At 71.8% G+C, this 113,665-nt stretch carries 103 protein-coding genes, 3 tRNA genes and 1 pseudogene (1 of these 107 cut by a window edge); 44 read left to right on the top strand and 63 right to left on the bottom strand.

Annotated elements, in window-relative coordinates; translation table 11 throughout:
- Positions 1 to 728 carry the 3' portion of an alpha/beta hydrolase family protein gene (locus ACIBR0_RS16145; RefSeq protein WP_396716254.1) on the top strand. Its footprint begins 178 nt before the window's first position, so 728 of the gene's 906 nt are visible here — the last part of the coding sequence; its start codon lies off the left edge, out of view; its stop codon occupies positions 726 to 728.
- A 36-nt stretch (positions 729 to 764) separates the two neighbouring features.
- Here the strand turns inward: ACIBR0_RS16145 and ACIBR0_RS16140 are convergent, their stop codons facing one another.
- Positions 765 to 2,279: a dienelactone hydrolase family protein gene (locus ACIBR0_RS16140; RefSeq protein ID WP_396716252.1), complete on the bottom strand. Its 1,515-nt coding sequence runs from the start codon at positions 2,277 to 2,279 to the stop codon at positions 765 to 767.
- A gap of 80 nt (positions 2,280 to 2,359) precedes the next feature.
- Here ACIBR0_RS16140 and ACIBR0_RS16135 point away from each other — a divergent pair, with 80 nt between their 5' ends.
- Positions 2,360 to 3,130: a hypothetical protein gene (locus ACIBR0_RS16135; RefSeq protein ID WP_396716250.1), complete on the top strand. Its 771-nt coding sequence runs from the start codon at positions 2,360 to 2,362 to the stop codon at positions 3,128 to 3,130.
- Between the two features lie 3 nt (positions 3,131 to 3,133).
- Here ACIBR0_RS16135 and ACIBR0_RS16130 read toward each other — a convergent pair whose 3' ends face one another.
- Positions 3,134 to 3,592, bottom strand: coding sequence for a rhodanese-like domain-containing protein (locus tag ACIBR0_RS16130; RefSeq protein ID WP_396716248.1), 459 nt, complete (start codon positions 3,590 to 3,592; stop codon positions 3,134 to 3,136).
- Between the two features lie 71 nt (positions 3,593 to 3,663).
- Between ACIBR0_RS16130 and ACIBR0_RS16125 the strand changes: the two genes are divergently transcribed.
- On the top strand, positions 3,664 to 4,650 hold the full coding sequence (locus tag ACIBR0_RS16125) for a helix-turn-helix domain-containing protein (protein ID WP_396716247.1): 987 nt from the start codon (positions 3,664 to 3,666) through the stop codon (positions 4,648 to 4,650).
- Positions 4,651 to 4,666: 16 nt separating this feature from the next.
- On the opposite strand, the gene ACIBR0_RS16120 is transcribed toward ACIBR0_RS16125, so the two are convergent.
- Positions 4,667 to 5,563: a ribokinase gene (locus tag ACIBR0_RS16120; protein ID WP_396716245.1), complete on the bottom strand. Its 897-nt coding sequence runs from the start codon at positions 5,561 to 5,563 to the stop codon at positions 4,667 to 4,669.
- Between the two features lie 11 nt (positions 5,564 to 5,574).
- A complete protein-coding gene (locus tag ACIBR0_RS16115; RefSeq protein ID WP_396716243.1) occupies positions 5,575 to 6,417 on the bottom strand; it encodes an ABC transporter ATP-binding protein in 843 nt (280 codons plus the stop codon).
- Between the two features lie 130 nt (positions 6,418 to 6,547).
- On the opposite strand from ACIBR0_RS16115, the gene ACIBR0_RS16110 reads away from it, so the two are divergent.
- Both ACIBR0_RS16110 and ACIBR0_RS16105 read left to right on the top strand, forming a co-directional pair.
- Entirely contained in the window at positions 6,548 to 7,546 is a 999-nt protein-coding gene (locus tag ACIBR0_RS16110; RefSeq protein ID WP_396716240.1) for an ABC transporter ATP-binding protein, read from the top strand.
- Positions 7,543 to 8,559 carry an ABC transporter permease subunit gene (locus ACIBR0_RS16105; protein ID WP_396716238.1) on the top strand — a complete coding sequence of 339 codons (1,017 nt, stop codon included), beginning with the start codon at positions 7,543 to 7,545 and terminating at the stop codon, positions 8,557 to 8,559. Before ACIBR0_RS16110 ends, ACIBR0_RS16105 begins: the two co-directional genes overlap by 4 nt.
- Before the next feature lie 93 nt (positions 8,560 to 8,652).
- Here the strand turns inward: ACIBR0_RS16105 and ACIBR0_RS16100 are convergent, their stop codons facing one another.
- Positions 8,653 to 9,828, bottom strand: coding sequence for an ROK family transcriptional regulator (locus ACIBR0_RS16100; protein ID WP_357037683.1), 1,176 nt, complete (start codon positions 9,826 to 9,828; stop codon positions 8,653 to 8,655).
- A 165-nt stretch (positions 9,829 to 9,993) separates the two neighbouring features.
- Between ACIBR0_RS16100 and ACIBR0_RS16095 the strand changes: the two genes are divergently transcribed.
- Entirely contained in the window at positions 9,994 to 11,445 is a 1,452-nt protein-coding gene (locus ACIBR0_RS16095) for a glycoside hydrolase family 3 N-terminal domain-containing protein (RefSeq protein ID WP_396716236.1), read from the top strand.
- A 45-nt stretch (positions 11,446 to 11,490) separates the two neighbouring features.
- Positions 11,491 to 12,696 (top strand): PP2C family protein-serine/threonine phosphatase, encoded by a 1,206-nt coding sequence (locus tag ACIBR0_RS16090; RefSeq protein ID WP_396716234.1) that lies wholly within the window; start codon positions 11,491 to 11,493, stop codon positions 12,694 to 12,696.
- Between the two features lie 35 nt (positions 12,697 to 12,731).
- Here ACIBR0_RS16090 and ACIBR0_RS16085 read toward each other — a convergent pair whose 3' ends face one another.
- Both ACIBR0_RS16085 and ACIBR0_RS16080 read right to left on the bottom strand, forming a co-directional pair.
- A complete protein-coding gene (locus ACIBR0_RS16085; RefSeq protein WP_396716232.1) occupies positions 12,732 to 13,079 on the bottom strand; it encodes an STAS domain-containing protein in 348 nt (115 codons plus the stop codon).
- 365 nt (positions 13,080 to 13,444) lie between these two features.
- Positions 13,445 to 14,107 (bottom strand): GNAT family N-acetyltransferase, encoded by a 663-nt coding sequence (locus tag ACIBR0_RS16080; protein WP_396716230.1) that lies wholly within the window; start codon positions 14,105 to 14,107, stop codon positions 13,445 to 13,447.
- Positions 14,108 to 14,278: 171 nt separating this feature from the next.
- Here ACIBR0_RS16080 and ACIBR0_RS16075 point away from each other — a divergent pair, with 171 nt between their 5' ends.
- The 4 genes from ACIBR0_RS16075 to ACIBR0_RS16060 all read left to right on the top strand — a co-directional run bounded on the left by ACIBR0_RS16075 (position 14,279) and on the right by ACIBR0_RS16060 (position 16,875).
- A complete protein-coding gene (locus ACIBR0_RS16075; RefSeq protein ID WP_396716228.1) occupies positions 14,279 to 14,974 on the top strand; it encodes a response regulator transcription factor in 696 nt (231 codons plus the stop codon).
- On the top strand, positions 14,967 to 15,995 hold the full coding sequence (locus ACIBR0_RS16070) for a sensor histidine kinase (RefSeq protein WP_396716226.1): 1,029 nt from the start codon (positions 14,967 to 14,969) through the stop codon (positions 15,993 to 15,995). Before ACIBR0_RS16075 ends, ACIBR0_RS16070 begins: the two co-directional genes overlap by 8 nt.
- Positions 15,996 to 16,058: 63 nt before the next feature.
- A complete protein-coding gene (locus ACIBR0_RS16065) occupies positions 16,059 to 16,250 on the top strand; it encodes a hypothetical protein (protein ID WP_396716224.1) in 192 nt (63 codons plus the stop codon).
- A 106-nt stretch (positions 16,251 to 16,356) separates the two neighbouring features.
- Positions 16,357 to 16,875: a hypothetical protein gene (locus ACIBR0_RS16060; RefSeq protein WP_396716222.1), complete on the top strand. Its 519-nt coding sequence runs from the start codon at positions 16,357 to 16,359 to the stop codon at positions 16,873 to 16,875.
- A 3-nt stretch (positions 16,876 to 16,878) separates the two neighbouring features.
- On the opposite strand, the gene ACIBR0_RS16055 is transcribed toward ACIBR0_RS16060, so the two are convergent.
- The 6 genes from ACIBR0_RS16055 to ACIBR0_RS16030 form a co-directional block, all read right to left on the bottom strand.
- Positions 16,879 to 17,613, bottom strand: a complete 735-nt coding sequence (locus tag ACIBR0_RS16055; protein ID WP_396716220.1) for a Clp protease N-terminal domain-containing protein — start codon at positions 17,611 to 17,613, stop codon at positions 16,879 to 16,881.
- Between the two features lie 108 nt (positions 17,614 to 17,721).
- Entirely contained in the window at positions 17,722 to 18,978 is a 1,257-nt protein-coding gene (locus ACIBR0_RS16050) for a hypothetical protein (protein WP_396716218.1), read from the bottom strand.
- Positions 18,979 to 19,148: 170 nt separating this feature from the next.
- Positions 19,149 to 19,925 carry an FkbM family methyltransferase gene (locus tag ACIBR0_RS16045; protein ID WP_396716216.1) on the bottom strand — a complete coding sequence of 259 codons (777 nt, stop codon included), beginning with the start codon at positions 19,923 to 19,925 and terminating at the stop codon, positions 19,149 to 19,151.
- Between the two features lie 56 nt (positions 19,926 to 19,981).
- Positions 19,982 to 21,715 (bottom strand): sulfatase-like hydrolase/transferase, encoded by a 1,734-nt coding sequence (locus ACIBR0_RS16040; protein WP_396716214.1) that lies wholly within the window; start codon positions 21,713 to 21,715, stop codon positions 19,982 to 19,984.
- 55 nt (positions 21,716 to 21,770) lie between these two features.
- The gene (locus ACIBR0_RS16035) at positions 21,771 to 22,649 is read right to left on the bottom strand and encodes a CDP-alcohol phosphatidyltransferase family protein (RefSeq protein ID WP_396716213.1); all 879 of its coding nucleotides are present in this window, start codon (positions 22,647 to 22,649) and stop codon (positions 21,771 to 21,773) included.
- 267 nt (positions 22,650 to 22,916) lie between these two features.
- Entirely contained in the window at positions 22,917 to 23,495 is a 579-nt protein-coding gene (locus ACIBR0_RS16030; protein WP_396716212.1) for a dihydrofolate reductase family protein, read from the bottom strand.
- 149 nt (positions 23,496 to 23,644) lie between these two features.
- Here ACIBR0_RS16030 and ACIBR0_RS16025 point away from each other — a divergent pair, with 149 nt between their 5' ends.
- The 3 genes from ACIBR0_RS16025 to ACIBR0_RS16015 all read left to right on the top strand — a co-directional run bounded on the left by ACIBR0_RS16025 (position 23,645) and on the right by ACIBR0_RS16015 (position 25,982).
- Positions 23,645 to 24,661 (top strand): sigma-70 family RNA polymerase sigma factor, encoded by a 1,017-nt coding sequence (locus tag ACIBR0_RS16025; protein WP_396716210.1) that lies wholly within the window; start codon positions 23,645 to 23,647, stop codon positions 24,659 to 24,661.
- Between the two features lie 81 nt (positions 24,662 to 24,742).
- On the top strand, positions 24,743 to 25,618 hold the full coding sequence (locus tag ACIBR0_RS16020; protein WP_396716208.1) for an alpha/beta fold hydrolase: 876 nt from the start codon (positions 24,743 to 24,745) through the stop codon (positions 25,616 to 25,618).
- A 43-nt stretch (positions 25,619 to 25,661) separates the two neighbouring features.
- Positions 25,662 to 25,982, top strand: a complete 321-nt coding sequence (locus ACIBR0_RS16015; RefSeq protein ID WP_396716206.1) for a hypothetical protein — start codon at positions 25,662 to 25,664, stop codon at positions 25,980 to 25,982.
- A 122-nt stretch (positions 25,983 to 26,104) separates the two neighbouring features.
- On the opposite strand, the gene ACIBR0_RS16010 is transcribed toward ACIBR0_RS16015, so the two are convergent.
- Both ACIBR0_RS16010 and ACIBR0_RS16005 read right to left on the bottom strand, forming a co-directional pair.
- A complete protein-coding gene (locus ACIBR0_RS16010; RefSeq protein ID WP_396716204.1) occupies positions 26,105 to 26,998 on the bottom strand; it encodes a GNAT family N-acetyltransferase in 894 nt (297 codons plus the stop codon).
- A 497-nt stretch (positions 26,999 to 27,495) separates the two neighbouring features.
- Positions 27,496 to 28,113, bottom strand: a complete 618-nt coding sequence (locus ACIBR0_RS16005; protein ID WP_396716202.1) for a TMEM175 family protein — start codon at positions 28,111 to 28,113, stop codon at positions 27,496 to 27,498.
- Between the two features lie 1,100 nt (positions 28,114 to 29,213).
- On the opposite strand from ACIBR0_RS16005, the gene ACIBR0_RS16000 reads away from it, so the two are divergent.
- A complete protein-coding gene (locus ACIBR0_RS16000) occupies positions 29,214 to 32,870 on the top strand; it encodes an NACHT domain-containing protein (protein WP_396716200.1) in 3,657 nt (1,218 codons plus the stop codon).
- A gap of 62 nt (positions 32,871 to 32,932) precedes the next feature.
- Here ACIBR0_RS16000 and ACIBR0_RS15995 read toward each other — a convergent pair.
- The 3 genes and pseudogenes from ACIBR0_RS15995 to amcA form a co-directional block, all read right to left on the bottom strand.
- Positions 32,933 to 33,427 (bottom strand): annotated as a pseudogene (locus ACIBR0_RS15995) (transposase family protein); the annotation flags it as partial.
- Between the two features lie 105 nt (positions 33,428 to 33,532).
- Entirely contained in the window at positions 33,533 to 33,880 is a 348-nt protein-coding gene (locus ACIBR0_RS15990) for a hypothetical protein (protein WP_396716198.1), read from the bottom strand.
- Entirely contained in the window at positions 33,877 to 34,041 is a 165-nt protein-coding gene (gene amcA, locus ACIBR0_RS15985) for a multiple cyclophane-containing RiPP AmcA (protein WP_396716196.1), read from the bottom strand. Before amcA ends, ACIBR0_RS15990 begins: the two co-directional genes overlap by 4 nt.
- Before the next feature lie 370 nt (positions 34,042 to 34,411).
- On the opposite strand from amcA, the gene ACIBR0_RS15980 reads away from it, so the two are divergent.
- Positions 34,412 to 35,638, top strand: coding sequence for a helix-turn-helix domain-containing protein (locus ACIBR0_RS15980; protein WP_396716194.1), 1,227 nt, complete (start codon positions 34,412 to 34,414; stop codon positions 35,636 to 35,638).
- Positions 35,639 to 35,644: 6 nt separating this feature from the next.
- Here the strand turns inward: ACIBR0_RS15980 and ACIBR0_RS15975 are convergent, their stop codons facing one another.
- Together ACIBR0_RS15975 and ACIBR0_RS15970 are read right to left on the bottom strand one after the other, a co-directional pair.
- A complete protein-coding gene (locus tag ACIBR0_RS15975) occupies positions 35,645 to 36,325 on the bottom strand; it encodes a YdcF family protein (RefSeq protein WP_396716192.1) in 681 nt (226 codons plus the stop codon).
- Positions 36,326 to 36,499: 174 nt separating this feature from the next.
- Complete coding sequence (locus tag ACIBR0_RS15970; RefSeq protein WP_396716190.1) at positions 36,500 to 37,267, bottom strand: DeoR family transcriptional regulator; 768 nt, start codon at positions 37,265 to 37,267, stop codon at positions 36,500 to 36,502.
- Between the two features lie 523 nt (positions 37,268 to 37,790).
- Here ACIBR0_RS15970 and ACIBR0_RS15965 point away from each other — a divergent pair.
- Positions 37,791 to 38,681, top strand: a complete 891-nt coding sequence (locus tag ACIBR0_RS15965) for a hypothetical protein (RefSeq protein ID WP_396716425.1) — start codon at positions 37,791 to 37,793, stop codon at positions 38,679 to 38,681.
- Here the strand turns inward: ACIBR0_RS15965 and ACIBR0_RS15960 are convergent.
- From ACIBR0_RS15960 to ACIBR0_RS15950, 3 genes are all read right to left on the bottom strand, one after another.
- The gene (locus tag ACIBR0_RS15960; RefSeq protein ID WP_396716423.1) at positions 38,671 to 39,024 is read right to left on the bottom strand and encodes a DUF4326 domain-containing protein; all 354 of its coding nucleotides are present in this window, start codon (positions 39,022 to 39,024) and stop codon (positions 38,671 to 38,673) included. The two genes, ACIBR0_RS15965 and ACIBR0_RS15960, sit on opposite strands and share 11 nt — an antisense overlap.
- 209 nt (positions 39,025 to 39,233) lie before the next feature.
- Positions 39,234 to 41,891 carry a protein kinase gene (locus ACIBR0_RS15955; protein WP_396716188.1) on the bottom strand — a complete coding sequence of 886 codons (2,658 nt, stop codon included), beginning with the start codon at positions 41,889 to 41,891 and terminating at the stop codon, positions 39,234 to 39,236.
- Between the two features lie 314 nt (positions 41,892 to 42,205).
- Positions 42,206 to 42,281, bottom strand: a tRNA-Lys gene (locus tag ACIBR0_RS15950).
- 186 nt (positions 42,282 to 42,467) lie between these two features.
- On the opposite strand from ACIBR0_RS15950, the gene ACIBR0_RS15945 reads away from it, so the two are divergent.
- Positions 42,468 to 43,721, top strand: coding sequence for an Ig-like domain-containing protein (locus ACIBR0_RS15945; protein WP_396716186.1), 1,254 nt, complete (start codon positions 42,468 to 42,470; stop codon positions 43,719 to 43,721).
- Between the two features lie 155 nt (positions 43,722 to 43,876).
- On the top strand, positions 43,877 to 45,157 hold the full coding sequence (locus tag ACIBR0_RS15940) for an Ig-like domain-containing protein (protein WP_396716184.1): 1,281 nt from the start codon (positions 43,877 to 43,879) through the stop codon (positions 45,155 to 45,157).
- Between the two features lie 53 nt (positions 45,158 to 45,210).
- Here the strand turns inward: ACIBR0_RS15940 and ACIBR0_RS15935 are convergent.
- Together ACIBR0_RS15935 and orn are read right to left on the bottom strand one after the other, a co-directional pair.
- Positions 45,211 to 45,283 (bottom strand) — tRNA-His (locus ACIBR0_RS15935).
- Positions 45,284 to 45,399: 116 nt separating this feature from the next.
- Entirely contained in the window at positions 45,400 to 45,996 is a 597-nt protein-coding gene (gene orn, locus ACIBR0_RS15930) for an oligoribonuclease (protein WP_357029152.1), read from the bottom strand.
- A 67-nt stretch (positions 45,997 to 46,063) separates the two neighbouring features.
- On the opposite strand from orn, the gene ACIBR0_RS15925 reads away from it, so the two are divergent.
- A complete protein-coding gene (locus ACIBR0_RS15925) occupies positions 46,064 to 47,332 on the top strand; it encodes a glycosyltransferase family 87 protein (RefSeq protein WP_396716182.1) in 1,269 nt (422 codons plus the stop codon).
- Positions 47,333 to 47,450: 118 nt separating this feature from the next.
- On the opposite strand, the gene ACIBR0_RS15920 is transcribed toward ACIBR0_RS15925, so the two are convergent.
- The 4 genes from ACIBR0_RS15920 to ACIBR0_RS15905 all read right to left on the bottom strand — a co-directional run bounded on the left by ACIBR0_RS15920 (position 47,451) and on the right by ACIBR0_RS15905 (position 51,774).
- Positions 47,451 to 48,455 (bottom strand): hypothetical protein, encoded by a 1,005-nt coding sequence (locus ACIBR0_RS15920; protein ID WP_396716180.1) that lies wholly within the window; start codon positions 48,453 to 48,455, stop codon positions 47,451 to 47,453.
- Between the two features lie 141 nt (positions 48,456 to 48,596).
- A complete protein-coding gene (locus ACIBR0_RS15915) occupies positions 48,597 to 49,334 on the bottom strand; it encodes a YcnI family protein (RefSeq protein ID WP_396716178.1) in 738 nt (245 codons plus the stop codon).
- Between the two features lie 20 nt (positions 49,335 to 49,354).
- Entirely contained in the window at positions 49,355 to 51,019 is a 1,665-nt protein-coding gene (locus tag ACIBR0_RS15910; protein WP_396716176.1) for a copper resistance CopC/CopD family protein, read from the bottom strand.
- A 110-nt stretch (positions 51,020 to 51,129) separates the two neighbouring features.
- Positions 51,130 to 51,774 (bottom strand): zf-HC2 domain-containing protein, encoded by a 645-nt coding sequence (locus ACIBR0_RS15905; RefSeq protein ID WP_396716174.1) that lies wholly within the window; start codon positions 51,772 to 51,774, stop codon positions 51,130 to 51,132.
- Positions 51,775 to 51,881: 107 nt separating this feature from the next.
- Here ACIBR0_RS15905 and ACIBR0_RS15900 point away from each other — a divergent pair, with 107 nt between their 5' ends.
- From ACIBR0_RS15900 to ACIBR0_RS15885, 4 genes are read left to right on the top strand one after another with little or no spacing between them, the layout of a single operon-like run.
- Positions 51,882 to 52,472: a sigma-70 family RNA polymerase sigma factor gene (locus tag ACIBR0_RS15900; RefSeq protein WP_396716172.1), complete on the top strand. Its 591-nt coding sequence runs from the start codon at positions 51,882 to 51,884 to the stop codon at positions 52,470 to 52,472.
- 32 nt (positions 52,473 to 52,504) lie between these two features.
- Entirely contained in the window at positions 52,505 to 53,029 is a 525-nt protein-coding gene (locus ACIBR0_RS15895; protein ID WP_396716170.1) for a MauE/DoxX family redox-associated membrane protein, read from the top strand.
- Entirely contained in the window at positions 53,022 to 53,735 is a 714-nt protein-coding gene (locus ACIBR0_RS15890; protein WP_396716168.1) for a DsbA family protein, read from the top strand. Before ACIBR0_RS15895 ends, ACIBR0_RS15890 begins: the two co-directional genes overlap by 8 nt.
- Positions 53,735 to 54,829 (top strand): hypothetical protein, encoded by a 1,095-nt coding sequence (locus ACIBR0_RS15885; RefSeq protein WP_396716166.1) that lies wholly within the window; start codon positions 53,735 to 53,737, stop codon positions 54,827 to 54,829. Before ACIBR0_RS15890 ends, ACIBR0_RS15885 begins: the two co-directional genes overlap by 1 nt.
- Before the next feature lie 69 nt (positions 54,830 to 54,898).
- Here ACIBR0_RS15885 and ACIBR0_RS15880 read toward each other — a convergent pair whose 3' ends face one another.
- The 4 genes from ACIBR0_RS15880 to ACIBR0_RS15865 are packed head-to-tail and all read right to left on the bottom strand — an operon-like array spanning position 54,899 to position 57,548.
- Positions 54,899 to 55,663 (bottom strand): energy-coupling factor ABC transporter ATP-binding protein, encoded by a 765-nt coding sequence (locus ACIBR0_RS15880; protein WP_396716165.1) that lies wholly within the window; start codon positions 55,661 to 55,663, stop codon positions 54,899 to 54,901.
- A complete protein-coding gene (cbiQ, locus tag ACIBR0_RS15875) occupies positions 55,660 to 56,430 on the bottom strand; it encodes a cobalt ECF transporter T component CbiQ (protein ID WP_396716163.1) in 771 nt (256 codons plus the stop codon). The genes ACIBR0_RS15880 and cbiQ overlap by 4 nt, the downstream gene beginning before the upstream one ends.
- Positions 56,431 to 56,442: 12 nt before the next feature.
- Complete coding sequence (locus ACIBR0_RS15870; RefSeq protein ID WP_396716161.1) at positions 56,443 to 56,835, bottom strand: PDGLE domain-containing protein; 393 nt, start codon at positions 56,833 to 56,835, stop codon at positions 56,443 to 56,445.
- Positions 56,832 to 57,548 carry an energy-coupling factor ABC transporter permease gene (locus ACIBR0_RS15865; RefSeq protein WP_396716159.1) on the bottom strand — a complete coding sequence of 239 codons (717 nt, stop codon included), beginning with the start codon at positions 57,546 to 57,548 and terminating at the stop codon, positions 56,832 to 56,834. Before ACIBR0_RS15865 ends, ACIBR0_RS15870 begins: the two co-directional genes overlap by 4 nt.
- Positions 57,549 to 57,710: 162 nt before the next feature.
- Here ACIBR0_RS15865 and bcp point away from each other — a divergent pair, with 162 nt between their 5' ends.
- From bcp to ACIBR0_RS15845, 4 genes are all read left to right on the top strand, one after another.
- Positions 57,711 to 58,187, top strand: coding sequence for a thioredoxin-dependent thiol peroxidase (gene bcp, locus ACIBR0_RS15860; protein ID WP_357038144.1), 477 nt, complete (start codon positions 57,711 to 57,713; stop codon positions 58,185 to 58,187).
- A gap of 31 nt (positions 58,188 to 58,218) precedes the next feature.
- Complete coding sequence (locus tag ACIBR0_RS15855; RefSeq protein WP_396716157.1) at positions 58,219 to 59,103, top strand: hypothetical protein; 885 nt, start codon at positions 58,219 to 58,221, stop codon at positions 59,101 to 59,103.
- Between the two features lie 6 nt (positions 59,104 to 59,109).
- A tRNA-Leu gene (locus tag ACIBR0_RS15850) sits at positions 59,110 to 59,193 on the top strand.
- Positions 59,194 to 59,241: 48 nt separating this feature from the next.
- Positions 59,242 to 59,835, top strand: a complete 594-nt coding sequence (locus tag ACIBR0_RS15845; RefSeq protein ID WP_396716155.1) for a GNAT family N-acetyltransferase — start codon at positions 59,242 to 59,244, stop codon at positions 59,833 to 59,835.
- A 172-nt stretch (positions 59,836 to 60,007) separates the two neighbouring features.
- Here the strand turns inward: ACIBR0_RS15845 and ACIBR0_RS15840 are convergent, their stop codons facing one another.
- The 3 genes from ACIBR0_RS15840 to ACIBR0_RS15830 form a co-directional block, all read right to left on the bottom strand.
- Positions 60,008 to 60,964 (bottom strand): expansin EXLX1 family cellulose-binding protein, encoded by a 957-nt coding sequence (locus ACIBR0_RS15840; RefSeq protein WP_396716153.1) that lies wholly within the window; start codon positions 60,962 to 60,964, stop codon positions 60,008 to 60,010.
- A 113-nt stretch (positions 60,965 to 61,077) separates the two neighbouring features.
- Positions 61,078 to 61,893, bottom strand: coding sequence for an MOSC domain-containing protein (locus tag ACIBR0_RS15835; RefSeq protein WP_396716151.1), 816 nt, complete (start codon positions 61,891 to 61,893; stop codon positions 61,078 to 61,080).
- Between the two features lie 48 nt (positions 61,894 to 61,941).
- A complete protein-coding gene (locus ACIBR0_RS15830) occupies positions 61,942 to 62,775 on the bottom strand; it encodes a class I SAM-dependent methyltransferase (RefSeq protein ID WP_396716149.1) in 834 nt (277 codons plus the stop codon).
- A 242-nt stretch (positions 62,776 to 63,017) separates the two neighbouring features.
- Between ACIBR0_RS15830 and ACIBR0_RS15825 the strand changes: the two genes are divergently transcribed.
- Complete coding sequence (locus tag ACIBR0_RS15825) at positions 63,018 to 64,511, top strand: sugar transferase (RefSeq protein WP_396716147.1); 1,494 nt, start codon at positions 63,018 to 63,020, stop codon at positions 64,509 to 64,511.
- Here the strand turns inward: ACIBR0_RS15825 and rfbD are convergent.
- Both rfbD and rfbB read right to left on the bottom strand, forming a co-directional pair.
- The gene (gene rfbD / locus ACIBR0_RS15820) at positions 64,443 to 65,366 is read right to left on the bottom strand and encodes a dTDP-4-dehydrorhamnose reductase (protein WP_396716146.1); all 924 of its coding nucleotides are present in this window, start codon (positions 65,364 to 65,366) and stop codon (positions 64,443 to 64,445) included. The two genes, ACIBR0_RS15825 and rfbD, sit on opposite strands and share 69 nt — an antisense overlap.
- Positions 65,363 to 66,370: a dTDP-glucose 4,6-dehydratase gene (gene rfbB / locus ACIBR0_RS15815; RefSeq protein ID WP_396716144.1), complete on the bottom strand. Its 1,008-nt coding sequence runs from the start codon at positions 66,368 to 66,370 to the stop codon at positions 65,363 to 65,365. The genes rfbD and rfbB overlap by 4 nt, the downstream gene beginning before the upstream one ends.
- A gap of 84 nt (positions 66,371 to 66,454) precedes the next feature.
- Here rfbB and rfbA point away from each other — a divergent pair, with 84 nt between their 5' ends.
- From rfbA to ACIBR0_RS15800, 3 genes are all read left to right on the top strand, one after another.
- Positions 66,455 to 67,342 (top strand): glucose-1-phosphate thymidylyltransferase RfbA, encoded by an 888-nt coding sequence (gene rfbA, locus ACIBR0_RS15810; protein WP_396716143.1) that lies wholly within the window; start codon positions 66,455 to 66,457, stop codon positions 67,340 to 67,342.
- Complete coding sequence (locus ACIBR0_RS15805) at positions 67,339 to 67,962, top strand: dTDP-4-dehydrorhamnose 3,5-epimerase family protein (protein ID WP_396716142.1); 624 nt, start codon at positions 67,339 to 67,341, stop codon at positions 67,960 to 67,962. The genes rfbA and ACIBR0_RS15805 overlap by 4 nt, the downstream gene beginning before the upstream one ends.
- A gap of 125 nt (positions 67,963 to 68,087) precedes the next feature.
- Positions 68,088 to 69,146 carry an LCP family protein gene (locus ACIBR0_RS15800; RefSeq protein ID WP_396716140.1) on the top strand — a complete coding sequence of 353 codons (1,059 nt, stop codon included), beginning with the start codon at positions 68,088 to 68,090 and terminating at the stop codon, positions 69,144 to 69,146.
- A gap of 55 nt (positions 69,147 to 69,201) precedes the next feature.
- On the opposite strand, the gene ACIBR0_RS15795 is transcribed toward ACIBR0_RS15800, so the two are convergent.
- From ACIBR0_RS15795 to ACIBR0_RS15745, 11 genes are all read right to left on the bottom strand, one after another.
- A complete protein-coding gene (locus ACIBR0_RS15795; RefSeq protein WP_396716138.1) occupies positions 69,202 to 70,311 on the bottom strand; it encodes a DUF1501 domain-containing protein in 1,110 nt (369 codons plus the stop codon).
- A 151-nt stretch (positions 70,312 to 70,462) separates the two neighbouring features.
- Positions 70,463 to 71,731, bottom strand: a complete 1,269-nt coding sequence (locus ACIBR0_RS15790) for a DUF1800 family protein (protein ID WP_396716136.1) — start codon at positions 71,729 to 71,731, stop codon at positions 70,463 to 70,465.
- A gap of 70 nt (positions 71,732 to 71,801) precedes the next feature.
- Positions 71,802 to 73,280 (bottom strand): glycosyltransferase family 39 protein, encoded by a 1,479-nt coding sequence (locus ACIBR0_RS15785; protein ID WP_396716134.1) that lies wholly within the window; start codon positions 73,278 to 73,280, stop codon positions 71,802 to 71,804.
- 328 nt (positions 73,281 to 73,608) lie between these two features.
- Positions 73,609 to 73,851, bottom strand: a complete 243-nt coding sequence (locus tag ACIBR0_RS15780; protein ID WP_396716132.1) for a glycosyltransferase — start codon at positions 73,849 to 73,851, stop codon at positions 73,609 to 73,611.
- 163 nt (positions 73,852 to 74,014) lie between these two features.
- Complete coding sequence (locus ACIBR0_RS15775; protein WP_396716131.1) at positions 74,015 to 76,063, bottom strand: S8 family serine peptidase; 2,049 nt, start codon at positions 76,061 to 76,063, stop codon at positions 74,015 to 74,017.
- A 257-nt stretch (positions 76,064 to 76,320) separates the two neighbouring features.
- On the bottom strand, positions 76,321 to 77,430 hold the full coding sequence (locus ACIBR0_RS15770; protein ID WP_396716129.1) for a glycosyltransferase: 1,110 nt from the start codon (positions 77,428 to 77,430) through the stop codon (positions 76,321 to 76,323).
- 59 nt (positions 77,431 to 77,489) lie between these two features.
- Positions 77,490 to 78,320: a glycosyltransferase family 2 protein gene (locus ACIBR0_RS15765; protein ID WP_396716128.1), complete on the bottom strand. Its 831-nt coding sequence runs from the start codon at positions 78,318 to 78,320 to the stop codon at positions 77,490 to 77,492.
- A complete protein-coding gene (locus ACIBR0_RS15760; protein ID WP_396716126.1) occupies positions 78,317 to 79,468 on the bottom strand; it encodes a glycosyltransferase in 1,152 nt (383 codons plus the stop codon). The genes ACIBR0_RS15765 and ACIBR0_RS15760 overlap by 4 nt, the downstream gene beginning before the upstream one ends.
- Positions 79,468 to 80,577 (bottom strand): polysaccharide pyruvyl transferase family protein, encoded by a 1,110-nt coding sequence (locus ACIBR0_RS15755; RefSeq protein WP_396716124.1) that lies wholly within the window; start codon positions 80,575 to 80,577, stop codon positions 79,468 to 79,470. The genes ACIBR0_RS15760 and ACIBR0_RS15755 overlap by 1 nt, the downstream gene beginning before the upstream one ends.
- Positions 80,574 to 82,013 carry a lipopolysaccharide biosynthesis protein gene (locus ACIBR0_RS15750; RefSeq protein WP_396716122.1) on the bottom strand — a complete coding sequence of 480 codons (1,440 nt, stop codon included), beginning with the start codon at positions 82,011 to 82,013 and terminating at the stop codon, positions 80,574 to 80,576. Before ACIBR0_RS15750 ends, ACIBR0_RS15755 begins: the two co-directional genes overlap by 4 nt.
- On the bottom strand, positions 82,000 to 83,280 hold the full coding sequence (locus ACIBR0_RS15745) for an O-antigen ligase family protein (RefSeq protein ID WP_396716121.1): 1,281 nt from the start codon (positions 83,278 to 83,280) through the stop codon (positions 82,000 to 82,002). Before ACIBR0_RS15745 ends, ACIBR0_RS15750 begins: the two co-directional genes overlap by 14 nt.
- A gap of 470 nt (positions 83,281 to 83,750) precedes the next feature.
- Here ACIBR0_RS15745 and ACIBR0_RS15740 point away from each other — a divergent pair, with 470 nt between their 5' ends.
- The gene (locus ACIBR0_RS15740) at positions 83,751 to 85,079 is read left to right on the top strand and encodes an acyltransferase family protein (protein ID WP_396716119.1); all 1,329 of its coding nucleotides are present in this window, start codon (positions 83,751 to 83,753) and stop codon (positions 85,077 to 85,079) included.
- Between the two features lie 57 nt (positions 85,080 to 85,136).
- On the opposite strand, the gene ACIBR0_RS15735 is transcribed toward ACIBR0_RS15740, so the two are convergent.
- Positions 85,137 to 86,426: a hypothetical protein gene (locus tag ACIBR0_RS15735; RefSeq protein WP_396716117.1), complete on the bottom strand. Its 1,290-nt coding sequence runs from the start codon at positions 86,424 to 86,426 to the stop codon at positions 85,137 to 85,139.
- A gap of 206 nt (positions 86,427 to 86,632) precedes the next feature.
- Here ACIBR0_RS15735 and ACIBR0_RS15730 point away from each other — a divergent pair, with 206 nt between their 5' ends.
- From ACIBR0_RS15730 to hutH, 6 genes are read left to right on the top strand one after another with little or no spacing between them, the layout of a single operon-like run.
- Positions 86,633 to 87,484 carry a MurR/RpiR family transcriptional regulator gene (locus ACIBR0_RS15730; protein WP_396716115.1) on the top strand — a complete coding sequence of 284 codons (852 nt, stop codon included), beginning with the start codon at positions 86,633 to 86,635 and terminating at the stop codon, positions 87,482 to 87,484.
- A 13-nt stretch (positions 87,485 to 87,497) separates the two neighbouring features.
- Complete coding sequence (gene hutU / locus ACIBR0_RS15725) at positions 87,498 to 89,147, top strand: urocanate hydratase (protein WP_396716113.1); 1,650 nt, start codon at positions 87,498 to 87,500, stop codon at positions 89,145 to 89,147.
- 11 nt (positions 89,148 to 89,158) lie between these two features.
- Positions 89,159 to 90,379, top strand: a complete 1,221-nt coding sequence (locus ACIBR0_RS15720; RefSeq protein ID WP_396716111.1) for an allantoate amidohydrolase — start codon at positions 89,159 to 89,161, stop codon at positions 90,377 to 90,379.
- Entirely contained in the window at positions 90,376 to 91,728 is a 1,353-nt protein-coding gene (locus ACIBR0_RS15715; protein ID WP_396716421.1) for a formimidoylglutamate deiminase, read from the top strand. Before ACIBR0_RS15720 ends, ACIBR0_RS15715 begins: the two co-directional genes overlap by 4 nt.
- Complete coding sequence (gene hutI / locus ACIBR0_RS15710) at positions 91,725 to 92,897, top strand: imidazolonepropionase (protein WP_396716109.1); 1,173 nt, start codon at positions 91,725 to 91,727, stop codon at positions 92,895 to 92,897. The genes ACIBR0_RS15715 and hutI overlap by 4 nt, the downstream gene beginning before the upstream one ends.
- Positions 92,885 to 94,423, top strand: coding sequence for a histidine ammonia-lyase (gene hutH / locus ACIBR0_RS15705; protein WP_396716107.1), 1,539 nt, complete (start codon positions 92,885 to 92,887; stop codon positions 94,421 to 94,423). The genes hutI and hutH overlap by 13 nt, the downstream gene beginning before the upstream one ends.
- 30 nt (positions 94,424 to 94,453) lie before the next feature.
- Here hutH and rdgB read toward each other — a convergent pair whose 3' ends face one another.
- The 11 genes from rdgB to ACIBR0_RS15650 all read right to left on the bottom strand — a co-directional run bounded on the left by rdgB (position 94,454) and on the right by ACIBR0_RS15650 (position 102,636).
- Positions 94,454 to 95,071, bottom strand: coding sequence for an RdgB/HAM1 family non-canonical purine NTP pyrophosphatase (gene rdgB, locus ACIBR0_RS15700; RefSeq protein WP_357032309.1), 618 nt, complete (start codon positions 95,069 to 95,071; stop codon positions 94,454 to 94,456).
- Positions 95,068 to 95,793, bottom strand: a complete 726-nt coding sequence (gene rph / locus ACIBR0_RS15695) for a ribonuclease PH (protein WP_396716105.1) — start codon at positions 95,791 to 95,793, stop codon at positions 95,068 to 95,070. The genes rdgB and rph overlap by 4 nt, the downstream gene beginning before the upstream one ends.
- 54 nt (positions 95,794 to 95,847) lie before the next feature.
- A complete protein-coding gene (locus ACIBR0_RS15690; protein WP_396716103.1) occupies positions 95,848 to 95,976 on the bottom strand; it encodes a hypothetical protein in 129 nt (42 codons plus the stop codon).
- A complete protein-coding gene (locus ACIBR0_RS15685; protein WP_396716101.1) occupies positions 95,973 to 97,118 on the bottom strand; it encodes a glycosyltransferase family 4 protein in 1,146 nt (381 codons plus the stop codon). Before ACIBR0_RS15685 ends, ACIBR0_RS15690 begins: the two co-directional genes overlap by 4 nt.
- A gap of 90 nt (positions 97,119 to 97,208) precedes the next feature.
- The gene (locus tag ACIBR0_RS15680; protein WP_396716100.1) at positions 97,209 to 97,955 is read right to left on the bottom strand and encodes an MBL fold metallo-hydrolase; all 747 of its coding nucleotides are present in this window, start codon (positions 97,953 to 97,955) and stop codon (positions 97,209 to 97,211) included.
- 259 nt (positions 97,956 to 98,214) lie between these two features.
- On the bottom strand, positions 98,215 to 99,180 hold the full coding sequence (locus ACIBR0_RS15675; RefSeq protein WP_396716098.1) for a PLP-dependent cysteine synthase family protein: 966 nt from the start codon (positions 99,178 to 99,180) through the stop codon (positions 98,215 to 98,217).
- A gap of 11 nt (positions 99,181 to 99,191) precedes the next feature.
- Positions 99,192 to 99,575, bottom strand: coding sequence for a MoaD family protein (locus tag ACIBR0_RS15670; RefSeq protein WP_357032295.1), 384 nt, complete (start codon positions 99,573 to 99,575; stop codon positions 99,192 to 99,194).
- A 68-nt stretch (positions 99,576 to 99,643) separates the two neighbouring features.
- A complete protein-coding gene (locus ACIBR0_RS15665) occupies positions 99,644 to 100,132 on the bottom strand; it encodes a M67 family metallopeptidase (RefSeq protein ID WP_357032292.1) in 489 nt (162 codons plus the stop codon).
- A 53-nt stretch (positions 100,133 to 100,185) separates the two neighbouring features.
- Positions 100,186 to 100,680, bottom strand: a complete 495-nt coding sequence (locus ACIBR0_RS15660) for a DUF2017 domain-containing protein (RefSeq protein ID WP_357032321.1) — start codon at positions 100,678 to 100,680, stop codon at positions 100,186 to 100,188.
- A 2-nt stretch (positions 100,681 to 100,682) separates the two neighbouring features.
- A complete protein-coding gene (clpS, locus tag ACIBR0_RS15655; RefSeq protein WP_350702872.1) occupies positions 100,683 to 100,973 on the bottom strand; it encodes an ATP-dependent Clp protease adapter ClpS in 291 nt (96 codons plus the stop codon).
- Positions 100,974 to 101,067: 94 nt separating this feature from the next.
- Positions 101,068 to 102,636 (bottom strand): hypothetical protein, encoded by a 1,569-nt coding sequence (locus tag ACIBR0_RS15650; RefSeq protein WP_396716096.1) that lies wholly within the window; start codon positions 102,634 to 102,636, stop codon positions 101,068 to 101,070.
- A gap of 199 nt (positions 102,637 to 102,835) precedes the next feature.
- Between ACIBR0_RS15650 and ACIBR0_RS15645 the strand changes: the two genes are divergently transcribed.
- Genes ACIBR0_RS15645 through ACIBR0_RS15630 form a run of 4 tightly spaced genes read left to right on the top strand, consistent with a single transcriptional unit; the run spans position 102,836 to position 108,700 of the window.
- Complete coding sequence (locus ACIBR0_RS15645) at positions 102,836 to 105,514, top strand: LuxR C-terminal-related transcriptional regulator (RefSeq protein WP_396716094.1); 2,679 nt, start codon at positions 102,836 to 102,838, stop codon at positions 105,512 to 105,514.
- 16 nt (positions 105,515 to 105,530) lie between these two features.
- Positions 105,531 to 106,817, top strand: coding sequence for a nicotinate phosphoribosyltransferase (locus ACIBR0_RS15640; RefSeq protein WP_396716092.1), 1,287 nt, complete (start codon positions 105,531 to 105,533; stop codon positions 106,815 to 106,817).
- 16 nt (positions 106,818 to 106,833) lie between these two features.
- Positions 106,834 to 107,415, top strand: coding sequence for an isochorismatase family protein (locus ACIBR0_RS15635; RefSeq protein ID WP_357039714.1), 582 nt, complete (start codon positions 106,834 to 106,836; stop codon positions 107,413 to 107,415).
- A 40-nt stretch (positions 107,416 to 107,455) separates the two neighbouring features.
- The gene (locus ACIBR0_RS15630) at positions 107,456 to 108,700 is read left to right on the top strand and encodes an MFS transporter (protein WP_396716090.1); all 1,245 of its coding nucleotides are present in this window, start codon (positions 107,456 to 107,458) and stop codon (positions 108,698 to 108,700) included.
- A 286-nt stretch (positions 108,701 to 108,986) separates the two neighbouring features.
- On the opposite strand, the gene ctaD is transcribed toward ACIBR0_RS15630, so the two are convergent.
- The gene (ctaD, locus tag ACIBR0_RS15625) at positions 108,987 to 110,747 is read right to left on the bottom strand and encodes a cytochrome c oxidase subunit I (RefSeq protein WP_396716088.1); all 1,761 of its coding nucleotides are present in this window, start codon (positions 110,745 to 110,747) and stop codon (positions 108,987 to 108,989) included.
- Positions 110,748 to 110,951: 204 nt separating this feature from the next.
- Complete coding sequence (locus ACIBR0_RS15620; protein ID WP_396716086.1) at positions 110,952 to 112,058, bottom strand: FAD-dependent monooxygenase; 1,107 nt, start codon at positions 112,056 to 112,058, stop codon at positions 110,952 to 110,954.
- A 300-nt stretch (positions 112,059 to 112,358) separates the two neighbouring features.
- Here ACIBR0_RS15620 and ACIBR0_RS15615 point away from each other — a divergent pair, with 300 nt between their 5' ends.
- Complete coding sequence (locus ACIBR0_RS15615; protein ID WP_396716084.1) at positions 112,359 to 113,510, top strand: cellulose binding domain-containing protein; 1,152 nt, start codon at positions 112,359 to 112,361, stop codon at positions 113,508 to 113,510.
- The last annotated feature ends 155 nt before the right edge of the window (positions 113,511 to 113,665 follow it).

Below are 113,665 nucleotides of genomic sequence, written 5' to 3'. Positions count from 1 at the left end.
CCACCGCCGCCGGCAACGCCCAGCCGGTGGCCACCGGCCGGTTCCCGGCGATCGCCTTCGGCCACGGCTTCCTCCAGTCCATCTCGCGGTACCAGTCGACCCTCGCGCACCTCGCCTCATGGGGCTTCATCGTCATCGCCCCCGGCTCGCAGGGCGGCTTCTCGCCCAGCCACAGCGCCTTCGCCGACGACCTCAACGCGGCACTGACCTGGGCCGTGGCGCAGGACACGACGAGCGGGTCCCGCTTCGCCGGACGTGTCAGCACCGACCGGCTGGGCCTGTCCGGCCACTCCATGGGGGGCGGTGCGAGCATCCTCGCGGCGGCCCGGAACCCGCGGGTGGTGACCGTGGCGAACCTCGCCGCCGCCGAGACCAACCCGTCCGCGAAGGCCGCCGCCGCCACGCTGACCCTCCCGGTGCAGCTCGTCGCCGGCGAGCGGGACTCGATCGCCGGAGTGGCCGACCACCAGCGCCCGATCTACACCAGCAAGCTGCCGGCGAAGCAGCTGCGGATCATCCGGGGTGGCTACCACTGCGGCTTCATGGACTCCTCCTCGCTCTTCTGCGACAGCGGCGGCATCAGCCGGGCCACCCAGCTGCAGATCAGCAAGCGGCTGCTCACCCAGTGGTTCCTGCGGCACCTGGCCGGGGACCTCGCGTACGACGACGCGGTCTGGGGAACGCCCGCCCAGACCGATCCGGCGGTCAGCTTCGAGGGCGTCCGCTGACACCGGGCCTGACCGGCGGGCCTCCCGGCCCGCCGGTCAGGTCAGCGGCAGTGTGGTGGCCACCGGCCAGGCCAGCAGGGCCGTGCCGACCACCGGTGGCAGCCAGGACGGCGCACCCGCCCCACGCAGCACCGCCGCCCAGGCCACCTGCCACACCACCAGCAACGCGAAGAGCGGCACCACCAGCAGCACGAAGCCGGGCGCCAGACCGACCACCGCCGAGGCGGTCAGGGCGAGCACGGCGAGCACGCCCACCACGGCGTGCCGTCCGGTCCGGCCGCCGGAGACCCGTTCCGCGCCGGCCAGGAAGACCAGACAGCCGGTGGCGGCGACCGGCAGCAGCCACCACCGGGCGCCGACCGGCAGCGCCGAGGTCAGTCCGAGGTGGATCGGGACCGCGACGGCGAGCACCGCGTACCCGGTGAGCAGCACGGCGGCGACCACGGACCGTGCCGTCCCGAGGTGCTCGACCGGGGTGGCGGTGCCCTGCCCGAGCGGCGCGGACGCCAGCGCGCGCGGCGGTGACCAGCGCCCGGCTACGGCCAACAGCAGGCCGCTGACCAGCAGGAATCCGATGACGTGACCGCCCACGGCGAGCGGCAGCCGGGCGGTGGGGACGAGCGCCGCAACCGCCGCGCCGACGCCCGCGGCGACCACCGCGACCGCGAGCAGCTTCCCCGGTGACGACGCCGGCGGTCGCGGACGGGCCGACCGGCGCCCCAGCGCGAGGACGGTCAGGGGTACGTAGCCCAGCCCCAGACCGAGCAGCAGAAGCCCCGCCGGAAGGAGCCGGGCGGTGGGTCGCGCACCGGACCCGCCGTCCGACGGGAGCCACGCGGCGACCTCGGCGTGGGTACGCGCGGCGAAGAGCACCGAGATGTGCTCCACCCCCGGCACCTCCACCAGCCGCCTGGTGCTGCCGCCCTGCCCCGCCGCCTCCTCGGCCGCCCGGCGGAAGTCGGGGAACTCGGCCCCGCCGACGATCAGCAGCAGATCGGCCGGACGGGCGCCCCCGGCGTCGCCCGCGTCCGGCAGCGAGATCGCCACGGTGCGGCGGATCTCCGGATGGTCGGCGGCCCAGCGGGTGACCGCGCCCGCCCCCATCGAGTGCCCGACCAGGTAGATCCGCTCCGGGTCCACGTCCGGGAGGCCGCGCAGGTGCGCGACGGCCACGTCCAGGTCGGCGGCGAGAGTCTCCTCCGACGCGCCCCGGCCGCCCCCGCCGAGCCGCCCCGGGTTGGCGCCGTGCCCGGCGAAGTCCAGCAACAGCGCCACCATGCCATCGCGGGCCACGGTGTCGGCGATCGGCCGCATCAGCCGGGCGGAACCGGCGAAGCCGTGCGCGACCACCACACCCGGTCGCCGGCCCACGTCGGCCTGCGGGGAGGCCCGGACCTCGGTCAACGGCACCCCGGCCACGGTGACGTGCCGCACGGTGAGCCCGTCGGAGGCGCGCGCCGACCCGTACGCCCCGAGGGCCACCAGGAGCGCGGCGAGCACGGCGAGGACGGCGGCGGTGCGGGGCGGACGCGGCGGCGAGGGGGCCGACATGCCGGCACCCTACCGCCGGAGACCGCGACCGGCGGATGCCTCGACCGGCGGAGCGTGCACCGGCAGCGCACACTTGCGCCATGGCTATCCCACTCCCCCGGCCGACCGAGGTCGTCGGCCGCACCCGCAGCGCCCTCGACCAGGCCTTCGGCTCGGCGGCGTCGTTCGCCGCCGTGCCGGCCCGCGCCTTCGCGGTGCTGGACGGCGTGGAGGCGCTGCTGGCGCGGATCAACGGGGTGGTGGACCGGATCGAGGAGACCCTGGACCGCACCGACCGGGTGCTCACCGACGCCGAGGCGGCGGTCGCGGAGGTCGCGGTGATCAGCGCCGCGGCGACCACCGCCATCGACACCGCGACCGAGGTCGCCGCTGCGGCGGCCCGGGTGGTGGGTGAGGCCGAGCGGGTGTCGGGGGCCGCCGCGCTCGTCGTCGGCGATGCGGAGAAGGTGGCCCGCGCGGCCGGCGCGGTGGTCGCCGAGGCGGACTCGGTGGCCGGGCGGGCCGCCGGCACGGTGGGCACCGCCGCGGAGGCGGCGGCCACCGCCGCGGAGCTGCTGGCGGCGTACGAGCCGGCGCTGCGCCGGGGCGCGCCGATGGCGAACCGTTTCGTCGAGCAGCTCAGTCACGAGGAGGTGACGGCGGCGATCCGGCTCGTCGACGAACTGCCCAAGCTCAAGCAGCACCTCAGTGCCGACATCCTGCCGATCCTGGCCACCCTGGACCGGGTCGGCCCGGACCTGCACGACCTGCTGGACGTCACCCGCGACCTGAAGCTCGCCGTCGCCGGCATCCCCGGTCTCGGCATGCTGCGCCGACGCGGCGAGCGGCTCAGCGACGACCCGGTCGAGTGAGCCTCAGCAGTCGCAGGTGACCGTGGACCGGGGTGCGGTCAGCTCGTCGGCGGGGCGCCGGACGAGGCCGTCGGGCGTGACGACGGGCAGTCCCTCGCGCACCCAGTACTCGTACCCGCCGAGCATCTCCTTGACCGCGTAGCCGAGCCGGGCGAACTCCAGCGCCGCGCGCGTCGCGCCGTTGCAGCCGGGGCCCCAGCAGTAGGTGACCACCCGGGACCCGGCCGGCACGAGGTCGGCGGCCCGGGCGGCGATCGCGGCGGTCGGCAGGTGCAGCGCGCCGGGCAGGTGCCCCTGCCGCCAGGCGACGTCGCCCCGCGAGTCGACGACCACCAGGCCGGGCGTCCCGGCGGTGAGGTCGGCGTGCACGTCGCTGACGTCGGTCTCGACGCCGAGGCGGGCGAGGAAGTGGGCGGCGGCGGTGGCCGAGGGCGCGGCGGGCACGGCGAACGTCTGTGTCATGGCCTGATCCTGCGGCCGGTCCGGCAGTTCGGACGAGTGGCCGGAACGCCGTCCACCGCTAACATTCCGCCATGGCGGGACGGGTGGAGGGCGACCGGAGCGTCGCCGTGCTGGCGTATCCCGGGATGTCGGTCTTCGAGACCGGGATCGTCACCGAGGTGTTCGGGTTGCCCCGGCCGGAGTTCGACGTGCCCTGGTACACGCTGACCGTGTGCGCCGAACGTCCCGGGCCGGTGCCGCTGGTCGGCGGCGCCGCCCTGCACACCCCGTACGGGCTGGACGACCTCGCCGCCGCCGCGACCGTGATCGTTCCCGGGGTGCCGGACGTGACCGTCGCCCCCTCCCCCGCGCTGGTCGCCGCGCTGCGCCGGGCGCACCGCGACGGCGCCCGCGTGATGTCCATCTGCTCCGGCGCGTTCGCGCTGGCCGGCGCCGGGCTGCTCGACGGTCGACGGGCCACCACCCACTGGCGGTACGCGCCCCTGCTCGCACGCCGCCACCCCCGCGTCCGGGTCGACCCGGACGTGCTCTACCTCGACGACGGCGACATCCTCACCAGCGCCGGCAGCGCCGCCGGCCTGGACCTCTGTGTGCACGTGGTACGCCGGGACCACGGCGCCGCGATCGCCAACGCCGTCGCCCGGCGGCTGGTGATCCCCCCGCACCGGGACGGCGGCCAGGCGCAGTTCGTCGAGGCGCCGGTCGCCGTCGATCCCGACGACGACCGGATCGCCGGCAGCATCGACTGGACGCTGGCGCACCTGACCGAACCGCTCACCGTGGCGCGGCTGGCGCGGCAGGCGCACATGTCACCCCGGACGTACCTGCGGCACTTCGCCCGGGCCACCGGCACCAGCCCGATCCGCTGGCTGGTCGACCAGCGGGTCCGGGCCAGCCTGGCGCTGCTGGAGGAGACCGACGCGCCGGTGGAGGAGGTGGCCGCAGCGGTGGGCTTCGACAGCCCGGTCACCTACCGGCACCACTTCGGCCGGGCGATGCGGACCTCGCCGTCGGCGTACCGCCGGGCCTTCCGTGCGCGGGCCGACCGGCCGGCGTGACCCCCGTCGCCCGCCGTCAGGCCCGCGCGTAGATCTCGTCGATCTCGGCCCGGCCGGGCAGCGCCACCGAGGCGCCGAGCCGCCGCACGGACGCCGCGCCGGCCGCCGCCGCCCACCGCACCGCGTCGAGCAGTTCCCGCCCCTCGCCCCAGGCCACCGCGAGCGCGGCGGTGAACGCGTCCCCGGCAGCGGTCGAGTCGACCACGTCGACCGCGAACGCGGGGACGTGCGCGGTCGTGCCGTCGCGATCGACGTACAGGGCACCCGCGCCGCCGAGCGTGAGCACCGCCCGGGGCACCAGGTCGAGCAGCGCCCGCGGCTCGTCGCTCCCCCGCCCGGTGAGCGCGTGCGCCTCGCCCTCGTTGACCACCAGCAGGTCCGTGGCGGCGAGCAGCTCCGCCGGGAGCGGTCGGGCCGGCGCGGCGTTGAGCACGACCCGGGTGCCGGCGTCCCGGGCGGCCAGCGCCGCCTCGGTCACCGTCTCGACCGGGATCTCCAGCTGGGCCACCAGGACGTCGGCCGCGCGTACGAGGGAGCGCTCGTCCTCCGTGAGGCCGGTCATCGAGGCGTTCGCGCCGGGGCTCACCACGATCGCGTTCTCGCCGTCGGCGCTGACCATGACCAGGGCCACACCGGAGGTGCCGTAGGTGACCCGGAGCCGGCTGGTGTCCACTCCGGCGGCGGTGATCCGGGCGCGCAGCGTGACCCCGAAGGAGTCGGAGCCGATCGCCCCGAGGAACGCGCAGGAGGCGCCGGCCCGGACGGCGGCGACCGCCTGGTTGGCGCCCTTGCCGCCGGCCACCATCACGAAGTCGGTGCCCAGCACGGTCTCCCCCGGACGGGGCAGGGCGGGGGCGGTAGCCACCAGGTCCATGTTGGCGCTGCCCACGACGACGATCCGGGTCTGCGGCACCGCGTACCTCCTCAGGCGGCGCGGGCGGTGTACCGGTCGCCGTGCCGCTCGACCAGCAGGGGCAGGCCGAACGTCTTGGACAGGTTGTCGCCGGTGAGCGTGTCGGCCAGCAGCCCCTGCGCCACCACCCCGCCCTCGCGCAGCAGCAGCGCGTGGGTGAAGCCCGGCGGGATCTCCTCGACGTGGTGGGTCACCAGCACCAGCGCCGGGGCGTCCGGGTCGTACGCCAGGTCGGCCAGGCGGGCGACCAGGTCCTCCCGGCCACCCAGGTCGAGCCCGGCGGCCGGCTCGTCCAGCAGCAGCAGCTCGGGGTCGGTCATCAGCGCCCGGGCGATCTGGACGCGCTTGCGCTCCCCCTCCGACAGGGTGCCGTACGTGCGGTCGGCGAGGGCGGCGACACCGAGCTGGCCGAGCAGCGCGCGGGCCCGGGCCTCGTCGCCGGGGTCGTAGCTCTCCCGAAAGCGCCCGACGACCGACCAGGCGGCGGTGACCACCACGTCGGTGACCCGCTCGTCGGCGGGCAGCCGCTCGGCGAGGGCGGCGGTGGAGAGGCCGATCCGGGTGCGCAGCTCGGTGACGTCGGTGCGGCCGATGCGCTCGCCGAGCACGTGTGCGGTGCCGACGGTCGGGTGGAGTCGCCCGGCGGCGAGGTTCAGCAGGGTGGTCTTCCCGGCACCGTTGGGGCCGAGCACGACCCAGCGCTCGTCCAGCTCGACCCGCCAGTCCACGTCGTGCAGCAGCGCCGTGCCGGACCGGCGTACGCCGACGCCGTCGAGGCTGACCACCAGATCCGCGTCCACGGGAGAGGGTGCGGGTGCGGCGCCACGGGCGCCGGGGATCAGGTCACCAGTCACCCGCCCATCCAACCACGCAGCACGTGGTGCCCCCCACGGGCGGTGTCCTGGTCATAGGGTGGGGCGCCGTGTCATTGATCACCACAGCCGGAGGACGCCGGATGCCCGGTCGGAGAAGGGAGCCGCGCGGATGAGCGCGGTCATCGAGATCGAGGGTCTGCGCAAGACCTTCCACACCCTGCGGCACGGGCGCCGGGTGGCCGTCGACGGCTTCGACCTGGTCGTCGAGGCCGGTCAGATCCACGGCTTCCTCGGCCCCAACGGGTCGGGCAAGACGACCACGCTGCGCGCCCTGCTCGGGCTGGTCCGCGCCGACGCCGGCCGGATGGCGGTGCTCGGGGAACGCTCGCCGGAGCGCCTGACGCGGGTGACCGGTCGGGTCGGCGCGATCGTGGAGAGCCCGCAGTTCTTCGGCAACTTCACCGGCCACCGCACCCTGCGCCTGCTCGCCCGGGCGGGCGGGGTGCCGGTCAGCCGGGTGGACGAGGTTCTGGAGCAGGTGGGCCTGCGCGACCGGGGCCACGACCGGGTCAAGGGCTACTCGCTGGGCATGAAGCAGCGCCTGGCGGTGGCCTCGGCCCTGTTGAAGGATCCGGAGCTGCTGATCCTCGACGAGCCGGCGAACGGGCTGGACCCGGCCGGCATCCGGGAGATGCGGGACCTCATGCGCACCCTCGCGGACGCGGGCGTGACGGTGCTGGTGTCCAGCCACATCCTGGCCGAGATCCAGTTGATCTGCGACCACGTGACGATCATCTCGCGCGGCCGCCGGGTGGCGGCCGGCCCGGTCGACGAGGTCCTGGCCGGTTTCGACCGGCACGAGGTGCTGGTCCGGGTCGACGACCCGGAACGGGCCACGGAGCTGCTGCGGGCGGCCGACCTGACGGTCGTCGGGCACCCGGACCACCTGGTGGTGACCGACGTCGCCGACGCCACCCAGATCAGCCGGCTCCTCGGCGAGCAGGGCGTCTGGCTGCGCGAGCTGACCCCGCTGCGGCCGGACCTGGAGAGCGTCTTCCTGGAGCTGACCGGCACCGCACCGCACCCGACGGTGCCCCGCCAGGGGGACGGCACGACCCGCCCCGACGACGCGATCGTCGACCTCGACGCTTCAGGAGTGGACGCGTGAACCTGGTCCGTGCCGAGCTGGAGCGCCTGGCCGCCCGGCGCTTCGTGCAGCTCATGCTCGTCCTGCTGGTGGCGGCCTTCGGCATCACCGCGGCCACCACCCTGGCCAACTCGCACCGGCCGACCGTCGCCGAGGTGTCCGACGCGCAGCGGCAGGCGGCCGACGCGCGACGCGATCTGGAGCTGGGGTACGAACGCTGCCTGGCCCGGGAGCGGGGCGCCCTGCCGACGGAGGAGGTCGACCAGTACTACCCCGCGAATTGCAGCGAGATCGACCCGGGGCGGATGGAGCGGCTGCCGGTGGCGGCGGACTTCCTCTACGGGGTCTTCACGTTCGCCCAGGAGGCGCGCCCGCTGCTCTACTTCCTCATCGCGTTCCTGGTGCTGTTCGGGTTCCTGGTCGGCGCCTCCTACATCGGGGCGGACCTGAACTCCGGCGGGGTCGTCAACCTGCTGCTCTGGCGACCGGCCCGGCTGTCCGTGCTGGGCGCCAAGCTGGGCACGCTGCTCGGGACGGTGGCGGTGCTGGCACTGGTGGCGTCGGCCGCGTACCTGGGAACGTTCTGGCTCATCGCGCAGGCGGCCGGGCAACCCGGCGTCCTCGACGACGAGTTCTGGCGATCGTTGGGCGTGATCTGGGGCCGGGGGATGCTGCTGGTGCTGCTCGCCTCGGCGGTCGGGTTCGCCATCGCCACGCTGGGCCGGCACACCTCGGCGGCGCTCGGCGCGGTCGCCGCGTACGCGGTCCTGTGGGAGCTGGGCGCGCGACTGGTGCTGACGATCCTCGACGCCCGGCGGCCCGACCAGCTGATGCTCTCCAGCTACCTGCAGGCCTGGTTGACCGGCCGGGCGACGTTCTGGGACAGCCGGGCCTGCCCCGACGGGGGCATCGGCTGGGTCTGCGACCCGTCTTACGTGATGACCTGGCGGCCGGGTCTGGTCGTGCTGCTCGTGGTGACCCTGGCGCTGACCGGCGCGGCGTTCGCGGTGTTCCGCCGCCGCGACCTCGTCTGATCCCTCCGGGGCGGCCCGGGTGCGGCAACTCCTTGCAGCACCCGGGCCTCAGGTGAAATATTCCTTCACATGGCGGACGGCGGCGGCACCCGGTCACCCGACCGTGGACCCGAAGACCTCGTCCCGTACGGCGTCCAGCGCGGTGTGCAGCGCGCCGCTCAGGATCGGCTCCTCGGTCAGCCCGGTGGGCGCCACGCGGGGCCGCACCAGGGTGATCGCCGCCACCTCGTGCTGCACCCGCTCCGCCAGCGCCGCCCCGCCGGCCTGACCCACCTCACCGGCCAGCACCACCAGCGGCGGGTCCAGCACGACGCAGGTGCTCGCCACACCGAGGGCGAGCCGGCGGGCCACCTCGTCGAGCATCGGGCCGCCGGCCGTGCCGTCGGCGATCGCGGCGCGTACCCCACCGGCTGCCGAGGAGTCCGGGTATCCGTGCTCCCGGGCCAGCGCGCGGACCGCGTCCGCTCCGATCAGCTGCTGGAACGCCGGCTTGGCCCGGCGGGAGACGTCCCGCGGGATGGGCGCGCCGGGCACCGGCAGGTAACCGATCTCGCCCGCCGCGCCACTGCTGCCGTGGTGCAGCCGTCCACCCAGCATGATCGCCAGACCGACGCCGGCTCCCACCCAGACCAGGACGAAGTCCGGTACGCCCCGGGCGGCGCCGGACCGCGCCTCGGCCATCGCGGCCAGGTTCACGTCGTTCTCGAAGACCACCGGGGTGTGCAGGTCGTCGCGCAGCGCGGCGAGCAGGCCGCTGTGCCAGCGCGGCAGGTTGAACGCGAACGTGATGTCACCGCTGCCCGGGTCCACCAGGCCGGGGGTGCCCAGCACGATCCGCCGGACGCTCGACAGCTGCGCCTGGGCGCTGCTGGCCGCCTTGACCACCGCGTTGTGCACCACGCCCACCGGGTCGTCGGTGTCCCGGGTCGACTGCTCGACCCGACCGATCACCGCGCCGGTGATGTCCGCACAGGCCGCCACGACCCGGTCCGGCCCGACGTCCACGCCCACCACGTGCGCGCTGTTGGGTCGGACGGCGTACAGCTGGGCGTTCGGCCCCCGCCCGCCGGCCTGCTCGCCGACCCGGGTGACCAGGCCACGCTCCTCCAGGCGCTCGACCAGCTGCGAGGCGGTGACCTTGGACAACCCGGTCAGCTCGCCGAGCCGGGCCCGGGTCAGCGGCCCCTGCTCCAGGAGCAGCTCCAACGCCGCGCGGTCGTTGAGCGCCCGCAACAGGCGGGGGGTGCCGGGCAGCCGGGTCGCACTCATGCCAGGTCCTCGAAATTCTAAAGTTTGCTAACCGTAAACGGAGCTGGGAACGGGTAGCCGTAGCGTATCGGCCACCCGGGACGGCGGTGGTCGGCCGACCCGGTACCTCGATCACCACCTCCGGTACGACGACGGTGCCCCCCGGGCACCAAGAGGGAGGATCACGTGGGGCACGATCCAGGACTGCGCCGGCTGGTGCTCGGCACGCTGCTGGCCGCGTACCCGGGGCCGGTGCCACCGGACTGGGCGGTCGACCTGGTGGGCGAGGGCCTCGCCGGGCACACCCTGTTCGGCACCAACATCCACGACCCGTCCCAGATCGCCGCGACCACCGCCGCGCTGCGCGCCGGCCGGTCGGACGTGCTGATCGCCATCGACGAGGAGGGCGGGGACGTGACCCGGCTGGCGCACGCCACCGGCAGCCCGTACCCGGGCAACGCGGCCCTCGGCGCGATCGGCGACACCGCCCTGACCCGACGGGTCCACGAGGCGATCGGCGCCGAACTGGCCGCGCTCGGGATCACCGTCAACCTGGCGCCGACCGTCGACGTGAACAGCGCCGACGACAACCCCGTCATCGGCACCCGCTCGTTCGGCGCGGACCCGATCCGGGTGGCCGCCCACGCCGCGGCGGCGGTGGCCGGACTCCAGGCGGCCGGGGTCGCCGCCTGCGCCAAGCACTTCCCCGGCCACGGCGCCACGGTCGCCGACTCCCACCACGAACTGCCGCTGGTCGACGTACCCGTCGAGGTGCTGCGCCGGCGCGACCTGCCGCCGTTCGCGGCGGTCGTCGCGGCGGGCGCGCGGGCGGTGATGACCGCCCACATCCGGGTGCCGGCGCTGACCGGCGACGGTCCGGCCACCTTCAGCCGGGCCGTGCTGGTCGACCTGCTGCGCGGCGAGTACGGCTTCACCGGCGCCGTCGTAACCGACGCCCTGGAGATGAAGGGTGCGGCGGTAGCCGCCGGCGGCATCGGCCCGGCCGCCGTCCGCGCCCTGGCCGCCGGGGCGGACCTGCTCTGCATCGGCGCCCAGGTCGACGCCGACCTGGTCGAGCACGTGGTCGCGGAGATCACCGCCGCGCTCGCCGACGGCCGGCTGGACTCCGGACGCGTCGAGGAGGCCGCCGGCCGCGCCGCCGCGCTCGCCGCCTGGACCCGGGCCGCCGGCACCGCGCCGGCCGCGCCCACCGATCTCGGGTACGCGGCGGCCCGCCGCGCGGTGAAGGTGGAGGGGGTGCTGACCGGCCTGGACCACCCCCTGGTCGTGCAACTGCACGCCGCGTCGACGATCGCCGAGGGGCGGGTGCCGTGGGGCCTCGGCCCACACCTCGCCGACGCGGAGGAACTGCGGGTGGTCGCCGCCGAGACCGCCCCGGAGACCCTGCGGCAGCTCGCCGGGGACCGGCCGATCGTGCTCGTCGGCCGGCACCTGCACCGGCTGCCCGGCGCCGCGGACCTGGTCACCGCGCTGGCCGCCGCGCACCCGGTGGCGGTGGTCGAGATGGGCTGGCCGGCGCGCTGGCGGCCGACCGGTGTCCGCGCCTTCGTCACCACGTACGGCGCCAGCCACGCCAACGGCCGCGCCGCCGCAGAGGTGCTCGGCCTGGCCCGCTGACGATCGGGCGGCGTGGGACAGGCCCGGGGCGGGTATCCCGGCGGGATGAGCGCGAGCGATCCCTGGCACCGAGCCCTGGCCGACCTCGTCTCCCGGTCGCACCGGTTGCCGCCCGACGAGCTTCCGGTGGCCGTCGACGACGTGCTCCGGCCGCTGGGCGTCACGTCGACCCTCTACCTGGTCGACGTGGAGCAGCGGACCCTGCGGCCGCTGCCGGGCTCGGGCGGCCCCCCGGCCGAGCCGCTCTCGATCGACAGCAGCCTCGCCGGGCGCGCCTTCACCCAGGTCGAGGTGCACGTCGGGCACGGCCCGCCACCCCGGCTCTGGGTGCCGATCGTCAACGGCACCGACCGGCTGGGTCTGCTGGAGGTGTACGCGACCGCCGGAGCGGACCTCGCCGACGAGACGCTGTGGGACGGCTGCCGGCTGATCGCGGGGCTGGTCGGCCATCTGGTGACCAGCAAGAGCAGCTACGGCGACTGCCTGCAGCGGGCGCGGCGCAGCCGCCCGATGGAGGTCTCCGCCGAACTGCTCTGGAACCTGCTGCCGCCGCTGACGTTCGCCACCGCCGACACGACGATCAACGCCCTGCTCGAACCGGCGTACGAGGTCGGCGGTGACGCCTTCGACTACGCGCTGAACGGCGGGACCATCTCGCTGGCGATCCTCGACGGCGTGGGGCACGGCTTGCCGGCGGTGCTCACCACCTCGGTGGCCCTGGGCACGTTGCGGGCCGCCCGGCGGGCCGGCGCGGACCTGACCGCGACCGCCCGCGCAATCGACGAGGCGATCGCCGGAATGTGGTCCGACTCCCGGTTCGTCACCGGCGTGCTCGCCGAGTTCGACACGCGGACCGGCCTGCTCCGGTACGTCGAGGCCGGGCACCCGCCGCCGGTCGTCCTGCGCCGGGGAAGGGCCGTCCGGACGCTGACCGGTGCCCGTCGGCTCCCCCTGGGCCTGGGCGACGAGCGCGGTGCGGTGGCCGAGGCGCAGTTGGAGCCGGGCGACCGGTTGCTGCTGCACACCGACGGGGTGACCGAGGCCCGGGACGCCGCCGGGGAGATGTTCGGCCTGTCGCGCCTCGCCGACCTGGCGGAGCGGCAGATCACCTCCGGGCTGCCCGGCGCGGAGATCCTGCGGCGGCTGACCCATGCGGTCGCCGCGCACCGGGATGCCGCCTTCGCCGGCGACGACGCCACCCTGATGCTGATCGAGTGGTCCGCCGCCGCGGCGGAGGGCAGCGAGCCCTGAGCGGCCGGGGCCGCAGGCCGGCGGTCTGCGCCGGGTCAGTCGAGCCCGCGCCAGCCCCGCCCGTCCGGGTGTCCAGCGTTGTCGTCCAGGCCGAGCATCGGCCCGACCGCGGTGATCCGCAGGACGCGCGCGACCAGCGGTTGCGGGTCGGTCACGCGCAGCGTCACACCGCGCTCCCGGGCCCGCGACACACCCTGGACCAGCACGCGTACGCCACTGGAGTCGAGGAAGCTGACGTCGGCGAGATCCACCACCACCTCGGAGAGCCCCGGCCGCCCCAGCGCCTCTGTGAGCGCGGCGTCGAGGTCGTCAACGGTGGACATATCCACCTCACCCGTCGGACGCACGGTCACGCGCCCGGGGTCCACGTTCCCCTCGTTCATGACCGCCTCACCGTCAAGATGCGCCGGGGCAACGCGCCGTCGACGTGCACCGACCATATCGGGCCGCCCCGGCCGGGGCCAGCCGAGGCCGTTGCCGGATTCAAGTGCCTTCTCACACCCAGCGTCACTCCGGCGATCTCGGCGGCTTCGCCATTACGCCGCAGGTCAAGTCCACTTTTCGACACGATGACGCGCCTCGTGGCATCTTGCCGACGACCATGCGAATACGTAGCGTGGTCGGTACGCGCGGCGGCCGGCACCCGCGCCGTACGGGGACCTGGGGGAAGGCTGCGGGCCGTGGATCCGGCCCGGGTCCACGGTCCGCAGCCCCGTCGTCCGTTCCCGGTGGGCCGGGCACCCGCCGGTCAGCTCGGATAGACCCCGTACGACCGCCATCCCCGGTCCGGGAAGCCGGCGGCCTCGGCCACCCGCGCGGACGCGACGTTGCGGCGGTCGTGCAGGTAGGTGGGGATCCCGCCCTCGTCGAGGACCCGGCGGGCGGCCTGCGCGACCAGCCGTCGGGCGAGGCCACGGTTGCGCGCCGCGGGCGCCGTCCCCACCGCCAGTTCCCGGCCATACGCGTCGTGCCGCTTGACCCCCACGCCGGCCAGGAACCTGCCCCGGTCGTCCCGGACCACCAGCACCGGCCGGTCGAAGAGCCGTAGCCAGGACGGCAGGCCGGGAGCCGTCGGGGCGGTCCACTCGCCCACCTCGGACAGCGTGGCGGGCGCGACACTCCACCGGAACACGTCGTCGTGCACCGCCCACCCCGCGTGGCCGACCGCCGCGGGCAGCCCGGGCAACAGCCGCCGGGCGGGCCCCCGGGCCAGGCCGCGGACCACCGCCACCCGGTCCGGTGGCACGGAGAGCACGGTGCTCGCACCGGCGGTGACGGCGATCGCGGGCCGGAGCCGGCCGTCCCAGGCGGGCCGGGCGCGCCGGTGGGTCCCGACGACGTGCAGGCCCGGCCCGGCCGGCCACTGGCCCAGCCAGGTCGCCAGGTGCAGGTGGAGCCGCCGGTCGAGCATCGACTCCCCTTCTCTCCGCCACGGTCGCGCCGGGCCGGCCTTCCGGTGATCACCGTACGCCCGAACGCGAAAGTCGGCGCACCGTTCCCGGCGCCCGCGCAGCCGTAAGGAACAGGCAACACCTCCCGGCGGGCGGCATGGCTAGGCTGGCCGCCACGAGGGAGGTGCCCGGTGACGCAGCGGGTACTGGTCGTCGACGACGACCGGACGGTCAGCGACGTGGTCTGTCGCTATCTGGAGCACGCCGGTTACCGGGTCACGCACGTCGGGGACGGCGCCGCCGCTCTGGCCGCCGTCGCGGCGGACCCGCCGCACCTGGTGGTGCTGGACCTGATGCTGCCGGTCGTGGACGGGCTGGAGGTCTGCCGGCGGCTGCGGACGCGGCCGGACGGCGTACCCGTCATCATGCTCACCGCGCGCGGCGACGAGGCCGACCGGATCCTCGGCCTGCAACTGGGCGCGGACGACTACCTCGGCAAGCCCTTCTCTCCCCGGGAGCTGGTGCTGCGGGTCCGCTCGGTGCTGCGGCGGACCGGCGGCGAGCCGGTGGACGCCCCGCCGGAGGTGCTCGTCGACGACGGCCTGGAGGTCGAGACCGGCCCCCGGGTGGCCCGGCTGCACGGACGCGAGCTGGTGCTGACACTGCGGGAGTTCGACCTGCTGGTGCACCTGATGCGCCACCCGGCCCGGGCGTTCCGCCGGGCGGAGCTGCTGGAGCGGGTGTGGGGCTGGAGCTTCGGCGACCAGTCCACGGTGACCGTGCACGTCCGGCGGCTGCGGGAGAAGGTCGAGGCGGACCCGGCGCAGCCCCGGCGGATCGTCACCGTGTGGGGCGTCGGCTACCGCTACGAGTCGGCCCGTGCGTGACCTCGCCCTGATCTTCGCGTACGCCCTCGGCGCGGCGCTCTGCGTCGGCGGCGTCGGCGCGGCCGCTCTGCGGCTGTTGCGCGGCCGGTCCATCACCACCCACGTCGTCGCCCTGCTGGCCCTGGCGGTGACCGCGGTGGCCGCCGGCGTGGCCGCGGTCGCCGAGGCGATGTTCCTCTCCGCCCACGACCGGGACGTCGTCCTCATCACCGTCGCCGCGGCGGCGGTGGTCAGCGTCGCCGTCGGCTGGCTCTTCGGTCGCCGGCTCGCCGCCGCCGCCGTCTGGGCCGACCAGGCCCGTCGCCGCGAGCGGCACATCGAGCAGGGACGCCGCGACCTGGTCGCGTGGGTGTCGCACGACCTGCGCACCCCCCTGGCCGGGCTGCGGGCGATGGCCGAGGCGCTGGAGGACCGGGTGGTACGCGACCCCGAGACGGTCGACGAGTACCACCGCCGCATCCGGGTCGAGACCGACCGGATGACCCGCCTGGTGGACGACCTGTTCGAGCTGTCCCGGATCAACGCGGGCGCGCTGCGGCTGTCCGTGTCGGCCGTGCCGCTGGGCGACGTGGTGTCGGACGCGCTGGCCAGCACGGCGCCGCTGGCCGCGGCCCGGCGGATCCGGCTGGAGGCGGCACACTCGGGGTGGCCCACCGTGCTCGCCAGCGAGCCGGAACTGGCCCGGGTGGTGGGCAACCTGCTGCTGAACGCCGTCCGCTACACCCCGTCGGACGGCACGGTCCGGGTGGACGGTGGCCGCGACGCCGACACCGCGTGGCTGGCGGTGGCCGACACGTGCGGCGGGATCCCGGAGGCGGACCTGCCCCGGCTCTTCGACGTGGCGTTCCGGGGCGAGCCCGCCCGTACGCCGGGACCGGGCAACGGCGCGGTGGCCGGCTCCGGCGGCCTGGGCCTCGCGATCGTGCGCGGGCTGGTTGAGGCGCACGGCGGGCGGGTATCGGTACGCAACGTCAGTGACGGATGCCGATTCGAGATCCGGTTGCCGGTCCCCGGAACCTGAGACATCGATCGACCGTCATATCTATTTCCATACATGTACAACTTCCTTTGGGACGGTAGGCTCATGCTGAATCAGCCGAACGACCGTTACCAGCAGGACCCCGAGCAGCTCTGGCCGCAGACCTCCGGGTCCTCGGGACGGTTCCCGGCGCAGTCGTCTCCGCACCGGGGCAACCGCGCGTCCGCGCTCTCCTGGAGCGACCTGAACAGACTGCCCGCTGGCGTCTCCTCGCGCCGCCACCTCAACCCGCGCTGACCCGGGTCGCGCGACACACCGGCACCGACCCACCGGGGCTTTCGCACACCTGTCGGGTAACGTCTTGTGGTCCTCAACCGGGCCTACGACAGGAGAAGTTCCGCGCATGGGCAAGAAGACGATCCACGTCTCCGACTTCAGCGGCACGGTCCTGGCGACCGACGACGAGGTGGTCCGTGTCGTCGTCCTGGAGCACCCGGACCTGGTGGCCGGGCCCGTGCAGCTGGACGCCACCCCGGTGGAGGTGGAGAGCATCGACGACGCCGCTCTGGACGTGGCGGTCGTGGAGATCCACGACCGCCACGGCGGGGGTGAGCCGCGCCGCGTGGTGCTGACCGCCAGCGAGTTCGACGCGATGGCCACCGACGTGCCGATGGCGCAGCTACTGAGGACCGCCGAGCGGGTCCGCCCGCCGAAGACCCGCAGGGCGGCGGAGAAGGTCGACTACGGCACCATCGAGCACGCGGGCAGGCCGCACCGCGGGCGGGTCACCGAGGAGGAGGCCCGGCTGGTGCGGGAGCGGCTCGACGAGGTCAACAAGCGCCTCGCCGACGCCGGAATCCGCCAGATCGATCCGGCCGACCCGGAGCACGCCGCCCGGTACGGCTTCCCCGCCGCGCCCTGACACTCACTCCCTGGCGGCCCGCACGGCGGCCTGGATCGCTTCGGCGACCGCCGTCTCGGCGGCGGCCTTGTCGACGCCGAGCCCGGTGAGCACGCCGTCGCCGTCCTCCTGCTCCAGCAGGGCCAGCAGGATGTGCTCGGTGCCGATGTAGTTGTGCCCGAGGCGCAGCGCCTCCCGGAAGGTCAGCTCCAGCACCTTCTTCGCCGGCACGTCGTACGGGATCAGCGCTGGCACCTCGCCGCCGGACGACGGCGGCAGCGCGGCCGTCGCGGCCTCCCGTACCCGTTCCAGCGGCACGCCCGCCGCCACGATCACCTGCGCGGCGATCGCCTGCGGCTCGGCGAGCAGGCCCAGCAGGATGTGCTCCGGGCGGATCTCGGTGTGCCCGCCCGCGCGCGCCTCCTCCTGGGACATCATCACCACGTTGCGGGCGGGCAGGGTGAACCGGGCGAAGCCCTGCTGCGGGTCCAGGGGCGGGTCGGTGGGCTTGGGGACGAAGCGCTTCTGCGCCGCCTGCTTGCTGACCCCCATGCTGCGGCCGATGTCGGTCCAGGACGCGCCGGAGCGGCGGGCCTGGTCGACGAAGTGGCCGATCAGGTGGTCGGCGACGTCGCCGAGGTGCTCGCCCACGACGACCGCGTCGGCGAGTTGGTCGAGGACGTCCGGGCGGGCCTTCTTGATGCCCTGGATCAGGTCGTCGAGGCGTACGGGGTTGCTCATCTGCACAGGATCCGTCATGCGTCAACCATAGGTTGACGATGCGAAGCCGTCAACCTATGGTTGACGACAGTTGCGGCCGCGCCGCGTTCCGCGCCCCCGGGGGGCGCGGAACGCGGCGTCGGACCGTCAGGAGGTGACCACGCCGGCGTCGACCACCGCCGCATCCCCGGCCGCGAGGACGAGGGTGTCGCTGTAACCCAGGCTGCTGTACGGGTACGCGTTGTCGTACAAGGCCAGGTCGGAGTCGACGGAGTCGATGAAGAGGTACGGCTTGTCGATGCTGATGACCACCGAGTACGTGCCGGGACGGACCCGCGCCGTCCACGTGCCGTCCGCACCCCGCGTGCCGGCGACCGCCGGAAGGGTCTGGTCAGCGGGGTTGACCGAGACCCACGTGCCGGCACCGGTCACCCCGGACTCCTCGACGTCGCGCACCCCGTCGCGGTCGGCGTCCTGCCACACGATGCCGCTGACCGTGGCGGCCTCGACGACGGCGACGTCCGTCCGACCCTCGTTGTCGGTGAGGTCGTCCTCGGGCACGTTGGTGCTGGCCCGCGCCACCACGGCCCAGGCGTCACCGGGCTGCGCCGAGGTCACCGTCGCGGTGAGGTGGAGCGTGTCGGCGCTGTACCCGGCCACGATCTGGTAGCGGGTGCACCGCCAGGCGGAGCCGGTGGCGGCGTCGTCGACCACCACGCAGTCCCAGCCGGTGCTCATGTCCTCGGTCTGCCGGGCGAAGCCCGTGGGGATCGGCACCGTGACGTAGACCTCCTCGGCCGTCATGTTGCCGGTGTTCCGGACGTCCACCCGGATGTCGACGGTGTCCCCGGTGATCACCTGCGCGGGCGCACCTACACCCGTCACCTCCACGTCCGCCACCCCCCGGATGTAGGTGATCGGGCCGGTGGCGGTGTTGTTGGCGGTGGTGCTCTCGGTGCTGGTGGTCGTACCGGTCACCGTCACCGCGGCCGTCGTACCGGGTGCGGCGGGCGGGAAGTAGAAGTCGAAGCGGAGCTGTGGCGCGCTCGCCCCCGCGGCCAGCGCGCCGTAGGTGCACGTACGGCTCACCCGGAAGTCGCACTGCCAGCCGGCGGGCGTGGAGTTGCCGTCGGTGAAGTCCGCACCGGCCGGCATGGTGAAGGTCAGCGTCACGTCCGCCAGCGGCCTGTTGCCTCCGTTGCGGACGTCCACGACGACGGTGGCGCCACCGCCGACGTCCACGACCTCGTTGCGCGGGGCGGTGGCGGTGACGACCAGGTCGGCGCGGGGAGGCGCGGCCGCGGCCGGTGCGGCGGGCAGCACGGTCGCCACCGAGAGGAGGGCGCCGAGCACGAGGGCGGTCTTGCGACGGCCCTTCGGTAACTGGAGAGGGGTGCGGTACATGGGATCCCGTCGGTCGCAGGTCCAGCCGGCTTCCGCTCGGCCGAGGACGCGCGCACGCGGCGCCCGTCCGATGATCAAGGCGCTGCCGGGAGCGGGCCCGTTACACGATGGACGGTCGGCGCGGAGGCGGCAGCCGGCCTGGCGCGTCGGTGGCCTGCTCCGTGCCGGCCTTACCGGGACACGCAGTACACGTCGCCGGAATTGGCCTCGTGCGGCAACGCGAGCAGGTGGTCCGCCATCTCGTCGGCGGGCACCCACCGCTGGAACGTCATCGACTTGTCGTCACCGAGCGCCACGTCGAACCTGTCGAAGCCGAGCGCGGCCAGGCGGTCCAGACACCGGAGCGCGATGTCGCGCGCGATCGTGGTGAACTCGAACGAGACGGCGGGCAGCGGGCGGCTCAACCCGGCCAGCACCGCGTCCTCGAATCCCTCCACGTCGATCTTGGCGAACGCCGGCACGCCGTACTCCTCCACCAGCGCGTCGACGGTCACGACCGGGACCTCGATCTCGGCGTCCCACACCTGGCCCTCCCAGCCGCCCGCGCCCTCCGCAGCCCGCACGAAGTCCGAGGACGCGGTCGACACGGTGGGGTTGGCGGAGTTGACGTGGAACCGTACGCTCCCGGCGGCCGCGCCACAGGCCGCCTCGACAAGCGTCACCCGGTCGTCGCCGGCGTAGATCGCCCGAAGGGCGCGCAGGCAGAGCGGCTGCGGCTCCACGGCGACGACCCGCGCCCCGAGGCGGCGGAAGCTGCCGATGTGGTCACCCACGTGGGAGCCGATGTCGAAGACGAGATCCCCCCGCGTGACGAAGCGGGCGTAGAAGGCGTCCATCCGCGCGTCGCGCTCCGGGTCGCCGTAGTAGACGTCGAGCGACCGGCGCAGGCCGGAGGTGGCCGGATCGTTCCTGAGCGCCGCGACCCTGCCGGCGACCGTGTCCGTCATCTACCTGTGGTCCTCTTCTCGAAGGGGGCCGTCATCGCGGGCCGAAGGCGGTGCCGTCACCGCGGGCCGAAGGCGGTGAGGAACCGGTCCCGGAAGGCGTCCATCCGCCAGACCGGCGCCTGCGGGCCGGGCTTCAGCCCGTCCTGCCAGCCCCACCCGGAGATCCGGTCCAGCACGGCCCGGTCCCGGGTGATGATCGAGATGGGCACGTCGTGGCTGGCGTTCTCACCGGTGATGACCGGGGCCGGCTGGTGGTCGCCGAGGAAGATGAACACCAGGTCGTCGTCGCCGTAGGTCTCCACGTAGGAGACGAGCGTGTTGAGCGTGTACTCGATGGACTGCCGGTAGTCCGCCCGGATCCGCTTGGCGCTGCGCCGCCCCTCGCCTCGCCCACCCTCGGCGGCGTCCTGGAAGATCGCGCCGTCACCGACGTCGGCCCAGTCGACCAACGGCGGTACGGGTGTCCACGGGGAATGGCTCGACACCAGCGCGAGTTCCGTCATCGTCGCCGGGCCGTCCGGCCGCGCCCGCTCCAGGCGCTGCCAGCTGGACAGGGTGTACTGGTCGGGCATCGTGCCGAAGCTGAACTTCGGGCCACGGTAGGCGAGCGTGTTGGCGTCGTAGAAGCGGTCGTAGCCGTAGAAGGAACCCTCCGGCCACGCCCTGGTGACGGCGGGCATCACACCCACGGTCTGCCAGTCCGCCCGCTGGAAGGCGCCGCCGAGGGTCATCCGGTCGCTCGCCAGCAGGGTGCGGTGGCGCTGGTCGTTGTCGATCCAGAGGCCCGAGAGCAGCGTGGCGTGGGCCAGCCAACTGCCGCCGCCGAACGTCGGCGAGGTGAGGAAGCCGCTCTGCGCGGAGTAGCCGGCCGCGCGCAGCCGGTTGGTCCCGCCGTCGAGGACGGCACCGACCTGCGGTGCGAACTCGGGATCCTCGACGGCGTCCCGGCCGTAGCTCTCCACGAAGGCGACGACCACGTTCTTGCCGCGCAGCGCCGTCAGCAGTTGGTCGCCCGGCGTGTCCCGGAACGCGTCGTCGTTGATCGTGGTGGAGAACGTCTTCCGGTCGTTCAGGCGCAGGCGCACCTGGAACCCGTGGCCGTTGGCCAGGGTGGTCGCCGACGTGTCGGCGACCGGTACGCCCGGAGCCACCTGGACGCCGAACGCGGCGCATGCCACCCAGACGACCACCAGCACCGCCACGGTCCGGGTGGTGCCGGTGTGGTGCCGGACGACCAGGTGACTCAGCCGCAGCATCGACAGCGTGACCAGGACGGGCAGGCCGACCGCGACCAGCGCCAGCGCGACCGCGGCACCGATCGCGCCGGGACGGCCGTACGACTCGGAGACGAAACCGAACGCCTCGTCGAGCAGCGCCCAGTCGAGCACCAGGTCGAACGCCCGGCTGAGCGACGCCGAGAACCCCAGGTCGAGCAGCTTCACCAGGAACAGCAGGCCGAGAGCCACACCGGCGAGCGTGGCGACCAACCGCCTCCCGCGGGGTGGCAGGGCGAGCAGCAGGGCGACGAGCAGCAGCGCCTCCAGGGGGATCCGGACGAAGGCGCCCGGCGAGAGACGACCGAAGTCGTACGGCGCGGTGAGCGCGAGCAGCACGAGCAGCGCGGCCAGGACGGTCGCCAGCCGGCTCCGGACGGACCGCCAGGTCCGGCCGCGGGCGGCGGGATCGTCGTCGGCGGCACCGCCCGGCGTACGGTCGGTGTGCCCGTCCGCCGCCGGGTCGTCCCGCACCGGCCACCGTCCCCGGGCCGGTCGCCGGCGTACCCGCGTCATGAGCGACAACCTGGGCGTCCTTCCGTTGATCGTGATGAGGCGACGGCGGGGGGCTTCAGACCCGGACGATCCCGTTCCGAGCCGCCGGGACCCGCGGGGGCTCGTGCCTCGCCGGTCCACCCGGAGTCTCCCGGGCCGGTCCGCCCCGTCGAACGACGGGGCCCTCGATGCCCCGGTGCGCGGCGAGGCCCGCATGGGCCCGGATCTCCACCCTGCTCGGGCGGGCCGGCGTCTCCTCAACGGTCGTGCGGCGGGTGGTACGGGTCGTCCACAGCCAGCGGACGTCGCGGCCGAACGACTCGACGAGCAGCGCCAGCGACAGCACCAGCACGACGACCGTCAGCGGACCAGCGAGCACCTCGGCCATCGCCACCGTGAGCGCCACGCCCTGGATCGCCGCGACGACCTTGCGCCAGTAGCGCGGCGGCAACGATCCACGCATCCAGGGCAGCACCCAGCTCGCGGCGACGAAGGCGTACCGCATCCCGCCGATCGCGAGCACCCAGCCGCCCGCCGACGGTGCCACGTAGACGCAGAGCACCAGCACGAGGAACGAGTCGACCTCCATGTCGAAGCGCGCACCCAGCTCGCTGGTGGTCCCGGTCCGGCGGGCCGTGTACCCGTCCACCGCGTCCAGCGCCAGCGCCACGGCGGTGAGGGTGACCATCAGCGCGACCGGCGCCGGCCGGTCGAACGAGTCCGCCGCCAGTGCCGTCACGCCGCCGGCGAGGATCGCCCGGCCCAGGGTCACCCGGTCGGCCGGGCTCAGGCCACGCGCACCGGAACGGGTCAGGCCCCGGCTGAGCAGGGCGCACAGGATCATCCCGTACCCCAGCCCCGCCAGCCATCCGGCCGCGCCGAGGCCGACCGTGCCGGCGAGCATCGCGAGCAGGACGGCCTGCACCAGCAGTCCGACGACCGGACCAGTTCGCACCGTGGGCATCGTGCCTCCGTGACTCTGATTGGCGACCCTGACTCTCAACACGAGAAATACGGCCGATCGGTTCGTTCTGGACGCAGGTGAACACGACCTCGTCGGAGGGTCCACTGCGCAGGACAACGATTTCCACCGATGCACCGCTCGTGCCCGCGCGCACCACCGGCGCCACCGTGAGCGGCGGCTGACAGCGGTGGGGCCGGCGGCCGAACCTGCCGCCGGCCCCACACCTTCCCTGGTGGTGACGCTCGCTTCGAGCTGTGGCTAGGCGTCTCGGAGGGGCTGGTAGGTGACGAGGACGAGGCTGTCGCCGACGGTGCGGCTGTCGACCAGCCGCATCGGTTCGTTGTCGCCGGTCTCGCCGAAGAGACGCCGGCCGGCACCGAGCACCACCGGGTAGATCATCAGCCGCAGCTCGTCGACGAGCCTGTGCTCCAGCAGCGTGTGCACGAGCCGGCCGCTGGCGTAGACGACGATGTCCCCGCTCGCCCTCTGCTTCAGCGCCGAGACCTCCTTCACCACGTCGCCCTGCAGGACCGTGGAGTTGTTCCAGGTGGCATCTTCGATGGTCGAGGACACGACGTACTTGGGCATGCTGTTCAACCTGTCTGCCCACGCACCACTGCGGGACGGCCACCGCGCGGAGAAGAACTCGTAGCTCCGCCGGCCCAACAGCATCGCCTCGCTGCCCAGCGCCTCGGCGCACTCGACCTTGGCCCACTCTTCGCGGTCCCTGTCCCCGACCCGGCTCAACCAGCCGCCGAGCCGGAAACCCTCCTCGCCGGTCGGGTCCTGGGTGACTCCGTCGAGCGAGACGTTCTCACTGATGACGATCTTTCCCATTGCGCTTCTCCTTGGCGGGCGTTGTCAGCTGACACTGATGCAGACACCGCGACGTCGAGAAAGTGGCGCGCGTCGGACCGCCCCGTTCACCGCTTGGCCGGTGTCCGTACAGAAGAGAGCGACGAGAAGCGGGAAGAGGTGACCCGAGGGTGGGGGAAGCGACAGCCGAGGTGATGTCCAAGGCACGGGCCGGGGACGGCGACGCGTTCCGGGAGCTGACCGAGCCGTATCGCCGGGAACTGCAGGTGCACTGCTACCGGATGCTCGGATCGATCCAGGACGCCGAGGACGCCCTGCAGGACACCCTGCTCGCCGCCTGGCGAGGATTCGCCGGGTTCCAGGGACGCGCCTCGCTACGCACCTGGCTCTACCGCATCGCTACCAACCGGTGCCTCAACGCGCGCCGTTCGGCCGGCCGCCGCCCGGCCAAGGAGTGGGATGTGCCCCATGTCGAACCGCCGGAGCCGACCCGCCTCGGCGAAGTCGTCTGGCTCGAGCCATGTCCCGACGCCCTCCTCGAGGGCGCCATCGGCGTGCCGCCCGGTCCGGAGGCCCGCTACGAGCAGACGGAAGCCGTCTCCCTGGCCTTCGTGACCGCCCTGCAGATCCTGCCGCCTCGCCAGGTCGCCGTGCTCATCCTGCGCGACGTCCTGGGATTCCACGCCGACGAGGTGGCCGACATGCTCGACTCCAGCGTCGAGTCGGTCAAGAGCGCCCTCAAACGGGCGCGCACCACACTGAAGCACCGACGGCCCACGACCGGCGACCGCGAACCGCCGCCCGCCTCCGGCTCACCCTCCGAGGACGCGATCGTGGCGGCGTTCCTCCGCGCGTGGGAGTCCGCCGACCTCGACGCGCTGGTGGCCCTCCTGACCGACGACGTCTTCATGTCGATGCCACCGATGCCCTTCGAGTACGAGGGCCGAGACGTCGTGGCCCGCTTCTGCGCCGGCATCTTCCGCGCGGGTCGCAGGTTCGACCTCGTCCCCACACGAGCCAACGGCCAGCCCGCGTTCGGCGCCTACCTGCGCGCTTCCCACGGCGTCAGCCACGGCATCGGCCTCTACGTCCTCACCCTGTCCGGCGACCGGATCTGCGCCCTGACGCGCTTCGAGAACAACGTCCTCCCCCTGTTCGGACTGCCGCGATCGCTCCTCAGCCGATGACAGCCCACGTACCGACGCGCCGCAGGGTCCTGCGCCGGCTGCTGCCCGCGAACGTCTGAGCTTGCTCGTAGTCTCACCGGCATGACGATGAAAGAGACCCACACACTCATCGCACCCGGCGCCGACCTGGTCTACGACGTACGCGGACCGCTCCCGCCGGCCGACGGCCGGCCCGCGCTGCTCATGACCGGCCAGCCGATGACCGCCGAGGGCTTCGACGCGCTCGCCGCCAACTTCACGGACCGCACGGTCGTCACCTACGACCCTCGCGGCCTGGGTCGCAGCACCCGGAGGGACGGCCGGTCCGACCACACGCCGCAGCAGCAGGCGGCCGACCTCCACCTGCTGATCGAGGCGCTCGACGCCGGTCCGGTCGACGTGTTCGCGAGCAGCGGCGGCGCGGTGACCGCGCTCGAACTGGTCGCGACCCACCCCGGCGACGTCGTCACGCTGGTGGCGCACGAGCCGCCGATCAACGCCGTGCTTCCCGACGCCGCCGGCGCCGAGCGCGCCCGGGCCGGCTTCCACGAGGCGTATCAGGCGAACGGCTTCGGCGCGGGCATGGCCGCCTTCATCGCGATGACGTCCTGGCAGGGCGAGTTCACCGACGAGTACTTCGCCCAGCCCACGCCCGATCCGGCAGCGTTCGGCATGCCGACCGGCGACGACGGCACCCGCGACGATCCACTGTTGTCGAAGAACTCGTGGGCGATCACCGACTACCGCCCCGACCCGGACCGGCTCACTGCCGCGCCGACGCGCATCGTGGTCGCGGTCGGCGAGGAGTCGGCCGGGACGTACACCGCGCGTACGGCCCTCGGCACCGCGGCTCTGCTCGGGCAGGAGGCCACGGTCTTCCCGAGCCACCACGGGGGGTTCCTCGGCGGCGAGTTCGGTTACGCGGGCAAGCCCGAGGAGTTCGCCGCGAAGCTTCGTGAGGTCCTGTCCGCCGGCTGACCACCGCCCGTCTACGCGGTGGGCGTTGCGCTACTGTCGCCACGTGCCGGCTGCCCGTACGGTCGGCAACTGGATGGTGCAGACCTGGCGCGCCGGGCGGACGGTCGCACCCGCGGCGCCAATGGCGCGGTGGCGGATGAGCGCCATCGCCGCCGCACTTCTCAGTCTGATCTCTGCCGTGCAGTACCTGTCCGCTGTGGCGAACGGCGGCGAGCACATGCGTACCGTCCTCGCCGAGACCACGCTGTTGCTGGTCGCCTCATCGGTGACAGTCGTGATCGCCACGACCACCGGTATCCAGGTCGTCCGGCGCACCGCACCACACGAGCCGCACCCCGCCGTCGCAGAGGCCCCAACGGCGTAGTCGTCCCCGTTGTCGAGACGAGGGACCGATCTCTCAGCGCGGCCGTGAGCCCTGTACCGCGGACCGGGCACCGCAGCGGCACCCGCCGCCGTCTGAGCCGGTCTGACGCTCTGATCGGGTGTTCACCGCCGGGGGCCGCGGCGCAGATCGGCCACGTCGGCTGACGGGGTGAAGCCGGCCGAGGCGTAGGTGGCCACGGCGCCGACGTTGGAGCTTTCCACGCACACACTCGCGCTGGGCGAGCCCATGTCACGGAGGGCCGCGGCGGCGGCAAGCGTGATCGCTGTGCCGTAACCATGGCCTCGGTGACGGCGGTGGACACCCATCGGCTCGAGAAGTCCCGGCCGCCCGGGCCCGGCTGACCACACGGTCGCCACTGCCACAGCATTGTCGTGCTCGTCGGATGCCAGGAGGCTCCGTGCGTCGCCGTAGAACGGGCCACCAGCCATGGCGAGCCAGCGCCCCACCCTGAGACGTCGGTCGGCATCGGTGAAGGTCGAGCCGCGGAACGCCGACCAGTGGACGGTGACCCACTCCTCGGCGCGATCGGGCCCGATCGTCTCGATACGCAGACCGCAGTCCTCGACCGGGTCGGAGAGCGTGCGGTGGAACGGTGTCCACGGGTCGTCCCGCTCCCAACCCCGCTTCAGCAGCACCTGGGTGAGAGGCTCCGCACCTCGGGCTTCGACGGTCGCGCCGCCGCGAACCAGGACACCACGTGCCGGCTCGTCCACGTCGGCGGCGATCTGGTGGGCCAGCTCCTCGTCGTCGCGCCAGTGGGGAGCGATGGCCATGCGCAGCAGCTGGGGACCGTCCAGCAGGCCGATCGCGAGAACCTCCCCGTCGCGCGACCACATCCGGAGGGCAGCGGCCGTGGCCTCGGCACCATTCAGCGAGTACCAGCCGAGATCGCCGGAATGCAGATGCAGCGGTCCCCCGTCGTACTGCCACCGCTTGAGCGCGGCGACCGCTGCAGACATCTCGTCGACGCTCGGGATGCCCAGCATGATGCTCATGGGGCGACCCAACCGCAGAGAGCGGTTGGGCACCAACGGATTTCGCCGGGGCAGGCGGCGCTCGCGTCAAATCGCCACGTATCGCAGCGCTTCCGCCATGGGCCGAGTATGAAGGAGCGCTCCGACGTCCCCGTCCGCCCAGAGAACCGGCGCGGGTAGCGGCACTTGTCGCTCGCCCGAAACGACATCTGGGACCCACCCAAGAGGGGTGAATGCCCAGATGATTGCTGGCGCGCCGCCAGGGACTCGAACCCCGAACCCGCGGATTAAGAGGACACCCGCCTTGTCCTTGCTCACCGTCACACCGTCGGCAGCCGTCCACTGCTGGCTTGGCTCATCGTGCTGTCTTGGCGGCGGGTTGGGGTCACGTAGGGGCCAGGTCTCGCCTGCGGACCCTCGCTTGTAAGGCGCTTCCGGCACGAGTCGTAGCGTCCGCAGTGGAACCGGGGATTAGCTCCGGACGCGCAATCCGGGCTGGATCCTCGCGCGGCAGCGGCTCATTGCTGCCGGTCGCCCGCAGGAGAGCCGACCACCTCGAGGCGTTCGAAGATGTAGTAAACGGGGACGGCGGCGATGATGGCAAGTGCCACCGGCGGGCTGACGAAGGCGACGGCGACCGCGGCCAGATACAGGACCGACGCTGCCCCGGATCGCAGCCGCGCCGTCCAACGGGCCCGCTTCGGCAACGGCTGCCGGAGCCGCCCGGAACGCAAGGTCCATTCGAAGATCCCGGCGAAGCTGAGCCCCATCCCCATGAAGGCAGCCGCATACAGAATCACCGCCACCCGGGCGTCCTGCCCGCCCAGCGCGAGGTACTTGGCCACCGTCGCCGTGTCTACCGGAATGAGGACGACGAACACCAGCAGGACGAGGTTGAGGAGGGCCAGCGTCCGGTCGACGACGGCGACGTTCTGGACGAGGGCGTGATGGTTGATCCAGATGAGCCCGATCGTGGCGAAGCTGATCAGGTAGGCGACAAATGAAGGCCAGTGGTCCGCGACTTGATGCAGAAGCGGGCCATGACCCGGGCCGGCCACCGCGAGGTTCAGCGCCAGTAGCGTGATCGCGACCGCGAAGACCGCATCGCTGAATTCCTCCAGCCGTTTTCGGCTCACTCCAGAGTTCTACCGCAACACCGCGACGTGCCGAGGGGATTCAACCCGACCAGCTACCGCCGGCCCGGCCGCCGCACCCACCCCGGGCTGCCCTCGACCTGCCCTGTTGAGGAGCGGAGCTGTCCTGACGGACCACCAGTGTCTTGTGCCCCCCGGTGTGCGCCCCACACTCTCAGGAGCCGACAACGGGCCGTCAGCCTCGCCCGGCGCTGCCCAGCGGTTTCGCCGACGTACGGGGTTGTCCGGCGGGGTCCACCGCCTTGGCGCTGCAAGACGCAGTGATCGGCGGGCTGATCTCAGAAAACCCGGCGCGGAACCTACGCCTTGCGCACGGTACCGGCTGCGGTTCTCGCCACTAACAGGTGAGGAAGCCAAGCTGTTGCTGAAAGTCGCGCGGTCGGATCGGCTGTACGCCCTCTACGCGGTGGCGCTGGCTCTCGGCCTCCGCCGTGATGAAGCGTTGGCTTGCGTTGGGAGGACGTGCTGGGGCACAGCTCCCCGACCATCACAAAGCTGATCTACGTTGAGGTGACCCGCCAAGCTCAGCGGTCGACCACAGACAAGCTCGGTTATCTGTTCGATGCCTGACGTAGGGGTCACCAAAAGGGGTCAGGGCCGGTCATCATGACCGGCCCTGAGGGTGTTACTGCTGGTGCGCCGCCAGGGACTCGAACCCCGAACCCGCGGATTAAGAGATTGGCCTTGGTCATGTTGCTTGGTCCATGTCGGTCGCTGGAGTCCATCTGTTCGCGTTCATGGCGCTGCTTTCTTGAGACTGCGTCCCACTCAGCCCACCCGTTGCGGACCTGTCCCTGGCGACGGAGCACCCGGTGAGCATCCACTGATCAGCCCGTCCGTCGACTCGAAGGGCAGCGTCACGCATGACGAGGTTCAAGGGGCGCTCCCTACTCTGCACGTCGGCGAACAGCTATGGATCGAGGACGCGGCGGTCTTCGTCCGGCGCACGGCTGGAGACATGATCTGCCACGACGGCTATCAAGAACCAGCTGACCGACCCACGTTCGGGCATCACCGGCAGAATTTTGCCCGTAGAGCGCTCCTCGGCTACGCCTGGCGGGGCGATGTGATACAAGGCAGTCATGTCTGGAGCGGAGCTATCCACGGCGTTACGGGTCCTGAGCGCCATCGCCAAGCCTGCAACCGACAAGCTGAAACGCCAGGAGGGCGTGGTTGCGGTCCTGCACAAGCTGGGCATGGCGCCGGATGCGCCACCGCCCGACTTCGCGGGCATCTACACCTACACGGTGGTCGAGTACTGCTACGGCAAGCCGGAACCTGTGCTCCGGCTGTTTCAGAACCAGTACGTGCGCGAGGCGTTCGAGCGGTCCTTCGTGACTGGCGACCCAGCTCACCTCGACCGCGAGGTCGCCGAGATCCTCCAGTGGAATGAGGAGACCGGCGCGCTCGGTCGTCTTGACTACAACTTGGCCCGTGAGGTCACCGGCTTCTCGATAGTCTTCAACCGCCTTGTCGACCGCACCCGCACCGCCGCCGAGACCAGGATGGAGCTCGGCGTCAACGACATCCAGGAGACCCTCGCCGGGCTGATCAGGCGAATTGACCGGATGGGCACCCGCGAGGAGATCCTGCGGCAGGAGGGCGGGGCCATCACCTCGATCCGGCACCTGGCCAACGAGTTGCGCGAGTGGTTCGCCGCTGTGGAATACCGCATTCTGCGGGAAGTCGAGTCCGGCCCGGCCGAGTTCGTCTGGCTGGTGCGGGTGCCGGCCCGCCGCGGGTACGACACCGCGGTCGTCCTCGGCAAGACTGGCGAGCTCAGCGCCCCGGACGTCACCCGCGCCGCTAAGCTGGTGACGGCCCACCACGCATCCGAGGGCTGGGTGGTCGTGCCTCAGCGGATCAGCAAGGCCGCCCGCGCTGTCGACGAGCAGCTCGAACAGGTCTACTGCTACACGCTCGACGAGCTGATCGACGAGAGCGCCGACTTCGAGCCGTACCTGAAATGGCTCGAGCGCGAGGTCCGCGACCGCGAGATCGACGAGCGGTTCGTGCCGCCGTCCTGCGTGAAGGACGAGCCCGACCGCGGCAGCGGCAGCGGCCGGATCGCCGCGCGAAGCGTCTACTCGTGGCGCGAGGGCGGGCTGGGCGACTATGTGCGCTCTTGGTTGGACGACGACACCAAGGAACACCTGTCAATCCTCGGCGAGTTCGGCATGGGCAAGAGCTGGTTCAGCCTCCACTTCGCCTGGACCATCGCCCAGGAGTGGCGGGCGGCCAAGGCCTCCGGCCGCAAACGGCCCCGCCTGCCGCTGGTGATCCCGCTGCGCGACTACGCCAAGGCGGTCAGCCTTGAGTCGCTGTTCAGCGAGTTCTTCTTCCGCAAGCACGAGATCCTGCCCGGCGGCTACGGCGTCTTCGAGGCGTTGAACCGGATGGGTCGACTGCTGCTGATCTTCGATGGCTTCGACGAGATGGCCGCCCGGGTCGACCGCCAGGCGATGATCAACAACTTTTGGGAGCTGGCCCGGGCTGTCGTTCCCGGTTCGAAGGTGCTGCTTACCTGCCGCACCGAGCACTTCCCCGAGGCGCGCGAGGGCCGCGATGTGCTCAGCGCCCGGCTGGCCGCCTCGACGCAGGCCCTGACCGGCGAGCCGCCGCAGTTTGAGGTGGTCGAGCTTGAGCCATTCGACGACGACCAGGTGGATGAGCTGCTCGACAAGCTGACAAGCGGTCCTGCGAAGGACGTCATCCTGCAGAATCAGGACCTGGTCGACCTCATACGGCGCCCGGTCATGGCTGACCTCGTGCTCTCCGCGCTGCCGGCCATCGAGGGCGGTGCGAAGGTGGACATCTCCCGCGTCTACCTGTACGCGGTGCAGCACAAGATTGATGCTGACATTCGGGCCGAACGTACGTTCACGTCGCTGGCCGACAAGGTCTACTTTCTGTGCGAGCTGTCCGCGTACATGCTCAAGGAGTCGATCCTCAGCATCAACTACCGTGCGATTCCCGACCACATCCGCGCGTGCTTTGGTCCCGCTGTCCAGGAACAGCGCGACCTGGACCACTGGCACTACGACATGCTCGGGCAGACCATGCTGGTCCGGAACTCGGAGGGCGACTACTCCCCGGCCCATCGCTCGCTGCTCGAGTTCTTCGCCGCATATCGGATGGCGGCCAAGCTCGGCGTGATGAACGAGGACTTCATGACCCTGATCGGGTCGGTACGGCCTACGTGCGAGCCGAGGTTCACGTGGTCAGAGCTGCCGTCCATCCCGGCTGACGAGCGCGCCGCCGCGATCGGATGGCGCCCGGAGGACCTCCAGCAGCTCGCCGACTCCGCTGTCAGTGTCGACACTCCCGCCGTCTTCGACCTGATGAGCCCGATGCTGACCGCGAACCCGATCGAGTCGCTTGTCGAGTACCTGCGGTGCACTGCGGAACTGTCCGACAACAACGAGAGCCTGCTGGGCGCGAACCTCATCGAAATCATTGCTCGGATCGACCCGAACACGCTGCGCGATCGACAGCTCGACGGCGTCGACCTGCGGTCGGCGCGGCTGGATCGGTTTGACGCGGGGATGAGCCTGGCCGGCTGCTCGCTGCGCGGAGCCAGGTTCGAGTACGCCGACCTAGAGGACGTGGACCTGGCTGGCGCAGATCTGACCGGCGCCCGTCTTGCCACTGCCGACTACCTCGGCTTCGCGCGCGGCGCCGTGAATTCCCTCGGCAGCCGCGGCGACCTGCCGGTTGTCTGCTTTACCCGGGACAACCGGGTCTACCTGTGGACGCTGTCCGGCGATCCCGAGCTGATCTTCAAAGCGCCGGACAAGGTGGACGGCGGCGTGATGTTCGACGACGGCAAGACGCTTGTCGTCTACCGGGACGACACGACGGCGTCGCGGCTCGCCAGCGTGCTACACGATCCGGCGACCGGCACGGTCTCACCCCGTCCGATCCGCGGGGTCACCGGCGACGCGTGGCAGATCGGCGAGAAGCACTACCTGCTGGAGTTGCACCAGCACGAGAACGGCGAGTTGCTTACTCTGCGCGACATCGCCGCTGACGTGTTGATCGCCGAGATCCTCCTTGAACCGGCCAATGTGACCTTCGAGGCGAATGGGGTCGGCCGGGTGTTCGGCCTCAACGTGCTGAGCGTCGACCACAACGAGACCCTTCCGACATCCGAGGTCGAAGTCTTCGAGCTGCTCATCGGCGCAGGCGGAGACCTTCGCTACGAACCGCACCGGACCCTGCGGGTCCCTGAGGTCGACGCGGACAACATTCAGCTCTATGGTGAGAGTGGCGTCGGCGTGATATCAGTCAGCGACGACGGTCTGCGCCTGATGCTGCTCGACGTCGACACAAGCAGCGTGCGCCTGATCGACTTCTTGGACCCGTCGGCGAAACCCTTCAACCGGAGCCTCGACTACCCGGCTCGCAGCCCGCGCGCGTTCAAGCTGAGCCGGGACGGCAGCCTCGCCGCCGTCCCGTTCGCCGGCGGCATTCGCGTGTTCCGCGTCGACGAGCCTGCTCGGCCGATCCTGGAGATCAACCCCAACCGCCATGCCACGAGCTTCACCTTCACCGACCGGGGCCTTCTGGTTGTCGCCGACGCCTATGGCGGCCTCAGTGCCTATGACCTGGCTACCTGCGCTGAGGTCGCCACGGCGAACCTGAGCACCAAGGTCCGTGGTGCGATCTTCCGGGAAGCCACCGGCCTGCAGCAGGCAGTCCGCGACCACCTCGCCCGCAACGGTGCGATCGTCGAATAGTAATGCTTTCTAAGGGACGTCTCGTAACTGGGTGAAGGCGTTGCCGGGCGTGGGCTCGGTGGTCAGCCGGCGAGGATGATGTTGTGGAGGTTGGCGATGCCGGAAGCGGCGTCGGCCAATGTGTGGGCGGCGCGGCGGTAGTCGCGCAGGATCTTGAAGCATTTCATCCTGGCCAGGGCGTGTTCGACCCCTGCTCGGACGGTGCGGTGTTCGACGTTGAGGGCTTGCTTCCAGTCCGCAAGGTCGCTGCCATCGTTGGGCTTGCGGTACGGCATGATCACTTCGGGGTTGCCGCGGTAGCCGCCGTCGGCCATCACCGGCCTGCCGTGCAGCTTCTCGGCGATGCCGGAGGTGCGGTAGACGATGGTGTCGTTGCGGTTGTCGGGCTGCGGGTCGCCGATGGCGATGACCAGGCGGGTGCTGGCGTCGATGGCGACCTGCAGGTTGGTCGAGTACCGATAGTTCTTGCTCCTGACGGCCAGGCGGTGATCGCGGGTGGGGATCAGGGTGCCGTCGACGATCGCGATCTGCTCGACCGGTCGCTTGCGCACCGGCGCAGTAGGTGCAGTCGAGGTTGCAGAAGCTCGTCGGCTGCACGACCAGGGTGTGAAAGCTGCCAGCGATCGCCGGCTGGCCGGTGGCATTGATGAGGCCGATGCCGTTCACGAGGTGGCCTCCTCGATGCTGCCGGCCGTGGTGGTACTGATCCGGTAGGCGTGGGTGTGGCGGGCGGGCCAGCCGAGGAACCGGTCGAACATGTCGGCGGCGCTGCCCGTGACGCTCGGGTTGAGCCGGTGCAGGTCGTCGATCGCGTCGTGCAGGCAGCCGGCCAGGTAGAGGAACAGGCTCACCGGCACTTCGCGGTACTCGGCCAGGAGCGCGAGCTTCGCTGCGCCGCAGGGCCACGGCTGCCCGCATCGGCGGCACAGCCACAGCGGGCGCATCGGCAGATGTTCCACCTCGGCTGGCGCGAGCCGGTTCACCGAAAGACGACGCTGCTGGTCAGTCACCGGCGACCGCCCTCGCGGGCCTGCTGCTCGAACAGCCGACGCCACACGAAGGTAAGCAGCGGCGGATCAGCCGGCCACACCTGCCCCGGCGAATCCGTCCCCCCAGACTCGGGGCGCCGGGACTGGCCAGCCATGGCGTTACGCGAGACGTACACCGTCATGCCGCCACCCCCACCAGGGACGATGAGCGGCGGGCTCGCCGGGGGGAATGGCGAGCCCGCCGCCGCATCACGGCGGCTGGGAGCAGACCGCCGATCACCCACCCGCGCAGCCCTCATGGCGGTACGCAGGCGGGGAAGGCGCCGAGACAGTTCGCTCCCGGACGGGCCGAGCCAGCGACCCAAGCCGTGGTGTGGTGCGCCGCTCATCGATCCCTCCATCTGCAGCTCCCTGTCAGTGATCCCGACACCGGCATCGACACGCGCCGGTGATCCGGGGTGAACTGAACGTAGGGGCGGTCCATACGGAGGACCGGGAAAATCCGTACCGGGTCCGGCGGGCTTCAGCGGGCAGGGTGATGGTGTGCGAGGGATGACGGACGACATGACGATCGGCCAGCGCGTCGCCTTCTACCGGCGTCGGCGAGGGCTCTCCCAGGAGGTGCTGGCCGGTCTGGTCGGCAAGACGCAGGAGTGGTTACGCAAGGTCGAGACGAACCGGGCCGACCTGGACCGGCTGTCGGTCATACGCGCGATCGCCAAGGCCCTCGACGTGTCCCTCGGCGACCTGATCGGTGCACCGAGCCTGTTCGAGTGGTCGGACGACTCAGGGCGCGAGACGATCCCGGCCTTGCGGGCCGCGCTTCACGACTATCGTCACCTCGCGCCGGCGCTGGCCAGCACGGGGGACGTCGAGGCCCCCGCTCTGCGCGAGATCGAGAACGACGTCGCCGAGATCTGGACCGCCTACCAGCACTCGCGGTACGGAACCCTCGCCCGCCGGCTGCCCTACCTCATCCACGACTGCCTCACCGCCACCGAGGCGTACGACGGAGACGACGGCCAGCGCGCGCATGCGATGACCGCCTACGCCCACCAGCTCGCCGCATTGTTCCTTACCAAGCTGGGCGAAGGTGACCTCGCGTGGACCGCCGCCAGCCGGGGGCTGGCCGCCGCCAACGCCAGCCACGATCACGTGGTCATCGGCTCACTCAGCCGCTCCGCCGCGCACTCGCTGGCGTCCATCGGCGAGTACGCCCAAGCCCGCGGCCTCGCCGCCACGGCGGCGCAGTTCCTGGAACCACGGCTCCTCAAGCCGACTCCGCAGCTGCTGTCGGTCTACGGGAGCCTGCACCTCGTCTGCGCGCTGGCCGCCGCCCGAGACGACGACCGCGCCTCGGCCGACACCCACATCGCCGAGGCCGATGCCGCCGCGCAGCGGCTCGGTGCCGATGGCAACCACGTGTGGACCGCGTTCGGGCCGACCAACGTGTCGATCCACAAGACGACCGTGGCGATGGAACTCGGCGACGTGCAACGCGCCATCGCCATCGGCGCCCCACTCGACACCAGCACCGTGCCCATCGAGCGGCAGGTTCGGCACGCCATCGAAACCGCCCGAGCCCTCGCCCGATGGAACCGCATCGACGACGCGCTCGCGGCGCTTCTGGACGCCGAGGTCATCGGCCCCAACCAGGTGCGCTACCACCGGCTCTCCCGCGACCTCGTCCGGGACATCCTCACCCGCCCCCGGCCACCCCGACTGGCCGTCGAACTCAGCGACCGGATGGGCGTCCGGTCGGGAGGGCCGCGCTGGTAGCTGGGCTCAGATCAGCCGGCTCGTGTAGCCAGCCGCCACCAGGCGCTCGAAGGCCGCCCGTACCTCGTCCGGCATCTCCTGCGGGATCGCGAACCCGCGCTCGGCGTACACCTCGATCCGCTGCGTGTCGCCGACCAGCATGTCCACCACCCGCCGCGGGTCGCCGATGCTGCTCACGTAGTCGTCCAGTTCGAGTGGGTTCGACGCGCACACCACATCGACCTCCGGCCACATCAGCCTGCACGTGGCGTAGGCCCGACGCTGTTGGTAGGGCCGCGACATGATCAGCACCGACTTCACCGGGATCCGGTGTTCGGTCAGGAGCTGACGCGAGTACTCCAGGTTCTGGGCGGTGTTCGTGGCACGCGGCTCCACGAGAACCGCTTCCGCGGGTACGCCCTGCTCGAGGGCGTACTCGCGGTAGTGCACTGCTTCTCCACGGGGGAACCGCTCGACGGTCGTCGGGGCGTTCGCGCCGGTGAACACGATCCTTGGGAACAGGCCCTCGTGAAACAAGCGCGTTGCGATGACAGCCACGCCGAGGTCATGACTGCCCAACCCGATCCCCACGTCGCACGGGAGCAACTCGTGACGCATGTCGTGGTAGCGCCAGAGCGTCTCCACCTCCGCCCGGATCGCGTCAGGGATCGCCTCGGCATGTGCCGCCGCATGCCGGTTCATCAGCACCTACCAGTCCGGTCCGCGCTGAACTTCCTCATATCGCCAGCGTAGGGGTAGCAGGGCAGCACGACGCCGCTGACTCCAGCACCACGCCGCTGCCCTCGTCACGATCAGGAGGTTGGCGGTGGTAGAGGCATCGTGACGTGGTGAGGTCAGGATCCGGCCTCGATGAGGCGGCGCCTACCACTCTCGCCCGGCACCTGCCATACCTGATCGTCTGGCCAGTGGCGATACAACAACTGCTGCGTGGTCGTGGCGACAGCATTCCGCAGTGGCTCCCGGAGCAGGTCGGTCCGCAACCGTTCCTCTCGGTCGGCGTCCTGAGCGATTAGAAGGACCGCCCCGGCCGGCACCAGCCGGCCCGCACGCGGTAGCCGGCCACAGTCCACCCAGCCCTGACGCCGGCCGCTCATGCTCGGCGACAACGTCGCCGACCGGGCCACGGTCGACGTGTACCAGGAACCGCAGGCACCGCCCGTCCTGCAGCCATATGCCGTAGCCGTCGGCCCGCAACTGCGCCAGGTCGTACTGGCGCAACCACGACGACGTCTCCATCATCGCCAGCCACTGGAACAACTCGCACCGCCCCGGGTTGCGCCGTGACACCTCGATCAACGGCAGAAACAGCAGGGCATCCGCCCGACCGGAGGACCGCTGACTCAACCGCAACGGCACCGGCCGCCCCGACGCCGTCAAAGCACGCCGGAGCACCTCCGTCCCTTTCGCCTTGACCTCGTACCACCAGGTATGGGTCCGGTCCTCCGGCGAACGCTCGCGGCGCACCAGTCCCGCCTCGTGCAGCCCCACCAAGTCCCGGTGAGCGGTCAGCCGCGACACCGCACAAACAAGCGCCACGTCCAGCGTCGACGCAGAACCATGCTGTGCCAGGTACGACAGGATCCGCCACCGCCGCGGGGACAACCGCCGCGCGGCATCCTGGTCACCCATTTCCTGATGATCCCTCCGAGCCCCGGCGGCCCGACATCCTGTTTCCCACAGCTGCACAGAGAGTGGTCGATGCTCTGACCGGGAGATCGGAAGCCGGGGACCCCGTGACCGGAGACAGCGCCCGCCGTAAGCCGTTGGGCCAGGCGTCGGCGGGCCGTGCGAGCACCCACATACCCAAACCGTGGTTTTGGGGCCGATTTTGGAGATCACTGTTCAGTGAATCAGTCGAAGAGCCGAGGACGAAGGAAATGAAGCGGTCAAACCGGGCCACCCAAAGTTGATCTCCAAGGGAAGCACCGCACCGCGGTACCGATCGCCAGAAACGACTGACACGCGCCTTCCCGGCTCGGCGATGAAGCGCCACACACTGAGACAGTGGTTACTGAAAGTGACGAATCCAGGTGAGCCCTCCGCGCCGGCGTTCAGCTAAGCAGCTGCCCCTCGCCCCGGCCGGCTAGCGCCAGATCCCCTAGATGTGAGACTGTCTATGTAACTGAATGTGTCTGATCAGCTGCATTTAGCGATGTGGGTGGTTCCGTTGGAACAGCTTCCGTTGTGGGGACCGAGCACCGACGAAGAGCCGAGACCGAAACCAGTCCTGGCACGACCGGCGAAACTCCGCCTCCTGATCACAGTGAAAGCGGCACCCAACCCCTCCGCCCGGTACGGAGAGACGGTCTGCGTCGGGGCACTGGGCATCGACCCACCCTGGACGGGATGGATTCGCCTCTACCCGGTCCACTATCGAGACCTTGACGACGACGGCAAGTTCCACAAGTACGACATCATCCGTGTTGAGGCGCTGCCAGCCAGACAGGACCAGCGGCACGAGAGCTGGAAGCCGATCGTGGACACCATCACCCCCGAGCGGCACCTCGCCAGTCAGCAGTCGCGTCGAAACATCCTCGATCCACTCGTCGAAGACTCCATGTGCCGGCTCAAAGAACAGGCCCGCGACGACCCGAGCGCACGATCGATCGCGCTGATTCGCGTGGCCGACATCTCGGCTCTACAGGTCAAGCGACACCCCGGCTGGTCGGCGGAGGACCGCAAGAAGATTGCTGGCTACCTCAACCAGCTCGACCTACTGGCACCGGCCAAGCGCAGTCCGCTTCAAGCACCACGATTCACCGGCGCCTACCGCTACCGCTGCGCAGACCGTCATTGCCGCGGCCACCAGCAGACACTCTGGGACTGGGAGTTCGTCGCCCTACAACGCCGCTTGGACCAGCTCACCGACGCGGAGGCCGCAGAGCAGCTGAGAAACAAGTTCCTCACCCAGCTCTGCGCCGCTGACCGCGACGTCGCCTTCTACGTAGGCAACCAAGCGGCAAGACCGCAGTCCTTCAGCATCGGCGGTGTCTACGCACCGCGACGGCCCACCGCGCGATACCGATCGAACCTCAACCGATGATGTCGGCCAGCACGTCGGCATGGCACGCGTCCTCGACGCGGCACCAGCACGCCAACTGCTTCCCCGTGAGTTCCCGACGCGCCCGGTCAACAAGGGCCGGCTGACCCACAAGCCACCGCCTGTAGAGGCGTAACGCCTCCGCCCGATCATGCTTCCGAACGCTGAACGGATTGGCCCAGGGAGAACGCCGCAAACCGAACCCCTGCCGCCCCACATACACGGCACCCGGCGGCACCACCGGGTGATAGAGGTCCCCCTGCACGCGAACCCGCCGATGTCCCCCCACGCCACCAGCGTAATCCGCCAACGACGGACTCGGCGTGGATGCTCGAAGGGAGCGCATCGACGCCTGGGCAGGGACCGCCCCGATCAACGCGAAGGGCCCTGCAGGATGACGAGGAGTGCGGGCGTCCATGGAACGGCGACGCATCCGGGCCACGCCAACCGAGTCCAACGGCTTCCGGGTACCCGCCAATCATCCAGCCCGCGCACCTTGAGCGCCGCTAACAATATCCACAGCTTCGCTGCTTTTTCGCACCACAGCTGGCGCGCTCACCCTTGGACGGTTCGCCCACGCCCGATGGCCGCCTCAATGGACTCCTTCAACCGGCTGATCTCTTCATTGGTCCGATACCGAAAGGACATCGACAGTGCGTCTTCCATAGGCGGCCTGCCGCCGAGGAATAAGCCGCGTTGCTCAGGCACCGGCGACTGGCCCTCGACAATGACTTGTATATAGCCGTGGTTCCAGTGTGTAGCAGGTTTGACAACGACCGTGTCGATCTGATTGATGGTTACGGCGCGATGACCCTTCATTTGAGGACCAAAGCCGTCCTTGACGATTGTGACGATGTGGCCGTCGAACTCCACGCGCCCTAGCAAACCCTTTACAACCATCGGCTCGACTGATGAGTCGAGAACCGGGGCCGGTGTGAGCACCTGTTGTGCTGCAGGCTGGCGCTCCGGCTCTATGGCGACCACGAGGGGACCGTGGACTGACGGCTCGAAGTCTGGAGCCGCCTGCAAGTTACCGGTGTCTGCCACGGCAGAGGTCACCAGTGCCAGGACATCGTCGACCGTAGCCGGTCGCTGGGTCGGGTCGTCGCGGGTCATCACCTCGACCACGGTATGCCAGGGCGTCTCCGCTGGCACCAGCGGCCGGTTGGCTCGCGGCCACTGCTTCGTGCGAGCCCAGCCAATGAGCTGTCCGAGGCTGTAAATGTCGGCTTGTGGGCCGGCTTCGTGGGCATCGTCGGACAGCTCCGGCGCGGCGAAGCCCTCGGTGCCGTAGAGCACGCCGACCTGGGTGCGCCCGGGCTGACTCGTCCGGCCCCGCGGCCGTCGGCCCAGTCCCCAATCGGCGACGGCCCAGATTCCGTCGATCCTCAAGATGTTGGCCGGCTTCAGATCACGGTGAACCCAGCCTTCCTTGTGTGGCTGCCGAAGGCCCTCGCAAATCGCCTTGACGAGTTCGAGAAGACCCAGCGGACTTTCAAACTCGTCGAGAGTCTCGGCCGCAGTGTCCGACGCCAGGGGCATTACGAGCCAACGGGCGGCTGGGTCGAAGTCAAGGACCGGTACGACGTGAGCGTTGTCGCCGAAACGTTGCCCTGCCTCGACCTCGCGACGCATGCGCGCGACGTTCTCCGGATTCTTAATCTTCAGCCTCTTGAACGCTACCCGGGCACCGCTCGCGCGGTGCCGAGCGCCGAAGACAATCGCCTGCCCACCGTCGGCAATTGGTTTGGGTTCCAGCGCGTACTCGCGCCGCTCCCCTTTTGCCGCCAACCGTAGCTGATGAAGCGGCGTCGCCGTACCTACCTCGGCAGGCTGGGCCCGATGTGGAAGCGTCGCTTTGAGGATCACCGGTCGAGGCAGCTGAAGATCGTTGCCGCGGACATCGCCGAGGATGTAGACGTACTTGCTTAGGGCCACTGCCATGCCCTGAACCTTGTTCAGCCTCAACCGCGCCAGCAGCTCGGTACTCCGGCCGAGAACGTCGGTGCGATAAATCGTTACGCCCACGCCACTGCCACTTGCCGATCCGGTAAGAACCGTCCAGGCATTGAGCGCGATCACGTGGTTGGGGTACGGCTGCTCCGATCTGACCTGGTCAGCAGACCGCACGGCGCTGCTGCGGGAGAGATCAACGACACCACTGTTGCCGCCGGCCGCGAGATAGAAGCTACGGCCATGCAGCCATGTCACGCCATGAACGCTCGCGTTGAAGCCGACCGCGTACGTTTGCTGCCGCCCGAACTGGTCTGCGATGCGCGTCAGTGACAGTGTGTCGGAGCCCCCGCCGAACTCCACTCCGGTCCCCGACAGCACCCACGCATCGCCCTCACGATCCGCACACAGACCGACCACGCCGCGGAGACCCCCGGCGATCGGGACAACCTTTTCGTCGCAGTAAGCGATGACGGTGTCATGGCAGATCACCAGCACCGACCCGTCCCCCCGAACGAGGGGGGCACCGCGTAGCCCTCGCATCGCCAGAAACCAGGTTCCGGTACCACGCCTTACATCAACCTCAATCAACCCATCCGCAGTGGTTAGCAGCAACCTCCGGTCATCCATGACCGCCATGCCCGTCATCTCCGGCCAGCCCGGCCGGCCTCCGAGAACTTGACGGACCCGCACGTCGCCCTCGACCCTGTCCACCAGTTCCCACGGCGGAGGTACACGATCGGGCGGCGCGAACTGTAGGCAGGGCGCCGGCTGCTGGATTGTGAGGAACCGGGTCAGGGACAAGTAGGGCTGAGCGTCGAAGATCGCCTGTTGGGCGACAGCTTCCAGCAGCTCTACCGGGTTCACTAGCCCGCCAAGCATTGCCTCAAGATGGTGCCGATCGAGCAGCATCACATCATCGCTTACCTCGACCGACTCCGGATCGAAGCCTTGCATCGATAGCACTGCCGGTCGCAGCGTCGCTGTGGCACGCGCTCCCACCATGGCGACATGAGCCACAGTCAAGGGCTCATCAATACCAGCGATCTCCACTGAGATGTTCATCGAGGGCAGCGGCACGGCGACAGTTCTGGCCGGGGTCAAGACGCCCGGCCGAGACCGACGCGCCTTCACCTCGTAACGGCTCAGGGCCCCGACGACCAGATCAGACAGCCGGTCGACGCGATCCGGCTCAGTCGCTGCGCCATCAAGGAGCGCGCCATACACAGCGATCAGTTCACTCGAATCTGCATCCGCCACTCACGACCTCCCTCGGCGTCGCGACGATTGTCCTCCACGCCACTGTGCGTCAGCGTGCCGGCTCAGTCACCGAGGTGTACTCGCTACACACTTGCCGGCGGGTTCCAAGGAACCCCGACGTCTGATCGAGTTCTTCGAAGGGCGCCTGCCCGTTGGCGGTATGGAGGTTCCACTACCTGGTGGCGCGACACCGCGTCCCACCGGCGCCAGCCCCGTCCAACGGCTCCCGAGCACCCACCGAGCGACCCCCACCACCGACGTACACGAAAAAGGCCCCGACCCAGTGTGAACCACCAGGTCAGAGCCTTGATCGTTGGTGCGCCGCCAGGGACTCGAACCCCGAACCCGCGGATTAAGAGTCCGCTGCTCTGCCAGTTGAGCTAGCGGCGCTCGTCGGCAACGGGGAGAAGATTAGCACGCCCTCCGAGGGGGGTTCCAATCCACTCCCCGGCTCCTCCCTTCGGCCCCGCTTACCAGTCAAAAGGGGCAAAACTCTCGCTCGCACCGCGACGGGGCACTGAGAGACAGCGGCCATGCGGCACGATGTCCGCCAGGCACGCGAGAACAGAGGTGGGGATGGGCAGGTTCACGCGGTCCGGGGCGATGGTGGGCGCCCTGGCACTGGCGGCGACGCTGGCACTGGGCGGCTGCGGCGCCGAGAAGAAGGAAGCGGAGTTCGTCAGCGGCGGCACGTCGGCCACGAACGCACCGACCGAGTCCGCCGCGCCCGCCGAGCCCAACGGCCCACCGCTGGCGGTGACACCGGCCGACGGCGCGAAGGACCGCCCCGCCAGCGTGGAGATCGGGGCCGACCTGCCCGACGGCGCGAAGGTGTCGAGTGTCACGCTCGCCGCCGCCGACGGCGGGACGGTGGAGGGCAGGCTGCGCGCCGACGGCTCCTCCTGGGTCCCGTCCGCACCCCTGAAGTACGGCACCCGCTACACCGCCACCGTCACCGCGACGCGGGCCGACGGCACGAGCAGTGAGGGCACCAGCACCTTCACCACGATGAAGAAGCCCAGCAAACTGATCAACTCGGGCCTCTACCTCTTCGACGACAAGACGTACGGCGTGGCCATGCCGGTGGTGACCGAGTTCCACCCGGGCATTCCGGAGAAGGACCGGGCGGCGGTCCAGCGGCGGATGTTCGTGCGGACCGACCCGCCGCAGCCGGGTGCCTGGCACTGGGTGGAGAACGGCACGCAGGCCTACTACCGGGCCCGGGAGTACTGGAAGCCCGGCACGACGATCAGCGTGCGGATCGCCCTGGCCGGCATCCCGCTGAGCAACGGCCGGTACGGCAACGTCGACCGTACGGCGACCGCGAAGATCGGCCGGGCCTTCGAGATGAGGGTCGACAACGCCACCAAGAAGATGACCGTCCTGGAGGACGGTCAGGTGGTCCGGACCGTGCCGGTGAGCCTGGGCAAGAAGAAGACCCCGTCCTCCAGCGGCACGATGGTGGTGATGGAGAAGCTGGAGTCGACCGTCTTCGACACCCGGGACGATCCCGACCCGGAGAACCGCTACGTCACCGAGATCGACTACGCCCAGCGGCTCACCTGGGGCGGCGAGTACATCCACGCGGCACCGTGGTCGGAGCACGTGCAGGGCCGGCAGAACGTCTCGCACGGCTGCGTCAACGTCTCCACCGCGCACGCCCGCTGGCTGTTCCAGAAGACCATCGTCGGCGACCCGATCACCATCGAGGGCACCGAGCGTCAGCTCGCCGCCGGTAACGGGTGGACGGCCTGGAGCCTGAGCTGGGCGGAGTTCGTCAAGGGCAGCGCTCTGCCGGTGCCCGAGGGTGGTTCCGGCCCCGCCTTCTGACCGATCGCCGGCTGTCGACCCGTACGCTCCGCGCGAGGTGCCAGAATTCGGACATCTCGCTCGGAGTGTTTCGGTTCACCTTCCGGAACGGGTACCTGTCCTGGCACGTCTGTGAGGCACCATGGGCAACCAGGCACCACGACTGTGAGGGAATCATGCGAGCTGTCTCCGACCAGCGGAACCGGCACCGCGGGCGACGCCGTGCACTCGCGGCGGGCCTGCTCGCCGCGGTACTCACCGTCACCGCCGCCTGCACCTCCGACGACGGTGGCACGTCACCCAACTGGCAGGGCGGCGGCGACGCGCCGGCGAGCGCGCCGAAGGCCGCCGCGACCATCGTCGAGCCGGCCGCCGACGCGAAGGACGTCCCCGCCTCCACGGGCATCACCTTCACCACGAAGGACGCCCAGGAGACGACCGTCGAGCTGAAGGACTCGGCGGGCACGGCCGTCGAGGGCACGCCGGCGGCGGACGGCGGCAGCTGGCTGCCGACCGGCGCGCTGGAGTACGGCGAGACGTACACCGCCACGGTGACGGCGACCGGCGACGACGGCAGGCCCGCCACGGCCACGAGCACCTTCACCACGATGGCGAAGCCGGCCAACCAGGTACGGGTGAGCAGCTTCCTCGGCGACGGCCAGGTGGTGGGCGTCGGCATGCCGCTGATCGTCAAGTTCAGCCGGGACATCCCGGAGGACCACCGGGACGACGTGCAACGCCGGATGACGGTCACCTCGACCCCGGCCCAGGAGGGCATCTGGCACTGGGTCAGCCCGACCGAGATCCGCTACCGCCCGAAGGAGTTCTGGAAGGCGAACAGCACCGTGGTGTACCGGATCCAGGCCGGCGGCCTGCCCCTGGGCGACGGCTGGTACGGCCGCGCCGACCTGACCGTCGACATCAAGGTCGGTCCGGCGGTCGTCATGACGGTGGACAACAGGACGAAGCGGATGACCGTCACGAAGGACGGTTCCGTGATCAAGACGATCCCGGTCAGCCTGGGCAAGAAGACCACGCCGTCGTCCAGCGGCACCATGGTGGTGATCGAGAAGCTGCGCAAGACGGTCTTCGACACGTTGGAGGAGCTTGGCCCCGTGGACGGCTACCGCACGAAGATCGACTACGCGCAGCGGCTGACCTGGGGTGGCGAGTTCATCCACGCCGCGCCGTGGTCGGAGGGGCAGCAGGGCCGGGTCAACGTGTCGCACGGCTGCGTGAACGTCTCGATGGCCAACGGGGCGTGGCTCTTCGCGAACACCCGCGTCGGCGACCCGATCACCGTCAAGGGCACCGAGCGGAAGCTGCAGAACGGCAACGGCTGGACCGACTGGAACATGAGCTGGGAGGAGTACGTCAAGGGCAGCGCCCTGCCGTACGAGCCGGCGTCGGCCGAGCCGACGGCGAGCGCCGACCCGGACGTCAGCCCGACGCCCTGACGGGTGACAACGACGAAGGCCCCCTCCACGCGGAGGGGGCCTTTCGTTCACCGGGTGACTGATGGGAATTGAACCCACGACAACCGGGACCACAACCCGGTGCTCTGCCAACTGAGCTACAGCCACCATGCCGTCCGCCCCGGTCGATCGCCCCCGGGCGGGTGCGGAGAAATCATAACCCCACGACCGGCGGATCCGTCCACCGGGTTACCGCCATCCCGGCTTCGGGCGGGACGGCGGCCTCAGAGCTCGGCGGCGATCGCCCTGGCGGTCTCCACGTCGGGGCCGGGCAGCGGTACGAAGAGGGTGCGCCGGTAGTACTCCAGCTCCCGGATGCTCTCCCGGACGTCCGCGAGGGCCCGGTGCGCGAGGCCCTTCTGCGGCTGGCCGAAGTACACGCGCGGGTACCAGCGCCGGCACAGCTCCTTGATCGACGACACGTCGATCATGCGGTAGTGCAGGTGGGCGTCGAGGCGGGGCATGTCCCGGGTGATGAATCCCCGGTCGGTGGCGATCGAGTTCCCGCACAGCGGGGCGGTACGCGGGTCCTTGACGTGGCTGGTCACGTACTCCATGACCAGGTCCTCCGCCTCGGCGAGGGTGACCGTGGACCGGCGGACCTCCTCGGTCAGGCCCGACTTGGCGTGCATGGTGCGGACGATCTCCGGCATCGCGTCCAGCGCCGCCTCGTCGGCGTGGATCACCACGTCGACGCCCTCACCGAGCACGTTGAGATCGGGGTCGGTGACCAACGCCGCCACCTCGATCAGCTTGTCCCGCCCGAGGTCGAGCCCGGTCATCTCACAGTCGATCCACACGAGAAGATCAGCCACCGGCACAGCCTACGCGCAGCCCACCGGCCGCGCGCCGCGCACCGACCCGGAGGCCGCCCGCTAGGGTTTCCCCGTGCCAGCCGAACCCGTCGCACCACCCGCCACCACCGACGACGGCCACGGCGGCCGTACGGTCCGTCGACTCGTCACCGTGCTGGCGCTCGCGGCCGTGCTGCCGGCGCTGTATCTGCCCAACCTGAAGCACGACTTCTTCGACCTGAAGATCTACATGTCGGCCATGGACTGGTGGCGGGCGGGCAACCCCCTCTACGACTATGTCCAGCCGGACCGGGTGCAGGGTGAGCTGTACTTCACCTACCCACCATTCAGCGCCCTGCTGCTGTGGCCGTTCGCCCTGTTCAGCGTGACGGCCACCGCGTGGATCTTCTCGATCCTCACCGTGGTCGCGGTCGTGGTCACCACCCGCTGGCTGCTCGACGGCGTGATCGCCCGGCACCACCTGCCCCGAATGTTCACGCTCACCGTGGCGGTGCTGCTGGTGCTCGCCGTGGAGAGCACCCGCGAGACGATCACCTTCGGTCAGATCAACATGCTGCTGGTCGTGCTGATCCTGGCCGACCTGCTCTTCGCCGTACCGAAGGCGCGGCGCTGGGCCGGTGTGGGCATCGGCCTGGCGACGGCGCTCAAGCTCTTCCCGGGCATCTTCATCGTCTACCTGCTGGCCTGCCGGCGCTGGCGGGCGGCGGCGGTGGCCAGCGCCACGGCGGCCGTCGCGACGCTGCTCGCGGCGGCGGTCGCGCCGCGCGACTCGTGGCGGTTCTGGACGCACGAACTGTGGGCGACCGAGCGGGTGGGCCGCACCGACTACACCGGCAACCAGTCGCTGTTCGGGCTGCTGAGCCGGATCACGGCACCGGAGAGGCCCGACCGGCTGCTCTGGCTGGTGCTGGTCGCGGCCATCGCCGCGTACGGGCTGTGGCGGGCCGCGCGGGCCGCGCGGGCCGGTGACCCACTCGTCGGCCTCACCCTGACCGGCCTGGTCGGTGCGCTCATCAGCCCGATCACCTGGACCCACCACATCTACTGGTTCATCCCGGCGGTGGTGGTGCTGGCCGACGCGGCCCTCGACTCCGACCCGGCGACCCCGTCCGGCGCGCGCCGCCGCCGCCGGCTCACGGTGTCCGCCGTCGCCGTCTCCGCGATCATCGTGTACGGGGTGGTGTCGTTCTACGACTGGGGCGTCGCGCTCGCCCCCACCGACTCGCCGGGCGAGTTCCTGCTCCGCAACGTGTACGTGCTGCTGAGCCTCGTGCTGCTGGCGACCCTTCCGATCCGGACCCGGACCGAGAAGTTGCACCAAATGGACAGTCTTCCCGGCTAACCCGCAATGGCGCTAATCTGGTCTCAACTACCTCAAGCATCTCGCGGGTAGACACCGATCCCCCGGTGGAGGCGGCCCTCCGCGTCGGCAGCGCGGAGGGCCGCCGTCGTCTCTCCTGTCAGCGCGGACCGCCCGGGGCGGCGGGGCGGAGCCGCGCCTCCGCCGACTCCGCCGGGTCGCGCGGGGCCGGACCGGTCGGCGGGTCGGTCGGGGCGGGCTCCCTCGGCGGCCAGGGGAGCGCCGGGTGGGGGACGAGATCCGCGAGTGTCGTGGGGCGGTGGGCCGGCACCGGGCCGATAGCGGGACGCGGCCGTTCCGCCGCACCGACCGTCACCAACTGCCGGGCGGAAACCGCCGGCCGGCCGCTGTCCCGGGTGGGCTGCGTGCCGAGCCCGCTGAGCGACGTCACGCCGAGCCGACCGGCCAGCACCGGGACCTGGTCCGGCTCGACCACGAACACCACCTCGCGGGGCCGGACCGGGCGCAGCAGCAGGAGGATGGCCAGCACGACGAGCAGCGCACCGCCGGTGAGCAGGCCCGCCATCGCCGGAGAGGTCCAGCCGGACCGCCACTCCGCCCGCAGGTCCAGGGTCACGTCGGCCCGCCCGTCGGGGCGCATCACGACCAGGCTGAGCTGCCGGCCGGCCAGGTCGCGCGGGGACCACTCCAGGGCTCCCATCCCCTCGCGTACCCAGAAGGGTCGGCCGACCGGCGGAACCGCCGCCACGGACGCGGTCGCGGGCCCGGCCGGCTCCAGGCGGACCGGCAGCGGCCCCCGGGACAGCGCCACCCGGCGGACCTCGGCGTGGGCAACCGGGTCCAGCCAGCGCCGGACCTCGTCGGTGGGTGCCAGGCCCACGAACGCGGGTCCGTCCGGCGTGCGCGCCGCGACGCGCAGCAGGGACGACCCGGCACGGGCGAAGGGCGCCTCGGTACGCAGCAGCGCGTCCACGTCCGTCACGACGATCGCGTGCCCCGGTGTGTGGACCGTCTCGAAGCGGGCGGCGAAGGTGCCTCCCGGGTCGGCGTGCCGGGTGAGCTGCCAGAGCGCCCCACCGGCGATCAGTGCCGAGATCCCGACCACCAACAGCAGCGTTCCGACCAGCGCCCGCACGAACCGCATTCGCCTTGTCCCCCTCCGTAGCGGATACCCGGCCGACCATACCGAGGCGAAGCCGCGGATCAGCGCATATCAGGCCGCAACGGGGAGAAAGGCGACCGGCCCGGCGGGAAGGGTCCCGACGGGCCGGTGCTCAGGCGCGGGTCACGGCTTCGGCGTGGACTCCCGGCGCGTACGCGCGAACGCGAGCCCGCCCAGCAGCAGCCCGCCGAGCCCGGCGGCGAGACCGGCGGTCCCGAGACCGGTGGCCAGGCCGGTGTCCCCGGCGTCGTCGTCATCGTCGTCGGCGGCCTCGGCGCCCCCGGCGGTGCCCGGCGTCGGCGCGCCGGACGGCCCGGCGGCGGTCAGGGTGAGCACCGGCGCCGGGCTCTCCGGCTCCTCGGCACCGGCCACCGGCTCCTCGATCCAGCGCTGCACGTTGCCGTCGGAGTACGTCTGGAGCGTCTTGAACACCATCCGCTCGACCTTCGGCAGGGGGCCGAGGGAGACGGGGAACTCCTGGAACTGCCCCGGCTTCACCCCGGCGTCCGCCGCGGCCGTCCAGGTCAGCTTCGCCACCGCCTCGGTGAGCTGGCTGCCGTGCACGTCGACCGGCTGGGCGAGCTTGCGCTTCTCCACCGCCACGGTCCAGCCCGGCACCGGCATCGTCGACACCGACCCGACCGGGGCGTTCTCCGGCAGCACCACCTCCACCTTGACGGTGGACGCCGTGTCGCTCTCGTTGGGCACCCGGAACGCGAACCGGCCGTAGCTGCCCTGGGTCGCCTCCTGCGGGTTGACCGTGACGTGTGCCGAGGCGGGCGACGCGACGCCGAGGACGGCGACGGTGACGGCCCCGAGGGCGAGAGCGGCGGCGGTTGCGGAACGCCGGAGACGGATCATCGGGATGAGAGCCCTTCTGCTTACCGGACGGGCACGGTGGCGGTCACCGTGGCCTGGTCGATGTCGGACGTACGGACGGTCACGCGCAGCTGCCAGTCCCCCGACGCCGGCAGGCTGATCTCGCCGGTGGCGTGGTTGTCGGTCAGCGGCAGCAGCGGCACCTCGATCGGCTCGATGCCGGCCGACGGCAGGGCCGCCGTGGCGCGCCACTCGACCACCGGCTGGGGCCGGTTGTCGAGGGTGTACGCGTAGAAGTGCACGGTGTTGTTGCCCCGCTCGGCCGGGTCCATCTCGACCTGGAGCGAGTACAGCGAACTGGTCAGGGTGGTGGAGAAGTAGCCGCTCTCCCCACTGGTGGTGTCCGTGACGGCGGTCCGCGCCGGGGTGGTCTGCACCAGCGTCGCCGACAGGCCGAGCACGATCGCGGTGATCGCCAGCTCCGCCCAGATCGCCCGCCGGACGGGCACCGGCCGGCCGGCGGCGGTCCGCCGCCGCACCAGCGCCCGGGAGTACGCGGCCACCCCGATGACCAGCACGAACAACCCGATCTTGCCGAGCAGCAGCCGCCCGTACGTGGTGTCGACGAGGGCGCTCGGGCTGCCCACCTCGATCAGCGCCTGCACGGTGCCGGCGAGCAGCAGCGCGGAGACGGCCAGTGCCGCCCAGCGGGACCAGATCGGCAGGATCGCCCCCAGTTCCCGCTCGTCGGCGCGGCGCAGCAGGAACCCGGCGAGCATCACCAGGCCGCCCAGCCAGACGGCCATGCCGCCCAGGTGCACGGCGTCGACGACGACGGAGACGGCCGGCGCGGGCGACGCCGCCGGGTGCCCGGACAACGGCCAGGTCAGCAGCGCCGCCGTACCGAGGACACCGAGGATCACCAGGTCGGTGCGGCCGACCGGCCCGGCGAACAGCGGCCGGAGCAGGAACGCCGCCGCGGCCAGCAGGCCCAGGCGGACCAGGTGCGTGGCGCCGAAGGTGCTGCCGAGCACCCCGGAGAGGCCCTCGCCGCTGACGTCGAAGGGGCCACCGCCGTTGGTGTAGGGCACCTGCAACCAGACCGTGGCCAGGGTGGAGAGCGCCACCAGCCCGAGGCCCGTCCAGGCCAGCCGGGCCGGGCCCGAGCGGGACAGCCGGCGCGGCCACAGCGCGGCGAGCACCAGCGCCGGCCCCACCAGCAGCGCCAGGCCGGCGTAGCCCACGTACTTGGCGACCTTGATCCCGTGCGAGACGACGGGGTCGGCGCGGCTGTCGTCACCGGAGTCGGTCGGCGGCGTCGAGGGGGCCCCGACCGAGTAGGTGAACGCCCCGGAGACCGGGTGGCTGTCGGCCGAGATCACCCGGTAGCTCACCAGGTACGTGCCGCGGCCGGCGGCGGGGTCGACTCCGATGGTCACCACCCCGCCGTCGAAGCCGGGGTCGCCCCGGTCGGCGCGGGAGCCGTCCGGCGCGATGACCCGGATCTTCCCGGTCACCTCGCGGACCGGCTCGCTGAAGGTCAGCACCACCTCCGACGGGGCCTCCGGCACCACCGCCGAGGAGTTCGGGCTGCTGCTCACCAGCACCGCGTGGGCGCTGGCCGGCTCGGCCGGCGCGAGCAGCAGGGCGACGACGGTGACCAGCAGGCCGGCGGTGGCGGCGAGCCGGGCGGACCAGCGGCGGTGGGCGGCAGTCATGGCGATCATGCTCGCCCAGAACACCCTCCACCGGCCAGCCGGGCCGGCCAACGCCTGCGCGTCGTCCGCCGGCCGCGCCGCTGCCGGGCCGGAACGCGGGAGGCCGGGACCGGACCGCGTCACCCGCGCCCCACCGCGACCGCCGCCCGCAGCGGCCGGTCGGCCTCGTCGCTGACCCGGCCCAGAGCCCAGAGCAGACCCGCCTGCACCACGGCGGCGAGGTGGCCGACCTCGTGCACGAGCGCGGTGGTGGAGTTGGCGATGTCCACCGCGCTGGTGCCCGCCAGGCACACCGCCAGCACCAGGGCCACCGGTACGAACGCACGCGCCCGCTCGGGCCGCCACGCGGCCAGCGCGAAACCGACCGCCAGGGCGATGTCGAAGGAGGCCATCTCCCGGCTGGTGTGCGGGTCGGCGGCCACCCCCAGCCCGGCGAGCAGCACCGGCAGCGCGACCGCCACCTGGGCGACCGCCGCGACCGCGACCGCGACCCGCAGCACCTGACGTCGGGCCCGCAGCGCGGCCACCGGAACCGCCCGGGCCACCGCCGCGTCGGCGGCGACGGCCGCCAGCACCGGAGCCGTCAGGTCGGGCACGGCCACCGGTCGCACCCGGGCCAGCCGGGTCACCCGCTCGGCCCGGGCCAGCCACGACCGGCACCCCGGACAACTCTGCGTGTGCGCCTCCAGCACCGTCGGTGCCGCCTGCGGGTCCTCCCCGTCCAGCCGCGCCGACAGCGCCTCGCGTACGTCGTCGCAGTTCATGAGCGGGTAGTCGACCGGCGGGTGGGAAAAGTTCCCGACGTGGCGCAGGCCATGGAAGGGCCGAAGGACCCTCCCGCCGCACCACGCTCCGCGTAACCTGGTCTGTCGTGATCCCCGTCCCGCGCGCAAGCGCCGCCACCGGCCCGGCCGACGACGCGGTCACCGCCGCGCGCGAGTCGGCGACCGAGTGGGCGCTCGCCGCCCGCGACGGGGACCCGGTCGCCCAGGCCGCCTTCGTCCGGCTCACCCAGGCCGAGGTGTGGCGCTTCGCGGCCGCTCTGGTCGACCCGGACAGCGCGGACGACCTGACCCAGGAGACGTACCTGCGGGCGTTCCGGGCGCTGCCCGGCTTCGAGGGTCGGTCCTCCGCCCGCACCTGGCTGCTCGGCATCGCCCGGCGGGCGTGCGCCGACCACCTGCGCACCGTCGTCCGCCGGCGCCGCCTCGACGCCCGGCTCGCCGCCGACGCGTGGACCGACCGGCCGCACCCCGACCCGGCCGGCCACCTGGGCGCCGCCGACCTGGTCCGCCGGCTCCCCGCCGAACGGCGCGGCGCGTTCGTGCTCACCCAACTGCTCGGCCTGTCGTACGCCGAGGCCGCCGCCGTGGAGGGGGTGCCCGTGGGCACCATCCGCTCCCGGGTGGCCCGGGCGCGCAACGACCTGGTCGAGGCCGTCGGCGACGCCCTCGCCGGCTGAGGCGGGAACTTCCCCGGGGGACGGAACGACCAATGACCGTGACCGCACCGCTGACCCGGACCGCCCGCTGGCCCGCCCTCCGGCCCTGGCTCGGCACCGCCGCACGGCTCGGGCTGGCCACCGTCTGGCTCGTCGCCGGCGCGACGAAGGTGGGCGACCTGGCCGCCTCCGGTCGCGCCGTCAACGCGTACCAGGTCCTGCCGTACGACCTGGCGACCGTGATCGGCGCGGCGCTGCCCTTCGTCGAGCTGGCGCTGGGCGTACTCCTGCTCCTCGGGCTGGCCACCCGACTGGCCGCCGGGGTCTCCGCGGCGCTGCTGGTGGTGTTCATCGCGGGCATCGCCTCGGCCTGGACACGCGGCCTGGCGATCGACTGCGGCTGCTTCGGCAGCGGCGGGCAGCTCGCCGAGGGGCAGGCACCGAGCTACCTGCCGGAGATCCTCCGGGACCTGGGATTCCTGGCGCTGGCCGGGTTCCTGCTGATCTGGCCCCGCACCCCGTTCTCGGTGGACGGCTGGCTGACGGGTGAACCCGCCGTGGAGGACGAGGATGAGTAGTCGCAAGGGACGCAACGAGGCCGCCCGCGTGGTGCGGGAGCAGATGGCCCGGGAGCGGCGGCGCAAGCGCACGCTCTGGATCTCGGTCGCCGCCGTCGCGGTGCTGGTCGTCGCCGGCCTCATCGGGTGGAGCGTCTTCCGGGGCCAGCAGGCCGACGGGTACACCGCCCCGCCCGGCGCGAACGACACCGGCACCGGCGTCGTTCTCGGCTCCGGGCCGGTCACCATCGACCTGTACGAGGACTACCTCTGCCCGGCCTGCAAGCAGTTCCAGCAGGTCAGCGGCGACACGATCAACCAGCTCGTCGACGAGGGCAAGGCCCGGGTCGTCTTCCACCCGGTCGCGTACCTCGACCGCTTCTCCACCACCGAGTACTCCACCCGATCCTCGGCCGCCTCCGGCTGCGCCGCCGAGGGCGGAAAGTTCCGGGAGTTCAGCGACGCGCTCTTCGAACGGCAGCCGCCCGAGGGCGGGGCCGGCCTGAGCGACGACCAGCTCATCGACATCGGCGCGGGCGTCGGGCTGGACCGCGACGACTTCGGCTCCTGCGTACGCGACGGAAAGTACGAGGCGTGGACCGAGCACGTCACCTCCGAGGCCAGCCGTGCCGGCATCACCGGCACCCCGACCGTCCAGGTGAACGGCAAGCCGGTCGCCGACCGCTCCCCCGACGGCATCCGCGCCGCCGTGGAGGCCGCCGGCTGATGCGTACCCTGCTGACCCGCGCCGGGCTGCTGCTCGCCGGGGCCCTCACCGCCACGCTCGCGACCGCCACGCCGGCCGCCGCGCACGGCGCGGACGCCCCCGACGGCACCGACTACCGCACCGAGGTCACGGCGGTCACACCGGCGCGGCCCGGTCTGGACGTACGGACGGTGGAGGCCGGCGCCCGACTGGAACTGACCACCACCGGTGACCGGACCGTCGAGGTGCTCGGCTACTCCGGGGAGCCGTACCTGCGGGTCGGCCCGGACGGGGTGTACGAGAACCTGCGCTCCCCCGCGACGTACCTCAACCGGACCATCGCCGGGGACACCCGCGTACCGGCGGAGGCGAACCCGGCGGCCGAGCCCGACTGGCGCCGGGTCGACGACTCGTCCACCGTCCGGTGGCACGACCAGCGGGCACTGTGGCGCGAGGCGGCGCCACCGCCGCAGGTGCGGGCGGCCCCGGACCGGGAGCACCGGGTACGGGACTGGGTCGTGCCGTTGCGCGACGGCACCGAGCCGCTGGAGGTGCGCGGCACGCTCGACTGGGTGCCGCCGCCGGACGCGTACACGTGGTGGGTCGTCGCCACGCTCGGCCTGCTCGCCGTCGGCGCGCTCGGGCTGCTGCCGGCCGCGTCCGCGCCCGGTGCGCGGGCACTGCGTGTCGTGGGCGCGCTGCTGGTCTCCGGCGGTGTCGCCGCCGTGGTCTCCACCGTCGGCCGGGAGGTCGACGGGGGTGCCTCCGGTGTCGGGGGCGTCCTCGTCGGGCTGCTCGGCGGCCAGGTGTGGGCGCTGCTGACCGGGCTCGGCGCGATCGCCGCGGGCGCGTACGCGCTGGCCCTCCGGCCCGCCGCCGACTTCGCGGTCGCGCTCGCGGGCGCCTGCCTGGCCCTCTTCGCCGGGCTGGCCAACGCGGCCGTCTTCGCCCGCTCGATCGCCCCCGCCCCCTGGCCGGCCACCACGGCACGCCTCCTGCTGGCACTGGTGATCATCGCCGGAACGGGCGCGGTAGCCGCGGGCGCCCTCCGCCTCCACAGCGCCTCCCGCACCCCCACCCCCCCGCCTCCCGGAGGAGCAGTTTCACGGAAATAGTGGCCATCCACGCGAGAATGGCCACTATTTCCGTGAAACTGCAGAGCCTGCGCAGCGGGCGGAACGGGGTCAGCGGGGGGTGGGGTGGGGCGTGAAGCCGTAGGGGAGTTCGAGGCGGTGACGGGCGAGCAGGGCCTCGTCGGCGAGGATCTCGGGCGTGGGGCCGTCGGCGACGATGCGGCCGCCGTCGAGGATCACCGAGCGGTCGCACAGCTCCAGCGCGTACGGCAGGTCGTGCGTGACCATCAGCAGGGTCACCGGCAGGTCACGCAGGATCCCGGCGAGCTCCCGGCGGGCGGCCGGATCGAGGTTGGACGACGGCTCGTCGAGCACCAGGATCTCCGGGTGCATGGCGAGGACGGTCGCCACCGCCACCCGGCGCCGCTGCCCGAACGACAGGTGATGCGGGGCGCGGTCCCGGTGGGCGGACATCCCGACCGCGTCCAGGGCCTCGTCCACGCGGGCGGCGAGCTCCGCCCCGCGCAGCCCCAGGTTGGCCGGGCCGAACGCCACGTCCTCGGCGACCGTGGGCAGGAAGAGCTGGTCGTCCGGGTCCTGGAAGACGATACCCACCCGGCGGCGCACCTCGCCGAGCGTCGCCCGGTCCGGGCCGACCGTGAGGCCGCCGACGGTGACCGTCCCCTCGGTGGCGGTGAGGATGCCGTTGAGGTGCAGCACCAGCGTGGTCTTCCCGGCGCCGTTCGGCCCGAGCAGCGCCACCCGGTCGCCGCGCGGCACGGTCAGGTCGACGCCGTGCAGGGCGACGTGCCCGTCCGGGTACGCGTACCGAACGCCGCGGACGTCGAGCGAGACAGGCTGCACGCCACCGATCATGTCAGCACGACGGCGGCGGCGGCGACGGTGGCCGCCAGGACGGGCACGGTGGCCGCGACCAGCCACTGCCCGGCCGTCGCCGCGCCCGCGCCCTGCCACACCACCGGCATCCGGCCGGTGTAGCCGCGCGACAGCATCGCCAGGTACACCCGCTCGCCCCGCTCGAACGCGCGCAGGAACAGCGCGCCGATGCCGGCGGCGAAGCCGCGCAGCTGCCACAGGAAGCGCGGGTCGTCGCCCCGGGACATCCGGGCCACCCGCATCCGGCGGGTCTCGCCGACCAGCACGTCCAGGTACCGGAGCATGAACGTGGCGATCTGGGTGAGGATCTGCGGGCAGTGCAGCCGGTCCAGGCCGACGATCAGGTCCCGGGTCGTCGTGGTGGCGGCCAGCAGCAGCGACGCGAGGACGCCCAGGGTGCCCTTGGCGACGATGTTCCACGCCCCGTAGAGGCCCTCCTCCGACAGCCGCAGCCCGAGGACCTCGACCCGCTCGCCGGCACCGAGGAACGGCAGCGCGACCGCGAACAGCACGAACGGCAGCTCGATCAGCGAGCGGCTCAGGAGCCACCCCGGCCCCACCCGGGCCAGCGCGGCCACCGCCACGACCAGCAGCGCGTACGCACCGAAGGCCCAGAACGCCTCGCGGGGGGTGGCGACCACCGCCAGGGTGAAGACCACCATCGCGGCGATCTTCACCTCGGGCGGCAGCCGGTGCACGGGTGAGCCGGACTCCCGGTACAACACGTGCGCGTGCCCGGCACCCATCGTCGTACCCCCTCAGCCGGCCGTGCCGGCCGGCGTGTCCGCGCGGTCCGTGGTGTCCGTGTCGGCGGGCGCCGGGCCACGACGGCGCACCAGCCAGAACGCGCCGCCGGCCACGGCGAAGGTCAGGAGTACGCCGAGCACGCCGGACAGCCCGGTGGAGAGGAACTCGTTGTCCACGCCCGACACCCCGTAGTCGGCCAGCGGGCCGCCCACCTCGTGCTCCTCCTCCCGCTGGGCGGGGCAGGTGCCGCCGGTGATGGTGCCGTCGGCGTCGACCGTGCAGCCCTTGAGCAGGGACGAGTCCAGCCCGTCCGGGTCCGACGAGGCGAAGTTGCTCATCACCCCGGCCAGGAGCAGGGCGACCAGCAACCCGCCGACGACGAATCCCCAGGAACGCTTCTTCACCGGACACCTCCGACGGCGGGGACGGGCGCGGGCGCGGCCGGCTTCAGGGCGCGGAGCGCGTACACGAGATCGGGCCGGACCTTCGCCACGGTGGCCACGGTCGTCGCGGTGATCAGGCCCTCGCCGATGCCGATCAGCAGGTGGGTGCCGGCCATCGTCCCGGCCAGGCCGGCCAGGTTGCCGCCCAGGTCGGCGGTGCCACCGAGTTGGTACTGCAGGACGAAGCCCATCGCGGCGGCCACGACGCTGACCAGACCGGAGACGAACGCGGTCACGGTCAGCCCGGCCGGGGTGCGCGGCAGCACGCGCAGCAGCAGGGCGATCAACAGGTACGCGGCGGCCGTGCCGAGGACGGCCAGGTTGACGATGTTGGGCCCGAGCATCGCCACGCCGCCGTCGCCGAAGACCAGCGCCTGCACGATCAGCACCACGGCCACACAGAGCGCGCCGACCCACGGCCCGACCAGCATCGCGGCGAGCGCGCCGCCGAGCAGGTGGCCACTGACGGCGGCCGTGAAGATCGGGAAGTTGATCATCTGGACGGCGAAGATGAACGCGGCCACCAGGCCGGCCATCGGCGCGAGGCGGTCGTCCAGGTCACGCCGGCCACGCAGGACGCAGACGGTCAGCGCCACGAGTGCGACCGCGGCGAACGCGGCGGCGACGGGACCGTCGAGGATCCCGTTCGAGATGTGCAACGCCAGGGTTTCCACGCGACCTCCCACGCGTCGGCGGGTCCGTCCTCGCCGGCGGAGGCCAGCTTATTTCCCGAGTCTGACTGTTGCCAAGATATTGCAACAAGCCGAGGGGTTGATCACGGATACGGCCCGCGTCGCCTCCACCGGTCCCCGCGAGGGCGGCGGTAGGGTCGTGCCATGACCGCGCCCGACCGCCTCTCCCCCGGCGACCCCGCACCGGAGTTCACCCTGCCCACCGACGCCGGCGAGACGCTCTCCCTCGCCGGCCTGCGTGGCCGCAAGGTCGTGCTGTACGCCTACCCGGCCGCCATGACCCCCGGCTGCACCAAGCAGGCCTGCGACTTCCGCGACTCGCTCGCCTCGCTCCAGGCCGCCGGCTACGAGGTCGTCGGCATCTCCCCCGACAAGCCGGAGAAGCTCGCGAAGTTCCGCGAGCGCGACGCCATCACCTTCCCCCTGGTGTCCGACACCGACAAGGCGGTGCTGACCGCGTACGGCGCGTACGGCGAGAAGCAGATGTACGGCAAGACCGTCACCGGTGTGATCCGCTCGACCTTCGTGATCGACGCCGACGGGAAGATCGAACGGGCGCTCTACAACGTGAAGGCCACCGGGCACGTCGCGAAGCTCCGCCGCGACCTCGGCCTGGACTGAGGATGTCGGACCGGGCCACTACGGTCCGTACGTGGTCCGGTACCGGTACACCCCGGAGGCGCTCGCCGAGGCGGCCGCCGCCGCGCACAGCGTCACGGAGGTGATGCGGCTGCTCGGCGTACGGGTGAGCGGCGGCTCCCACGCCCACATCAGCCGGCAGCTGAAACGGTTCGGCGTCGACACGTCGCACTTCACCGGCCAGGCCCACCACCGGGGCCGGCGGGCGCAACGGCGTACGACCTCGATGCAGGTGCTGATGGAGCTGCCACCCGGGTCGCGGCGCACACCAGGCACGCGCCTCAAGTGGGCCCTCGGCATCATCGGCGTGCCCGAGGAGTGCGAGGAGTGCGGCACCGGACCGACCTGGCGTGGCCGCCCCCTCATCCTCCACGTCGACCACGTCAACGGCGACTTTCTGGACAATCGCCCGCCGAACCTCCGGCTCCTCTGCCCGAACTGCCACAGTCAGACCGGCACCTACGCCGGGCGCAACCGACGGCGACACCGCACCGCTCCTTCGGGCCACGACGATCCGCCCGAGCCCGCCGACGTGCCGTCCGGTTCCGTCACCCAACGGGTTGACGAGATCGTCCGGCGCTTCGTGGCGGAGGAGCTGACCGCCGTCCAAGCCGCGGAGCGGATCGGCTGCCATCCCCACACCATCTACCGGCTCGCTCGCCGCCTGCGCGAGACGGGCACCGCGGCGCCAAGGCACCAGGGCCCGCGGCTCTGCTCGTCGGAGGACGGGAAGCTGGTGATCCGCTACGCCCTCGCCGATCCGGACCTCGGAGCCAGGAGACTCGCCCGGCTGCTCAGCACGGCGGAAGGACGGCCGGACCTCACTCCGGGGCGGGTCGCCGCCATCCTGGCCTCCGCCGGGCTCACCACGGTGGCGGCCCGACGCTCTACACTCTGAGGGCCTGCGGGAGTGGCGAAGTCGGCAGACGCGCAGGATTTAGGTTCCTGTGTCCGTGAGGACGTGGGGGTTCGAATCCCCTCTCCCGCACCTGGGCCGGGTCCGGCAACTCGACCGGACCCGGCCATTCAGCTCCTGGTGCCCGCTGTCGCGACGGTCACGATCACCTGCCGGATCCCGCACCGGCGGGTCAGGATGGCCGGTGTGAGCCTGCACTTCGTCCTCGATCCCGAGCTGACCGCCGACCTGCGGGAACGCATCGTCACCCTCTGGGTGGACGTCACCAACGCCGGCGGCGCCGTCGGCTTCGTCGCCCCGGTGACCGCCGCCGACGTCCGGCGCCTCGCCGACCCCACCCTCGCGGCGATCGCGGACGGGCCCGACCGGCTCCTGCTCGGGTACGCGGACGACCGCCTCGTCGCCGCGCTGATCTTCTGCGACAACCGGTTCGACCTGAAGGCCCACTGGTGCGTCCTGAAGCGGGTGATGATCCACCCGGACACCCAGGGCCACGGATACGGTCTGGCGCTCATGCGCGAGGCCGAGCGGCTCGGCCGCGACATGGGGTACGCCGCGCTGCACGTGACCGTGCGGGACGGTCTGGGCTTGGACCGCTTCTACCGCCGGCTCGGCTACCGGGAGATCGGGCGGCTGCCGGGGGCGCTGCGGGTCGCGCCCGGGGACGACCGCGACGAGATCCTCATGTGGCGGGACCTGACGTCGGCGTCCTGACCGCGGGACCTGGGCCGCCGCCGAAGGGCGTCCCCCGTTGGCACGACATCCCGGAAACAGTGGCCTCCACCACCGGTCGGGGCCACTACTTCCCCGATCCAGCACGATCATGAGCGCCGCGGCGAGGGGACCCCGCCGCGACGGGACGCCGGGGCCGGGTCGCCGCGGTGTCTCAGCAGCCGGGTCTCTCGTCCGTGGCGGCGTCGAGCACCGCCGGCTCGTTCACCGGCACGCCCTCCGCAGACGAGGCGGAGGGCATGGGAACGGCACTCCGGCTGGGGGACGGGGTCGGCCGGGGACCGGGCCGCGCGGAGGTGGCGGCCGGCGCCGGGCGGGTGGTGGCGCCGGTAACCGTCCCGCCGCCGTACATCCGGACGTCGCTGCCCTGGACCTCACCGGGCGCCAACCGGACGCCGGTGGCGGTGACGCGGTGACCGCGCGCGTCGGTGACCCGGAGGGCGTACGGGCCCGGACCCACGCCGTCGGCGACGAGCCAGTAGTTGTAGTCCTGCCGGGCGGCCGTGCGCCAGGTGTCCGACCCGCTCTGCCGGACCTCGACCGTGCGCAGCGGGTTGCTGTGCCGGGCCACCTGCACGGCCAGCCACCAGCGCGAGGAGCCCTCCTTGACCCGGAAGCTGAGCGGGCCGGGCAGCTTCGGGTCCACCACCGCGCGGTAGCTGACCGGTACGATCCCCGCGACCGGGTCGGCGATGCGGGCGAACGCCTCCCGGGACAGGTCGAGGTGGCCGGGCAGGCATTCGGGGCACTGGTCCATGACCAGCACCCGGACGGCGCCCCGGGGGCCGGTCACGTCGAGGTACCCACCGCAGGCGGCGCCGGCGGCGTACTCGCTCGGGCCGAGCGCGACGTAGAGCCGGTCGGCGGGCGCGGCCGGGTAGGAGCAGTTCCCCCCGGCGCCCTTCGAGTCGTAGAAGGTGGCCTTGCCCTGGTGGGCGACTCCGGGGGCGGGCGGGCCGGCGAGCGCCGGTGCGGCGCAGGCGGGGGCGGCACCGGACCGCAGGGCGAGGGCCAGACCGAGGACGACGGCGAGGGCCGTCGCGCCCCCGGCGGCGAGCCAGCGGAGGAGACGGCGGCCGGGGCGGGCCATGGGAGCGGTACCGTCGGTCACGTCCGCCGATGCTGCCGCAGCGCGTGGCGAGCTGACAAGCGGGCTAAGCGAAAGCTAAGACGTGGCCTGCGGCGACCGGATGGCGGTCGCGTCCGGAGTGGATGGTTGGCGGCTCAGTCGACGACCACCTCGTCGCCGACGGACACCCGGCCCGTCCCCTCGGGAACGAGGTTGAGTCCGAAGAGGACCTTCTGCTGGACCGAGCGGTGCCGGGCGAGGGCACGCAGGGGTTCCTTTCCGCGTACGCCGGTCTCCTGGTCGGTGGTGGTGACCACGCAGCGGTCGCACGGCCCGGCGGCGCGGAAGCGGACGCCGCCGACGCGCAGCGTGCGGCCGGTCCAGTCGTCCTCCGCCCACGCGCTCGCGCCGTCCACCACCAGGTTCGGGCGGAACCGGGTCATCGGCACGGGCGGCTCCCCGGCCTCGGCCAACCAGTCGTTCAGCGCGGTGAGGGACGCGGTGGTGGCCAGCAGCAGCGGGTAGGCGTCGGCGAAGCTGACCTCGTCGCCGGTGTCGTGCGTCCGGTCGGCGGCGGGAATGTGCCGGGTGGGCCGGGCGAGGTGGACCAGGCGGACCGGGCGACCCAGCAGCTCACCGAGCCAGGCGTCCGCGGCCGGTCCGGCGGGCAGCGCGGGGACCCGCAGCTTGCGGTTGGAGAAGGTCCGCACGCCGACGGGCTCGGGTGCGGTCGGCTCCGGCACGTCGAGATCGGGACGGCCGTCGGCACGCAGGGTCAGCACGCCGTCTCCGACGACCGCCCGGAGCCGGACCAGCCCGGCGACCTCCCGCTGGGTGACGCCGACGCCGTCGGCGTCGACCACCATCCAGCGCCGGTCGCCGGCCAGGCCCCACGGTTCGACGCGCGCGTCGTCGTGGTCGAGCCGGTGACAACCCTTGACGGGGTACGTGTGAACCGCCTTCAGCCGCACCGCCCCACCATGCCACGCCGACGTGGCCCGCCGGGTACCCGTGCCGGCCTACCAGGCCACGCCGATGCCGTCGCCGGGGTACCAGTGGTTGGCCGGGGTCTCCCGGTAGGCGAGGAACCGGCGACCGGTGCGCTCGGCGTGCTCGGCCAGCACGGTGGTGATGGTGACGTTGTCGGTGAGCAGGATCGCGCCCGGGGCGAGCTTCGGCTCGACGGCGGCGAACTCGCGGCGCTCGTGGGCGCTGCGGTGGTCACTGTCGTGCAGGAACAGGTCGACCGGCCGGTCCAGCGCCGCGATGGACGCCAGCGAGTCCCCGATCACGAGGTCGACCACCTCGGACCAGGGCGCGACCGTGGCGAGGTAGCCCGCCTCGGGGTTGATGTCCAGGGAGGTCACCCGCCCCGGGTGCCCCTCGGCGGCGTTGCGCAGCAGGGCGGCGGCGAGGACCACGCTGCCCAGCCCCTTGTCGACGCCGGTCTCCACGACGTGCCGGGGACGGGCGGCGCGGACGATGGCGTACCAGCCGATCCGGCGGGCGTAGCGGATCTCCTTGTCGGCGAGGCCACGCCGGTCCGAGCCGGCGATGGCCGCCAGGAGGTGCTGGCGGAGGGTGTCGTCCGACTCGATCTCGTCGAGGTACGTCCGGACCTGGTTGACCGGGATGTCGCAGACCACACTGACGAACCAGGCGAGGTGGTTGCGGCTCAACGGCGTGAGGTCGTACGTGTAGTTGTGGTGTTCGCGGGACGTCACCAGCCAGCGGGCCGAGCTACGCAGCACCTTGGCGTCGTACCGCGCGACCGTGCGGAGCCGCTTGGGGAAGGCGGCGACCGGAGCGAGTGCGGTGCGGGCGATGGCACGGCGAAGCTTGATTCGGTCCACGGAAGCGTTGTACCAGTCCGGACCGGTCCGGACTGGTGAAAGTTTTCATTCAGCAGCGGAACTCGCCAGCCGCAACGGATGAGACAGAACTGACCTACCGGATCTGGCGGCCGGCCCGGCGCGATCGTATCCTTCGGTCGCGCTACAGGTCATGACGCTGGCCGAGGCGTTCACGGGGAGGGTCAACAAGTGTTCAGTCAACGGGGAACCAGCCGTTCGCGCCCACACGGCGCCTCGGCGACATGCCGAGGTACGCGGTGATGGCGCCGCAGGAGACGGTGGACGGCCAGGGATCGCCAGCCGGGTTCCCGTCTGCTCCGCTCAGGAACGAGTTGGAGGGGTCGACGCGGGCCGGCCTCGACACCACCGCCGTCCTGCCCTACGCCAGGTCCCGCACCTCGTCCCGCACCCAGTGGCTGCGGGCCTGGATGATGACGGCCCCTGTCGACGTCGTCGCGCTGCTCGCGCCGCTGCTGTTGTCGCAGAACTACTGGCGCGGCACGCTGGCCAACGCAGCCCTGACCGTCGCCTTCTTCGCGGCGGGCGGTCTCTACCGGCCCCGCCGCCACGTCAGCATCCTGGACGAGCTGCCGAGCCTCTTCGGTCGACTGCTGGCCTCCGCCGCGGTGGTGGCCATCATCGCGGCGGAGCGCCACTCCTCGGTGGAGTACGTCGGCGGGTTCATCCGGGGTGTGGCGCTCTCGGCGGTGCTGGTGATCGTCGGCCGCGCGGCCAGCAGGGCGTTCACCATCCTGGTGCGGAAGCGCCGCTGGGCGGAGCACAACGCGATCATCGTCGGCAACGGTCCGATCGGTCTCGAACTCGCCCGGTTGCTGCGCCGCTACCCGCAGTACGGCCTGCGATTCGTCGGCTGCGTCGACGCCGCGTCGCGTCAGGGCACCGGGGCGCTTCCCCTGAGCGGCACCCTGGACGACCTCGAGCACCTGGTCCGGCTGCTGGAGTGCGAGGTCCTGGTCATCGCCGACCCGGAATGCCACGAGTCCGCCCTCATGGACACCCTGCTGCGGCCCCGCAGCTCCCAGTGCGATCTGTGGGCCGTTCCCCGCCTGTGGGGTTCCCGTTCCCACCAGGGCGGATACCCCGACCACATCGGAGCCATCCCGATCGTCAAGATCGGTGACATCTCGTTCTCCGGGCCTCGGTGGGCCATCAAGCGGGCCTCCGACATGCTGTTCGCCGCGATCGCGCTGATCGCGCTGAGCCCGGTGCTGCTGCTCTGCGCCATCGCCACGTTCATCGACGGGGGCCCGGGCATCTTCTTCCACCAGGAGCGCATCGGCCGGCACGGCAGGCCGTTCAAGGTCATCAAGTTCCGGTCGATGCGCCCGGTGAACGAGCAGGAGTCCCAGACCAACTGGTCGATCGCCCACGACAAGCGCGTCGGTCCCATCGGCCGGTTCATGCGCCGCACCTCGCTGGACGAGCTGCCCCAGCTGTGGAACATCCTGCGGGGTGACATGAGCGTGGTCGGGCCGCGGCCGGAGCGGCCGTACTTCGTCGAGAAGTTCTCGGCCGAGTACCCGGACTACGCGTCTCGCCACCGGGTCCCCGTCGGGCTCACCGGGCTCGCACAGGTCAGCGGCCTGCGGGGGGACACCCCGATCTCCGACCGGGCGAGGTTCGACAACTACTACATCGAGAACTGGTCACTGTGGCTGGACGTCAAGGTGGTGCTCCGCACGGTCGCTGAGGTCTTCCGGGGCGGGGGCCGCTGACCGGGCCAGCTTCTGCGCGAGCGTCGAGCGCCAGTCCGACAGGGGCTGCAGGCCGGCTTCCTTCCAGCGTTCGTGACCGAGGACGCTGTACGACGGCCGGGGCGCGGGGCGACGGAAGCGGTCGCTGGTGGTCGGACGGACCCGGTCGGGGTCCAGGCCGCGCAGCGCGAACACCTCGCGGGCAAGGCCGTACCAGGTCGTCTCGCCCGACGCGGTGCCGTGATAGGAGCCCGCTGGGGCGCGGCCGGCGAGGGCCGCGTCGGCGAGCGCGACGAGCTGCTCCGCGAGCGCGTACGACCAGGTCGGCTGTCCCCGCTGATCGTCGACGACGTCGAGCTGCGCACGCTCGCCGGCCAGCCGCAGCATGGTGGCGACGAAGTTGGGTCCGTGTTCGCCGTACAGCCAGGCGGTGCGCACGATGTAGCCGGTGTCCGGCAGCAGCCGGGTCACGGCACGCTCCCCGGCGAGCTTGCTGCGTCCGTACGCGTTGACCGGGGAGGGAACCGCGTCCTCCGGGTACGGGGCGGTCCCGTCGCCCCGGAACACGTAGTCGGTCGACACCTGGATCATCCGGGCGCCGGTCGCGGCGCAGGCGTCGGCCAGGTGGGCGACCGCGTCGCCGTTGACGGCCGTCGCGGCCGCCTCCTGCGTCTCGGCGCCGTCCACGTCGGTCCAGGCCGCGCTGTTGATCACCAGGTCGTGCCCGGTGACCGCGGCACGCACCGCCTCCGGGTCGGTGATGTCGAGTTCGGCGCGGGTGGTGGCCGTGACCGACAGGTCACGTCGGAGGTCCAGGACGGTCAGCAGATCCCGGCCCAGCATCCCGCCGGCCCCGGTGACCAGCAGCCGCCTCATCGGGCGACGGCCGACGCGGCCTTCAGCGGCTCCCACCAGGATCGGTTGTCCCGGTACCACCGCACCGTCTCGGCGAGGCCGCGCTCCAGGTCGATGCTCGGTGCGTACCCCAGCTCGCTATTGATCTTGCTGATGTCCAGCGAGTAGCGGCGGTCGTGGCCCTTGCGGTCGGCGACCGGCACGACCCGTTCCCACCCGGCGCCACAGGCCTCCAGCAGCCGGCCGGTGAGTTCCTTGTTGGTCAGCTCAGTGCCGCCGCCGATGTTGTAGACCTCGCCGGCGCGGCCGTTCGCCTGCACCAGCGCGATGCCCCGGCAGTGGTCGTGCACGTGCAGCCAGTCCCGGATGTTGCCGCCGTCGCCGTACAGCGGCACCGTGCCACCGTCGAGCAGGTTGGTGACGAACAGGGGGATGACCTTCTCCGGGAACTGGTACGGCCCGTAGTTGTTCGAGCAGCGGGTGACCACCACGTCCAGACCGTGGGTGCGGTGGTACGCCAGCGCCAGCATGTCCGAGCCGGCCTTGGACGCCGAGTACGGCGAGTTCGGCGACAGCGGCCAGTCCTCGGTCCAGGAGCCCTCGTCGATGGATCCGTACACCTCGTCGGTGGAGACGTGCACGAATCGGGAGGTCCGGTGCCGCAGCGCGGCGTCGAGCAGGGTCTGGGTCCCCAGCACGTTGGTCGTGACGAACGGGGCGGCACCGGCGATCGACCGGTCGACGTGCGACTCCGCCGCGAAGTGCACGACGACGTCGTGACCCGCGACGACCTCGTCGACGAGCGCGGCGTCGCAGATGTCGCCCTGCACGAACCGCAGCCGCTGGTCCTGGGACACCGGTGCCAGGTTGGCCCGGTTGCCCGAGTACGTCAACGCATCGAGAACGGTCACCACCGCGGGCTCGACGGCGGGCACCCCCGTGGCGTCACCACCGGGCACGCCCAGCAGCATCCGAACGTACTCCGACCCGATGAAGCCGGCTCCGCCGGTGACGAGGATCCTCACGGGTTCGGAAGTGTACGCGTAACCCCAGGGCAGGCGGGGTCGAGGCGGTACGCACACGCCTGCCGGTGCGGGTAGTCTCCCCCGGTGCGCGGAATCCTTCTCGCTGGTGGCACCGGCTCGCGGCTGTGGCCGATCACCAGGGCGGTGTCGAAGCAGCTGATGCCGATCTTCGACAAGCCGATGGTGTACTACCCGCTGTCCACGCTGATCATGGCAGGGGTGCGGGAAGTCCTGATCATCACCACCCCGGAGGACCAGTCCCAGTTCCAGCGGCTGCTCGGCGACGGGAGCCAGTGGGGCCTGCGGCTGGAGTACCGCGCGCAGGCCCGCCCGGAGGGCATCGCGCAGGCGTTCGTGCTGGGCGCGGACTTCATCGGCGACGAGTCGGTGGCGCTCGTCCTCGGCGACAACATCTTCCACGGGGTGGGCCTGGGCCGGCAGCTCGCCGGCCACGCCGACCTGTTCGGTGGACGGATCTTCGCCTACCCGGTGGCCAATCCCGAGGAGTACGGGGTGGTCGACTTCGACGCGGCCGGGCGCGTGCTGTCCATCGAGGAGAAGCCCGCCCGCCCCCGGTCCCGGTACGCCGTACCCGGCCTCTACTTCTACGACAACCGGGTCGTGGACATCGCCGGCAAGCTCACCCCCAGCGCCCGGGGCGAGCTGGAGATCACGGCGGTCAACGAGACCTACCGCGAGTGGGGCGAGCTGTCGGTCACCGTGCTGGACCGGGGCACGGCCTGGCTCGACACCGGCACCTTCACCTCCATGATGCAGGCCGCCGAGTTCGTACGGGTCATCGAGGAACGCCAGGGCCTGAAGATCGGGTGTGTCGAGGAGGTCGCCTGGCGGGCCGGCCTGATCGACGACGAACAGCTACGGAGTCTGGCCGAGCCGCTGGTCAGGAGTGGCTACGGCACCTACCTGCTCGGCCTGCTCAGCGAGGTGCGGCCCGGGGACGTCCTCCGATGAAGATCCGCCCGCTGAGCATCGACGGGGCGTGGGAGATCACGCCGCAACTGCACGGCGACCCACGCGGGCTGTTCACGGAGTGGTACCGCTTCGACCAGCTCGCCGCCGTGGTCGGGCATCCACTGCGACTCGCCCAGGCCAACCTCTCGGTCTCCGCGCGCGGGGTGGTCCGCGGCATCCACTTCGCCGACGTGCCTCCCGGCCAGGCCAAGTACGTGACGTGCGTCCGTGGGGCCGTCGTCGACATGGTCGTGGACGTCCGGGTGGGCTCGCCGACCTTCGGCCGGTGGGAGGCGGTACGCCTCGACGACGTCGACCGCCGCGCCGTCTACCTCGCCGAGGGACTGGGGCACGGCTTCTGCGCCCTCACCGACGACGCCACCCTGAGCTACCTCTGCTCCACCACGTACAACCCCACCGCCGAACACACCGTGCACCCCCTCGACCCCGAGCTGGCGATCGACTGGCCCGCGGAGTCGCCGCAGCTGTCGGCCCGGGACACGGCGGCGCCGAGCCTGGCCCAGGCGCGTGACGCGGGGCTCCTGCCGCACTACGGGACCTGCCACTCGTACACGGCCGGCCTGAACTCGCGCGCCAACCCCTATTTCGGCGGGCCGTAGCGTCCCGGCGAGAGCGAGCCACGGGCTCGGGCCGGCCCGGAGGTGTGAGCCTGTTCATTCACGAGGATGGCCCGCCGGCCGGACATGGGTACTCGGTTCGGGACCGGAGTCAGTAGCATCACGCCATGCACTATCGCCACCAGTACGCGGAGCCTGAGACTCAGGTGCTCGACATCGCGCGAGCACCGGAGCCGACCGACCAACGCCGTCGACGGCGTCCCCGGTGGCAGCGCGTCGCCCTGATCACCTTCCTGGTGTTGGCGCTGATCGGTGGCGGCGGCATGATCGCGGGCGGCCTGTACCTCCGCTCGGTCGAATCCGGCATCGAACGGGTGGACGCCTTCGACGACGTGCCGGAGGAGGGCCGTCCGCAGGCGGTGGCCAAGGGCGCGATGAACATCCTGATCCTCGGCAGTGACTCCCGCGATCCGGACGGCACGTCCGGCTCCCGCACCGACACCATCATCCTGGCGCACCTGCCGAAGGACCGGTCGAGCGCGCAGCTCATCTCGATCCCGCGGGACACCTGGGTGCCGGTGCCCCAGTCGAAGGACGGCAGCAAGGGCGGCCGGAACGCCAAGATCAACGCCGCGTACGCCTGGGGCGGGGTGCCGCTGATGGTGCAGGCCGTGGAGAAGTTCACCTCGGTACGGATCGACCACGTCATGATCGTCGACTTCGCCGGCTTCAAGGAGATCGTCGACGCGTTGGACGGGATCGACGTCGACGTGGACACGACCTTCACCTCCATCCATCCTCCGCTCCGCACCTTCAAACAGGGCCCGCAGCGGATGAACGGCGAGGAGGCGCTGGACTACTCGCGGCAGCGCCAGCAGTTCCCCGACGGGGACTTCGCGCGCATCCGGCACCAGCAGCAGGTGATCCGGGCAATCATGGACCGGGCGGTTTCGGGTGGCATCGTCACGAACCCGGCACGGCTGAACTCGTTCGTCAAGGCGTCCTCCAGCGCCGTGTCGGTGGACGAGAAGATGTCCCTGCTGGACATGGCTTCCGACATGCGCAACGTGCGCAGCGCAAACCTCACGTTCCTCACCAGCCCGACGAAGGGCACCGGTCGGATCGGCAGCGAGAGCGTGGTCCTCGCGAACAAGGAGAAGGCCGAGTCGTTCTACGACGCCGTCCGCCGCGACGCGGTCTCCGAGATCCTGAGCCTCGGGAAGTAGGGAACCGCGTCCCTTCCCCGTCCGAGGCAGCAGGCGCCCGCCGAACGGCCGGCTGTCAGTCGGGCACGACGAACGGAAGCATCGTCGGCTCGTACCCTCCGCCGAGACAGCGTGCCGGGTCGGCGTCCAACACCGAGGCCAGCAGAGTGCCGAAGACGTCCCGGAAGTCCGTCGTCGCCTTGAGGTCGCCGTCGTCCAGGTCGGTCAGGCTCGGCTGCTCTCCGTAGAGTCCGCCCGTCACCTGGGGTCCGAGAACGAAGACCGGTCCGGCGGTTCCGTGGTCGGTGCCGTCCGAAGCGTTCGCCCGGACCCGCCGACCGAACTCGCTGTACACGACCACGGTCACCCGTCGACCGGCCTCGGTCCGCGCCAGCCTGCCCGCGAAGCTGGCCAGTGCCTGGTCGAGCTGGCGCAACAGCAGCTCGTGGCCGGGCCGCTCCGCCGCATGGGTGTCGAATCCACCGAGACTGGCGGAGTACACGCGGGTCGGGACCCCGGCCTCCACGCACTGAGCCACCCGGGAGAGCTGATCGGAGAGGACGCTCGCCCCGCCCGTGCCCGTTGCCGCGATGTCCGGTTCGGCGGTGGTGTCCGGCGGGGAGCCGACGGCTTCGGCATCCCGGATGAGCTGGTCGATCCGGATGAGATTCGCATAGGCGTCCGCGGCCCGCGCCTGCAGCTCGGATTCGTTCGGCTCCCGCCGCCCGAGCACACCGATCATCTCGGTGGTGACTCCGGCCGGCAGTTTGAGCCCGCCGATACTCACGCAGGCCCCGGTACGGGTCTCCCCCACGAGCAGCGGCGGCAGCATGGGCTCGAAACTCACCGCAGCCTCCGGCGCCGCCTTGACGCCGTCCAACCATCGACCGACCCAGCCGGAGTTGGTCGGGCCATCGGGTGACGCCGTCTGCCAGATGTCCATGGATCGGAAATGACTCCGATCCGGTCTGGGATACCCGGCCCCGAGGATGATGGCCAGGCGCTGCTCGCTCCACAGTCGACTCAGGCCCTTCATCACCGGGTTCAACCCGAGCGCACCGTCGAGCCGGAGCACCCGGTCCGGCTCGTAGGCCAGCTCGGGCCGAGCCGCGTGGTACGCCGGGTCCGCGTAGGGGATGACGGTGTTGAGGCCGTCGTTGCCGCCGTACAGCGTGACGATGACCAACTTGCGCGACTTCCGGTGATCTTCCCGAACGGATGCGTCGCTCGCGGTCCGCAGGAGGTCCGCCAGGCCCAGGGCCCCCAAGCCGGCGACGGCGCCGCCGCCGGCGACGCCAGAAGCCAGAAGGAACCTGCGTCGAGTCCATGCGTCCATGTCACGTCACCAGATATTCCGGGCTCGCCAACCCGAGCGTCAGCAGGCGCCGCGGGTCGTTCGTGCCCTTCAGCGCCGAGTACGTCCGGTCGGTCCACGTCTCCACGGCAAGGACCTGCGCCATGCCATCCGGAGTCAGCCGTTCGATCGGAACCAGCTGGGCGAGCCGCCCGGCCAGGTTCAGGCGGACCTGCGCCGCCCCGACCGTCAACCATTCCGCTCCCGCAGGCCACCCCTCGACACTCGGAGGGGCGAACGGCAACTGCCCCAACCGTTCCAGAGCGTTGAGGGCGTACGTCAGCATCTCGTCAGAGAGCCTCCCCGGCCGCAGACCCAACTGCCGCATCGCGCCGACGAACCATTCCGTCGGCTGCTTCACCAGCTTGCCCGCACTGGCCCGGAACGCGTCGTCCTCGAAGAGCTTCCGCAGCATCGCCATCGAGTCCGGAAACGCGCCCACCATTCTGTCCCGGGTGGACTCGGGGATCGGCTCGTTCGACGAGGCGTAGCGGAACCACAGCCGCTCAGCGATGAAGCGCGGGCACGTTTCGTGCCTGAGCAGGAGATCCACGAGCGAATGCGCGTCGAAGTTCCTCGTCACGCCGAGGATGCTCTTCATTCCGTCGTCGTGCGAGGCCGGACTGAAGTACGCACGACCCCGGTCGTAGTCGATCTTCCAACCGGTCAGCGCACGGCCCGCCTCCTTCACGTCCCGTTCGGTGTACCTGCCGATACCGAACATGAAGAGTTCCAGCAACTCGCGGCCCAGGTTCTCGTTGGGTGCGGTCCGTGTGTTGAGTTGCCCGTCGAGCCAGTAGATGAGCGCGGGGTCGGCGATCATCCGACGTGCCATCACCGCGAAGTCGAGCGAGTTACGCAGGTTCCTGTGCTGCAGGAGCATCAATTGTGGACGGATAACCTTCCGGACCGAGGTGGCCCAGTGCCCGTGCCAGAAGAACCACAGCCTCTCGCGGGTCTGGTGGTCTGCGACCGTGAGGCGGTCCAGCCACCACTGGGTGATCCGCCTCGTCTGCTCCCGGCGCTCCTCATCCCCCTTGCTCCGCTGGCTGGGGGTGGGATTCGACAGCCCGGCGAAGGGGTCCGGGCCGATGTCCGGAATGGGAGCCCGCAGGGCGCCCACGTCCGGCGCTGCCGGCGCTGTGAGGGTGGCGACCGTGGCCTCGTACCCTGCCTTCTTCGCCGCAGCCAACTCGGAGGACGTGGGACCGAAGCCGGCGCGGCGAAGGAGCAACGCGAGGTCGTCGGCCATGCCAGCAAATGTATGCGACGCCGAAGACACGGCCGAACCCCGGGCTTGCTGCCGCCTCATGGTCGACGGCTCACGCAGGGCCGGTCGACTCGCTTCGCGCCACGAGCAGTACCGCTCGCCCGGTCTGGAACGTATAGGTCTGCCGCACCTCGTAACGCTGCCCGAGGTACTTGATCTTCCAGCCGGGCGCGGCCAGCGGGTCACTCGGCGTTCCGTAGACACCTGCGGCCGGACCGATGAGCCAGATCCGGCGGGCGTTGGCCAGCCGTCCCTGGATATCGATGAACTCGGCCGCCTCCAGCGTCCCGGTGGTAGCCGCCGTCTGCTTCATCAGAATGTCCGGTGGCTGGACGGTGTGCGCCCACTCCAACTCGTTCAGGTAATGCGCGAGAGTCGGCCGCATCGACCAGGCGAAGTCCGTGTAGACGACGACATCACCGGTGGCCGCGTTCTCATGGATGGCAGAAGCCATGCTGCGGGTGTCCGGCGCGTTGTGCGTCTGCCGCACCGACTCCTGCGCGGGCAGCGAGAGGTACACGAGCACTCCCACGATCGCCACGGCGCGCACGAGCCGCGGCAACACGTTGACCGCCCGCACCCGGACAGTGGTGATGGCGGCGGCGGCCAGCACCGCAAGAGGCGCGAGGAGGAAGATGCCATAACGCGGCACCCACACCGGAACGAACAGCGAAACCCCGATGACCGCGGCGACCGGCACCGTGATGAGGGCGACAAGCTCGGCGTAGCTACGGGTCGGCAGAGCGACGAAGGCGCTGACAGCGAGCAGCAACAGCAGATACCCCACGGCCGGGCTGAATGCGACATCGCCGGGCAGCGTGACGATCGTCTTCCAGGTCGGTGTCTGCACCCAGTGAAGCTGGGAATGATGCTGGCCCCTGCCCAACCATATGAGCGGTGCGACGACCACCAGCGCGGCACCTATCGCCGGAAGCGCCCGCCAGAGTCGGCGATCACGCTCTTTCCGCCACGCCATTGCCAGAATCACCACATGCGCGGCCACCACGGAGAGCGCGACCAGATGAAAAATCCCGGTGAGAGCCAGGCAAAGGCCATATCCCGCCCAACGCCACGCGGTGGGGATCCGCACGGCGGTGAGCAGCAGCAGGGATGAAAGTGTCGCGAAAAGAAACGCGAACGCGTAGGGCCTGGCCGTGTGGGCGAAGAAAACCAGGCTGGGTATCACCGAGCAGATGGCGCCGGCGACGATTCCGGCTGCCTGTCCGGCGACCCGGCGGCCCAGTTCGGCGGTCACCCCGGCGCCGAGCGCCATCGCCAGAAGCGAGGGCAGGCGCAGGACCACATCGGACTCGCCAAAGATCGCGACCAGTCCCAGGAGCACCAGGTAGAAGGGGGTGATCACCGCGTCCTTGTAGCTGGCCAACTGGAAGAGCTCGCCGGGCGACCGAGTCGCGGCGGAGAGCGTGGCGCCCTCGTCCCAGTCGAGCGGGACACTGGTCAGCGAATAGCCAGCGACCACCAACATAAGGGCGAATCCGACGCCCAAGGGTACGCTCTTCCTGACGTTCACCAGGTTCTCCTTCCCCGCGTGGCAAGGAGAATAGCGAACGCCCTCGCGTTTTTCTTACCGCCTGGGGTGGTGTCGACGGTCCTGCCCGCCGCGCTAGCAACGGCGTTGGTCCGCAGCGGGCCCAAAGCGCCTTGGGTAACTGGTTGACTACTGGTTTGCCCATTACTAGAAGCCTTGGGTTCAGGGAAACTCGGCGTGTCGATCGCGTCGGTAAAAGGGGGAGAATCAGGGCCACGATTGTTTTGTCCGGCCCGATGAGCGGGCCAGCGGGTTTCGGGCCGCTGGCAGCGCAGCACCGTGGTCCAGACTCAGCACCTCCTGAGTAGGCTCACCGGCCGGGTGCGGCGTCCATCTCCGCTCGCGTGGAGACCGAGGTGCACGCCGCCAGCAACTGCCGGCGGACCGCCGCAGAACTGTGATGCGCCACGACCCACTCCCGACCGTTGGCGGCGAGTCGCGCGGCGGTCTCCGGCGCGGACAGCAGCCCGCTGACCGCCGCGATCCAGCCGGCCCTCCTCATCGGCGACGCGGACGTGAACACTGTCGGCCACACCCGCACGGTCGGCCGCATCCGCCTTGCTCCGCCGGCTGGGGGGACCTGTCGGAGTCGGAGCCCTCGCTGCCGGTGGCCGATCCGAGCCATGACGCGGGTGGGCCGCCGAGACGCGCATCGCGCGTGTCTCGGCGGCCCACTGAACCTGCCGCGTCCAGGACGCCGGCTCAGGCGCTGGTGCTCAGCCGACCTTCAGAACCTCGTAGGTGAACATCGTCGAGGGGCCCGGCGCGTTCGCGAACGGATCGAAGTTGGCGATCAGCGGCGAGTTGCCGCTGTTCGGTGCCTGCACCAGGTTGTAGTTGGTCTGCGACTGGAACACCAGGCTGCCGTCACCCCAGTGGTAGAGGTAGAACGACTCCGCCGTGCCGATCGCGGTGGCGCTGGCGATGAGCGGCTGGGTGCCGCCCGAGGGAGCGGTGACGTAGCGCCGGTTGACGTGGGACCGCAGCGCGACGGCGTCGCCGCCCATGTCGAGCATGTCGAACTTCTGCCAGTCCGTGGTCACGGTGGAGTTGGCGATCAGGGCGCTCCTGCCGGCCTCCGCCGCCGTGACGAACTTGCCGTTGACGGCCGCGCGGAGCACGACCACCGCGGAGGGTGAGGCCCAGATGAACTTCTCGGGTCCGCCGATGGTGGTGGCGTTGTTGATGAGTGGCACGGTGCCGTTGGACGGGGCGGTGACGTACTTGCCGTTGATCTTGGCGATCAGGCTGACGGTGCCGTCGCCGTTCATGACGACCTGGAAGCGCTGGGCGTCGGTGATGGTGCTGCTGTTGGCGTACAGCGCGCTGGTGCCGCCGGAGGTGGCGGTGACGTACTTGCCGCTGGCCCAGGACCCGAACGCGATGTAGCCGCTGCCGGCGTCGACCACGGTGAACTTCTCCGAGTCGCCCATCTGGTTCATCGGCTGGGTCGGGGTCAGCGGCAGGGTGCCGCCGGGACCGACCGAGACGTTCTTGCCGTTGGTCAGGGACCGCAGGCCGGTGACCTGCGGCACGGCGGTGGTGCCGATACGCAGCATCACGTCGCTGGTGTTCCAGGCGGCCGTGTTCCGCACGACCCGTCGGGTGCCGCCGTAGACGATGACGTTGCGCACCTGCGTCGGCGTCCAGGCCGGGTTCGCCGACAGCAGCAGCGCGGCGGCGCCGGCGACGTGCGGGCTGGCCATCGACGTGCCGCTGTACTTGTCGATCGCGGTGTCGCTGGTCGCCACCGACGACGGGATGTGGTGCCCCGGGGCGTGGACGTCCACGCAGGTCCCGAAGTTGGAGAACGACGCGCGGAAGTCGACCTCGTCCGTGGCGCCCACGGTGATCGCCAAGGGGGCGCCCGCCGGCGAGTACAGGCAGGCGTCTTCCGCGCTGTTGCCAGCGGCGACCGCGTACGTGACGCCGGAGGCGATGGAGGCCTCCACCGCCGCGTCGACCACGGCGCTGGACCCACCGCCGAGGCTCATGTTCGCCACCGCCGGCTTGACCGCGTTCGCGGTCACCCACTCGATGCCGGCGATGACGCCCTCGTACGAGCCGCTGCCGGTGCAGTCGAGCACCCGCACGCCCACCAGCTGGACGGCCTTGGCCACGCCGTAGTTGGTGCCGCCGATGGTGCCGGCGACGTGCGTGCCGTGCCCGTCGCAGTCGTCCGCGATCGGGTCGTTGTCGATGAAGTCGTAGCCGTGGCTGGCACGCCCACCGAACTCCTGGTGCGTGACGCGGATGCCACTGTCCAGGACGTACGCGTGCACGTTGCTGGCCGTGTTCGGATACGTGTACCGGTTGTTCAGCGGCGCGAAGATCTGGTCCAGCCGGTCCAGCCCCCACGATGGCGTGTTCAGCTGGGTGTCGCTCTTCGACACCTTCCGGTTCTGCTCGACGTACGCCACCTCGGGGCTGGCGGCCAGCCTCTTGGCCTGCGCCTCACTCATCCGGGCGGAGAAGCCCCGGATCGTCCGCGTGTACGTGCGCGACACGGCGCCGCCGTACCGCTTGGTGAGAGCCGTGGCGCTGGCACCGACCTCGGCCGGCGTCGCCTTGGTGTCCTTGAACACCACGATGTAACTGTCCTTGATGGCGCCCTTGTCGGCGGCCCCCAGGATCCCCGGAACCCTCTTGTCGTCCGGCGGGCCGGCGTACGCGGCACCCGTGCCGAACATGCTTGCGGCGGCCGCGACCGCGGCGAGGGCGAGCCCGGCCACGACCGACCGGCCACCTCGGCGAACTTGGAACACGTGCAACTCCCCGTGGGATACGTGAGCGTCCACAGTCGACGTGAACGGCGTTGCCTCTCGGCAAAGCGCAGCCCATCCTCGCCGATGAGGGCGACCGAGGGCTCAGCCGTTCGGGCCAATTGACGACGAGACAGCGACATCGGCCACTCAAGCGGGCGGCCCGCCTCACCGCTCGGTCGCGGCCGGCTGACACTGCGCGCCGGCGGGTCAGGGCCCGCCGGCGCGCAGCACCGTTGTCCGACGTCTGCCGAGTCGGCTCACCGGCCGGGTGCGGCGTCCATCTCTGCTTCCGTGGAGACCGAGGTGTACGCCGCCTGCAACTGCCGGCGGACCGCCGCGGAGCTGTGATGTGCCACGACCCACTCCCGTCCGTTGGCGGCGAGTCGCGCGGCGGTCTCCGGCGCGGACAGCAGCCCGCTGACCGCCGCGATCCAGCCGGCCCTGTCGTCGGCGACGCGGACGTGGACACCGTCCGCCACACCCGCACGGTCGGCCACCATGCTCGTCGTCACGCTGGGAACTCCAGCCGACATCGCCTGGATGAGCTTCAGCTGGACGCCGGTGCCCCGGAAGATCGGCGCGATGGCGACGGCAGCATCCGCGTAGTACGGCTCGACCGCGGGGGCGTTGGCGTGGAGCTCGATGCCGTTTCCGACCAGTTCCTGGACCGCCTTGGGCGGGTCCGTGCCGACGATCCGGAGCCGGGCGTCCGGGACGGCGTCGCGAATACCCTGCCAGCACTCGCGCGCGAACCACATGAGGCCGTTGACGTTCGCCTCGTAGCTGAGCCGACCGACGAACAGGACCGTCGGTGCGATCGGGCCCTCCTGCCGCTGGACGGAGAAGTCGCAGGGGCTTCTGACCAGGAAGGTGTTGGGCCGCTCCTGGCCGGGCAGCGACGGAGCGGAGAGCATCAGGGGAACCCCCATGCTGACCAGCTTCTCCTCGCGGGCCCGCATCCGGGGCGCCTCCAGGCGACCCAACGCTCGCCACGCGGGGCTGGGCCCGTGCGAGGCCAGTTGCTCGTAGTACTCGCTGCGGAACTCGTCCAGGTCGATGATGACCGGCGTCGAGCCACAGGCCTCGACCAGGTGCACGGTACGGAAGACGTTGAGGTGCACGACGTCCGGCTGGAAGTCGTCCAACTCCCGCCGTAGCGCGTCGGTGAGCGCCTTCGGGCTCGCATACCCCGTCTGCAACGAGACCCCGGCGCCAAGTGCTCGCGCGGAGCGCAGCATGGAACCGACCCGCGGGTTGGGGATGAGGGTGCGGTGCTCGACCGGCAGCAGCTCCGCCAGCCGCGCCTCTTCCTCGTCGTGTACCAGCCCCAGGAAGCGGACATCATGCTCGGCGGCGAGCATCTCCATGATCACAAGGCTGCGCGGACGAACCGATGCCGGGATCCATGGCGCTACGAATAGAATCTTCAAATCGGCAGCCTCCTCAGGGCTGACGCGAGGAGTCGCTGACCCCGCGTGCCATGTTTCGAGAAATAGACGTACATGCCGGACCGGTACAGGTTGTTCTTACCGACCGCGGCGGTGCTGGTGCTCTCCTTGTGTTCGGCGACGCTCGTCCCGACCGACGCGACGCCCCAGCCGGCGGCGTGCAGCCGCGTGCACAGGTCGACGTCCTCGAAGTAGAGGAAGAAGCCAGGGTCGAACCCACCGATGGAGCGGAAGGCATCACCTCGTACGAGCATGCAGAAGCCACTCACCCAGGCAGCCTGGCGCACCTCGCCGGTCGGCTCGACGTCGAGATACTCGAGCATCTGGAACTTCTTGCGCAAGGGTGTCGCGCGAGCCAGATACTGCTTCAGGCGCCTCGGCACGAGATGGTCGACCTTCAGCGCCGCCAGCCATTCCTTCGCGATGCTCGGCTCAGGCCCCGCCGAGATCCCGAAACGCCCGTCGGGGTAGCGCATGAGCGGCGCGACCACCCCCAGCTTCGAGTCGACCCGCAGGGCCTCCACGAGGTGCGTGAAGGACTCGGGGGTGATGTGGCAGTCGGGGTTGAGAAGGAAGTAGGCGTCAGCGTCGGGGAGGGTGTCCGCCGCGGCGTTGATCGCCTTGCCGAAGCCGACGTTCGGCAGCGAGATGACGGGGTACCCGAAGGACTTCGCGACCTCGACGCTGTCGTCCGTGGAGGAGTTGTCCACGACCACGACATGGTCCACCGGCAGGGCGCCCAGGCAGCCCAGACTCAGGGGAAGCTCTCGGGCGGAGTTGTAGGAGACGATGATCGCTGCGATTTTCACTGCCGACTCGCAATTCCGTAGGCGTCGAGGTACGAGCGGACGGTGTCGTCCCAACGGAACGTCCGCTCGATGTGTGCGCGGGCACGCCGTCCGCGCTGCGCGGCGTCCTCGGGTGATTCGACTGCGGCCCGAACGGCCGCCGCGATCTCGTCGGCCGTCGACGCGGTGTACAGCATCGAGGCGTCACCGCGCACCGACTCGGCCGGTCCGCTCGACGTGATGACGGGACAGCCGAGGGCCATGGCGTGCGCCACCTTCATCAGCACTCCGCCGCCGACGATCGACGGTACGACGACGGCGTGGGCGTCGAGCATCTCGGACCGGAGGTCGGGCACCGCACCGGTCACCACCACCCGGCCGTCGCTCTCGCCGAGGCCGACCACCTCGGCGGACGGCTCCGCCCCGACGATCCTGAGTTCCGCCTGCGGCAGGCCCTGCCACACCAGCGGCATCACCTCGCGCGCAAGGAACTGAGCGACGAGGGCGTTCGCTCGTCGCCACATCGCCCCGGCGAACACCAGTCGCGGTCGCTCCGTCGTCGGCGGCGGCGACCAGGACCGGTCACCGATGTGCACCCCCGGCCGGGCGAGCACGGTGTTGGAGTTGTGTGCCGCGGCGACCGCGAAGTCGGCGTCGGACAGCGTGATGACGGCAGCCGCCTGCCGGATCGCCGCGCGTTCGAACCGTCGCGTCCGAAGCAACTCGGCGAGACGGTACGGCCGTTCCAGACCGGACGACGCCCGGTACGACTCCAGCATCACCTTCTCGGTGATGTCGTGCAGGCCCAGCACCGACGCGGGGCTGATCCCGACGACCTCGGCGGACTGCAGGTACTCCGAGTGGACGACATCGGGCCGGATGCGGCGGATGAGTTCAGCGGCCTCTCGGGTCGCTTCTCGGGGCCAGGCTTGGCGCAGCCATGCCGGTTCGAGCCGGAAACGGTCCCGGTGGCTCGGACGAGCGGTGACCGTGGCGGGCAACAGGGTGTACTTCAGATCGTCCCGCTCGGATACCGCGGTGTTCTCCGGCGAGTACACGAAGAGGTCGACCTGTTCAGCCAGCCGCGGTGTGAGCTGCACGATCGTGTCGGCCGCGGCGTGGTAGTGGTGCGCGTTCGGCGCGAACGGGGTGAGCAGGAGGACGCGCATCAGCCCAGCCGCTTCAGAAGCGTCGTGACGAACCCCTGCGCGACTCGTCCCTGGGCCGCGACCCGCTGGGCGGCCTCCCGGAACTGCTCGGTCGCCGCGGCAGCCGCGGTCGCCGTGCGGTAGAGCGTCTCGGCATCGACGTCCGGTGGCACCAGGTACTCGCGGAGCCCCAGGTCGACGAAGGCGTCATGGACCTTTCGCTCGTAGGCGATGGCCACCGTCGGAACGCCGATCGCCACGGCCAGGAGCGCGGCGTGCAGGCGGGTGCCGAGGACGAGTTGATTCGTCCCGAGCGACTGCAACCAGTCGCGCAGGGCCCCGGCGAGAGGACGGCTGCCGTCCAACGGGGTCGAGTCCAGGTCCAGCAGGTCGCGGAAGTCGCGCTCGTAGATGACGCGGTCGTCCTCGCCGTGCGCTCCCCGGCCGAAGGCCATCGGGAGGAACGTGCCCGACCATCCGTCCTGACGAAGCCGGGCGACACATCCGGAGGTCGCCGCCACCAGTGAACTCTCAAGGTCCGGCGCGAGCGGTCGCATCGACAGCGCGAAGCGGCGGCCGGCATCGATCCGCTCCAGGTCGGGCAACGGCAGGGTGTACGCCATGTCGCCGATGACCTCCGCCCCGGAGCCGAAGTGCGACGCGGTTCGTTCGTCGCGCACACCCACCGCCACGCAGGAGGCGCCGATGAGACGAAGCACCTGACGGCCGAACGCCGTTCCTCCCTCCCGCACGCCGACACCGACGGTGGCGACGGGCGTTCCCGCCACCTTGGCCATCGCGATGATCCTGCCGAACATCGGCAGGGTGCCGGGCCAGGACAGGTTGGGGGACCGCTCCTGGAAGATCGTTCCTGGGCCGAGGAGAAGCAGGTCGCACGACTTGATCGCGCGCTGCACCGCCACCTGACGCTCGGAGGCACCACGAGCCCGCAGGACGGGCATGTGCTCCGCCTGCACACCGTGGAGTTCGGCGACCCGCTCGGGGTTCGGGGAGAAGACCACGAACGAGGCGTTCTCCTTGACCGCGCGGACGCAGGTGATGAGCGAGTGGAGAAGGATCTCGTCTCCGAGATTGTCCGATCCGAACCACCCGACTATTCCGACCCTCACATGTCCTCCGTCGTTGCGGCCGGCAGGTGGCCTGCGGCCCGTCGTTGTGCCACAAGTCTGGCGGTCGCCAGAGCAAGGATGATGCCGCCGATGGTGACGGACGCCGAGGCCGGTTCCATCACCGTCAGCAGTCCGGCGAGCGCCCATGCCGCCGCCGCCACACATCCGAACGTGATGAGGACCGGCCACACCAGCTCTCTGATCCGCAGGAACCACAGCAGCGACCCGGCCACGACGAGCTCGTTCAGCACCATGGCGCAGGCGGCACCGTAGGCGCCGTACCTGGGGTCGAGTGCGATGTTCAGTCCGACGCTTCCGCAGATGCTCAGCACCAGCACCACCAACCGGCTGGCGGCGCGGCCCCGGGCCAGCAGGATGGCGGACAGACCAAAGTTGGCGAATCGCAGTGCGAGGAAGAGGGTGAGCACCATCGCGAGCTCAGGGATGTTGCCCGCCTGGTCACCGAACAGCACGGCGGTCCCGATCGGAAGACCGATGAAGATGACGCCGGCGGCGCCCTGGCCGGCGAGCCCGAAGAACTGAAAGACCGTGACCGGGTCGTTCGCCTGGGCGGTCCCGGAGGCCCGCCGCGGCGCGGCATAGGCAAGGGCGCCGACGCCCATCGACGCCGCGACCTGGACCGCCGGTCCGATGATCGCCGCTGCCGAGACGTATTCTCCGACTTCCGCAGCGGTGACGAAGAACGCGAGTACGAGGACGTCGCCGCGGAAGTAGAAGAGACCGAGGAGGTCGGAGGCGAAGTACGGCAGCGCCAGCCTGATGTGGTGGGCCGAGCGGGCACCTCGGGATTCACGGAGTGACGGCAGGATTCGCACGACGAGAACCGCGGCAGTCGACCGGAGGACGGACGCCGTCAGGAAGTAGACCGCAGCGTCACCGAGGGTCAGCCCGTTCATCAGCCACACGTCGATCGCGCACGCGCCGACGAGCAGGAGGCCGGTGGACGTGTTCGTCAGCGGTTCGGCCCAGGCCGAACGCGTGCCTCGGATGAGGACCCACGCCGTCTCGTTCCACTGTTCGAGAAGGCTGGCGACGAAGATCAGGAAGAAGGCGAGCTGCGCTTCCCCGGGAAGAAGCACGCCGATCAGCACGTACGCGACGGCGGCGGCCGCCATCAGCACGGCGAGACGGCCGCCATGGATCCGGGCGACCACGGGGGGCGAAACCGTCCCCGCGGCGGCCTCCCTGGTCAGGTAGGTCGGTAGGCCGAGGGAGAGCGCGGCGGCGGTGAACGACGCGGTGAGCGTGGCCATCCCGTAGAAGCCGACGGCCTCGATGCCGGCGCCCCTGGTCAGGAACGCCATGACCACCAGGGTTGTCATCCGCGTGGCCAGGGTGGAGAGCCCCAGCAGCCCCGACACGACCGTCAGAGACGTGCGCCGTCCCGCCGGCGCCCTGGTCTCAGTCGCGACCATCGCCGCGCACACCTGCCGAAGACCGCGTCCGGGCACCGAAATAGCCGGAGACGAGCGCCAGCATCAGGAAGTAGGGGCCCTGCAACAGTCCCCAGCCCGTCATTCCGATGAGGAGGAGACCCGGCAGCGCGCTGACCAGAACCCTGGGGGCCAGTTCCGAGGTCCGCGAACGGAAGACGGAACGGGTGGCCGTCGTCGCGGTCCGTACGAACGGCAGCCAGAGGAGCAACGCGCCGAGGATGCCCACCTCCGCGGCGCTCAGCAGTAACACGTTGTGCACAGGCACACCGCTCGCGGTGAGTGGGTCCGAGGCGCCGGCGACGGCGACGTAGCTGTTCGGTCCCACTCCGGCCCAGGGATGTGCGCGGATCACGTCCCACGCGACCGTGAGGAGGTGTTGACGGGATCCCCCACCGGGGTCCGCCAGGAATCGCTCGATCAGCCACGGTAGCGATGCCACGCCGAGCACGCCGGTGAGACCGAGGACCACGAAGTACCTCTTCTGCCACCGCCCGGTCATCAGCTCGAGCAGCATGAAGACGAGGATCACGGAGACCACGGCGGCGAGGACCGTACGACTCTGCGTGAGGGACACGCCGAGGAGGACGACACCGAGCGTCGTCCAGGCCACCCATCGTTCCCGCACCGTCCGCTGCGGCAGGGTCAGCGCGCACAGACCGCAGAAGAACAACAGCTTCGCCAGTTCCCCCGGATGGCTCGTCAGGCCGGTGGCACGCCCGAGCACGTCGAGCGCCTGTTGGCCGGAAACGCGGCGCAGCGGAAAACCGAGGACCGCTGCGGTGATCGCGAAGAGCTGGAGCCACGCCACGACCGCGAAGGCCCAGAGCAGGATCGAGTGGCGGCGGTCCGCACGTTCGGCCGCTGCACCGATGGCGAACACCGTCGCCGCCAGGCAGAAGTGCAGGATGCCGCTCAGGGTACGCAGGGACGCGTCCCAGGAGAGCACGGCGAACAGGGCCACCCAGCCGAGAAACGGCACCCACAGGAGAAGTGCGCGGACGAGTCGACGAGGCGTGTGCAGCGCCACCAGCACCAACGCCACAGCGATCGAGATGGTGTACGAGTACAGCGTCGGCGTTCCGGTCGTCACACCGGCGTAGATGACGACATCGGCGGGTACGAGGGCGACCGGCACCAGTCCGAGCGTCGCCACCACGAGCGCCAGTGCGGCGACGATGCGCTGATCCGGGTCGGACCGCAGACCCCGGGCGACCGTCCGGCCGACCTCGGTCAGCCGGACAACCACGCTCGGGGCCCGATGGCGGCCCTGACCACGGAGTCGGCTCTCGCCGCCGGGGTCGGCAGCCGGGTCGACAGGTGTCCGAACCGGCCCCTGCCCGCTGTCGAGCCATGTTGCCGGGGCATGGCGTGGATCACCTTGGGGATGACCGTAGGCCGTACCGGTGAACATGACATCTCCGTATCAGCCCTGGTCGGCCAGTCGCTGCCACGGCTGCGCTGGTCGTGCCGTCGTGCGGGTTCTCGCTCACGCCTCGAGGGCGGAGGAATCCAGACCCGATGACGCATCGGTCCTGGCCGAAGCGGTGCTTCGCGCGCTCATCATAGAGGTGGCGTCAGCGACGACCCACAGGTCCCGGCCGCCGCCCACGGACTCCCGATCGGCACCGCCAACCGCACCCTGCGTAGCACGCGATGCGCAATGAGTGGGCTCCGGTGGTGTCCGCACATTCCTGACTGGAATGGCCGAATTGCGGCTTGCCGCATATCGCCGACACCGGATCCTGCGGTCGGCGAGCACGTGCCGATACGTATCCTACGTTCGCCGATCACCTCTCTCGCCAGGGCGTCAACATGAACCTCACCCACGCACACCGCTCGGCGTCCGCGGATCAGACGGTCGAGATCCCGACTCTTACCGAGCGCGATCGGCCAACCCCACCGACCACCGCGCGCGCGCCGCGCCTCTACGTGCTGGACCTGCTGCGGTTCATCGCGGCGATGAGCGTCGTCGCGTACCACCTCCTGTTCGCCGACGCCAGGGAATCCTGGTCGGCCAACACGGCGGACCTGTTCGGTGCGCCGCTCCGGCAGGCCGCCAGTTACGGGTGGCTGGGCGTCGAACTCTTTTTCATGATCAGCGGCTTCGTCATCTGCATGAGTTCGTGGGGTCGGCCCCTGGGCGACTTCTTCATCTCGCGCGTGACGCGACTGATGCCGGCCTACCTGTTCGCGGTCGTCCTGACCGCGTCGGTCCTCGTGTTGTGGCCACTGCCGGGAGAGACGCCGCCCAACCTGCCGCAGATCATCGGCAACCTCACCATGGTGCAGAACCTGCTGCAGGTGAACAACATCGACGAGCCGTACTGGACCCTGCTGATCGAACTGAAGTTCTACCTGCTGTTCCTGATCGTGGTCGCCTTCGGCGTCACGTACCGCCGGGTCCTGATGTTCTGCATGATCTGGACGACGCTCGCGCTCTTCGCGCAGAGCGCCGACTCCAAGCTCCTGACGATGGTGGTCGAACCGCGGTTCGCGTCGTACTTCGTCGCGGGGATGGCGCTCTACCTCATCCACCGGTTCGGACACAGTCTGCTGCTCTGGTGCATTGTGGCCTTCTCGTTCGCGGTCAACGCCGTGATGCTGGATCTGCGGGTCGCCCCGCTCGTGAAGGCCGGCCTGCCGATGTCGTGGAAGGTGTCACTGCTCCTGGTCGCCCTCTTCTACCTCCTGATGACCGGTATCGCGCTCGGGTGGTTCGCGAAGGTCCAGTGGCGAGGCCTGGTGACGATCGGCGCGCTCACCTATCCGCTCTATCTGCTCCACTCCGCCAACGGGCGCACCGTCATCCGTCATCTGCGCGACGACGTACCCCCGTGGCTGCTGCTGGGCGGCGTCGTCGGCGCGGCACTCCTGCTGGCCTACGTCGTGCACCGGTTCGTCGAACGTCCGCTCGGCCGAGCGCTGAGAAACGGGCTGAAGAGCAGTTTCGAGAAGGCCCGGGCCGCCTCGGAGTCGAGGGAGTCCCTCGACTCCGTCCTACCCGTCGGCGGTCACCCCGTCCCACAGCAGCGCCCAGGTCGGTGACCGCCACCGCTGCCGACGGTGATCCTCGGCGGGATCCCTGCCGACGGTCTGAATTGCTCAGAAGCGTGCGTTGTCCCGCACGGAGTTGACCACGCGCCGAATGACATCCATCCAGTCCGCCGGCGCGGTCATTCGCAGCACGAGTTGGCGGTCGATCGCACCATCCGGCTGCGAACGCCAGAATGCAACCACAACGATGCCGTACCTGTCGGGGCCGTTCAATCTCACGGTCTCAGCGAGGAAGACGTAAGGCCCGCCGCTGCGCCATTGCAGCCCCCACGCCTCCTCCGCCTTGCGCAGGGCGACCCGGCGCTCCTCGTCGCATTCACGGCAGTCACGGACGATCAGCTCGCCGCCGATCTCCGAGTTGTTCCCGATCGAGGCGCCGCAGTTGTACTTGACCTCCCCCTCGGTGCTGCCGCCGGGGGCGCACGTCCAGTCAGCCGGCGCGGTGAACCCGAAGCCCAGGCCATCGGGGTTGAGCGTGCGTACCGCGTCACCCTTGCCGAAGATCTGCCATCTCGGCCAGTCCCCCGGCCGTGGCGGCTCGAGGCCCGGCTGCTGCGGAGGTGCCGTCGGCGACCAGCCTGATTCGCCGGACTGGGCCACGCCGGTGGGCGAGGGGCCCGCCGTCGGCTCGATCGTACGCCGGAGCCCGGTCCAGGCGAAGGTACCGGCACCGGCAAGGAGGACCAGCACCAGAGCGCTGATGCCGATCCAGAGGCCGGTCCGGCGCTGGCGCGGGGCCGACGGCGTGATGCGGCGGGCGGGCGACGAGAACGCGTCCTGGGACGGCACGCCGGCCGGCGAGGTCTGCACGAACGGCGGTGGGAGGTGCCCGTGTGGGGACGCGCCGTGGGCGGGCGGCGCGGGTGCGCCGGAGACCGGATGCGGGGACGCGGACACCGGCTGGCCGGGGATCGGGCCCGCCTGCACCGCCCACGGGGCATGAGCCATACCGGACGCCGGATCGGGCGCTCCGGAGACCGGCTGCGGCACCCCGGACACCGGCTGCGGCGGGGCGGACACCGACTGCGGCACCCCGGAGACCGGCTGCGGCGGGGCGGAGGTCGGCGACATGGGGGCCGGGATCGGGGTGTACTCCACGCCGAGGGCCCGGAAGAGCCTCTCGGCACCCGGTCCCGCGTTGGCCGGATACGCCACCCAGGGCGCGTCGGCCGAGAAGTCGGCATACGCGTACGCCATCCCGTTCGGCGCCTGCGCCAGCGAGTTCGCGGTACTGGCGAAGGCGGCCCGCCAGGCCGGCGCGGCGGCCACGGCGGCGTCCAGCACCGCTACGGTGACGAAGCGGCCGTGGTCGTCGATCGCGGCCCATGCCCTACCCACCGGAGATCCGCCCAGAGTATGGGTGAACCTGTACGGGCCTTCCGGCTGCATGCGCACTCCTCCGTCGAACCGCCGTGCGGATAGTACCGACCGGCTTCCAGCGCGGCCCGCCCCGGCCGACCCCATCCCGCCGGGGAGTGCCGCCCGCCGTTCGACGCGGACAGACCGTCTTGCTTTGTGAAAGTTTTCATGCATAGAGTCACCTCATGAATGAGGGAGCTGTCGTGGCACCCACCGAGCAGGTGCTGGACCTCTTCCAGGGTGTCCGGCTCACCCCCACCCAGCGCCGCATCGCCCACTGCCTGGTCCAGCACGCCCCGGCCGTCGGGTACCTGTCGGCGGCCGAGGTGGCCGAGCTGGCCGGCGTCAGCCAGCCGTCGGTCACCCGGTTCGCGGTGGCGCTCGGGCACGACGGCTACCCCGCGCTGCGTCGCCGGCTGCGTGAGCTGACCGCCGGCGCGCCCGGCGGGCCGGCGGACGCCGGCAACGAACTCCAGCAGGCGGTACGCGCCGAGATGGGCAACCTCGACCGGCTCGCCGGTCAGCTCGCCGACCGGGAGCGGATCGCCGACACCGGCCGGCTGCTCGCCGCCAGCCGGCCCTTGCCGGTGCTGGGCCTGCGGGCCGCCGCGCCGCTGGCCGCGTACTTCGCGTACTTCGCCGCTAAGGTGCACCCCGACGTGCGGGTGCTCGACGACGGCGGCAGCCTGCTCACCGACCGCCTGGAGCAGGCCGCCGAGGCGGGGGCGACGGCCCTGCTCACCTTCGTGCTGCCCCGCTATCCGCGGGAGACCCTGGACGCGTTGGACGAGGCGCGAGCCGCCGGCCTCACCGTGGTGGCGATCACCGACTCCCCGGTCAGCCCGGCCGCCGAGCACGCCGACGTGGTGCTGCCCGCCGCCGTGGGCGCGCGGCTCGTCTTCGACCTGCACACCGCCCCGATGACCCTGGCCATGGTGCTGCTGCAGGCGATCTGCGACGCCACCCCGGCCGACACCCAGCGCCGGCTGGAGGCGTTCGAAGCCTCGGCGGCCCGTCGTCAGTTGTTCCTCGGTTAGGAGGAGACCAGAGATGACCCACCCCGTCCGCGCGGCGCGCGGCATCGAACGCACCGCCCGTGGCTGGCCGCAGGAGGCCGCGCTGCGGATGCTGATGAACAACCTCGACCCGGAGGTGGCCGAGCGCCCCGACGACCTGGTGGTCTACGGCGGCACCGGCAGGGCCGCGCGGGACTGGCCGTCGTACCACGCGCTGGTCCGGACGCTGACCGACCTGCGCGAGGACGAGACGATGCTGGTGCAGTCCGGCCGCCCGGTCGGGGTGATGCGTACGCACGAGTGGGCGCCCCGGGTGCTGCTGGCCAACTCGAACCTCGTCGGTGACTGGGCCACCTGGCCGGAGTTCCGCCGCCTGGAGCAGCTCGGCCTGACCATGTACGGGCAGATGACCGCCGGCTCGTGGATCTACATCGGCACCCAGGGCATCCTGCAGGGCACGTACGAGACGTTCGCGGCCGTGGCGGCGAAGCGCTTCGGCGGCACCCTCGCCGGCACGCTGACCCTGACCGGCGGCTGTGGCGGGATGGGCGGGGCGCAGCCGCTCGCGGTCACCATGAACGGCGGCGCCTGCCTGATCGTGGACGTGGACCGGACGCGGCTGGACCGGCGGGTGCACGACCGCTACCTGGACGAGGTCGCCGACTCCCTCGACGACGCGGTGGACCGGGTGCTCGCCGCGCGGCGAGAGCGCCGGGCGCTGAGCGTCGGCGTGGTGGGCAACGCGGCCACCGTCTTCCCGGAGCTGCTGCGCCGGGGCGTCGAGATCGACATCGTCACCGACCAGACCAGCGCGCACGACCCCCTGTCGTACCTGCCGGAGGGGGTGGAGCCGGCCGACGCCCGGGACTACGCGGCGGCGAAGCCCGCCGAGTTCACCGACCGGGCCCGGGCGTCGATGGCGAAGCAGGTCGAGGCGATGGTGGGCTTCCTCGACGCGGGCGCGGAGGTCTTCGACTACGGCAACTCGATCCGTGGTGAGGCCCAGCTCGCCGGCTACGAGCGGGCCTTCGACTTCCCCGGCTTCGTGCCGGCGTACATCCGGCCGCTGTTCTGCGAGGGCAAGGGCCCGTTCCGGTGGGCTGCCCTCTCCGGCGACCCGAAGGACATCGCCGCCACCGACCGGGCCATCCTGGAGCTGTTCCCGGAGAACGAGTCGCTGGCCCGGTGGATGCGGATGGCCGGCGAGCGGGTCGCCTTCCAGGGCCTGCCGGCGCGCATCTGCTGGCTCGGCTACGGCGAGCGGGACCGGGCCGGGGTGCGGTTCAACGAGATGGTCGCCTCCGGTGAGCTGTCCGCGCCGCTCGTGATCGGCCGGGACCACCTGGACTGCGGCAGCGTCGCCAGCCCGTACCGGGAGACCGAGGCGATGGCCGACGGCTCCGACGCGATCGCCGACTGGCCGCTGCTGAACGCGCTGGTCAACACCGCCAGCGGGGCGTCGTGGGTGTCCATCCACCACGGGGGCGGCGTGGGCATCGGCCGGTCGATCCACGCCGGGCAGGTCTGCGTCGCCGACGGCACCGCCCTGGCCGGGCAGAAGATCGAGCGGGTGCTCACCAACGACCCGGCGATGGGCGTCATCCGGCACGTCGACGCCGGCTACGACGCGGCGCGCGAGGTCGCCGACCGCACCGGCGTCCGCGTCCCCATGGCCGAAGCGTAAGGAAGGGCCCCTTGTTAACGGATTCTGTTGTAGAAGGGTCCCTTCCTAACCGGTTTCGGGCCCTGTGGGACGAGATCGCGCCCGTCGGGCGGGACGCCGGCAGCGGCGGCTACCTGCGGTACGCGCTGACCGAGCCGGAGCTGCGGCTGCGGGAGTGGTTCCGGGAGCAGGCCGACGCGCGGGGCCTGCCGGTCACCGAGGACGGCAACGGCAACCTGTTCGCCACCTGGGGCGAGCCGGAGGCCGGCGACGCGGTGCTGACCGGCAGCCACTTCGACTCGGTGCCGCACGGCGGGGCGTACGACGGGCCGCTCGGCATCGTCAGCGCGCTGCTCGCCGTGGACGAGCTGCGGGCCGCCGGGGCCACCCCGGTCCGGCCGATCGCCGTGGCCGCGTTCGTGGAGGAGGAGGGGGCGCGCTTCGGCGTACCCTGCCTGGGGTCGAGGCTGCTGACCGGCGAGATGGCGCCGGACCGCGCGGCCGGACTGCGCGACGCGGCCGGGGTGAGCTTCGCCGAGGCGCTGGGCGGACGGCCGGCGGGCGCGCGGCCGGAGCTGCTCGGCCGCTTCGCGGCCTTCGTGGAGCTGCACGTCGAGCAGGGCCGCGCGCTGGTCGACGCCGACGCGCCGGTCGCGGTCGCCAGCGCCATCTGGCCGCACGGTCGCTGGCGCTTCGACGTGCGCGGCGAGGGCAACCACGCCGGTACGACCCGGATGGCCGACCGCCGCGACCCCATGCTGACGTACGCGTTCACGGTGCTCGCCGCCAACAAGGAGGCCCGGCTGCGCGACGCCCACGCCACGGTGGGCCGGGTGTCGGTGGAGCCGAACGCCACCAACGCGATCCCGTCGAAGGTGACCGGCTGGCTGGACGCCCGGGCGGCCGAGCCGGACACGCTGCGCGGCCTGGTCGAGGCGGTGCACGCCAAGGCCGCCGAGCGGGCCCGGCGCGACGGCACGGAGCTGACGCTGACGGAGGAGTCGGCGACGCCGCTGGTCGCGTTCGACCGGGGCCTGTCCGGTCGGCTGGCGACGCTGCTGGACGCCCCGGTGCTGCCCACCGGGGCCGGGCACGACGCGGGTGTGCTGGCCGCGCACCTGCCCACCGCGATGCTGTTCGTCCGCAACCCGACCGGGGTGTCGCACTCCCCCGCCGAGGCCGCCACCGACGCCGACTGCGCCGCCGGGGTCACCGCCCTGGCCCGGGTGCTGGAGGAGCTGGCATGCCGATGACCCGCTGGCTGGCCGAGTACGCCTGGCTGCCCGACCACGCCGAACCCACCCCGGACGTGCTGATCGAGACCGACGGCGGGCGGATCACCGGGGTCACGCCGCTGACGGCCGGGAGCCACCCACCGGCCGGGGTGGAGGTGCTGGGCGACGCGGTCCGGCTGCCCGGGCTCACCCTGCCGGGGCTGGCCAACGCCCACTCGCACGCCTTCCACCGGGCGCTGCGCGGGCGTACCCACACCGGGCGCGGCGACTTCTGGAGCTGGCGCGACCAGATGTACGCGGTCGCCGCCCGCCTCGACCCGGACTCCTACCTCGCCCTGGCCCGCGCCGTGTACGCCGAGATGGCCCTCGCCGGCATCACCTGCGTCGGCGAGTTCCACTACCTGCACCACGGCCCGGACGGGACGCCGTACGACGACCCGAACACGATGGGCGCCGCCCTGGTCGAGGCCGCCGCGCACGCCGGGGTCCGGCTGACGTTGCTCGACACCGCCTACCTGACGTCCACGGTGGACGGCGAGCCGCTGGTCGGGCCGCAGCGACGCTTCGGCGACGGCGACGCGCTGCGCTGGGCCGAGCGCGTCGACGCGATGCCGTCGGAGAACGCCCACGCCCGCCTCGGCGCGGCCATCCACTCCGTACGCGCGGTGCCGGCCGAGCAGCTCGCCACCGTCGCCGGGTGGGCGGATCGCCGGGGCGTACCGCTGCACGTGCACCTGTCCGAGCAGCCCGCCGAGAACGACGCCTGCCGGGCGGTGCACGGCCGCACCCCGGCCGGGCTGCTCGCCGACCACGGCGTGCTCGGACCGCACACCACCGCCGTGCACACCACCCACCCGACCGGCGGGGACCTGACGCTGCTGGGTGACCACCGGACCGGCGTGTGCCTCTGCCCCACCACCGAACGGGACCTCGCCGACGGGATCGGGCCGGCCCGCCGGATGGCCGACGTGGGGATTCCCCTCAGCCTGGGCAGCGACAGCCACGCGGTGGTCGACCTCTTCGAGGAGGCGCGGGCCGTGGAGCTGGACGAGCGGCTGCGTACCCGCCGGCGGGGCCACTTCACCGCCGTCGACCTGTTGACCGCCGCGACCGTCACCGGCCACGCCGCGCTGGGCTGGGGCGACGCCGGCCGGCTGTCGGTGGGCGACCGCGCCGACCTGGTCACCGTACGGCTGGACTCCGCCCGTACCGCCGGGGTGCCGCCGGTCGGGGTGTTCTTCGCCGCGACCGCCGCCGACGTCGCGCACGTCGTGGTCGACGGCCGGGTGGTGGTGCGCGACGGTCGGCACGTGGACGTCGACGTGCCGACCGAGCTGCGCGACGCGATCGCGGCGGTGACGACGTGAGCAGCCTGCTGGTGGACAACATCGGGGAGTTGGTCACCAACTCCGCCGACTCCGGCGACCTGCTCGGGCTGCGCCGCCACGCGGCCCTGCTGGTCGAGGAGGGCCGCGTCGTCTGGGTCGGCCCGGCGCGCTACGCGCCCGCCGCCGACCGGCGGATCGACGCCGAGGGGGCAGCGGTCCTGCCCGGCTTCGTGGACAGCCACGCCCACCTGGTCTTCGCCGGGGACCGGGCCGCCGAGTTCGCCGCCCGGATGGCCGGCGAGCCGTACACCGGGGGCGGCATCCGGACCACGGTCGGCGCCACCCGTGCGGCCTCCGACGGCGAGCTGCGGGCCACCGTGGGCCGGCTCCGCGGGGAGGCGCTGCGCCAGGGCACCACGACAATGGAGATCAAGAGCGGGTACGGCCTCACCGTCGCCGACGAGGCCCGCTCACTGCGGATCGCCGCCGAGTTCAGCGGGGACACCACGTTCCTCGGCGCGCACGTCGTTCCCCCCGAGTACGCCGACCGGCCCGACGACTACGTGGGACTGGTGTGCGGACCGATGCTGGCCGCCGCCGCACCGCACGCCCGCTGGATCGACGTTTTCTGCGAGCGGGGCGCCTTCGACGCCGACCACGCCCGCGCGATCCTCGCCTGCGGGCAGGCCCTCGGTCTCGGGGTGCGGGTGCACGCCAACCAGCTCGGCCCCGGTCCGGGCGTACGCCTCGGGGTGGAGCTGGGCGCGGCCAGCGTCGACCACTGCACCCACCTCCACGACGCCGACGTCGACGCGCTCGCGGGCTCCGAGACGGTCGCCACCCTGCTGCCCGGGGCGGAGTTCTCCACCCGCTCGCCGTACCCGGACGCCCGTCGGCTGCTCGACGCGGGCGTCACCGTCGCGCTGGCGACGGACTGCAACCCCGGGTCGTCGTACACGTCGTCGATGCCGTTCTGCGTCGCCCTCGCCGTACGCGAGATGCGGATGACCCCGGCGGAGGCTGTGTGGGCCGCGACCGCCGGCGGCGCGCGGGCGTTGCGCCGCGACGACGTCGGCGTGCTCCGGCCCGGCGCCCGGGCCAACCTCGTGATCCTCGACGCCCCGTCCCACCTGCACCTGGCCTACCGGCCCGGTGTTCCCCTGATCCGCCAGGTCCTGCACAACGGAGTGCCGCAATGCCGCATGTAGTCATCCAGCCCACCGGGGTCTCCCCCGCCGACGTCCTCGCCGTGGCCCGCGGCGCCGCCACCGTCGTCCTCGACCCGGCCACGGTCGAGGCGATGACGACGAGCCGGTCCATCGTGGACGGCATCGAGGCCGCCGGCCGCCCCGTGTACGGGGTCTCCACCGGCTTCGGGGCACTCGCGAACACGTTCGTCGCGCCGGAGCGGCGGGCCGAACTCCAGCACGCCCTGATCCGCTCGCACGCCGCCGGCGTGGGCGCGCCGATGCCGCGCGAGGTGGTCCGCGCCATGATGCTGCTGCGGGTCCGCTCCCTCGCGCTGGGCCGCTCCGGGGTCCGCCCGCTGGTCGCCGAGGCCCTGGTCGACCTGCTCAACCACGACGTGACGCCGTGGGTGCCGGAGCACGGCTCGCTCGGCGCGTCCGGTGACCTGGCCCCGCTGGCGCACTGCGCGCTGGTGCTGCTCGGCGAGGGTTGGGTGCTCGGCCCGGCCGGTGAGCGGATCGACGCCGCCGACGCGCTGCACCGGGCCGGCCTCAAGCCGGTCGAGCTGGCCGCCAAGGAGGGGCTGGCCCTGATCAACGGCACCGACGGCATGCTCGGCATGCTGCTGCTGGCGATCCACGACGCCGCCCACCTGTTCGCCATGGCCGACGTGACCGCGGCGCTGGCCATCGAGGCGATGCTCGGCTCGGAACGGCCGTTCCTGCCCGAACTGCACGCCATCCGCCCGCACCCCGGGCAGTCCACGTCGGCGGCGAACATCCACCGGCTGCTGCAGGACTCCCGGGTGATGGACTCGCACCGCGACGACCTGGCGCACGCGGTGCAGGACGCGTACTCGATGCGCTGCGCGCCGCAGGTCGCCGGCGCGGCCCGGGACACCCTGGACTTCGTCCGCACGGTTGCCGCCCGGGAGCTGGTCTCGGTGGTGGACAACCCGGTGGTGCTGCCGGACGGGCGGGTCGAGTCGACCGGCAACTTCCACGGGGCGCCGTTGGGCTTCGCCGCCGACTTCCTCGCCATCGCCGCCGCCGAGGTCGGTGCCATCGCCGAACGCCGGGTGGACCGGCTGCTCGACGTGACCCGCTCCCGGGAGCTGCCCGCCTTCCTGTCCCCCGACGCGGGGGTCAACTCCGGGCTGATGATCGCCCAGTACACGGCCGCCGGGATCGTCGCGGAGAACCGCCGGCTCGCCGCACCCGCCTCGGTGGACTCGCTGCCCACCAGCGGCATGCAGGAGGACCACGTCTCGATGGGCTGGGCGGCCACCAAGAAGCTCCGCACCGTCCTGGACAACCTGATCAGCCTGCTCGCCGTGGAGCTGCTCGCCGGCGTACGCGGACTCCAGCTGCGGGCGCCCCTGGTTCCGTCACCGGCCGGGCGGGCGGCGGTCGCCGCGCTCAGCGGCGCGGCGGGCGAACCGGGGCCGGACGTCTTCCTCGCCCCGCTGATGGAGGCCGCCCGCGCCGTGATCGCCGGCCCCGAGCTGCGCGCGGCGATCGAACGCGAGATCGGCCCGCTGGGCTGACCTCGACGGACCGCTGCCGTCCGCCGCGGGTCAGGCGGCGGGCGGCAGCACCTTGGCGACGAGCTTGGCCATCTCGCGGAGTGCCTTGCCCCGGTGGCTGATCGCGTCCTTCTCGTCCGGCGTCAGCTCGGCGTTGGTGCGGTCCTGGCCGTCACCGAGAAAGATCGGGTCGTAGCCGAAGCCGCCCTCGCCGCGCGGTGCCCGCAGCAGCCGCCCGGCCTGCCGGCCGTCCACGAGGTGCTCCTTGCCGCCGGGCAGCACCAGCGCGACCGTGCAGACGAAGGACGCGCCCCGGTGCTCGTCCGGCAGGTCGGCGATCTGGTCCAGGACCAGCTCGAAGTTGGCCCGGTCGTCGCCGTGCCGACCGGCCCAGCGGGCGCTGAACACGCCCGGCATGCCGTTGAGCGCGTCCACGGCCAGCCCGGAGTCGTCCGCGATCGTCGGCAGGCCCGTGCGCCGGCAGCCCTCGCGGGCCTTGATGAGCGCGTTCTCGCCGAAGGTCAGGCCGCTCTCGGGCAGCTCCGGGTACTCCTCGACGTCGTCCAGCCCGATCAGCGCCACCCGGTGCGCGCCGAGGGCGCCGTCGAGGATCCGCTGCAGCTCGACGAGCTTCTTGCGGTTACGGGTGGCGAGCAGGACCTTGTTCATGCCAGTGCCTTCCGCTGGGCTTCGGCCAGTTCCACGCAGCCGGCGACGGCCAGGTCGAGCAGCGCGTCGAGCTGGTCGCGGGCGAACACGCCCGCCTCGCCGGTGCCCTGCACCTCGACGAACTCGCCGGTGCCGGTGCAGACCACGTTCATGTCGACCTCGGCGGCCACGTCCTCGGCGTAGTCCAGGTCGAGGCGCGGCTCCCCCTCGATGACGCCCACGCTGATCGCGGCCACCGACCGGTGCATCACCTTCTCCGGCTTGCCGGCGAGTGCCTTGCGGGCGGCCAGCCACGTCACCGCGTCGTGCAGCGCCACGTAGGCGCCGGTGATCGCGGCGGTGCGCGTACCGCCGTCGGCCTGGAGCACGTCGCAGTCGAGGACCACCGAGTTCTCACCGAGCGCCTTGAGGTCGATCGACGCGCGCAGGCTCCGGCCGATCAGGCGGGAGATCTCGTGCGTACGCCCACCGACCCGGCCCTTCACACTCTCCCGGTCGGAGCGGGTGTTGGTGGCCCGGGGCAGCATCGCGTACTCGGCCGTCACCCAGCCCAGCCCGGAACCCTTGCGCCAGCGGGGCACGCCCTCGGTCACGCTGGCGGTGCAGAGCACCCGGGTGCCGCCGAACTCGACGAGCACCGAGCCCTCCGGGTGGGTGCTCCAGCCCCGGGTCAGGGTCACCGGTCGGAGTTGGTCGGGCCGCCGCCCGTCAGGTCGCGCCATGCCTGCACCCTATGCGGTGCCGTGATCGAACCGTCCCGCGGTGTCCCGAGGTGTTCAGGGGGCGGTCCCGGCGGGCCCGCCGGCCGCCGGCACGGGCGCGGCGGCGGTCGCCGGGACCGGACCGAGACGGTGGGCGCGCAGGAAGCCGGCCACCGCGGCCGGCCAGCGCGCCAAAGTGGTCACGACGCCGCCGGCAGGTCGAGCGCCGCCGATCCGGCGCGGACCGCGCGGTAGTGCCCGATCAGCTCGTCCCCCACCGCCGTCCAGCTGCGCCGGCTCACCGCCGCGCGGGCCGCCAGACCGTACGCGACGCGACGCGGCCCGTCGCCGCCCAACTCGGCCACGGCGGCGGCCAGCGCGGCGCCGTCGTCCGGCGGTACGAGCAGCCCGGTGACCCCGGACTCCACCAGGTCCACCGGACCACCGCTGGCCGGCGCCACCACCGGCACGCCGGAGGCCAGCGCCTCCTGGATCGTCTGACCGAAGGTCTCGTGCGGGCCGGTGTGCACGAAGACGTCCAGGCTGGCGTAGAGCCGGGCCAGGTCGTCGCCGTGCCGCACCCCGAGGAAGCGCACGTCCGGCAGCGCCCGTTCCAGCTGCCGCCGGTCCGGGCCGTCCCCCGCCACCACCACCCGGACACCCGGCAACCGGGAGATCGGGCCGAGCAGGCCGACCCGCTTCTCCGGGGCGAGCCGCCCGACGTAGCCGACCAGCAGCTCACCGGCCGGGGGCCGGGAGCGGCGCAGCTCGTCGCACCGCCGGGCCGGCTGGAACCGCTCGGCGTCCACGCCCCGGCGCCACAGCCAGATCCGCTGCACACCGTTGGCGATGAGGTCGGCGGCGGCGCGGGTGGACGGTGCGAGGGTGCGCTGGGCGGAGTTGTGGATCTCCCGCAGCCGCCGCCAGGCCGCCGCCTCGCCCCAGCCGACGCGGTACGCGCGGGCGTACGAGGCGACATCGGTCTGGTAGACGGCGACGGTCGGCAGGCCGTGCCGGGCGGCGAGGGTGGCCGCCCGGGCACCGAGCACGAACGGGCTGGCCAGGTGGACGACGTCGGGGGCGTGCGACAGCAGGGCGCCGGTCAGCTGGGCCGGCGTCGGTACGCCCAGCCGGAAACCCTGGTAGCGCGGCAGCGGCACGCTGGGAATCCGGATCACCGGGTACGGGTGCCGGTCGGTGTCCTGCCGGCGGGGTCCGGGCGGGGCCGGCGCGATGACCACCGGCTCGTGGCCGCGGGCGACGAGATGTTCCGCCGCCCGGACCACCGAGTGTGCGACGCCGTTGACGTCCGGCGGGAACGACTCGGTCACGATGGCGATCCGCATGTCCACACCGTGGAGGTGCCACGGGTGCGTCAGACGACGGGATGCTGACGGCCCGGCGAACACTGCGGCAAGACCGGCCGCGCGGCGCGGTCAGACGTCGTAGCTGGCGCCGGGCCGGACCACTTCCAGCGGGCCCGGGTACGCGGCGGCCGCCGAGGCGAGCGTGTGCGCCTCGCTCCCCCAGGCCGTCACGAGGTGGGTCAGCAGCAGCCGGCCGACGCCCGCCTTCGTCGCCGCCTCGCCGGCCTCCCGGCCGGTCAGGTGCAGGTCCGGCGGATTGTCCACGCCGTCGAGGTAGCTCGCCTCGCACAGGAAGACGTCGGCGTCCTGGGCGAGCCGCAGCAGCGCGTCGCAGGGAGCGGTGTCCGACGAGTAGCAGAGCACCCGACCCCCGTGCTCCAGCCGCACCCCGTACGTCTCGATCGGGTGGTTCACCCGGTCGACGGTGACCGTGAGCGGACCGATCGGGAACGTGCCGGGCTGCAGGGCGTAGAACTGGTACACGTCCTCGAGGGTGCCGTCCTCCTGCCCGTACGCGGTGGCGAGGCGGTCCGGTGCGCCGGCGGGCGCGTACACGGGCAGCGGCGGGTAGGGGCCGTCCGGGGCGTACCGGCGGACCACCACGTACGACGTCGCGTCGAGGATGTGGTCGCAGTGCAGGTGGGTCAGCAGGATGGCGTCGGGGGCGTGCAGCCCCGCGTACCGCTGGAGGGTCGACAGTGACCCGGGACCGAAGTCCACCAGGAGGCGGAAGCCCTCGGCCTCGACGAGGTACGCCGAACACGGGGATTCCGGACTGGGGAAGCTCCCCGCGCAGCCCAGAACGGTCAACCGCATGGGGTCGCTCCGCTGTCACTGTCAGTAGTGTCCGCGCCGGCCGTGGCCCTCTGAATGATCTCTACCGACGCGTACGCCACGCAGCGCAGCCTACGCTCGCACGCCGCGGGGCATGAATCGTCCATGGGAAGTTGTCACGAAGGTGACACCGTCCTCGGATTCGGTGACCGGCGTTGCACGGCCCGTCACCGCCGCCACCCGGCGGTGGACGGGGACGGAGCCGCCGACAGATGCCGGCGGCCCCGTCCCGTCCGACCGGTCAGGCCCAGAGCTGGCCCTCCAGGGCGTCCTCGGCGTCGGCGAGCGTGCCGCCGTACGCGCCGGTGGACAGGTACTTCCAGCCACCGTCGCACACGACGAACGCCACGTCGGCCCGACGACCGTCGCGGACCGCCTCGTGCGCCACCGCCAGGGCGGCGTGCAGGATCGCGCCGGTGGAGAAGCCGGCGAAGATGCCCTCCACCTCCACCAGCTGCCGGGTACGCAGCACTGCGTCCCGGGTGCCGACGGAGAAGCGCCGCGACAGCACGGTGGCGTCGTACAGCTCGGGAACGTAGCCCTCGTCGATGTTGCGCAGGCCGTAGACCAGCTCGCCGTAGCGCGGCTCGGCCGCGACGACGTGGATCCCGTCGACCTTCTCCCGCAGGTAGCGACCGGTGCCCATGAGGGTGCCGGTGGTGCCGAGACCCGCCACGAAATGCGTGATCGTCGGCAGGTCGTGCAGCAGCTCCGGACCCGTGGTCTCGTAGTGCGCCCGGGCGTTCGCCTCGTTGCCGTACTGGTAGAGCATCACCCAGTCCGGGTGCTCCGCCGAGATCAGCTTCGCGGTGGCGACCGCCTGGTTGGAGCCGCCCGCGGCCGGCGAGAAGATGATCTCCGCGCCGTACATCCGGAGCAGCTGCACGCGCTCGGTCGAGACGTTCTCCGGCATCACGCAGACCAGGCGGTAGCCGCGCAACTTGGCCACCATCGCCAGCGAGATGCCCGTGTTGCCACTCGTCGGTTCGAGGATGGTGTCGCCCGGCCGCAGCCGGCCGGCCTCCTCGGCCGCCCGGACCATGAACAGGGCCGCCCGGTCCTTGATGCTGCCGGTCGGGTTCCGATCCTCCAGCTTCGCCCACAGCCGCACCGGCGGCGCCCCGTCGGGCACCGTCGGAGACAGCCGCGGCAACCCCACCAGGGGGGTGCCGCCGGAGGCGTCGAGCAGGCTGTCGTACCGCGCCATGGCGACCGCCCTCAGCGGGCGGCGACCGGCGTGCTGCGCACGCCGTCGGCACGGTGCTGGCTGATCGCCGCTGCCGCGGCACGGTGCTGGCTGATCGCGGCTGCCGCCGCGAATCCGAACGCGCCGCCGGCCACGGCCGGCAGGATGGTCACGCTGTCGCCGTCGTTGAGCTTGGCGTCCAGCGCACCGAGGAAGCGCACGTCCTCGTCGTTGACGTAGACGTTGACGAAGCGGTGCAGGGCGCCGGCGTCGGTGACCAGGCGGCCCTTCAGCCCCGCGTGGCGCGAGTCCAGGTCGGTGAGCAGGTCGCCCAGGGTGTCGCCGGTGCCCTCGACGACCTTCGAGCCGCCGGTGTAGCTGCGCAGGATGGTGGGAATACGAACTTCGATGGCCATGGTGACGTGCTCCTTGATCGGGTGTGCCAGGGGGTGACGGGACGCGGACGGGTGCTGCGGCGCTGAGGTCAGCGGCCGGAACACTCGTAGTCGACCGTCGCCGGGCTCTGCCCGAACATGTAGGACTGCACGGCGTGCGGGTCCACCCCGGCGTCCAGGATCCGCACCGGCTCCTCCGTCACGACGCCGTCGACGATCCGGAAGGAACGGATCTCCTCGGTGTCGGTCTCGCGGGTGGAGACCAGCAGGTAGTGCGCGCCCGGCTCGCCGGCGAAGGAGATGTCGGTGCGGGACGGGTAGGCCTCGGTCGCGGTGTGCGAGTGGTAGATGACGACGGGCTCCTCGTCCCGGTCGTCCATCTCCCGCCACACCCGGAGCTGCTCCATCGAGTCGAACTCGTAGAACGTCATGGAACGGGCCGCGTTGTCCATCGGGATGTGCCGGGTGGGGGTGTCGCTGCCGGCGGGACCGGCGACCACACCGCACGCCTCGTCGGGGTGGTCCCGACGCGCGTGGGCGACGATCGCGTCGACGATCGACCGGTCAATGCTCAGCACGCCGCCCAGCCTAACGCCTGCCCCGCTACAGCGGCAGGTGGCGACGGTCACCATCAGTCGATCAGCGCGTTGAGCAGGGACTCCTGGAGGTAGCCCAGATAGGCGTAGACCGAAAGCTGGAACACCCGGCTGGACGAGGGATCCTCGGCCACCGCGTCGTCCAGCTCCGCGCCGAGGTCGGTGCCGTCCTTGATCTCCAGCCGGACGCCCATGGCCAGGCGGGCGTCGTTGAGGGCCCGCAGCCACGCCTCGGCCGCCTCGGCGTCGAGGCGGACCTCCCCGCCGGCGGAGTCCGGCAGGGCGGCGAGGATCGCGCCGGCCTGGTCGATCTTGGCGGTCTTGAGGTCGCCCTCCGTGTAGCGGCGGAACTCGGCGCTGGTCGAGGCGTCCTCCGGGTACGCGTCCGGGAAGAGCCGGCCGACCACCGGGTCGGTGTGGTCGAACCCGTCCGTGAGCAGGCCGACGACCTCGGAGGCCACCTTCCGCAGCACCCGGACCTCGTCCACTGCCAGGACGGCCACGTAGCGGTCGCCGTGGCGACGGAACATGCTCACGAGCGGTCCACCGTCGCCCAGAGGCCGTACGCGTGCAACTGCGAGGCGTCGTGTTCCATCCGCTCCCGGGCGCCGCTGCTGACCACGGCGCGGCCCTTGTGGTGCACGTCCAGCATCAGCTGCTCGGCCCTCTCCCTGCTGTACCCGAAGAGCTTCTGGAAGACCCAGGTCACATACGTCATGAGGTTGACCGGGTCGTCCCACACGATCGTCACCCATGGCCGGTCGGACGCCGGCACCTCATCGGTGTCCGGCGTCTCGACCGGTGCAACCTGCGGAGCCGCCATGCCCCCCATCGTGCCACCGGAACCAGCGGACCGAGGAACCGGAACGCCGGGCCCGTCCGGATCGTCCCGGAAGACCACCACCGGACCGGCCCCGTCAGGCAAGGAGGATGCCGTGGTCGACGGCGTCCGAGAGCACGGCGTCCAGCGCCAGGCGAACGACGTCGAACCGGCGGGACACCTCCCGGGTCAGCTCCAGCTCGACCTCGCGCAACGCCCGCTGGGACCAGGCCCGGGCGACGTTGGGGTCGTCGTTGCCCGGGCTGCGCCAGTGCTGCCAGCAGCCGCCCGAGAGCGCCACCGCCACCGGCGGGAGCACCTCGTCGCGGGGCGCCCCGGGATAGGCGACCACCGCGTCGATCGCGCCGGCACCGGTCAGGCCGGCCACGCCGCCCGTGCTGGTGACCAGGAGCACGCGGTCGAGGTCCGCTCCGCCCCGGTGGTCGACCAGCGCCCACCGCACGGCGGCGCAGAGCCGGCGTCGGACCCCTTCGGGCAGCGGCGTGCCGAAGACCGCGCCGGCAGCGTCGGCGAGCATCCCCCGTACGGCGTGGTCGCACTGGGCGGTCGCCAGCAGCGAGAGCGCCTCCGTCTCCCGGTCGAGCAGTTGCGGCAGGCCGGCGCAGCCGACCCCGAAGACGATCTCCTGCACGACCCGGAGATGGATGTTGGCGACCTCCAGCGCGAGGTGCTGGCGGATCCGCTGTGAACAGGACCGGGCCTGCCGTTCCAGCCGCTCCGACCATGATCCCGGCTGGGAGAGCACCGACACCCGCCCGTGCGAACCCGGCAGCACCGGCGGCTCGGCGCTCGCCCGCCGCAGCCCCTCGTCGGCGGCCCAGCCCACGAGGGCCCGGCGCAGGTCGGCGCTGTCGCCGTCGCGGATGGGGAACCAGCGGGCCCCGGCCAGCCCCGGAACGGCGGCCAGCAGGGTGGCCCGGTGCGCCTCGACGGTCACCGCGACCGGGTCCACCGGGTCGGCCGCAGGGGCCGGCCCGGCGAACCCCGCCTCGGCCGGACGAGCGGACGCCCCCGTGTCCTCCGTCGTCGGCACGCCGTCGGACGCCGGCGCCCACCCGGTCACGCCGGGCGTCACCGCGAAGAACACCCGCACCGGAGAGCGGGCGAGGTCGGTGAGCAGGTGCAGCTCGGCCGCGGCGAACGCCTGGTCCGCCGCGATGACGAAGAGCACGGCGCCGGCCCGCCCCGCCGCGTCGAGCAGCACCTGCCCGCCGGCGACGCCGAGTGCGGCGGTGTCCGGGGTGTCCACCAACGTGAAGTGGCGTAGCAGGGGCTCCGGCACGGTCAGCTCGACCCGGCGCGGCGGCCGGGCGAGGGCGGGGCCGGCGGCGAGCCGGTCGGCGCCGTAGGAGTGCGGCTGGCGGTAGCCCGGCACGTACGCGGACCGGCTGGGCGACTTGGCGTGGCGCAGCACCAGCCAACTGCCGGCGGGCACGCCGAGCAGAGCAGGGTCCAGCCGGAGCAGATCGGCGAGCAGCGCCGTCCGGCCGGCGGCGGCCGGACCGGCCGCGATCACGCCCAGCGGCTCGGCCGGGTCGGGCCGGGTCACACCCAGCCGTGCGGGCAGTGGCCGGCACTGGGGCAGGTCGGTGGAGCCGAAGATGTCACCCGACATGTCCACCTCGGGGAGCGGACCCGGCTTCATCAGGCGGCCTCCCCTGCACGGCGACCGGCGGCAACCGGCCACGTCGATAGTCCGGCGTTGCGGAACCGGATGCCGGAAGAGTACGGGCACAGCGGCGCCCTGGCGAACAGGCGGGGTACTCACCGGTAACTGTCGCGTTACTCAACTTCGGTGCGTGACGGTATGCGCGCGTACGGCATTCCGTCGATATGCTGCGGCAATGAGTCGGTGGAGGTTCGTCGGACGGGCAGACGAGTTCAACCGCCTGCTGACCGCGGTGACGGGCGCGGAGGGACGGGGTCTCTTCTTCTCCGGCACCGCCGGCATCGGCAAGAGCAGGCTGCTCCGCGAGGTGGTCGACGCCCTGCCCCGGGAGACGTACGCGGTCTGGCTGGTCGCGGCGAGCGCGACCACCGCCGCACTGCCCTTCGGCGGGCTGGTCCAACTGCTGCCCGCGGACCAGCCGCCCGGTCTCTCACCGGCCGGGATCCTGCGCTGGGCGCTCGACGTGCTCCAACAGCAGGCAGCCGGGCGGCGGATCGTCCTCGCCATCGACGACGCGCACCTGCTCGACCCGCCGTCGGCCGCGCTGGTGCACCTCGTGGCCCGGTCGGAGAACGCCACCGTCATCGGCACCCTGCGCGACGGCGAGCAGCTTCCGCTGCCGATCCGCGCGCTGTGGACGGACGGCCTGGTGGACAACGCCGAGCTGAGCCCGATGTGTCCGGCCGACACCGCCGGCCTCCTCGCCGCCATCCTCGACGAGCCGGTCGACCCGGCGTCCGCCGACCGGCTGGGCCGGCTGTCGGCCGGCAATCCGCTGCTGCTCCGCGAGCTGGTGCACGCCGCCGTCGGCAGCGGCGAAGTGACCAGCACGTACGGGGTGTGGAAGTGGACCGGCCGGCTGGAGCTGGCGCCGAGCCTCACCGAGCTGATCGACACCCGGATCGGCCGGCTCACTCCCGGCGTACGCGCGGTGGTCGAGCTGGTCGCCTTCGGCGAGCCGCTGGGCCTGCACCTGCTGAACAAGGCCGTCGAGCCGGAGGACGTGGAGACCGCCGAGGAGCGGGGGCTGATCACCATGGTCACCGACGACCGCCGGCTCGACGTGCGGCTCGCCCACCCGCTGTACGGCGAGGTCATGCGCCGGAACTGTCCGGTCAGCCGGACCCGGCGCCTACAGGCCCGCCTCGCCGCCCTGCTGCAGGAGGTCGGCAGCCGGCGACGCGACGACCTGCTGCGGGTGGCCGTCTGGCGGCTCGACTCCGGCACGGCACAGGACGCCCCGATGCTGCTGGGCGCGGCGGTGCAGGCGTTCACCCGGTACGACGTACCGCTGGCGACCCGGCTGGCCCGCGCGGCGCTCGACACGGGTGGCGGCTTCGACGCGGCGGAGCTGTTGGCCACCATCCTCATGTTCGCCGACCGGCCGGACGAGGCGATCGAGGTGCTCGACGCGGTCGCCGCGGATCTCGGCGACGACCGGCGGCGCAGCCGGTGGCTGACCGTACGCGGGATGGTCAGCTACTGGGGGCTCAGCCGGGAGTCCACCGTGGAGGAGATCGCGGCGCGGGGCGCCGAGCTCGTCGACTCGGCCGACCAGGCCCGCGTGCTGGCCTTCGAGGCCATCATGCGGCTGCACCGGCTCGACCTGGGTGCGGCTCTGCGGCTGGGCCGGACGGTGCTGGACCGGCCGGCCGCCAGCGTGTCGGCCCGCGAGCTGGCCCGCTGCACCATCGCGTACCTCCACGCGGCACAGGGGCAGCTGCGGCTCAGCGCCACCGCCGTCGGCCTGACCCAGTCGGAGGCGGCGCGCTGGCGGACCGACATGCCGTACCTGCAACTCGCCCTGGAGCTGGCACGCGGCACCCGGCTGGCGATCGGCGGCGATCTGGCCGGCATCGACGCCATCGCGGCCGACGAGTTCGCCGACCTGGCCGGTGCCGGCGACTTCCGGCTCGGCACCGGCTACCTGGCCATCCTCCAGGCCTACGCGGCGCGGCTGCGGGGGCAGAGCGACGCGGCGCTGGGGATCAGCCTCAGTGCCTGCGCCGTGCTGGCCACCAGCCGGGTGTACGCGGGCCTCGCCCAGGCCGAACGGGCGCAGACGGCGGCACTGCGCGGCGACGCGGAGCAGGCGGCGGAGGCCATGGCCGAGGCGGACCGCACCCACGCCCCGAGCATGACGGTGCTCTACCCCTGGCTGGAGCAGGCGCGGGGCGCGGTGCTCGCCGCCGCCGGCGACCTGCCCGGCGCGGCCAAGCACCTGAGCGCCCTGGCCGACCGGCTGCGCGCGGACGGCCTCGCCGGCCACGAGGTGCACGTGCTGCACGACCTCGTCCGGCTCGACCAGGCCACCGCGCCGGTCGGCCCGACCTGCTCCGACGGCAGCCGCCGGACCGTCGCGCAGCGGCTGTCCGAACTCTCCGAACGTGTCGACGGTGAGCTGGCGCCACTGCTGGCCCGGCACGCCCGGGCGGTGGCGGAGGGCGACGCCGAGGAGCTGCTCGCGGTCGCCGACGACCTCGCCGACCTCGACCTGGTGCTCTGGGCGGCCGAGGCGACCGCGACCGCGCTGCACCGGCTGCGCGAGCGGCGCTCGCCGCTGGTCACCACGGCGCGGGAGCGACTGGCCGGCCTGCTCGGCCGGTGCGACCAGATCCGCACCCCGGCGCTGCGGGCCGGTGCGCCCACCCTCACCGAGCGGGAGTGGCAGATCGCGCGGCTCGCGGCCGACGGCAGGACCAGCCGCGTCATCGCCGAGCGGCTCTTCCTGTCGGCGCGCACCGTCGAGAACCACCTCCAACGGATCTACGGCAAGCTCGGCGTGGCCGGCCGGGCCGAGCTGGATGCGGCGCTGCGGGCGATCCCGGGCCACGAGGGCGGGCGACCCGGGTGAACTCTAGGCTGGGGCGGTGAGCACCCTTCGCCCCGCGCTGCTGACCGACCACTACGAGCTGACGATGATCAGCGCCGCCCTGCGGGACGGCACGGCCGACCGCCGCTGCGTCTTCGAGGTGTTCAGTCGCCGGCTGCCCACCGGCCGCCGCTACGGCGTGGTGGCCGGGACCGGTCGGCTGGTCGACCTGATCCGTGACTTCCGCTTCGACCCGGAGGAGATCGACTTCCTGCGCCGGACCGGGGTCGTCGACGAGCAGGCCGCCGCCTGGCTGGCGAGCTACCGCTTCACCGGCGACGTCGACGGGTACGCCGAGGGCGAGCTGTTCTTCCCCGGCTCGCCCATCCTCACCGTCTCCGGCGGCTTCGCCGAGTGCGTGGCGCTGGAGACGCTGGTCCTGTCGGTGCTCAACCACGACTGCGCGGTCGCGGCGGCCGCCGCCCGCATGGTCACCGCCGCCCGGGGCCGGACGCTGATCGAGATGGGCTCGCGGCGGGCGCACGAGGAGGCCGCGGTGGCCGCCGCCCGCGCCGCGTACCTGGCCGGATTCCGGTTCACCTCCAACCTGGCCGCCGGGCAGCGGTACGGGATCCCCACCGCCGGCACCGCCGCGCACGCGTTCACCCTGCTGCACGACGACGAGCGGGCCGCGTTCGCCTCGCAGGTCGCCACGCTGGGCAAGGACACCACCCTGCTGGTGGACACGTACGACATCAGCCAGGGCATCCGTAACGCGATCGGGGTGGCCGGCACCGACCTGCGCGCGGTCCGGATCGACTCCGGCGACCTGGCCGTGATCGCGCAGCAGTCCCGCGAACTGCTCGACTCGCTCGGCGCGACCGAAACCAAGATCATCGTCTCGGGCGACCTCGACGAGTACGCCATCGCCTCGCTCGCCGCCGAACCGGTGGACATGTACGGCGCCGGCACCTCCGTGGTCACCGGCTCCGGCGCACCCACCGCCGGGCTCGTCTACAAACTGGTCGAGGTCGACGGGCGCGCGGTGGTCAAGCGCTCCGAGCACAAGGCGACCATCGGCGGCCGGAAGGTCGCGATCCGCCGGCACAAGCCCACCGGGACCGCCACCGAGGAGATCGTCGTCCCGCAGGGCGTGCCGGACCACCGGCCGCACGACCGGATGCTGCAACGGTCGTACGTGGTCGAGGGTGAGTCGGTCCTGCTGCCCACCCTCGACGAGTCGCGGGAACACCTGCGGCAGTGCCTGATCTCCATCCCCTGGGAGGGGCTGAAGCTCTCCGCCGGTGACCCGGCCATCCCGGTCACGGTCATCCCGGCCGACTAGAAAGGGGCGAACAACTGTGAGCACCGCGCTGATCATCGTGGACGTGCAGAACGACTTCTGCGAGGGCGGTTCCCTCGCCGTCGGCGGCGGGGCGGGCGTCGCGGCCGGCATCACCCGGCTGCTCGCCGCCGAGCCGGACCGCTGGGACCACGTCGTGGCGACGAAGGACTACCACATCGATCCCGGCGCGCACTTCGGCAACCCGCCGGACTACGTCGACTCCTGGCCCCGGCACTGCGTGGTGGGCACCCCCGGCTCCGAGTTCCACCCCGACCTGGCCACCGACCGGGTCGAGGCGATCTTCCACAAGGGCGAGCACGCCGCCGCCTACTCCGGCTTCGAGGGCCACGCCGACGATGGCGAGTGCCTGGCGGACTGGCTCCGGCGGCACGGGGTGGACCGGGTCGAGGTCGTCGGCATCGCGACGGACCACTGCGTACGCGCCACCGCGCTGGACGCCGTGCAGGAGGGCTTCGCCACGACCGTGCTGCTGGACCTGACCGCCGGCGTCGCCCCGGACACCACCGACGTCGCGGTGCGGGCGTTCGAGGGAGCCGGCATCACCACCCACGGGGCACCTGTGATCAGGGCCGCATGATCTGGTAAATCGTTGGCGGCGGTCGTACCCCCGGTCGAGGATGTGCGCGGAGGTACGGACCGACGTGAACATGAAGCCTTACCGGGAGGCGCTGGCCCTGCCCGGCCTGCGGTCGTTGCTGCTGGTGGCGGTGCTGGCCCGGGTGCCGCTGACCGCGACGGGCGTGACCCTGACGTTCTACGTCGTGGAGGACCTCGGCCGCGGGTACGGCGCCGCGGGGCTGGTCGGCGCCGCGATCACCGTCGGCGCGGCGATCGGTGGCCCGCTGCTGGGCCGGCTGGTCGACCGGCGGGGCCTGCGACCGGTGCTGGTACTGACCGCCGTCGCCGAGGCGGTCTTCTGGTCGACCGCGCCGATGCTCCCGTACCCCCTGCTGCTGCCCGCCGCGTTCCTCGCCGGCTCGCTGGCCCTGCCGATCTTCTCGGTGATCCGCCAGTCCGTCGCGGCGATGGTCCCGGTGGAGCGGCGCCGGCCCGCGTACGCGCTGGACTCGATGTCGGTGGAGCTGTCGTTCATGGTCGGGCCCGCCCTGGCCACGGCGTCGGTCACCGCGATCTCCGCGCGGACCACCCTCTACCTGGTGGGCGCCGGGATCGTCGCCGCCGGCGTCGGGCTCTGGCTCCTCAACCCCCCGGTCCGGGGCGCCGACGAGCCGGTGGCGACCCGCCGGCGGGTGCCCCGCCGGGAGTGGCTGACCCCGCGCCTGCTGGCCCTGCTCGCCGTCAGCACCGCGTGCACGCTCGTGCTGGGCGGCACCGACGTCGCGGTCATCGCGGCGCTCCGGGAGAGCGGCGAGGTCGGCTGGACCGGCGTCGTGCTCGCCATGTGGGCGGTCGCCTCGCTGGTCGGCGGCTTCGCGTACGGGGCGGTCCGCCGGTCCTTCTCCCCGCTGGCGCTGATGGCCGCGCTCAGTCTCTGCACGATCCCGGTCGGCCTGGGCGGCTCCCACTGGTGGCTGCTCTGCCTGGCGCTCATCCCCGCCGGCGCCCTCTGCGCGCCCACCATCGCCGCCACCTCCGACGCGGTCAGCCGCCTCGCCCCGCCCGAGGCGCGCGGCGAGGCGATGGGCCTGCACGGCTCGGCCATCACGGTCGGCATCGCGGTCGGCGCTCCCCTGGCCGGCGCGGTGATCGACGCCCACGCGCCGCTGTGGGGCTTCGCGGTCACCGGGGCGATCGGCGTGGTCGTGGCCCTGCTCGTCCTGCCGGTCGAGCTACGCCACCGCCGTGCCGCCGCCACCTTCATGGCCGGACCGGCGGAGCCGGCACTGACGCCTGTCCCCTGATCACCCGCCTGGCTCAGAGGTCGGACAGCGGGCGCTCGGCGTCGCTCCAAGAGACGACGGACATGATCCACTCGATGTCACTGAAATCGGGGTGTCACGGCGCCCTCAACACCCCAACTTCCCGTCACCGGAGTCGAGGCATGGAGGCCACCGCCCACGGCCGGACCAGCCCGCGGCCGGCACGGGCGCACGGGCACGAGCACGGGGACACCACGGGGACGCGGGAACGGCGACGGGCGCCGGTCCCCGAGGGGGAGCGGCGCCCGTCGTACGTGGTGCGGGAGCGTCAGCGGCGGTCGATGTCGCTGGCGGTGTCCTCCTGGTAGCTGGCGCCACCGTCGGACTCGCTGGTCAGCGGCTTGGCGCCACCCTCCGGCGGACCGGCGAGCGACTGGCCACCGGCGGCCAGCTCCGGGAACTTGTGGTCGAACGCGGGCCGCTCGGAGCGGATCCGCGGCATCCGGTCGAAGTTCCGCAGCGGGGGCGGCGAGCTGGTCGCCCACTCCAGCGAGTTGCCGTAACCCCAGGGGTCCTCGACCTCGACGACCGGCCCGGACTTGTACGACTTCCAGCAGTTGTAGAGGAACGGCAGCGTCGAGACACCGGTGATGAACGCGCCGACCGTGGAGATCATGTTCAGCGTGGTGAAGCCGTCGTCAGGCTGGTAGTCGGCGTAGCGGCGAGGGAAGCCCTCGTTGCCCAGCCAGTGCTGCACCAGGAAGGTGGTGTGGAAACCGATCATGGTGAGCCAGAAGTGCACCTTGCCGAGGCGCTCGTCGAGCATCCGGCCGAACATCTTCGGGAACCAGAAGTAGATGCCGGCGAACACCGCGAACACGATCGTGCCGAAGAGCACGTAGTGGAAGTGGGCCACCACGAAGTACGAGTCGGAGACGTGGAAGTCCAGCGGGGGGCTGGCCAGCAGCACACCGGTCAGACCACCGAAGAGGAACGTCACCAGGAAGCCGATCGAGAAGAGCATCGGCGACTCGAAGCTGAGCTGGCCCCGCCACATGGTGCCGATCCAGTTGAAGAACTTCATACCGGTGGGCACGGCGATCAGGAAGCTCAGGAAGCTGAAGAACGGCAGCAGCACCTGGCCGGTGGCGAACATGTGGTGCGCCCAGACGCTCATCGACAGGGCGGCGATGGCGATCGTGGCGGCGACCAGGCCCTTGTAACCGAAGATCGGCTTACGGGAGAAGACCGGGATGATCTCGGACACGATGCCGAAGAACGGCAGCGCGACGATGTAGACCTCGGGGTGCCCGAAGAACCAGAAGAGGTGCTGCCACAGCATCGGGCCGCCGGTCGCCGGGTCGTACACGTGGGCACCGAGGATGCGGTCCGCGGCGAGCGCGAAGAGCGCGGCGGCCAGCAGCGGGAAGACCAGGATCGCCAGGAGGCTGGTGACCAGCAGGTTCCAGGTGAAGATCGGCATCCGGAACATGGTCATGCCGGGCGCGCGCAGGGTCAGGATCGTGGTGATCATGTTGACCGCGCCGAGGATGGTGCCCAGACCGGAGATGGCCAGACCCACGATCCACATGTTGGCGCCGACGCCCGGGGAGTGCTCCACGCTGCTCAGCGGCGCGTACGCGAACCAGCCGAAGTCGGCGGCTCCACCCGGGGTGATGAAGCCGAGCGTCGCCATCGTGCCGCCGAACAGGTACAGCCAGTAGGCGAAGCTGTTCAGCCGGGGGAAGGAGACGTCCGGCGCACCGATCTGGAGCGGCACGATGTAGTTGCCGAAGGCGAACACGATCGGCGTCGCGAAGAACAGCAGCATGATCGTGCCGTGCATGGTGAACAGCTGGTTGTACTGCTCGGGCGACAGGAACTGCAGCCCGGGTCGGGCGAGCTCGGCCCGCATGATCAGCGCCATGAGGCCACCGATCATGAAGAACGCGAACGCGGTGACCATGTACATGATCCCGATCTGCTTCGCGTCCGTGGTCCGCAGCAGCCGCGCGAGGGCCGACCCCTTGACCGGTGCTCGGACCGGCCAGGGCCGGGTCACGACCGGCTTGGGTGCGACGGTGGTCACGAGTGGCCTCCGGTTCTGGGTTGTCCCGCTTGGCGCGCGCTGGTTTTTCGGCGAGCCGTCATCCGCAAGGAGGATAGTCCCCGGCAGGTGGCCCCGCCGCGTGGGGTGGGCGGGTAACCTGCGCCACTCCGCCCCGCCGCCCCGGTCCGGGTGGTCGCGGCGCACCGCCGGACCGGCGTCACCGCAACGCGCCGCCGGCCCGGCTCAGAGCGGACCGAGCAGCAGCCGGTAGTGGGCGCCGAAGATCCGGCCGCCGTGCCCGCGCAGCAGCGGGTCGCGGAGCGGCGGCGGCACGTCGCGGGTCCGGTTGCGGTCCCGGGTCCGGTCCCGCACCCATCGCGTACGCGGGCGACGACGACTCTCGTACGCCGTGAGCGCCGCCTCGACGCTGCCGGCGTTCCGCAGTGACTCGGCGAGCACGACGGCGTCCTCCAGCGCCATGGCGGCACCCTGCGAGAGCGTCGGGGCGGTGGCGTGCGCGGCGTCGCCGACGAGCAGGACCCTCCCCCGGTGCCAGCGCCCCAGCTCGACCTCGTCGGTGACGCCGACGTGCACGTCCTCGAGTGCGTCCAGCACCTCGGGCACCGGCCCGCCGTAGTCGCCGAACAGCTCGCGCAGCCGGGCGACGGGGTCGGTGGGCGGCTCGGTGCCGGTCTCGTCGGCGTAGCAGTGCAGTCGCCCGGCGCCGATGGGCACGACGAGGATGCCGGCGCGCTGCCCGAGCAGGGCCGTCCAGTCGGCGACGCGGGGGCCGTCGCGGACCACGCTGCGGTAGACGATCTGTCCGGTGGCGCGGGGCGGACCGCCGAGGGCGGCCAGGCCACGGACCGAGGAACGGGGTCCGTCCGCGCCGACGACCAGGTCGTACTCGGTGGCGGTGCCGTCGACGAACGTGACGCCGACGCTGCCGGGCAGCGGGTCGACGGTGCGGACCTCGGCGCCGTGCCGGACGGCGCCGCCGGCCCCGGTGAGCAGGACACGGTGCAGTTCGCCCCGCAGGAGCGCGCGGCACTCGCCCACGCCGGCCCACAGGGCGTCGAGGTCGACCTCGCACAGCGGCGCTCCGGTCGAGTCGAGGAAGCGCTGCCGGTGGATGACCTCCCCGAGCGGGCGCACCGGCCCGTCGAGGTCCAGCCTGCGCAGCGCCCGGGCGGCGTTGCCGGGCAGGTAGAGACCGGTCTCGGACAGCTCGCCAGGCGGCAGCTTCTCGGTGACGTCGGGTCGGAAGCCTGCCATCCGCAGCGCCCGGGCCACGGCCAGGCCGGCTATGCCCGCGCCGACGACGAGGATGCGCAGGGGGGAACCACCCATGGTGGTGTACGCCTCCGGAGGGGTTTCGGTACGCGTTGGAGGCAAGACACTACTCGCCGCAATCGACGCACACCAGGGTCGATCGGTCATCGCGCACGGTCCCTCGGCGACTCGCGTCGGACGCCCGTCCCAGCAGTTCAGGGCCGGTCGACGGAGCCCGCGGTGTCCACATCCCGAAACAACCTGGCCGCTTCATTTGCACAAGGATTTCAAACATGTGAATGTGTTCGGAGAACGTGGGAGCGCTCCCGTCCCGTAACCCCCGTCGCGCCCACACCCCCACGTAGTCCAAGGAGCATCATGAGACGTCCCCTCCGGGCCATCGCCGCCGCCGGGCTGCTGGCCGCCGGCTCGATCGTCGCGGTAGCCCTCGGCGGCACCGCGTCGGCCGACACCCAGATCTGCGAGCAGTACGGCTCGACGGTCATCCAGAACCGGTACGTGGTGCAGAACAACCGCTGGGGCACCACCGCCCAGCAGTGCATCAACGTCACCAGTACCGGCTTCGAGATCACCACCCAGAACGGCAGCAGCCCCACCAACGGCGCCCCGACGGCGTACCCCTCGGTCTTCCTCGGGTGCCACTACACGAACTGCTCGCCCGGCACGAACCTGCCGATCCAGGTGAGCCAGATCAGCAGCGCCACCAGCAGCATCAGCTACCGGTACGTCAGCGGAGCCACCTACAACGCCTCGTACGACATCTGGCTCGACCCGTCGCCCAAGCGGGACGGCGTGAACCAGATGGAGATCATGATCTGGCTCAACCGGCAGGGCTCCATCCAGCCCATCGGCTCGCCGGTGGGCACCACCACCCTGGCCGGGCGGACCTGGGAGGTGTGGCGCGGCAGCAACGGCTCCAACAACGTCATCTCGTACGTCGCGCCGTCGCCGATCAGCAGCCTGTCCTTCAGCGTGCTCGACTTCATCAACGACGTACGCAATCGGGGCGCGATCACCAACTCCTGGTACCTCACCAGCATCCAGGCGGGCTTCGAGCCGTGGCAGGGTGGCGTCGGCCTGGCGGTCACCAACTTCTCGGCCGCGGTGAACGGCGGCGGCAACCCCACCACCCCGCCGCCCACCACGCCCCCGCCCACCACCGCGCCGCCGACCACGCCCCCGCCGGGTGGCAGTGGGTGCGCGGTGAAGTACACGCCGAACGCCTGGAACAACGGGTTCACCGCCGACGTGCAGATCACCAACACGGGGTCGAGCACGATCAACGGCTGGACGTTGGCGTACTCCCTGCCCGCCGGGCAGCAGATCACCAGCAGTTGGAACGCCACGGTGAACCAGAGCGGGTCCGCGGTGACCGCGCGGAACGTCAGCTGGAACGGCACGCTCGCCCCGGGCGGCACGGCCAGTTTCGGCTACCAGGGCACGCTGAGCGGGGCGTACTCCTCGCCGAGCAGCTTCACCCTCAACGGGGTGGCCTGCGCACGGTCCTAGGGTGACCTGACGAGGGGTGGGGGGGGGGGGGGCCCCCCCCCCCCCCCCCCCCCCCCCCCCCCCGGCGGGGGGCGGGGGGGGCCCCCCCCCCCGGGGGGGGCCCCCCCCCGCCCCCCCCCCCCGGGGGGGGCCCCCCCCCGCGGGGGCCCCGCGGG

The sequence above is a fragment of the Micromonospora sp. NPDC049497 genome (genome assembly GCF_044465805.1).
In the GTDB taxonomy this organism is placed as follows: Bacteria; Actinomycetota; Actinomycetes; order Mycobacteriales; family Micromonosporaceae; genus Micromonospora.
This window is presented reverse-complemented; position numbering and strand designations above follow the sequence as displayed.

What these genes read in the sequence shown, in the direction of transcription:
- ACIBR0_RS15825 (WP_396716147.1), top strand. Translation starts at nt 63,018, where the DNA reads ATGCCGAGGTACGCGGTGATGGCGCCGCAGGAGACGGTGGACGGCCAG.
- bcp (WP_357038144.1), top strand. Translation starts at nt 57,711, where the DNA reads ATGACCGCGCCCGACCGCCTCTCCCCCGGCGACCCCGCACCGGAGTTC.
- ACIBR0_RS16110 (WP_396716240.1), top strand. Translation starts at nt 6,548, where the DNA reads ATGAGCGCGGTCATCGAGATCGAGGGTCTGCGCAAGACCTTCCACACC.
- ACIBR0_RS15670 (WP_357032295.1), bottom strand. Translation starts at nt 99,575, where the DNA reads ATGGCCATCGAAGTTCGTATTCCCACCATCCTGCGCAGCTACACCGGC.
- ACIBR0_RS15750 (WP_396716122.1), bottom strand. Translation starts at nt 82,013, where the DNA reads ATGGTCGCGACTGAGACCAGGGCGCCGGCGGGACGGCGCACGTCTCTG.
- ACIBR0_RS15905 (WP_396716174.1), bottom strand. Translation starts at nt 51,774, where the DNA reads ATGAACTGCGACGACGTACGCGAGGCGCTGTCGGCGCGGCTGGACGGG.
- cbiQ (WP_396716163.1), bottom strand. Translation starts at nt 56,430, where the DNA reads ATGGGTGCCGGGCACGCGCACGTGTTGTACCGGGAGTCCGGCTCACCC.
- ACIBR0_RS15780 (WP_396716132.1), bottom strand. Translation starts at nt 73,851, where the DNA reads ATGCGGCCGACCGTGCGGGTGTGGCCGACAGTGTTCACGTCCGCGTCG.
- hutH (WP_396716107.1), top strand. Translation starts at nt 92,885, where the DNA reads ATGCCGCATGTAGTCATCCAGCCCACCGGGGTCTCCCCCGCCGACGTC.
- ACIBR0_RS15915 (WP_396716178.1), bottom strand. Translation starts at nt 49,334, where the DNA reads ATGATCCGTCTCCGGCGTTCCGCAACCGCCGCCGCTCTCGCCCTCGGG.
- ACIBR0_RS15800 (WP_396716140.1), top strand. Translation starts at nt 68,088, where the DNA reads ATGCACTATCGCCACCAGTACGCGGAGCCTGAGACTCAGGTGCTCGAC.
- ACIBR0_RS15920 (WP_396716180.1), bottom strand. Translation starts at nt 48,455, where the DNA reads ATGCGGTTCGTGCGGGCGCTGGTCGGAACGCTGCTGTTGGTGGTCGGG.
- ACIBR0_RS15940 (WP_396716184.1), top strand. Translation starts at nt 43,877, where the DNA reads ATGCGAGCTGTCTCCGACCAGCGGAACCGGCACCGCGGGCGACGCCGT.
- hutU (WP_396716113.1), top strand. Translation starts at nt 87,498, where the DNA reads ATGACCCACCCCGTCCGCGCGGCGCGCGGCATCGAACGCACCGCCCGT.
- ACIBR0_RS15685 (WP_396716101.1), bottom strand. Translation starts at nt 97,118, where the DNA reads ATGCGGATCGCCATCGTGACCGAGTCGTTCCCGCCGGACGTCAACGGC.
- ACIBR0_RS16055 (WP_396716220.1), bottom strand. Translation starts at nt 17,613, where the DNA reads ATGACGGATCCTGTGCAGATGAGCAACCCCGTACGCCTCGACGACCTG.
- ACIBR0_RS16045 (WP_396716216.1), bottom strand. Translation starts at nt 19,925, where the DNA reads ATGACGGACACGGTCGCCGGCAGGGTCGCGGCGCTCAGGAACGATCCG.
- ACIBR0_RS15650 (WP_396716096.1), bottom strand. Translation starts at nt 102,636, where the DNA reads ATGAAGCCGGGTCCGCTCCCCGAGGTGGACATGTCGGGTGACATCTTC.
- ACIBR0_RS15680 (WP_396716100.1), bottom strand. Translation starts at nt 97,955, where the DNA reads ATGCGGTTGACCGTTCTGGGCTGCGCGGGGAGCTTCCCCAGTCCGGAA.
- ACIBR0_RS16100 (WP_357037683.1), bottom strand. Translation starts at nt 9,828, where the DNA reads ATGAGTGCGACCCGGCTGCCCGGCACCCCCCGCCTGTTGCGGGCGCTC.
- ACIBR0_RS15965 (WP_396716425.1), top strand. Translation starts at nt 37,791, where the DNA reads ATGTGGGTGGTTCCGTTGGAACAGCTTCCGTTGTGGGGACCGAGCACC.
- ACIBR0_RS16040 (WP_396716214.1), bottom strand. Translation starts at nt 21,715, where the DNA reads ATGACGCGGGTACGCCGGCGACCGGCCCGGGGACGGTGGCCGGTGCGG.
- ACIBR0_RS16085 (WP_396716232.1), bottom strand. Translation starts at nt 13,079, where the DNA reads ATGAACGAGGGGAACGTGGACCCCGGGCGCGTGACCGTGCGTCCGACG.
- rph (WP_396716105.1), bottom strand. Translation starts at nt 95,793, where the DNA reads ATGGCGCGACCTGACGGGCGGCGGCCCGACCAACTCCGACCGGTGACC.
- ACIBR0_RS15980 (WP_396716194.1), top strand. Translation starts at nt 34,412, where the DNA reads ATGACGGACGACATGACGATCGGCCAGCGCGTCGCCTTCTACCGGCGT.
- ACIBR0_RS15890 (WP_396716168.1), top strand. Translation starts at nt 53,022, where the DNA reads ATGAGTAGTCGCAAGGGACGCAACGAGGCCGCCCGCGTGGTGCGGGAG.
- ACIBR0_RS16060 (WP_396716222.1), top strand. Translation starts at nt 16,357, where the DNA reads ATGGGCAAGAAGACGATCCACGTCTCCGACTTCAGCGGCACGGTCCTG.
- clpS (WP_350702872.1), bottom strand. Translation starts at nt 100,973, where the DNA reads ATGGCGGCTCCGCAGGTTGCACCGGTCGAGACGCCGGACACCGATGAG.
- ACIBR0_RS15880 (WP_396716165.1), bottom strand. Translation starts at nt 55,663, where the DNA reads ATGATCGGTGGCGTGCAGCCTGTCTCGCTCGACGTCCGCGGCGTTCGG.
- ACIBR0_RS15805 (WP_396716142.1), top strand. Translation starts at nt 67,339, where the DNA reads ATGAAGATCCGCCCGCTGAGCATCGACGGGGCGTGGGAGATCACGCCG.
- ACIBR0_RS16130 (WP_396716248.1), bottom strand. Translation starts at nt 3,592, where the DNA reads ATGACACAGACGTTCGCCGTGCCCGCCGCGCCCTCGGCCACCGCCGCC.
- ACIBR0_RS15790 (WP_396716136.1), bottom strand. Translation starts at nt 71,731, where the DNA reads ATGGCCGACGACCTCGCGTTGCTCCTTCGCCGCGCCGGCTTCGGTCCC.
- ACIBR0_RS16140 (WP_396716252.1), bottom strand. Translation starts at nt 2,279, where the DNA reads ATGTCGGCCCCCTCGCCGCCGCGTCCGCCCCGCACCGCCGCCGTCCTC.
- ACIBR0_RS16135 (WP_396716250.1), top strand. Translation starts at nt 2,360, where the DNA reads ATGGCTATCCCACTCCCCCGGCCGACCGAGGTCGTCGGCCGCACCCGC.
- ACIBR0_RS15715 (WP_396716421.1), top strand. Translation starts at nt 90,376, where the DNA reads ATGACCCGCTGGCTGGCCGAGTACGCCTGGCTGCCCGACCACGCCGAA.
- ACIBR0_RS16050 (WP_396716218.1), bottom strand. Translation starts at nt 18,978, where the DNA reads ATGTACCGCACCCCTCTCCAGTTACCGAAGGGCCGTCGCAAGACCGCC.
- rdgB (WP_357032309.1), bottom strand. Translation starts at nt 95,071, where the DNA reads ATGAACAAGGTCCTGCTCGCCACCCGTAACCGCAAGAAGCTCGTCGAG.
- ACIBR0_RS15885 (WP_396716166.1), top strand. Translation starts at nt 53,735, where the DNA reads ATGCGTACCCTGCTGACCCGCGCCGGGCTGCTGCTCGCCGGGGCCCTC.
- ACIBR0_RS15660 (WP_357032321.1), bottom strand. Translation starts at nt 100,680, where the DNA reads ATGTTCCGTCGCCACGGCGACCGCTACGTGGCCGTCCTGGCAGTGGAC.
- ACIBR0_RS16125 (WP_396716247.1), top strand. Translation starts at nt 3,664, where the DNA reads ATGGCGGGACGGGTGGAGGGCGACCGGAGCGTCGCCGTGCTGGCGTAT.
- ACIBR0_RS16080 (WP_396716230.1), bottom strand. Translation starts at nt 14,107, where the DNA reads ATGCTCGACCGGCGGCTCCACCTGCACCTGGCGACCTGGCTGGGCCAG.
- ACIBR0_RS15945 (WP_396716186.1), top strand. Translation starts at nt 42,468, where the DNA reads ATGGGCAGGTTCACGCGGTCCGGGGCGATGGTGGGCGCCCTGGCACTG.
- ACIBR0_RS15730 (WP_396716115.1), top strand. Translation starts at nt 86,633, where the DNA reads ATGAATGAGGGAGCTGTCGTGGCACCCACCGAGCAGGTGCTGGACCTC.
- ACIBR0_RS15630 (WP_396716090.1), top strand. Translation starts at nt 107,456, where the DNA reads ATGTGCGCGGAGGTACGGACCGACGTGAACATGAAGCCTTACCGGGAG.
- ACIBR0_RS16030 (WP_396716212.1), bottom strand. Translation starts at nt 23,495, where the DNA reads ATGGGAAAGATCGTCATCAGTGAGAACGTCTCGCTCGACGGAGTCACC.
- ACIBR0_RS15895 (WP_396716170.1), top strand. Translation starts at nt 52,505, where the DNA reads ATGACCGTGACCGCACCGCTGACCCGGACCGCCCGCTGGCCCGCCCTC.
- ACIBR0_RS16065 (WP_396716224.1), top strand. Translation starts at nt 16,059, where the DNA reads ATGCTGAATCAGCCGAACGACCGTTACCAGCAGGACCCCGAGCAGCTC.
- ACIBR0_RS15615 (WP_396716084.1), top strand. Translation starts at nt 112,359, where the DNA reads ATGAGACGTCCCCTCCGGGCCATCGCCGCCGCCGGGCTGCTGGCCGCC.
- ACIBR0_RS16010 (WP_396716204.1), bottom strand. Translation starts at nt 26,998, where the DNA reads ATGAGCATCATGCTGGGCATCCCGAGCGTCGACGAGATGTCTGCAGCG.
- ACIBR0_RS15970 (WP_396716190.1), bottom strand. Translation starts at nt 37,267, where the DNA reads ATGGGTGACCAGGATGCCGCGCGGCGGTTGTCCCCGCGGCGGTGGCGG.
- ACIBR0_RS16090 (WP_396716234.1), top strand. Translation starts at nt 11,491, where the DNA reads ATGAGCGCGAGCGATCCCTGGCACCGAGCCCTGGCCGACCTCGTCTCC.
- ACIBR0_RS16020 (WP_396716208.1), top strand. Translation starts at nt 24,743, where the DNA reads ATGACGATGAAAGAGACCCACACACTCATCGCACCCGGCGCCGACCTG.
- ACIBR0_RS15620 (WP_396716086.1), bottom strand. Translation starts at nt 112,058, where the DNA reads ATGGGTGGTTCCCCCCTGCGCATCCTCGTCGTCGGCGCGGGCATAGCC.
- ACIBR0_RS15960 (WP_396716423.1), bottom strand. Translation starts at nt 39,024, where the DNA reads ATGCGCTCCCTTCGAGCATCCACGCCGAGTCCGTCGTTGGCGGATTAC.
- ACIBR0_RS15675 (WP_396716098.1), bottom strand. Translation starts at nt 99,180, where the DNA reads ATGGCGCGGTACGACAGCCTGCTCGACGCCTCCGGCGGCACCCCCCTG.
- ACIBR0_RS15910 (WP_396716176.1), bottom strand. Translation starts at nt 51,019, where the DNA reads ATGATCGCCATGACTGCCGCCCACCGCCGCTGGTCCGCCCGGCTCGCC.
- ACIBR0_RS15770 (WP_396716129.1), bottom strand. Translation starts at nt 77,430, where the DNA reads ATGGAGATGCTCGCCGCCGAGCATGATGTCCGCTTCCTGGGGCTGGTA.
- ACIBR0_RS15760 (WP_396716126.1), bottom strand. Translation starts at nt 79,468, where the DNA reads ATGCGCGTCCTCCTGCTCACCCCGTTCGCGCCGAACGCGCACCACTAC.
- rfbD (WP_396716146.1), bottom strand. Translation starts at nt 65,366, where the DNA reads ATGAGGCGGCTGCTGGTCACCGGGGCCGGCGGGATGCTGGGCCGGGAT.
- amcA (WP_396716196.1), bottom strand. Translation starts at nt 34,041, where the DNA reads ATGACGGTGTACGTCTCGCGTAACGCCATGGCTGGCCAGTCCCGGCGC.
- ACIBR0_RS16000 (WP_396716200.1), top strand. Translation starts at nt 29,214, where the DNA reads ATGTCTGGAGCGGAGCTATCCACGGCGTTACGGGTCCTGAGCGCCATC.
- ACIBR0_RS15645 (WP_396716094.1), top strand. Translation starts at nt 102,836, where the DNA reads ATGAGTCGGTGGAGGTTCGTCGGACGGGCAGACGAGTTCAACCGCCTG.